89 protein-coding genes and 1 pseudogene (1 of these 90 only partly in view) are annotated in these 108173 nt (G+C 47.3%); 55 read left to right on the top strand and 35 right to left on the bottom strand.

The window, feature by feature from the left end; translation table 11 throughout:
- Positions 1-750, top strand: a protein-coding gene (locus CAP50_RS09715) for an IS5 family transposase (protein WP_198411619.1) whose coding sequence is annotated in 2 segments (ribosomal slippage) — positions 1-227 and positions 227-750 — 751 coding nt annotated over the 2 segments. Because the reading frame shifts where the segments join, the coding sequence is not laid out codon by codon here. This gene is flagged as partial in the annotation.
- On the opposite strand, the gene CAP50_RS09710 is transcribed toward CAP50_RS09715, so the two are convergent.
- A complete protein-coding gene (locus CAP50_RS09710; RefSeq protein ID WP_100749865.1) occupies positions 747-1994 on the bottom strand; it encodes an ATP-binding protein in 1248 nt (415 codons plus the stop codon). The genes CAP50_RS09715 and CAP50_RS09710 overlap by 4 nt on opposite strands.
- Before the next feature lie 391 nt (positions 1995-2385).
- Here CAP50_RS09710 and CAP50_RS09705 point away from each other — a divergent pair, with 391 nt between their 5' ends.
- The 13 genes and pseudogenes from CAP50_RS09705 to CAP50_RS09655 all read left to right on the top strand — a co-directional run bounded on the left by CAP50_RS09705 (position 2386) and on the right by CAP50_RS09655 (position 19561).
- Positions 2386-4596, top strand: coding sequence for a type I restriction-modification system subunit M (locus tag CAP50_RS09705; RefSeq protein WP_100749864.1), 2211 nt, complete (start codon positions 2386-2388; stop codon positions 4594-4596).
- Positions 4589-5815 carry a restriction endonuclease subunit S gene (locus CAP50_RS09700; RefSeq protein WP_100749863.1) on the top strand — a complete coding sequence of 409 codons (1227 nt, stop codon included), beginning with the start codon at positions 4589-4591 and terminating at the stop codon, positions 5813-5815. The genes CAP50_RS09705 and CAP50_RS09700 overlap by 8 nt, the downstream gene beginning before the upstream one ends.
- 22 nt (positions 5816-5837) lie before the next feature.
- Positions 5838-9110 carry a type I restriction endonuclease subunit R gene (locus CAP50_RS09695; RefSeq protein ID WP_100749862.1) on the top strand — a complete coding sequence of 1091 codons (3273 nt, stop codon included), beginning with the start codon at positions 5838-5840 and terminating at the stop codon, positions 9108-9110.
- Between the two features lie 71 nt (positions 9111-9181).
- A complete protein-coding gene (locus tag CAP50_RS12765) occupies positions 9182-9622 on the top strand; it encodes a transposase family protein (RefSeq protein WP_198411618.1) in 441 nt (146 codons plus the stop codon).
- 8 nt (positions 9623-9630) lie between these two features.
- A pseudogene (locus CAP50_RS12950) lies at positions 9631-10014 on the top strand (transposase family protein); the annotation flags it as partial.
- Positions 10015-10654: 640 nt separating this feature from the next.
- Positions 10655-10978, top strand: a complete 324-nt coding sequence (locus CAP50_RS09685) for an H-NS histone family protein (RefSeq protein WP_100749861.1) — start codon at positions 10655-10657, stop codon at positions 10976-10978.
- A gap of 162 nt (positions 10979-11140) precedes the next feature.
- On the top strand, positions 11141-11968 hold the full coding sequence (gene gspN / locus CAP50_RS09680) for a type II secretion system protein N (RefSeq protein ID WP_100749860.1): 828 nt from the start codon (positions 11141-11143) through the stop codon (positions 11966-11968).
- Positions 11969-11977: 9 nt separating this feature from the next.
- Positions 11978-12871: a type II secretion system protein N gene (locus tag CAP50_RS09675; RefSeq protein ID WP_241900733.1), complete on the top strand. Its 894-nt coding sequence runs from the start codon at positions 11978-11980 to the stop codon at positions 12869-12871.
- 204 nt (positions 12872-13075) lie between these two features.
- A complete protein-coding gene (gspD, locus tag CAP50_RS09670; RefSeq protein ID WP_075100515.1) occupies positions 13076-15319 on the top strand; it encodes a type II secretion system secretin GspD in 2244 nt (747 codons plus the stop codon).
- A 259-nt stretch (positions 15320-15578) separates the two neighbouring features.
- Entirely contained in the window at positions 15579-15752 is a 174-nt protein-coding gene (locus CAP50_RS12735; protein WP_172953113.1) for a hypothetical protein, read from the top strand.
- 82 nt (positions 15753-15834) lie between these two features.
- Positions 15835-16842 carry a TatD family hydrolase gene (locus CAP50_RS09665; RefSeq protein ID WP_100749858.1) on the top strand — a complete coding sequence of 336 codons (1008 nt, stop codon included), beginning with the start codon at positions 15835-15837 and terminating at the stop codon, positions 16840-16842.
- Positions 16843-16967: 125 nt separating this feature from the next.
- On the top strand, positions 16968-17759 hold the full coding sequence (locus CAP50_RS09660) for a tRNA threonylcarbamoyladenosine dehydratase (RefSeq protein ID WP_083608485.1): 792 nt from the start codon (positions 16968-16970) through the stop codon (positions 17757-17759).
- 35 nt (positions 17760-17794) lie between these two features.
- The gene (locus CAP50_RS09655; RefSeq protein ID WP_241900732.1) at positions 17795-19561 is read left to right on the top strand and encodes a GAF domain-containing hybrid sensor histidine kinase/response regulator; all 1767 of its coding nucleotides are present in this window, start codon (positions 17795-17797) and stop codon (positions 19559-19561) included.
- A gap of 84 nt (positions 19562-19645) precedes the next feature.
- Here the strand turns inward: CAP50_RS09655 and efp are convergent, their stop codons facing one another.
- Complete coding sequence (gene efp / locus CAP50_RS09650) at positions 19646-20218, bottom strand: elongation factor P (RefSeq protein WP_075100517.1); 573 nt, start codon at positions 20216-20218, stop codon at positions 19646-19648.
- Positions 20219-20412: 194 nt separating this feature from the next.
- Between efp and epmB the strand changes: the two genes are divergently transcribed.
- The 8 genes from epmB to CAP50_RS09610 all read left to right on the top strand — a co-directional run bounded on the left by epmB (position 20413) and on the right by CAP50_RS09610 (position 31297).
- Entirely contained in the window at positions 20413-21420 is a 1008-nt protein-coding gene (gene epmB / locus CAP50_RS09645) for an EF-P beta-lysylation protein EpmB (RefSeq protein WP_100749856.1), read from the top strand.
- Between the two features lie 293 nt (positions 21421-21713).
- Complete coding sequence (locus CAP50_RS09640) at positions 21714-23507, top strand: hypothetical protein (RefSeq protein WP_100749855.1); 1794 nt, start codon at positions 21714-21716, stop codon at positions 23505-23507.
- A 293-nt stretch (positions 23508-23800) separates the two neighbouring features.
- On the top strand, positions 23801-25885 hold the full coding sequence (locus tag CAP50_RS09635; RefSeq protein ID WP_075100520.1) for an EAL domain-containing protein: 2085 nt from the start codon (positions 23801-23803) through the stop codon (positions 25883-25885).
- A gap of 56 nt (positions 25886-25941) precedes the next feature.
- Positions 25942-26400, top strand: a complete 459-nt coding sequence (locus CAP50_RS09630) for a c-type cytochrome (RefSeq protein ID WP_075100521.1) — start codon at positions 25942-25944, stop codon at positions 26398-26400.
- Between the two features lie 48 nt (positions 26401-26448).
- Positions 26449-27477 (top strand): AAA family ATPase, encoded by a 1029-nt coding sequence (locus CAP50_RS09625; RefSeq protein ID WP_100749854.1) that lies wholly within the window; start codon positions 26449-26451, stop codon positions 27475-27477.
- 84 nt (positions 27478-27561) lie between these two features.
- Positions 27562-28623 (top strand): hypothetical protein, encoded by a 1062-nt coding sequence (locus tag CAP50_RS09620; protein WP_100749853.1) that lies wholly within the window; start codon positions 27562-27564, stop codon positions 28621-28623.
- The gene (locus CAP50_RS09615) at positions 28620-30941 is read left to right on the top strand and encodes a transglutaminase family protein (RefSeq protein ID WP_100749852.1); all 2322 of its coding nucleotides are present in this window, start codon (positions 28620-28622) and stop codon (positions 30939-30941) included. The genes CAP50_RS09620 and CAP50_RS09615 overlap by 4 nt, the downstream gene beginning before the upstream one ends.
- Positions 30942-31009: 68 nt before the next feature.
- A complete protein-coding gene (locus CAP50_RS09610) occupies positions 31010-31297 on the top strand; it encodes a DUF4031 domain-containing protein (RefSeq protein ID WP_075100524.1) in 288 nt (95 codons plus the stop codon).
- 82 nt (positions 31298-31379) lie between these two features.
- Here the strand turns inward: CAP50_RS09610 and CAP50_RS09605 are convergent, their stop codons facing one another.
- Positions 31380-31898 (bottom strand): DUF302 domain-containing protein, encoded by a 519-nt coding sequence (locus tag CAP50_RS09605; RefSeq protein WP_100749851.1) that lies wholly within the window; start codon positions 31896-31898, stop codon positions 31380-31382.
- A 170-nt stretch (positions 31899-32068) separates the two neighbouring features.
- Positions 32069-32983: a LysR family transcriptional regulator gene (locus tag CAP50_RS09600; RefSeq protein ID WP_100749850.1), complete on the bottom strand. Its 915-nt coding sequence runs from the start codon at positions 32981-32983 to the stop codon at positions 32069-32071.
- Positions 32984-33183: 200 nt separating this feature from the next.
- Here CAP50_RS09600 and CAP50_RS09595 point away from each other — a divergent pair, with 200 nt between their 5' ends.
- The gene (locus CAP50_RS09595; protein WP_100749849.1) at positions 33184-34314 is read left to right on the top strand and encodes an S-(hydroxymethyl)glutathione dehydrogenase/class III alcohol dehydrogenase; all 1131 of its coding nucleotides are present in this window, start codon (positions 33184-33186) and stop codon (positions 34312-34314) included.
- An 86-nt stretch (positions 34315-34400) separates the two neighbouring features.
- Here the strand turns inward: CAP50_RS09595 and CAP50_RS09590 are convergent, their stop codons facing one another.
- The 8 genes from CAP50_RS09590 to CAP50_RS09555 form a co-directional block, all read right to left on the bottom strand.
- A complete protein-coding gene (locus CAP50_RS09590) occupies positions 34401-35096 on the bottom strand; it encodes a haloacid dehalogenase type II (RefSeq protein WP_100749848.1) in 696 nt (231 codons plus the stop codon).
- Positions 35097-35127: 31 nt separating this feature from the next.
- Complete coding sequence (locus CAP50_RS09585) at positions 35128-35781, bottom strand: DsbA family oxidoreductase (RefSeq protein ID WP_100749847.1); 654 nt, start codon at positions 35779-35781, stop codon at positions 35128-35130.
- A 429-nt stretch (positions 35782-36210) separates the two neighbouring features.
- On the bottom strand, positions 36211-36882 hold the full coding sequence (locus CAP50_RS09580; RefSeq protein WP_075100530.1) for a class I SAM-dependent methyltransferase: 672 nt from the start codon (positions 36880-36882) through the stop codon (positions 36211-36213).
- Positions 36883-37414: 532 nt separating this feature from the next.
- Positions 37415-38029 carry a hypothetical protein gene (locus CAP50_RS09575; protein ID WP_075100531.1) on the bottom strand — a complete coding sequence of 205 codons (615 nt, stop codon included), beginning with the start codon at positions 38027-38029 and terminating at the stop codon, positions 37415-37417.
- A gap of 41 nt (positions 38030-38070) precedes the next feature.
- A complete protein-coding gene (locus CAP50_RS09570; RefSeq protein ID WP_075100532.1) occupies positions 38071-38694 on the bottom strand; it encodes a hypothetical protein in 624 nt (207 codons plus the stop codon).
- 164 nt (positions 38695-38858) lie between these two features.
- Positions 38859-39608, bottom strand: coding sequence for a PhnD/SsuA/transferrin family substrate-binding protein (locus tag CAP50_RS09565; protein ID WP_100749846.1), 750 nt, complete (start codon positions 39606-39608; stop codon positions 38859-38861).
- 3 nt (positions 39609-39611) lie between these two features.
- On the bottom strand, positions 39612-40106 hold the full coding sequence (locus tag CAP50_RS09560) for a PAS domain-containing protein (protein ID WP_100749845.1): 495 nt from the start codon (positions 40104-40106) through the stop codon (positions 39612-39614).
- Positions 40107-40180: 74 nt separating this feature from the next.
- Complete coding sequence (locus CAP50_RS09555; RefSeq protein WP_075100535.1) at positions 40181-40543, bottom strand: roadblock/LC7 domain-containing protein; 363 nt, start codon at positions 40541-40543, stop codon at positions 40181-40183.
- Between the two features lie 646 nt (positions 40544-41189).
- Here CAP50_RS09555 and gdhA point away from each other — a divergent pair.
- From gdhA to CAP50_RS09530, 5 genes are all read left to right on the top strand, one after another.
- Positions 41190-42536 (top strand): NADP-specific glutamate dehydrogenase, encoded by a 1347-nt coding sequence (gdhA, locus tag CAP50_RS09550; RefSeq protein WP_100749844.1) that lies wholly within the window; start codon positions 41190-41192, stop codon positions 42534-42536.
- 353 nt (positions 42537-42889) lie between these two features.
- Positions 42890-44893 (top strand): glycosyltransferase family 2 protein, encoded by a 2004-nt coding sequence (locus CAP50_RS09545; protein ID WP_100749843.1) that lies wholly within the window; start codon positions 42890-42892, stop codon positions 44891-44893.
- Positions 44894-44993: 100 nt separating this feature from the next.
- A complete protein-coding gene (locus CAP50_RS09540) occupies positions 44994-46190 on the top strand; it encodes a glycosyltransferase (RefSeq protein WP_172953112.1) in 1197 nt (398 codons plus the stop codon).
- 67 nt (positions 46191-46257) lie between these two features.
- Complete coding sequence (locus tag CAP50_RS09535) at positions 46258-47463, top strand: hypothetical protein (RefSeq protein WP_100749841.1); 1206 nt, start codon at positions 46258-46260, stop codon at positions 47461-47463.
- A gap of 45 nt (positions 47464-47508) precedes the next feature.
- Positions 47509-48495: a glycosyltransferase family 2 protein gene (locus CAP50_RS09530; protein ID WP_100749840.1), complete on the top strand. Its 987-nt coding sequence runs from the start codon at positions 47509-47511 to the stop codon at positions 48493-48495.
- A gap of 90 nt (positions 48496-48585) precedes the next feature.
- On the opposite strand, the gene CAP50_RS09525 is transcribed toward CAP50_RS09530, so the two are convergent.
- The 6 genes from CAP50_RS09525 to hutU form a co-directional block, all read right to left on the bottom strand.
- The gene (locus CAP50_RS09525; RefSeq protein ID WP_153045441.1) at positions 48586-49362 is read right to left on the bottom strand and encodes a hypothetical protein; all 777 of its coding nucleotides are present in this window, start codon (positions 49360-49362) and stop codon (positions 48586-48588) included.
- 172 nt (positions 49363-49534) lie between these two features.
- On the bottom strand, positions 49535-50884 hold the full coding sequence (gene hutI, locus CAP50_RS09520; RefSeq protein ID WP_100749838.1) for an imidazolonepropionase: 1350 nt from the start codon (positions 50882-50884) through the stop codon (positions 49535-49537).
- Positions 50885-50924: 40 nt separating this feature from the next.
- Positions 50925-52016, bottom strand: coding sequence for a formimidoylglutamase (hutG, locus tag CAP50_RS09515; protein WP_241900731.1), 1092 nt, complete (start codon positions 52014-52016; stop codon positions 50925-50927).
- A gap of 192 nt (positions 52017-52208) precedes the next feature.
- Positions 52209-53771 carry a histidine ammonia-lyase gene (hutH, locus tag CAP50_RS09510; RefSeq protein ID WP_100749837.1) on the bottom strand — a complete coding sequence of 521 codons (1563 nt, stop codon included), beginning with the start codon at positions 53769-53771 and terminating at the stop codon, positions 52209-52211.
- 100 nt (positions 53772-53871) lie between these two features.
- Positions 53872-55242 carry a YjiH family protein gene (locus CAP50_RS09505; RefSeq protein ID WP_100749836.1) on the bottom strand — a complete coding sequence of 457 codons (1371 nt, stop codon included), beginning with the start codon at positions 55240-55242 and terminating at the stop codon, positions 53872-53874.
- 32 nt (positions 55243-55274) lie between these two features.
- Positions 55275-57008 (bottom strand): urocanate hydratase, encoded by a 1734-nt coding sequence (gene hutU, locus CAP50_RS09500; protein ID WP_100749835.1) that lies wholly within the window; start codon positions 57006-57008, stop codon positions 55275-55277.
- A 317-nt stretch (positions 57009-57325) separates the two neighbouring features.
- Here hutU and CAP50_RS09495 point away from each other — a divergent pair, with 317 nt between their 5' ends.
- The 4 genes from CAP50_RS09495 (at position 57326) to CAP50_RS09480 (ending at position 60892) form a co-directional block, all read left to right on the top strand.
- Positions 57326-58075, top strand: a complete 750-nt coding sequence (locus CAP50_RS09495; RefSeq protein WP_100749834.1) for a UTRA domain-containing protein — start codon at positions 57326-57328, stop codon at positions 58073-58075.
- A gap of 385 nt (positions 58076-58460) precedes the next feature.
- A complete protein-coding gene (locus tag CAP50_RS09490) occupies positions 58461-59297 on the top strand; it encodes an amino acid ABC transporter substrate-binding protein (protein WP_075100544.1) in 837 nt (278 codons plus the stop codon).
- The gene (locus tag CAP50_RS09485) at positions 59297-60034 is read left to right on the top strand and encodes an amino acid ABC transporter permease (RefSeq protein WP_025644029.1); all 738 of its coding nucleotides are present in this window, start codon (positions 59297-59299) and stop codon (positions 60032-60034) included. The genes CAP50_RS09490 and CAP50_RS09485 overlap by 1 nt, the downstream gene beginning before the upstream one ends.
- Before the next feature lie 114 nt (positions 60035-60148).
- Positions 60149-60892: an amino acid ABC transporter ATP-binding protein gene (locus CAP50_RS09480; RefSeq protein ID WP_100749833.1), complete on the top strand. Its 744-nt coding sequence runs from the start codon at positions 60149-60151 to the stop codon at positions 60890-60892.
- Between the two features lie 139 nt (positions 60893-61031).
- Here the strand turns inward: CAP50_RS09480 and CAP50_RS09475 are convergent, their stop codons facing one another.
- The 4 genes from CAP50_RS09475 to CAP50_RS09460 form a co-directional block, all read right to left on the bottom strand.
- The gene (locus CAP50_RS09475) at positions 61032-62060 is read right to left on the bottom strand and encodes a DMT family transporter (protein ID WP_241900730.1); all 1029 of its coding nucleotides are present in this window, start codon (positions 62058-62060) and stop codon (positions 61032-61034) included.
- Between the two features lie 138 nt (positions 62061-62198).
- Entirely contained in the window at positions 62199-62858 is a 660-nt protein-coding gene (locus tag CAP50_RS09470; protein ID WP_100749831.1) for an anthranilate synthase component II, read from the bottom strand.
- A 33-nt stretch (positions 62859-62891) separates the two neighbouring features.
- Positions 62892-64307: an anthranilate synthase component I family protein gene (locus CAP50_RS09465; protein WP_100749830.1), complete on the bottom strand. Its 1416-nt coding sequence runs from the start codon at positions 64305-64307 to the stop codon at positions 62892-62894.
- Positions 64308-64488: 181 nt separating this feature from the next.
- A complete protein-coding gene (locus CAP50_RS09460) occupies positions 64489-64764 on the bottom strand; it encodes a Trp family transcriptional regulator (protein ID WP_100749829.1) in 276 nt (91 codons plus the stop codon).
- Between the two features lie 429 nt (positions 64765-65193).
- On the opposite strand from CAP50_RS09460, the gene CAP50_RS09455 reads away from it, so the two are divergent.
- Positions 65194-67257, top strand: a complete 2064-nt coding sequence (locus tag CAP50_RS09455) for a TonB-dependent receptor domain-containing protein (protein WP_100749873.1) — start codon at positions 65194-65196, stop codon at positions 67255-67257.
- Positions 67258-67399: 142 nt separating this feature from the next.
- A complete protein-coding gene (locus CAP50_RS09450) occupies positions 67400-68155 on the top strand; it encodes a siderophore-interacting protein (protein ID WP_100749828.1) in 756 nt (251 codons plus the stop codon).
- 32 nt (positions 68156-68187) lie between these two features.
- Here CAP50_RS09450 and CAP50_RS09445 read toward each other — a convergent pair whose 3' ends face one another.
- The 4 genes from CAP50_RS09445 to CAP50_RS09430 form a co-directional block, all read right to left on the bottom strand.
- Positions 68188-68949: an iron ABC transporter ATP-binding protein gene (locus tag CAP50_RS09445; RefSeq protein WP_100749827.1), complete on the bottom strand. Its 762-nt coding sequence runs from the start codon at positions 68947-68949 to the stop codon at positions 68188-68190.
- A gap of 80 nt (positions 68950-69029) precedes the next feature.
- The gene (locus CAP50_RS09440) at positions 69030-70121 is read right to left on the bottom strand and encodes an iron chelate uptake ABC transporter family permease subunit (RefSeq protein ID WP_100749826.1); all 1092 of its coding nucleotides are present in this window, start codon (positions 70119-70121) and stop codon (positions 69030-69032) included.
- Between the two features lie 183 nt (positions 70122-70304).
- A complete protein-coding gene (locus CAP50_RS09435; protein ID WP_156410090.1) occupies positions 70305-71246 on the bottom strand; it encodes an ABC transporter permease in 942 nt (313 codons plus the stop codon).
- A 219-nt stretch (positions 71247-71465) separates the two neighbouring features.
- A complete protein-coding gene (locus tag CAP50_RS09430; protein WP_100749824.1) occupies positions 71466-72518 on the bottom strand; it encodes a siderophore ABC transporter substrate-binding protein in 1053 nt (350 codons plus the stop codon).
- A 477-nt stretch (positions 72519-72995) separates the two neighbouring features.
- On the opposite strand from CAP50_RS09430, the gene CAP50_RS09425 reads away from it, so the two are divergent.
- The 3 genes from CAP50_RS09425 to CAP50_RS09415 all read left to right on the top strand — a co-directional run bounded on the left by CAP50_RS09425 (position 72996) and on the right by CAP50_RS09415 (position 75231).
- Positions 72996-73940, top strand: coding sequence for an energy transducer TonB (locus tag CAP50_RS09425; RefSeq protein ID WP_100749823.1), 945 nt, complete (start codon positions 72996-72998; stop codon positions 73938-73940).
- A gap of 129 nt (positions 73941-74069) precedes the next feature.
- Positions 74070-74747 (top strand): MotA/TolQ/ExbB proton channel family protein, encoded by a 678-nt coding sequence (locus CAP50_RS09420; RefSeq protein ID WP_100749822.1) that lies wholly within the window; start codon positions 74070-74072, stop codon positions 74745-74747.
- Between the two features lie 82 nt (positions 74748-74829).
- The gene (locus tag CAP50_RS09415; RefSeq protein ID WP_100749821.1) at positions 74830-75231 is read left to right on the top strand and encodes an ExbD/TolR family protein; all 402 of its coding nucleotides are present in this window, start codon (positions 74830-74832) and stop codon (positions 75229-75231) included.
- A 208-nt stretch (positions 75232-75439) separates the two neighbouring features.
- Here the strand turns inward: CAP50_RS09415 and CAP50_RS09410 are convergent, their stop codons facing one another.
- Positions 75440-76012 carry a DUF2799 domain-containing protein gene (locus tag CAP50_RS09410; protein ID WP_241900729.1) on the bottom strand — a complete coding sequence of 191 codons (573 nt, stop codon included), beginning with the start codon at positions 76010-76012 and terminating at the stop codon, positions 75440-75442.
- A 297-nt stretch (positions 76013-76309) separates the two neighbouring features.
- On the opposite strand from CAP50_RS09410, the gene CAP50_RS09405 reads away from it, so the two are divergent.
- Together CAP50_RS09405 and topA are read left to right on the top strand one after the other, a co-directional pair.
- Positions 76310-76900: a hypothetical protein gene (locus CAP50_RS09405; protein WP_100749820.1), complete on the top strand. Its 591-nt coding sequence runs from the start codon at positions 76310-76312 to the stop codon at positions 76898-76900.
- A gap of 274 nt (positions 76901-77174) precedes the next feature.
- On the top strand, positions 77175-79844 hold the full coding sequence (gene topA / locus CAP50_RS09400; protein ID WP_100749819.1) for a type I DNA topoisomerase: 2670 nt from the start codon (positions 77175-77177) through the stop codon (positions 79842-79844).
- A gap of 185 nt (positions 79845-80029) precedes the next feature.
- Here topA and CAP50_RS09395 read toward each other — a convergent pair whose 3' ends face one another.
- Both CAP50_RS09395 and lon read right to left on the bottom strand, forming a co-directional pair.
- Positions 80030-80587, bottom strand: a complete 558-nt coding sequence (locus tag CAP50_RS09395) for a superoxide dismutase family protein (protein ID WP_075100559.1) — start codon at positions 80585-80587, stop codon at positions 80030-80032.
- 301 nt (positions 80588-80888) lie between these two features.
- Positions 80889-83450, bottom strand: a complete 2562-nt coding sequence (lon, locus tag CAP50_RS09390) for an endopeptidase La (protein ID WP_241900728.1) — start codon at positions 83448-83450, stop codon at positions 80889-80891.
- Positions 83451-83746: 296 nt separating this feature from the next.
- On the opposite strand from lon, the gene CAP50_RS09385 reads away from it, so the two are divergent.
- Positions 83747-85108, top strand: coding sequence for a Na+/H+ antiporter family protein (locus tag CAP50_RS09385; protein ID WP_100749818.1), 1362 nt, complete (start codon positions 83747-83749; stop codon positions 85106-85108).
- Between the two features lie 181 nt (positions 85109-85289).
- Here the strand turns inward: CAP50_RS09385 and CAP50_RS09380 are convergent, their stop codons facing one another.
- Entirely contained in the window at positions 85290-86168 is an 879-nt protein-coding gene (locus CAP50_RS09380; protein ID WP_241900727.1) for a 5-formyltetrahydrofolate cyclo-ligase, read from the bottom strand.
- A 230-nt stretch (positions 86169-86398) separates the two neighbouring features.
- Between CAP50_RS09380 and fumC the strand changes: the two genes are divergently transcribed.
- Positions 86399-87802: a class II fumarate hydratase gene (gene fumC, locus CAP50_RS09375; RefSeq protein ID WP_100749816.1), complete on the top strand. Its 1404-nt coding sequence runs from the start codon at positions 86399-86401 to the stop codon at positions 87800-87802.
- A gap of 401 nt (positions 87803-88203) precedes the next feature.
- Entirely contained in the window at positions 88204-88635 is a 432-nt protein-coding gene (locus CAP50_RS09370) for an ACP-like domain-containing protein (protein ID WP_100749815.1), read from the top strand.
- Between the two features lie 84 nt (positions 88636-88719).
- Here the strand turns inward: CAP50_RS09370 and CAP50_RS09365 are convergent, their stop codons facing one another.
- From CAP50_RS09365 to CAP50_RS09350, 4 genes are all read right to left on the bottom strand, one after another.
- Entirely contained in the window at positions 88720-89532 is an 813-nt protein-coding gene (locus CAP50_RS09365; protein WP_100749870.1) for a MipA/OmpV family protein, read from the bottom strand.
- A 186-nt stretch (positions 89533-89718) separates the two neighbouring features.
- On the bottom strand, positions 89719-90600 hold the full coding sequence (locus CAP50_RS09360) for a rhomboid family intramembrane serine protease (RefSeq protein WP_100749869.1): 882 nt from the start codon (positions 90598-90600) through the stop codon (positions 89719-89721).
- Positions 90601-90754: 154 nt separating this feature from the next.
- Positions 90755-91936, bottom strand: coding sequence for an alpha-hydroxy acid oxidase (locus CAP50_RS09355; protein WP_100749814.1), 1182 nt, complete (start codon positions 91934-91936; stop codon positions 90755-90757).
- A gap of 78 nt (positions 91937-92014) precedes the next feature.
- A complete protein-coding gene (locus CAP50_RS09350; protein ID WP_100749813.1) occupies positions 92015-92353 on the bottom strand; it encodes a glutaredoxin family protein in 339 nt (112 codons plus the stop codon).
- A 275-nt stretch (positions 92354-92628) separates the two neighbouring features.
- Here CAP50_RS09350 and mtgA point away from each other — a divergent pair, with 275 nt between their 5' ends.
- From mtgA to CAP50_RS09320, 6 genes are all read left to right on the top strand, one after another.
- Positions 92629-93318, top strand: a complete 690-nt coding sequence (mtgA, locus tag CAP50_RS09345; protein WP_100749812.1) for a monofunctional biosynthetic peptidoglycan transglycosylase — start codon at positions 92629-92631, stop codon at positions 93316-93318.
- A gap of 86 nt (positions 93319-93404) precedes the next feature.
- Positions 93405-95564: a polyphosphate kinase 1 gene (gene ppk1 / locus CAP50_RS09340; RefSeq protein WP_241900736.1), complete on the top strand. Its 2160-nt coding sequence runs from the start codon at positions 93405-93407 to the stop codon at positions 95562-95564.
- A 270-nt stretch (positions 95565-95834) separates the two neighbouring features.
- Complete coding sequence (locus tag CAP50_RS09335; RefSeq protein ID WP_075100566.1) at positions 95835-96023, top strand: hypothetical protein; 189 nt, start codon at positions 95835-95837, stop codon at positions 96021-96023.
- A gap of 240 nt (positions 96024-96263) precedes the next feature.
- On the top strand, positions 96264-96515 hold the full coding sequence (locus CAP50_RS09330) for a hypothetical protein (RefSeq protein ID WP_100749811.1): 252 nt from the start codon (positions 96264-96266) through the stop codon (positions 96513-96515).
- A 153-nt stretch (positions 96516-96668) separates the two neighbouring features.
- Positions 96669-97067, top strand: coding sequence for a hypothetical protein (locus tag CAP50_RS09325; protein ID WP_100749810.1), 399 nt, complete (start codon positions 96669-96671; stop codon positions 97065-97067).
- A 71-nt stretch (positions 97068-97138) separates the two neighbouring features.
- Positions 97139-97369 carry a hypothetical protein gene (locus tag CAP50_RS09320; RefSeq protein WP_100749809.1) on the top strand — a complete coding sequence of 77 codons (231 nt, stop codon included), beginning with the start codon at positions 97139-97141 and terminating at the stop codon, positions 97367-97369.
- Here the strand turns inward: CAP50_RS09320 and miaE are convergent, their stop codons facing one another.
- Positions 97370-98086, bottom strand: coding sequence for a tRNA-(ms[2]io[6]A)-hydroxylase (gene miaE, locus CAP50_RS09315; RefSeq protein WP_100749808.1), 717 nt, complete (start codon positions 98084-98086; stop codon positions 97370-97372).
- A gap of 519 nt (positions 98087-98605) precedes the next feature.
- On the opposite strand from miaE, the gene CAP50_RS09310 reads away from it, so the two are divergent.
- The 7 genes from CAP50_RS09310 to CAP50_RS09280 all read left to right on the top strand — a co-directional run.
- Entirely contained in the window at positions 98606-100804 is a 2199-nt protein-coding gene (locus CAP50_RS09310) for a malate synthase G (RefSeq protein WP_100749807.1), read from the top strand.
- A gap of 608 nt (positions 100805-101412) precedes the next feature.
- Entirely contained in the window at positions 101413-102474 is a 1062-nt protein-coding gene (locus CAP50_RS09305) for a porin (RefSeq protein ID WP_100749806.1), read from the top strand.
- A gap of 187 nt (positions 102475-102661) precedes the next feature.
- Positions 102662-104296, top strand: coding sequence for a CTP synthase (locus CAP50_RS09300; protein WP_100749805.1), 1635 nt, complete (start codon positions 102662-102664; stop codon positions 104294-104296).
- 326 nt (positions 104297-104622) lie between these two features.
- Positions 104623-105498: a 3-deoxy-8-phosphooctulonate synthase gene (kdsA, locus tag CAP50_RS09295; RefSeq protein WP_100749804.1), complete on the top strand. Its 876-nt coding sequence runs from the start codon at positions 104623-104625 to the stop codon at positions 105496-105498.
- Between the two features lie 36 nt (positions 105499-105534).
- Complete coding sequence (locus CAP50_RS09290) at positions 105535-105789, top strand: heavy-metal-associated domain-containing protein (protein ID WP_100749803.1); 255 nt, start codon at positions 105535-105537, stop codon at positions 105787-105789.
- A 283-nt stretch (positions 105790-106072) separates the two neighbouring features.
- On the top strand, positions 106073-106297 hold the full coding sequence (locus tag CAP50_RS09285; RefSeq protein ID WP_100749802.1) for a heavy-metal-associated domain-containing protein: 225 nt from the start codon (positions 106073-106075) through the stop codon (positions 106295-106297).
- 601 nt (positions 106298-106898) lie between these two features.
- On the top strand, positions 106899-108173 hold the 5' portion of the coding sequence (locus CAP50_RS09280) for a heavy metal translocating P-type ATPase (protein ID WP_100749801.1). 1074 nt of this gene lie beyond the right edge of the window; the window shows 1275 of its 2349 coding nt (coding positions 1-1275); the start codon lies at positions 106899-106901; its stop codon lies off the right edge, out of view.

Raw genomic sequence — 108173 nt, 5'->3', positions numbered from 1 at the left:
GGCAAGAACAGTGCTCAATGATAATACATGGGAACAACTCCAAAGTACCATGAAAGCTCATGGCTGTCATACTTGGAAAAACGACAGACAAGTCATGGAAGCCATATTGTGGAAACTTCGTACAGGAGCCCCATGGCGTGATATACCGAGTGAGCTATGTCCATGGAAAACCGCCTATAATCGATTTAACAGGTTGTCAAAAAAAGGCTTATGGGAGCAATTTTTTTTGACCTACGAGCAAGTATTGATGAAGAATGGGTATTCGCAGACGGAAGCTACATCCGCTGTCATCAGCATTCAAGCGGCGCCAGACGAGGAGAACTTCGAGCCACTGGAAAATCTCGAGGTGGAACAACCACCAAGATACATCTCGCCGTCGACTCGCATGGAAACCCGATTGATTTTAAAATCACTGGGGGTGACGTCCACGACAGCCAAGCGGTAGATGACATCATAGAGATGTTAACGGATGCGACCTACTTCATTGCTGATAAAGCTTATGATTCTGAAACCATTAGAAACAGGCTAAAGCAAGACAACATAAGCCCTGTCATCCCTAAAAGAAGAAATGCTAAACAACCAGATGTAGCGTTTGATCATTATTTATATAAGCTACGACACTTAGTTGAAAACACGTTTGCAAGGCTAAAGCAGTTCCGTAGTATTGCGACTCGATACGAGAAATTGGCTCGTAATTATAAGTCTATGCTGTATCTAGCTTGTACTATGATTCATTGCAAACTGAATTAGGGACACGCCCTAGTATGATCACTATCAAACTTAGGCTCACTTAGTCCAGCTTGTTTAAGTTTAGCTCTCATAGTGCGAATGCCACTTCCTTTAGTTTCTGCTAGCCTCAAATCATATAACACAGATGCTATTAGGGGATTGCGTGTTAACGAGCTAGAGCTGTCTAATGCGTCTAAGGGTTTTAGAGAGTAACCAGCATTTTGTAACTCTAATCGATTTTTGTATCGGTTAATTTGGGAAGGTTGATTTTCAGAATAGTCACGATGCATAACCATGTTTACTAAAGCTTCTCGAACAACCCTTTGCGGTAATAGAGGCTCATCAGATCTTTGCAGCTCGTTTTCATTTAAGCGAAAATGATTGGGCATATCATCCATAATCATTGCTTCAATGCGAGGTATCATTAAGATTAAGGGCTCACGAAAATCTTTTGTATAAATAAATCGCTCATCACTATCTTCAACCCATTGTGTTCCTGCACTACGGATGTAGTCTACACGAGCCATAGGAAGATGACGACGAAGTGCTAATGAAGAGCCGAACAATAATAAGCCAGCAATATTAGGTTTGAATACTCCATTTTTTTCTTGAATCAAATTAAAAGAAAGAAGTAAATCAGTGTCACTATAATCCAGTTCAACTGCATCAGGCTGAACTTTAGCTCGCTGTCTTCGATAAAATGCAATCACATCGGGATCAATGTCCGACCAAGAAGCTTCTGGTAGAACTATATTTTCAAATGATTGACCAGTTTTAGAAGCAATAATGTCATAAAGATCTTCAATTTTAGCTTCATAATCACCATTGATGCCACGCCGCCATATACCAGTTTTAGTAAAGTTTTTGCTTTTTTTTCCACTACTTATAAAACCACAAGGCTTAGAAGCTGCATCAAGTTCGAAAACTTTGATTACAATAACTTTTTTATTTTCTAAGTCGAGAATGCCAGCGTCTATATGAATAGCTGTATTAAATTGATTGCGACAGTTATTTTGTAGGTCATTAAGAATTTTATCCACATCATCAACGCCGCTTACCCAGTGCTTCTCGTGGTTTTCATTTGGTTCTGAAACACCTAATAGTAAATATCCACAACTAATGTTAGGCTCATTAGCAAAGGAGCAGACAGTCTGCATTACTGAATCGCCAATACTGTTTGTGGCACGCTTGGCTTCAATATTTTGAATCTCAGATGAGTTGATTAGTTCGTGATAAACGCCTAACATTTCTTCTTTTAATAACATTGGATATCCATAAAATATAATGAGCTACTTTTTCTTAAAGAACGGACAAAAAATTATAAAATAACGTGCTGTATAGTAAAATGCTGTGGTTAAGGTATACAAAAAGACACTTTGCGAATAGGTAAATAGAGTTTATGCGCTAGTATAGCAAAAGGGAATGCCATACAGATAATATAACACTTGTGAATTAAGAGCATGTAGGCAGGTATCGACTAGAAGCGCAGACACTATCAAGCACAAGGGCAATACGGAAGCTTTCGATTGAAGCTAGAAATAAAAAGCGAATGCTTCAATAGTAAAAAAGACTTATATGATTTATTGCACAAAAGTATCAAAGTCTATCCAAGTAATAGATTTCGACATCTCCATAACTGTTTAATTTAGGAAAATCATGAAACTAGAAGATATAAAACGCTTAGAAGACCAACTTTGGGAAGCAGCAGATACCCTGAGAGCCAATACTGACCTTAAACCTAACGAATATGCTACGCCTGTCTTAGGTCTGATATTCTTGAAGTTCTCCGACAACAAATATGCGGCTTATGAAGAGGCGATCCAAGCTGAGTTTGAAGAGTTACAAGGCACTCGCCGTGCCAAAAATATTGAGGATATTGCTATAAAGCATTGTGGTTTCTATTTGCCACCTAAAGCACGCTACAAGTATCTATTAGAGCTACCAGAGTCAGCAGATTTGGCAACTGAAATTGCAACTGCTATGCAGTCTATAGAGGACTTCAAAAAGGATGATAAATTCGTCGATGTACTACCCAAAGATGAATATGCCGCGTTTAGTCGTTTAGACGAAGGTAAGAAAGCTTTAAAAGGTCTTCTAAGAAGCTTTTCTAATATCCCAACTGATGCCAGTGGTGACGTCTTTGGACGTATTTATGAGTATTTTTTAGGGAAGTTTGCGCTTTCAGAAGGTCAGAAAGGTGGTGAGTTCTTTACGCCTACCTCTGTTGTTAAACTGATGGTAGAGGTCATCGAGCCCTATCATGGGACGGTATATGACCCTGCTTGTGGATCAGGCGGTATGTTCGTTCAGTCACTTCATTTCGTTGAGGATCGTAACGAGCAGCTTAAAGCGCATGGCGAGCTAGAAGAAAAAGACAGTACAATAGATTTGAGCGTATATGGTCAAGAGAAGACCCGTGATACGGTCAAGCTCGCTAAGATGAACTTATTCGTCAACGGGCTTAGAGGAGAGATTAGGCAGGCCAACAGCTATTCAGAAGACCCTTTTGATGGCTATGAGAGTTTCGACTTCATTATGGCGAATCCACCGTTTAACGTCGATGACGTATCGGTTGCTACTGTCGAAGATGATAAACGTTTTAATACTTATGGCTTACCTCGAAAAAAGACTAAAAATAAAAAAACAGATGGTAAAGATGAAACAGTAACGAATGGGAACTATCTTTGGATCAGTTTATTTGCTACATCTTTGAAAAATCAAACAGAAGCTGAGGCACGTAACAGTGGTCGTGCTGCGCTAGTGATGCCAAACTCTGCCTCTGATGCTCGCAATGCAGAAGAAGATATTCGTAAGCAGATAATCAAGGATAATATTATATATGGCATGCTAACGTTACCATCAAATATGTTCTATACCGTGACGCTGCCAGCGACGCTATGGTTCTTTGATAAAAACAAAGATGATGACAACATACTATTCATCGATGCGCGTAATATCTTTAGACAGATCGATCGTACCCATCGTGACTTTACTGATGAGCATATTCAAAATATTGCCATGATAAGCAAGTTGCATAAAGGTCGTCGTCGCGAGTATGTCAGTTTAATAGACAGCTACTTCGGTCTTGGTATGCAGATACTGACAGAAACGGTATCTGACATCGAACCTGCTATTGAGCAACTCAAAGCAGTGGTAGCAGATGATAGAGCGCTAAAAGAAACTGTCGATATCCTAAATGACAATTGGCATGCGCTATCACCTTTGCAAGATAAGTATCAAGCTTATCTAGAAGCTCAGGATATGAGTCAGATCTCAAATGAGGATGTTGATGACTTAAATACCGAACAGATAGAGTTATTACAGTCGTTTAAACCATTCTTCAAGGCATTACAAGATAATAATAAGCAACTAGATAAAGGTATCAGAGAAAAGGAAAAAGCAAATAAAGCACAGGTCGCTAAAGCCCGTCAAGAGCTTAATGACGCAAAGAAATCTGATGACAAAAAGCTGATCAAAGAAAAAGATACGGCTCTGAAGACACTTACGGCTATAACCGCTGAAATAAAGGCTATAAAGGAGTTATTAGCGACCATACGTGATGATAGAAAACGAGCTGACTATTACTTCAATCATATAGAGTGGTTGCAACAGCGCTTCCCTAAAGCGCAGTATGAAGACGTTACAGGTCTGTGTAAGCTTGCTACACCTAAAGAGGTTAAAGAGCAGGATTATTCACTGAATGCAGGGCGCTACGTTGGCGTAGTGATAGAAGAAGATGGTCGTACTGAGGAAGAGTTTATTGAATATATGCAGGAGATGAATGAGGAACTATTAGCGCTTAATAAGCAGACAAAAGGACTAGAAGATATTATACAGTTGAATATTAAGGAGCTTATTAATGACTGATATATGGCAAGAAGGTATATTTGATAATTTAGTTCGTTTAAAAAGAGGATATGACTTACCAAATCAAAATATAGTTGAAGGTGTCTATCCAGTTGTTGCTAGCTCTTCAATAAAAGCTTATCACAATCAGAGTAAGGTTAAACCGCCTATAGTGGTGACAGGTCGTTCTGGAACTTTAGGCAAAGTACAGTACATTAATGAACCATGCTGGCCTCTAAATACGACTTTATATTCCAAGGACTTTCGCAGTAACTGTCCTCAATATGTATATTATTTTTTAGAACAAATGAACCTTGAAAACTATAATGCAGGTGCTGGAGTACCTACACTTAATCAAAATCATCTACAAAAATTAAAAATTAAAATACCACCCTTAACAGTTCAAAAAAAGTTAGCAGCCGTATTAACTACCTATGATGACTTAATAGATGTAAACAAAAAGCGCATTGCAATCTTAGAAAATATAGCTGAAGAGCTATACAAAGAATGGTTTGTACGCTTTCGCTTTCCTAATTGGCAAAATACTGAATTTAAAAAAGGAGTTCCATCTGACTGGACATTTTCAGAATTGAATGAGATTGTCGAAATTATAAAAGGAAAGTCTTATACCAGTGAAGAAATCCATGATGAAAAAGTTGAAGACAGTAGCTATTTCATTAACCTAAAAAGCTTTCATAAGTACGGTGGTTATAGAGATAGCGGACTCAAATATTATACTGGTAGGTATTCAGAAGCACAAAAGGTTTCACAGGGTAATATTGTAATGGCTGTGACTGATATGACACAGGATAGAGCAATTGTAGGTAGAGTAGCTAGGATACCAACACTCAATAACGAATTTGCAATTATATCTTTAGATACAGTCAAGATAATCTCTAAAATATATTCTGAAAACTTTATGTATTGCTACTTTAGTTACTCTAGCTTTTCAGAGACAGTAAAAGAGTTTGCTAATGGAGCTAATGTTCTACACTTAAGCCCAAAGCAAGTTCTTAAACAAATAGTATTGTTACCACCTGTAGAGCTTACAGAATCGTTTGATACTATCATTTCGCCAATACTCGATAAAGTAGAAGCGTTGACAGAAATAAATGCTCAACTTGAGCTGATAAAACAGCAGCTCCTACCTCGTCTAATATCAGGCAAGCTATCAGTTGCTGAGCTAGATATCCACTATCCACCATCTATGCAGACAATTAACGAAGCTGAAGAAAAATAAAAATATTCATAGGAATAGAAGTATGGCAAAAGTGACATATAACTTCATCAGTGAAGATAAAATTGAAAAAGCCTGTATTAAGTTTTTGCAGCAGCGCTATTCCTATCAGCATATTGATTGCACTACTATCAATTCCGAAGATCTCAACGATGGCTCAAATCGTACTGACAAGCGTGACGTTGTATTCAAAGAACGTTTAGTAGCTAAATGCATGCAGCTGAACCCTGACGTGCCTGAGGCTACTATCCTATCAGCCGTAAAGGACATCATGAGTCGGCGTGTATCGATGTCTACTCTGAAAGCCAATAAGCAGATATATAGCTATATTCGTGATGGTATTAACGTCACTTATGAAGATGCTAATGGTGTTAAGCGAGAAAATATACCATTACGTATCATAGATTTCGATACCCCTGCTAATAATGAGTTTTTATTAGTAACACAGCTAACCATTAAGACGACTGGTCTTGAACCTATCAGAAAGTACCGTCGTCCTGATATATTGCTCTATATAAACGGTTTGCCGATTGTTTTCTTTGAGCTGAAAAACTCTAACATCAAGCTACAAAACGCTTTGACGGATAATTTGACCAACTACAAAAACGATATCCCACAGCTATTTTTATACAATGCTTTTTGCATACTATCTAATGCCTCAGATACTAAGATAGGGAGCTTTACCGCCGACTGGGAAAACTTCTATCCTTGGCTAAGGGTGGATGATGAGAAAGAAAAAGTAGATAAGCAGGAGATTGAAACTCATGGTAATAGTATCGAATACTTGCTTGCAGGGCTGTTTAGACCTGAGCGGCTATTAGACTACATCGAAAACTTCATTCTATACCAAAACGAGAAAGTAAAGATCGTCGCTCAGAATCATCAATTTTTGGGCGTTAAGCATGCTTTTGCGAATTTCTTAATTAGAGATCAATTGCAAGGGCGTTTGGGCGTGTTTTGGCATACGCAAGGTTCAGGTAAGAGCTTTGCTATGGTGTTCTTTATCCGTAAAGTATTTCGTAAATGTGCAGGCAACTTTAGTTTTGTGGTCATCACTGACAGAGATGATTTAGACAAGCAGATATCCAAAAACTTCTTGGCGACGGAGGCGGTAAAAGAAACGGAGATTGCCAAACCGAAGAATAGTCATCAGATGCGTGAAATGCTAGGTCAGAATCTGAAAATCGTTTTTACACTCATTCAGAAGTTCCGTTATGAGAAGGGTGAGAAGTACCCGTTACTCTATGATAAAGATGAAAGAGAAGTCATCGTTATCGTAGATGAAGCGCATCGTACCCAATATGATACGCTCGCTGACAACATGCGTTTAGGACTAAAAGGCGCACATTTCCTAGCCTTTACAGGTACGCCCATCCTCAAACAAAAGAAAACTAAGCAGTGGTTTGGTGAGTATGTGTCCGAATATACCTTTCAGCAAGCTATTGAAGATCATGCAACATTACCTTTGTTCTACGAAAAACGTGTCCCAGAGGTGCTACTACAGAATGAGGCATTGAATGAAGAGTTAGCGGAGATCTTAGAAGACGAAGATCTGTCTGATGCACAGCGAGAAAAATTAGAAAACAACTTCTCGAAAGAGCTTGAGGTCATCAAGCGTGATGATCGCTTGGATACTATAGCAGCCGACATCGTTTACCATTTCCCTCGACGTGGGTATCGTGGTAAAGGCATGGTGATATCTGTTGATCAGTTCACTACGGTTCGCATGTATGACAAGGTGACGGAGTTATGGAAAAAAGAGCAACGTAAGCTACAAGGTCGAATCAACCAAACTAAGAACGATTTAGAAAAAGTCCGTCTTAAAAATCGTCTTAAGTATATGCAGAACGTTGAAATGGCAGTTGTTATCAGTAGTCCTGCCTCTGAAAAAGAGCGGTTTGAAAAGCAAGGGTTGGAGATTCAAAAGCATATCAATAGGCTGACGCAGCAGCAACCCAATGGTCGAGATATAGAAGATGACTTTAAGGACGCTGAGCATCCATTACAGTTGGTTTTTGTGTGTGCTATGTGGCTAACAGGCTTCGATGCGCCTACTGTCTCAACGCTGTACATTGATAAGCCCATGAAGGGTCATACGCTGATGCAAACCATCGCAAGAGCGAACCGTGTGACCTCTTTTAAGACTAGAAATGATAACGGGCAATTGGTAGAAAAAACTAATGGTGAGATTATTGATTACTACAATGTATTCAGAAATCTTAAGTCTGCGCTAAAAGATTATGGTCAAGGCACGGGTTCAGGAGATGGAACAGACCCTGTACAAGACAAGTCAGTATTAATTAACTTATTGGATGAAGCGATAGCGGAAACACTTACATTTTGTCTGTCTTATGAAGTAGATTTGACGAGAATCATTGAAGCTAAAGAGGTTTTCAAGCAAAACGCTTTGTTTGCCGATTATGCGGATATTATGCTATCGCAAGATCTAATACGTAAAACGTTCAATGTACATTTCAATGTAGTTGCTGGTTTGTATGAAGCGGCTAAACCTACGATTCTTAGCCAACCAAGACCTATTGTCAGTGTTATGCAGTTTTTACACACGTTTATTGCCAATAAGATCGATCAAGACGATTTAGATGAGCAAGCAGCTCAGGTTTCAAGCTTGCTAGATCGTAGTGTTGTGGTAGATAGTAATACTAGCTCAGTAGCAGAACCAGTGAGCGAGTACCAAATCACTAAAAGCGCTAGTTGGAATCTCGCTAATGTAGATTTCGAGCAGTTGAGAGCCGAATTTAAGCAAACTGAACATAAACATATCGCCATAGCAGACATGAAAAAGTTTATTGAGAAAAAAATTAAACAGATGCTTAAAACCAATCAAGGACGAGTAAATTTTGCAGAGCGTTATCGTAATATAATTGACCGATATAATGCTGGAGCAACACAAACGGAAGAGTTCTTTGAAGAGTTGCAAAAGTTTGCTCAAGACTTAAAAGAGGAAGATCAGCGGCATGTCCGTGAAGGCTTGACAGAAGATGAGTTGGAAATATTTGATTTGTTGGCTAAAGATAAACTGACGAAGAAAGAGGAGCAGGCAGTTAAGCTTGCGGCTAAAGACCTTATTAAGTCTCTAATAGATGCATCACCCAAAGTATTAGTACAGGACTGGTGGAGAGACTCTCATACTAAAGCAAAGGTTCGTTCGTTCATTGAAGAGGTTCTAGATGAAGACCTTCCTGATTCCTACGATAAAGAAATCTTCGAGAACAAGGTGACTCAGGTTTTTGATTTATTACAGCACTTGGCTATTAATGATGAGAAATGGGCTAGCTAAATTAATAGACCTCTTGCAAAAGTAGTTGTAAGACACAACGTATATTATTGAACTCTACTTACTTAATAGATATGCCAAACATAGATAAGCTACTCAAACAAAGTGACGCTGGTTTTAAACGCTACACTGGCATTCATAAAGCCACCTTTTATGACATGCTTGAGGCCATGCAAAAGCATGAAGCATCTAAGACCAAATCAGGTAGACCAAGTGTGCTCAGTCTTAAGGAGCAGATACTACTAGCCCTGACTTATTGGCGTGAATACCGCACGCTTTATCATATCAGTATGGACTTTGGTATTCATGAGTCTTCTGCTAGCCGTATCATTCGTAAAGTAGAAGACACACTGATTGACTCTGGTAAGTTTGAATTACCTAAAAAGCTGCCTAGTAGAGTCGATGACGACATCAATTGGTCAGTCGTCATTGTCGATGCTACCGAAACCCCTATTGAGCGTCCAAAAACAACCAAAGAGACTACTACAGCGGTAAGAAAAAACAACACACCTTAAAAGCGCAGGTTATCGTTCATTGGCAAACTGGTTTGATACTTGATGTGCAAACCTGTAAAGGGTCAATCCACGATTTTAAGCTGTATAAAGATACTTGTCCTGATTGGTTACCTGAGAAYACTAACTATCTAGCAGACAGTGGTTATCAAGGGTTAGCAAAGCTACATAACCAAACTTTCACACCATTTAAGAAACCTCGTGGGGGTCAGTTATTGGAGATATGCAAACAAGCCAATCACTATCTCGCTAAGTTTCGTATTATGGTTGAGCACAAAATAGGCTTAATCAAGTTGTTTAAAATCGTGGCTCATAAATATCGCAACCGTCGTCAGCGCTATGATCTTAGAATGAAGCTGTTTGCTGGTATCATTAATTCCGAGCTTAATCTATGACTTTTGCAAGAGGTCTAATTGATAAATTAAGAAAAGTGTAAAGTTTAGAGCTATAAAATTGATATTATTTACAATTTACTTTACAGTTTAGGTGTGAAATACAATAAAGAGCTTGCATTGTATAGTTTTGAAGTTATTGGTCTGTTAATAGGTATATATAACCTTTTTGAGGAATACGTAATCTAATAGTGTTGATTAAATTAGATAGAGCCTATGTGAATAGGCTCTTTTTTTATATCTGTTTTTATTATTGAATTTTTTATTTTAATAAAAACAAAGTTTGTTCGTTATTAAATGCGATTGCTTATAAGATTAAGAAATAATAGGGAGTAATAGCGGATTAAAAATTTACTTAAGTTTACTGTCTGCTGAGCCTATACAAAAACGTATAAAAAACTACTGTTGTGATAAGCGATGTTTTTGTTTATATTACTTTTGCGGATAAGTTTTATGACCCAAAATATTTTTTGGTTTGAGTATGGCGATATTGAGCTATTTTAAACCAGATGTAATTGAATGGGTTTATAATCTTAACGCCGTTATCATATGATTAAATGATAACCAGATACTGAGTCAGTCACGTCCTTAATGGTTCATTGGGTCATTAAGATTGTTATTTTATTATAGAGTTGGATTTATTATGACTAAAAATAGTGCTATTGATTTGGATAGTTTAGGCGTTGATGAGCTACGTGCCATTACCGAAAATGCTCAGCAACTTATCGCTAAAAAACAGCATCAGCGTTTATATGACGCTTATATGCAGTTCGAAAAAATTGCAGAAGACAGCAATACCACCATCGAAGAGATTTTAAAAGCTGGTGAGACGCTGGAGAAAAAACGCAGTATTAAATACCGCAATACTGACAACAGCGAAGAGACGTGGACGGGCCGTGGCCGCAAGCCTACCTGGTTGGTAGAGGCGTTGGCCGCAGGTCGCAAACTTGAAGACTTTGCTATTTAATGAGCACAGCCAGCGTCTGGTTGCTGAGCCAAGCATCAGATAAAAGCCAGTATCTTTTTTGCCAGTCTTTTGGTAAAAAGATACTGGCTTTTTTTCTGTCATCTGTATGCCATTGTTTGTTATGATAATGACGTTTTTGTCTTATATAAGAGTTATCACACTGTGCCCCAAGTATCTGCGTCGTCTCATAAGCGTCCCCGTAAGCTGTGGTGGCTCGTTGGGCTGGTGCTCTTTGCGCTATTTGCGGTACTGCAAATGCCTGCCGCATGGGTGCTCAACAAGTATGCGCCAGATACGCCTTATGTGCAGCACGTATCGGGCAGTCTCTGGCAAGGGTCTGCTGTTTGGCAGATGCCTGTGGCAGCAAGCTCGCTTACGGGGACAGCCGACTGGTCATGGCAGCCATGGCAGTTGCTACTCGGTAAGCTCGGCGCCAAGGTTGAGATTCAATCAGAACAAACCCGCCTGCATGGACAAGTAAAAATAGGCTGGCACTCGTGGCAGGTAGATAATATGAGTGGCAAAATTGCTCCGTCCACCCTTGCCAGTATCATCGATTGGCAACTGCCCAATACACCAATTCAGGTCAATAATGTCTCGCTCAAACGTCAGACAGCTAGCGGTACCGCCGATGAGTCAGCGACCAGTGCCAAGGCAGCAGACTTTAGCCAAGCAGATGGTCAGCTTACGTGGGTGGGCGGCGAGGTTGGCTATCCAAGTGGCGGTAAGGTATTTTATATCACCATGCCTGCGCTGCGTGCTGAGCTGAGCGCTGAGCAAAAAAACAACAAAAACCTTTTGCATATCAATCTACTAAACCAACAAGACAAGCGCTTGGGTGACTTATATATCGATGGCGATAATATGCTGGATGTCAGTTTGACCCAACGTCTGCTAGAAAATATGCCCGACTATAAAGGACAAGCGCCGCAAGACACGCCAGTCGTCAGTGTGCGTCAGCCGTTATTGGCTGGTTTGGGGGCGCAGTAAATGCTGAATATGAGCGCAAATCTCAAGCCTGTCCTCAATATCCTAAATCGTTTTTCGGGTTGGTTGCTGTTTTTGGCCATGGTATGGCTGTGCTGGACAGCGGCGCGGCTATTTTGGCTCTTGCTGGCGGCACCACTCGCCCCAGCCTTGCCCTTAGCGCCATTACAAAGCAGCACGGCTTCAGGCAATGACAACGCAGGTTTGTTTGCGATCTTCGCTGACCCCGAGCCGAGTGCAGCGCCTGTACAGCCGCCACCAAATGTCGAGTTAAAAGGGGTGCTGCTCGCTATGCCAGAGAGCCAGTCGTCGGCATTACTCGATGTCAATGGTGAGGTAAAAAACTATCGTATCGGTGATACGCTGACAGGTAGCGACTATGCATTGGTGGCCGTCGATTGGAATGCTGTCGTCATCGCTGATGCCTTTGACAAGCAAACTGTGATTAGAATGGTTGAGGCGATGCCGCTGGATCAAAGCGATAACATAGCAGGCGCGGTGAGCAACCAGCGTTTGCCAGATCATACGATGTTGCCCACCGCGCCGCCGCCAGCTGATATAGACAATGAGGCGGCCATGACAGGCCACGACGATCGTGACAGTAGTCCGCAATCAGCCATCGCCGAGGCGGTCACCGAGCTGCAAGAAAACCCCGCCAGCTATCTGAGTAGAATGGGGGTGATGGCGTCAGGAGAGAGCTATCAAGTAACGGCGGCGATGCCAGCGCAATTGCGTAATCGCTTGGGTCTTGAGCCAGGGGATAAGGTCATCACGGTCAATGGGCAAAATGTGGGCAACAATCCTGCCCAAGACGCGGGCATATTGCAGCAAGTCCAGCAAACTGGCGAGGCGCAGATACAAGTGCAGCGCGGCGAGCAAGTGATCACCATTCGGCAGCAGTTTTGATGCCATTTAACAGGTTGCAGCAAGGTGTGACTTTGTATTTATCGCATTTATAGTAAGTCCATCACCAGATGGATGAGGCATTCGCTCAGTTGTATCGTTGTGTTTGAGTCCTCACGCTCACATAGTGGTTTTAAATGCTGGTTAGGTAGGTTTTGACCTAAAGCCAGTACATATTTAGCAACATCACTGCAGGTAATTATCAATATGGTCAGTTCTCACAAATTTTCAGTCACGCCTTTGCAGCGTATTATGCAGCGTCTGATGCGTATGTGCCGTCCTTTATGTCTGGCGATACCGCTGTGGGCTGCCAGTACAGGGCTTGCGAGTGCTGAGAGCTGGAAGGTCAACTTACAAGACGCTGATATCAAGGCGTTTATCAATGAAGTGGCGACCATCACCAATCAAAACTTCGTCCTCGACCCGCGTATCAATGGCAATGTAACGGTGATTTCAAACAAAGCATTATCACGTGATGAGATTTACCAGCTGTTTTTGAGTGTGATGCAGGTCAATGGCATTGCCGCGATTGATTCTGGTACGACGGTCAAGCTGGTGCCTGATAATGTCGCCAAGCAATCTGGCGTCGCCGTCGATTTGCGCGGAGATAGTGTCGGTGAGTCCTTGGCCACACGCGTGATTTATCTGACCAATACTCAGGCGGCAGAAGTATTGGGCGTCATTCGGCCCCTGATGCCGCAGTCTGCCCATGCTGCGGCGGTACCTGGTGTCAATGCGCTGGTGTTGTCTGATCGCGCCGATAGCCTCAATCAGCTGACGGCGCTCATCCGTGATTTGGACAGCAATGTCAATGATAGCTTGCGCGTGATACCGCTACGCCATGTCGATTCTGAGCGCATGATGGAGCTGATCAGCGCGTTGGTCTCTAATGCAGGCAGCGGGCAAGCACAAGGCGGTAGTAATCAGCTGAAGGTGATTGCTGATAGTGCCAGCGATAGGCTGTTGGTCAAGGGTAGCCCTGAGATGATCGCCAAAGTACAAGAGATGGTCAATCAGTTAGATACCACGCCTAGCAGGCGTCTTAGCGGCTTACGGGTCTTTCGTTTAAAGTATGCCAGTGCCAGTCATATTGCAGAGATGCTACGCGGACTGCTGGCCAATCAGTCGATCAATAGTGCAGGGGCGACCTCTACTTTGGAATCTGCCTCACTAAACGACGCCAGTAGTGCAGGGGCAGGACTGAGCAGTGCTGCCAACGATACCAGTACGAATAGTACGGCTGCATCGGCGTTGTCTTCTGCAGGCGCTGGTACTGGCAGCGCCAGTGCAAATGGGCGACCCTTTAGTATCATCGCTGATGAAACCCAAAACGCCGTCATCGTCAACGCCGCCCCTGAGCTGATGTTTGAGATCGAAGATGCCGTCAACCAGCTAGACAGTCGCCGCGCGCAAGTGTTGATTCAGGCAGCGATCGTCGAAGTCTCAGGCGATGATGCCACCCAGCTTGGCGTACAGTGGGCGCTGGGCAATGCCAATAGCGGCTACGGCGTGGTCAACTTCAATAACGTAGGCGCTAGTGCCACCTCGCTTGCTGCCGCCGCTTTAGCAGGTGGGTCGAGTATCAGCGCCGCTGCTGGCTCGATAGCAGGCGCGTTGGTCGGTATCGGTGATAGCAGCAAAGACAGCCAAGGCAACACTCAGTTTTATGGCGCAATCTTACAAGCGCTTGACTCGACGACCAGTGCCAATCTGCTGTCGATGCCTTCTATCTTGACGTTGGACAACGAAAAAGCCAGTATCTTGGTCGGGCAAAACGTACCTTTTGTCACAGGTTCTTATACGACCAGTGGTAACTCCTCGACCAACCCTTTTCAGACCATTGATCGTCAGGACATCGGTATCAATCTCAATGTCATTCCGCATATCGGTGACAATGGCACGGTACGCCTTGAGGTTTCACAAGAGGTTTCATCGGTGGTGCCTGGCAGTACTGGCAACGCGAGCGGACTGATTACCAATAAAAGCCTGATTAATACCACGATTTTGGCAGACGATCAGCAGACCATCGCCTTAGGTGGCCTGATGCGTGACAACACCACCACCCGCCAACAAAAAGTCCCAGGGCTAGGCAATGTTCCTGTGATTGGTCGGTTGTTTCGCTCAGACAACGACAGCACTCAAAAAAGCAACCTAATCATATTTTTGCAGCCCACCATCTTACGTGATGGCGGTGCGGTCGCGAGTGTCACTGAGCGTAAATACAATCAGATGCGCGTGCTACAGCTGGTCATTGATAAAAACGGCACAATCAAACAGTTGCCCCTGAGCGGTACAGAGGGCTGGAATGGCAATGTCAGCGCCGACTATGAGCTGATGCCGCTTAATCCTCTCGTACCCAAGCGCGATCAGACCCCAACTGCTGCGCCGCAAGGCTTTACAAAAGTGGACAGCCCAAGCAGCGGTATCACCACCTATCCGTTAAAGCGCTAATGGCTGATGGTGGCTGGTTTTTAATTCACCAATTTTTTAATTCATATCAACAATCCGGCATAAAGCCAAGGCGCTTATGGGGCCGGATCATGATGTAATCACGTACATGACATCGTACATTAGCTTGCGCATTCATAACACAGATACACATAGCACACTTGATATCGCCGTATAATAATGGGCAATGAATGATTGTTGGTATCAGTTGCCAAGAAAACTAGGCAAATATCAAGAGTAGTTACCATGTCAGAGCATCAAAATGACCAAGCATAAAGACAACAAGCATAAAGACAACAAGCATAAAGACCATAAACAGACAACAAAAAAATGGCTGGCCTTGGGGCTAACCGCGGCGGCTTTGTTACTGATTCCTCGGCGTAGTAGCAGGCAGTCTGCCACGCGCTGCCATGAGGGCTGCGCAGACCACTCATGACACGCCCTAATCAAGCGGCGATGCAAAAAACCAAGGTAAAGATAGCTGCCAGAGACCCAATACGTGCCGTGGAGTGACGATTATGACTGCTAGCGACTCATCAACCCTTAGCCATGACCATGAGAGGATATCTACTATCTACCCGCTCATCGATACGCACACACACTTTGATGCGCCTGTATTTGATCATGACCGCACAACCCTTGCGCAACAAGCCTATGAGCGAGGGGTGCATCATTTGGTACTGGTGGGGTATTTGGCGCGTCATTTCGAGCGTATGTATGAGACCAAGCACGCACTCACGGCGACTGATGCAATTCAAGACAAAGACTGGGACAATCGCGACCACCCGCCGATGCCTGTCACGCATATTGCGTTAGGTTTGCATCCTTTTTATATTGAGCAGCATACTGACCAGCACTTGGCGGATATGGCTCAGATATTGGGGCAAAAGCGCCCTATTGCTATTGGTGAGATTGGACTAGATACGTTTACAGATGCCATGAAAGTCCCTGCCGTGTTTGCTAAGCAGCAGCAGTTTTTTTGCGCACAGCTAGACATGGCAGTGGCGCATCAGTTGCCTGTGATGCTGCATATCCGTAAGGCACATGCAGAGACACTGGCTATTTTAAAAGCGCACGACTACGACGCGCAGCAGCTCGGTGGTATCGCCCATAGTTTTAGCGGCGGCGAGCAAGAAGCCAAGGCTTTTGTCAAACTCGGTTTTAAGCTGGGAGTGACAGGGCAAGTCACCAATCCCAATGCCAAAAAACTGCGCCGTGCGATTAGTGCGGCGGTAAACGCGTATGGCATCAGCTGCTTGGTGTTAGAGACGGATTGCCCTGATATGACACCCATCATGTGTCAGACGGCAGGCGACAGCGCATCGGCATTAGGCCAGTCTCCAGATGATGAGTGGGGCGCGCCGTCTACTGCGGGATGCGCTCACAATAGGAACGTACCGGCCAATTTGCCATGGGTGCTGGCGAGTCTCAGTGAGCTGCTCGAGATACCCATCGACGAGCTTGCCAAACAATTATGGCAAAACAGCAATGATGCTTTACAAACGCGTTGGCCTTATCCCGTATAATGGGAGTAGAAAATCAAGCATCATGTAGACAAGTCATTTCAATTTAAAAGAGCGTTGAACCTGTGATAAGTGATACAAAAAGTTTTGAGCAAATAAATGAAGCGGTGAGCAACGCGCCTTTGGCGATGCAAGCCGAAGATGGGCAGTATGAGCGCCGCTTTCAGGGCACCAAGACGCTTTATGGCGCAGCAGCGGCAGACACCTTTGCCGCCGCTCACGTCTATGTCATCGGGGTGGGCGGTGTCGGCTCTTGGGCAGCAGAGGCGCTGGCTCGAACCGCGGTCGGCACCATTACCTTGATAGATTTGGACGTGTTGGTCGCCTCCAATGTCAACCGTCAATTACCGGCACTAGACAGCACCTTTGGTCAAAGTAAAATTGCAGCGATGGCCACACGCCTGCAGGAGATCAATCCAAAAATCACCGTAAACTTGGTCGATGATTTTTTGACAGTAGAGAATGTCGCAGGGTTATTGCCCAGTCGCGATGCGGCCAAAACAGCCGCCCAGCAGGGCAAGCCGATGGTGGTGCTCGACTGTGTGGACGATATGAATGCCAAACTGGCCATCGCGTTGCACTGCCGTTTTAACAAATTAAAACTGGTCTGTGCTGGGGGCGCTGGTGGTAAGATAGATCCAAGCCAAATTCGAGTGAGTGACTTGCGTGAGAGCTATCAAGACCCGCTACTGGCCAAGCTACGCAACAAGCTCCGGCACGAAAAAGGCATCAATCGCGAGCTAAAAGATAAGTTTGGTATCAAATGTGTCTACTCTACAGAGCCGCCACGGGTAGATAAAAGCTGTCAAACAGGGGGCTTGCATTGTGGTGGTTATGGCTCAGCCGTCGTCGTCACCTCAGTGGTGGCCATGGTCATGGTGAGCGAAGCGTTACAGTTATTGATAAAGCAGACCGCGTAATGCCAACCGTCTGAGATTATTAAATGGAGTCCATCTTGTCTACAACCAACTTGCCAACGCTCAGCTATCCGGTCGCAGTCGATGAAGCTGCGCGCATCAACAAGCTAAGAAAGTATCAAGTGCTCAATGACAATGATGAGCCTGCATTTAAGCGTTTGGTAGAGCTTGCCAAGTCTTTTTTTGGCATGCCGATTGTCACCATCACCTTTATGGACGAGGAGACGCAATATCTCAAGTCTGCTCATGGCTTAGGTGAGGTATGCCGAACCTCACGTGAAGTGGCAATCTGTAATTATACAGTGCTCTCCAATGATGTGTTCGTGGTGGCGGACTTATCAAAAGACAGCCGCTTTAGCCAAAACCCTTTGATTACCGAGTCACCGCATTTACGGTTTTATGCAGGGGCGCCCATTATCTTACACGAGGATCATAAAAGCTTTCGCTTGGGCTCTTTGTGCCTGATGGATACCAAGCCGCACGACGACTTTGATGAGCCGCAAGCCAAGGTACTGGCGCAATTTGCCATGATCGCAGCAGATGCGTTACAGCTACAGGACAAGCAGCGCGATGCTAAGCATGCCAATGAGATGAAGTCGGATTTTTTGGCCAATATGAGCCACGAGATACGGACACCGATGAATGGCATTATCGGTATGGTGGAGATGCTAAGCGAGACGGAGCTTAGTGACGAGCAACAAGAATACGTGGACAATATCAAGGTATCCAATGAGCATTTGATGGCGATTATCAATGGGATTTTGGACCTATCAAAAGTTGAGTCTGGCAAAATGACCATTGACTCCATTCCGCTCAATCTCTCCACGTTATGCAACGAGGTGGTGAGCCTCTTTGCGATAAAGGCACGTCAGCGCGGGCTGATGTTAGATTATCACTATACTGAATCGCTATCGCCTTATGTACAAGGCGACCCGATACGGCTCAAACAAATCATCGCCAATTTGGTCAATAATGCCATCAAGTTTACTCGTGAAGGGGGTCGGGTGAGTATCGCGGTCAAGCACGTGCCCAACTGCCACTACTGTGCCGACGACACCGACCACCCTGACCATACTGCCGATGATACGGCGGTGTCTGCGGACTATATGACCGTATGTATCGAGGTGACCGACACGGGGGTAGGCATCAAGCCTGAGTCGTTAGAGGCGATATTTGATGCCTATGATCAAGCGGATAAGTCGACGCACCGGCTTTATGGCGGTACAGGACTTGGGCTGTCTGTTTGTAAGTCGTTGGTAGACTTGATGGGTGGTGAAATCAATGTCGACAGCGAAGTGGGCGTTGGCACGACGTTTAGTGTCCTGCTACCGCTGCCAACCATCGATGCTGCCAAATATGAAACTTGGCAGAACGCCAATGAGCTCATCACAGATGAGCCAAGTCATGAGCGGGCAGGTCATATATTGCTGGTCGAAGACGATGCGGTAAACGCTATTATTGCCAAAAAAACCTTGACCAACAGTGGGCATGTCGTCACACATGTCACTGATGGACAGCAAGCGCTTGAGATATTTGCCGTATCGCCTGATCGCTATGATTTGATTTTGATGGATCATCATATGCCGATTTTGGACGGGGTACAGGCCACCATCAAGCTACACGAGCTCTATGATCCGCAGTCTTTGCCGCCGATCATCGCTTTGACGGCCAACGCGATGGATGGCGAGCGTGAAAAATATCTCAAGGTTGGGATGCAGGATTATTGCACCAAACCCTTTAAACAAGAGCAGCTCAATGCGCTGGTGCAGTATTGGCTGATTCAGCAGTCATCCAATCAAGAATAACGGGGCAATAAAAAAGCTTAACCCTTATCATAAAGGTTAAGCTTTTTTTGTACTCAGTAATAATCAGTTAACAGTAAGTGTCGACTAGTTGACACGGGTCTGGTAGTCGCCAGTACGGGTATCCACACGGACCACTTCGCCCTGCTGGACAAATAATGGTACACGTACAACCGCGCCAGTCTCTAGCGTGGCAGGTTTGCCGCCGCCGCCTGAAGTGTCGCCGCGTACGCCAGGATCGGTCTCTGTGATTTGCAATTCGACAAAGTTTGGCGGCGTGACGGATAAGGGTACGCCATTAAACAAAGTAATGACACAAAGCTCATTACTGTTGTCCTTCAGCCATTTTGGCGCATCACCAACGGCCGCTTTGTCGGCTTGCAGCTGCTCAAAGGTTTCTGGATGCATAAAGTGCCAAAACTCACCGTCGTTGTATAGATAGTTCATTTCAGTGTCTAGTACGTCAGCGGCTTCCAAGCTTTCGCCTGATTTAAACGTTTGCTCAAGTACTTTGCCACTACGAAGGTTACGCAGTTTGACGCGGTTAAAGGCTTGACCTTTACCCGGTTTGACAAATTCGTTTTCAAGAATGGCACAAGGATTGCCATCCAGCATGACTTTTAGACCTGCTTTAAATTCATTGGTAGAAAAACTTGCCACAAGAGACTCCTAAGGGTTTGTAGGTAGGGGGTATCACTATGCTATGTGCTGGTGGTTGCAGGGCTTATTGCGCCAAAGCTTATACCATCACTTGTGTCTGTCGCACTTAGCAAAATAGGCTAGGCGGGATACTTTGATAGGGTAGACACTAAGGGCGTATAATAGCGGCTTTTGGGCACAGGTAATAGGCTGTCATGATAAACCATTTAATCACACAAAAAAACTGGCAAACGCAATTATCCGAAGCCATTACATCCGTGGATGAATTGCTTAGCATCCTAAAGCTTGAGACGCTACGTACAGAGGTTTATGTGCCGAAACACTTTGCGCTGCGAGTGCCGCGTGCTTTTGTTGCAAAAATGAAAGTCGGCGACCCCGAGGATCCGCTGCTCAAACAAGTCTTGCCTGATCAGCAAGAGCAAATCAAGGTCACAGGCTACGTGGCGGACCCACTAGCGGAAAACGACCAGAACCCTATCAAAGGCCTGCTGCACAAATACCAATCAAGAGTGCTGCTGACCATTACGGGGGCTTGTGCGATTCATTGCCGCTACTGCTTTCGTCAGCACTTTGATTATAGTGCCAATATGCCCACCGCCGATGCCAAAGCACATATCATTGACTATATCACAGCGCACCCTGAAATCAATGAGGTTATCTTAAGTGGCGGCGATCCCCTAAATGTGACCAACAGGCGACTGTTTGCATGGCTGGAGACGCTTGAGGCCATTCCGCAGCTGACCACCATTCGTCTGCATACGCGCTTACCGCTTGTGATTCCTGCGCGTTTGGATGCGCCGCTATTAGATAGGCTGGGCCAAAGCCGCTGTCAAATTGTGATGGTCATCCACTGCAATCATGCCAATGAGATTGACACGCTGACGGCGGAGTATCTACAGCGTGCAAGAGCCGCTGGCATTACGTTACTCAACCAAGCGGTGTTGTTAAAAGGCATCAATGATAGTGTGGCGATACAGACACAGCTCAGTCAGCGCCTGTTTGCCGCAGGTGTGCTGCCGTATTATTTACACGTTTTGGATAAAGTGGCAGGCGCGGCCCATTTTGATAGTGATGAACACACCGCTGTGAAGCTATACTGGTCGCTGCTGGCGGCTTTGCCGGGGTATCTGGTACCCAAAATGGTCAGAGAATTACCGAATAAACCCTTTAAAGTGCCGGTTAACATTTACCATGATGCTTAATATACAAAATATGCTATATTAAAAATTAGTAAACAAAGAATGACTAATAAAGAGTGGGCGAGCTGCTGACTACCAAACAAGTAATATCGATAGTGACGCTTGGTAAAGGATTTATCAAGCGTGCGGGTAAAGATGGCATTGAGGTATAGTCATGCGAAGTAAAATCGATACGCTGATATTAACGTGCAACTGGCATCAGCTTTTCTCGCTTGCCTGTCTGACAAAACGGCTTTGCTGCCAAACTATTCGATATCACGAAAAGTTATTAGGATTAAAAGTTATTAGGAATCTGGATGATTACCCTATCGACGTTTCAAAAGTATTTGTCTACTACAAAACTGGAGTCAACGACAGCAAGGCGTTCTGTTGATAGTGAAGTGCGCTATTTGCAGACACTATTGACCGGTCTGCCGTCACAGACACATGATGCGCAAGCTGAGCGGCTAGAAGAGATTTTGAAGGTCTTGCAGGCAGCGGATATGGAGGATGAGCAGCGCCTTAAGCTCACCGCTTATGTCATCGAGGCCGCCGAGCAATTGATTGTGGCGCTGCGCCAACACTATATTTATGAGACTGCTGCCTTTAGTAAGGCGCAGATGGCGTACGTGGCTCAAGTTCGGTCGTTATATTATTTGATTATCATGATCTATGATGGTGTCATACAGCGTGAGATGACAAGCTCCATCCATCCCGATAAATCTGCTACAAAAAACGGTTGGCAGCGTTATTTCAACCATGAAAAGCGCGCATCAGCCGTGCTCGCCCTTGCTATCTATCAGTCACTATTGATGTATCAAAAGCTCTTAGGCGAGGCGGCGCTCTGCTACCAAAAGCCGTCATCGTACTTATGGTCTAAGATCAATCAGCTGTATTATCTTGCTCATCAGCAGCGCCTCACGTTGATGAATCTGAGCGCCCATACGCTCACTCAGCGCGCAGACAGCATTCACCGACTGTACTGTCAGCTATGTTTGCACAGTTTATTGAACGTACGTGCCATGCGTCGCCCTAATATTTTGTTGGTGCAGCGCTTGTTGCCTGAGTGGGCCGAGCATCTGCTCGCCACCATAGAGCCTGAGAGTGAAACCCGAGTGTTTGTCAATTTAAAAGACAGTCAGCCGCCCACTTACTTGACAGCTCATTCATGCATCAATCCTTATGAGGATCGGTATGAGTGCTTATTTATAGAGCTGACACCGATGATTACCTATCTGCAGGCACGCAGGCAGGCATTGATAAGAGAGGGCCGGGAGGCGGTGGCGTGCGCGCTGCTCAATAAAGTAATCATGACGCTCACGTATCGCTATCTACAGCTTCAGCTGACGTTGCCAACCAAGTATAGCTCAAAGCAAGACGCTGTGGTGATTAGCGGGTTTAACGACATGCATTACCGAGCCAGTCAGGGCTGCAGCTTCACCAGATTGATTGTAGCAAACGAGCTGCCAGAGGCACACCGACCTCACTATGATACCCGTCAGCTGCCCACCAACACTCATACGCGGTTGAACGCTGAGACATTTGATGGCAATGATACCTTATCGTTGTTTCGCATCTTGCGACTGCGCGCTGAGCCAGAGAGTATGCCACCAGATCGTCAACCACCGACGCGGACTGGGCAGCTCGATTTGAGTCCTCTACCTATAGATGCAGGTATCCAACATGACACCAGTCATAAAACCCGTGATGAGTGCGTGGCCGCGCCGGTGCCATTACAGATCATGAGGCTTTTTTTGTTATGTCGCACTGAGATCGCGACCACCCTTGATTGCTCGATAGGGCTGACTCGCTGGGTCAATGCCGATGGCGCTACGCCAGAGATTGAGTGGCAGGTACTCGGACACAATCCAGCAGCTTGCGGTCTACGTGTCGATGGTGATGACACGCGTGACCGGCACTTTGTGCCAGCTTTTATCATGGGGAAAGACGAGCAGCTTCAAACTGTGGCAAGCCTCATTGTCCCAACCGCCCATTTTCAGGTCGATGATCGGGTCATCATGCGTATCAATCAGCAGCAGACGCCGTTACGTTTGGGGCGACGCTTATTAATGACTGATGAGTTTAGTCAATATGAAGTGCTACGCTTATAGTTTGACTACCATCACTATTGTTTGATTTGAGGCAAGCTTTATCGGGCCTGTAGTAGACACGATAAAGTTTGTGTTTTTGTATTTGAATCATGGATAAGTACCAAAACATACTGCGCGAACCCCCGCTAATGAAACTCGCCTGCAGGGGGTGCAGTTATTGTCTATAATGGCACAAATTGTTACTCTATTGATGCGATACCCAATCTGCTGACTAAGCACTGAGCAAGCAAGCTCAGGTATCAAACATCACTGATAAAATACGATCGTATGATCATAAGATTAAAAGGCCATTTATGCGCACTCAGTCTATCCTAAACCTGTTAGTCATCAATGATGATCAGCTCTATGCTGAGCGACTTGTGCAGTTATTGAGCGCTTATTATGACAGTGTGAATTTGGGGTTTTTGGACGATAAAGAAGAGCTGCTAAGGCTGTTGCGTCAGCCATGGGATGTATTGGTGTTTGGCAGTGCTTATGACATGAACTTCACCGAAGTGGTGGGCATCGTGCAAGAGCAGAGTATTGATTTGCCGATGATTTGCCTGTTTCATGATGAGGCGGCAGCCACCGCACAAAATGACGACGGCTTGCCAGCTATCGTCAGCGGTACAATGGTCAAGGCACTCAAAGCCGAGCAAGAGATGGCAGTGGTGATGGCTATTTGCTTGCAACATGACAACTTGCGCAGCCGCCGTGAGCTAAAGACGCTGCGCCATGTCATCTCTGAGGCGGAGCAACGCGCGAACGTCTTGATTAAAAACTCCAAAAGCGCGGTCGCCTATATCGATCAAGGCATCCATATATTTGCCAACGACCCCTATCTGCAGCTTTTTGGCTTTAAAACCATGAACGATGCCATCGGCGTGCCAGTCGTTGATTTGATTTCAGGCGGGGATAGTGTCAAAGGCTTTAAACAGTTTTTGCGGCAGTTTGACAAAGGCAATCGACAAGAGGTGGAGTTTGAGTTTGAAAGCAAACGTACAGATGGTAGCACCTTTGAAGCCAAACTACAGCTTGCCTCAGCCACCCTAGACGGTGAGCCTGTCACCCAAGTTATCATTCAGCAAAACACCAATAACAGCGCTGAGGTGGCCAAGCGTTTAGCGGAGGCTGAGCGTAAAGACAAACTGACTGGTATCGACAACCGCCATGGTTTTGAAAAACAAATGGCACTGGTGTATGAGCAAGCAAGACAAGGGCTACTGACAGCAGGGCTTTTGTATATTCAGCTTGATAATGTGGGTAAAATAAGAAGCAGTTTGGGCCTACAAGGGGTCGATGCGACGGTCAAGCAAGTCGCCTATATGTTAGATGAGCTGATAGAAGACGGGCATGTGAGCCGCTTTAGTGATACGGTGTTTACGGTGCTTGTCGAAGACAAAAGCGCCAGCGAGCTAAAAGATTTGGCACAGCACATTGTCACACGCATTAGTGAGATGTTTATCGAAGTCGATAAGCGTACCACCAGTACTACCGTCAGTATTGGTATCGTGAAGATAGAGAAAAACGCTGCAGCGCCCAATGTACTGCTTGAGCGGGCTATCGATGCCATCAATCAAATCATGATAGAGACCTCCAATCATGGCGGGACCTACCACTTGTATGACCCAAGTGAGCATGCCAATAGTGATGATCATGCACTGGCTGAGTCTTTGGTCGATGCTATTACCAACAATCGTTTTGATCTGTCATTTCAGCCCATATATGACATTAACAAAGACCGTAGCGACTTTTTTGAGGTGTATCTGCGCTTACCGCTGGCAGATGCTGACAATACCGTACTCACCCCTGATCAGTTCATGGCTGTCGCCAAGACGCATAATTTATTAGAAAAAATCGACCGCTGGGTACTAATCAATGCCTGCAAAAAAATAAACGAAGTCCGTAAGACCCATCCTGAGGCCAGACTGTTGGTGCAGCTCACTGGGGCGTCGCTGGTCGACAAAAAACTGCCAAATGTGGCCAGTCAGTTGATCAAGGCGGTCGGCGGTGCTGCTGGAGTATTGACACTGCAGTTTAATGAAAAAGATATCTTAGACTATCTGACCGTCGCCAAAACCCAGTTTTCGGCGTTGACACAAGTCAGCTGTCAATTAGGTATCAATAACTTTGGCTCATCTGCTAAGTCTATCGAACTTGCCAGCTTTGTGCAGCCAGATATGGTGCGTTTGGCGCGAAGCTATATCCAAGACATCAATTCTGCGGATAATCTAAATACGGTTAAGTCTTTGATTGTGCGTACCTCTGAGGTCCATGCTGACGTGCTCATGCCATATATCGAGGATGCCGCGACGATGTCGGTGGCGTGGAGTGTGGGCGCCCGCTATTTGCAAGGGTACTATCTAGAAGCGCCCAGCGCGACCATAAAAGTCTCATAACGTCATGCCTCATCCTGTTTTTATCTGTCATACCTTTTAACTGAAGACTGTCAAACATGTTTATTATTCGTCAGTATCGTTTGTGCGGCCTTGTTGCCGCTGTTTTATTGCTCAGTGCGTGCGGAGAGCAAGTGCCCGCTGATCACCGTGACCCTGTGACATTGCCGCTATATACTGAGGGCGATGCCGACAACGGTGCGATCATTTATCAAGATGCCTGCGGTCAGTGCCACCAGCTCAATGCAGGGCTGAACAAAAAAGGCCCGCAGCTGATGAATATCTACGGCGCGCCTGCCGCCGCCCTCGAGGATTATACTTATAGTGAAGGATTAAAGGCGTCAGGCTGGGTATGGGATGCACAGACACTAGACCCTTATATCGCCGATGCGCAAAAGAGTATGCCAGACTCAAAAATGCTCTCAGACCCGATGCCGGATGCAAAAGAGCGAGCAGATGTGATTGCTTATCTGTCAACCCTAAGGGCCGCGCCGCCTGCGACCGATGATGCCAATTGATCGCAGACTTATTATGTTTATTCATCCAAAATGAGCCAATAACTGACTATGAGCCATGCCGCGATCGACCCCGCTTCTAGCACCACCTCTCAACCAGCGCCGCAGCTGGCAGATACGGCGGCCTTGAGTGCCGCTGACTATCAGCACAATCAGCAAAAAATAGCTCAGCTGCTTGAGCAACTAAACCACATCGTTTTAGATAAGCCGCAGGCGATTAAGCTGGCGCTCAGTGGTATATTGGCGGGTGGTCATTTATTGCTACAAGACTTGCCTGGTATGGGCAAGACCACATTGGCACAAGGGCTAGCTCAGCTGCTTGGCCTAAGCTTTAATCGTGTGCAGTTTACCAATGACATGCTGCCCGCTGATATTTTGGGCATGAGTATCTTTGAGCAAAAAAAACAGCGCTTTGAGTTTCGGCCAGGGCCGATCTTTACGCAGTTGTTACTTGCGGATGAAATCAACCGCTCTAGCCCCAAAACCCAAAGCGCGCTGCTAGAGGCCATGGAGGAGCGGCAAGTGACGCAAGATGGGCAAACCTATGCGCTGCCGCAGCCATTTTTTGTCATTGCCACTCAAAACCCATTGCAGCAAGCAGGCGTCTATCCATTGCCTGAGTCGCAGCTCGACAGGTTTTTATTGTGTATCTCGCTTGGCTATCCATCGCCTGCCGCTGAGCGTGAGCTGTTAAAAGGTCAAGACCGCCGCGAGCTGCTCAAAGGCTTGCCTGCTGTACTTGATACCGAGGCGGTACTATTGGCGCAGCAAGGCGTCAAGCACGTGTATGTCGCCGATGTGGTCTTGGACTATCTGCAGCGGCTGGTTGCAAAGACACGCGCCAGCTCGGAGTATCATGGTCTGTCGCCGCGAGGTGTGCTGTCGCTACAGCGTGCGGCGCAGGCTTATGCGTATGTATCGGGGCATCAGGAGGTGGCACCAGAGGACATTCAAGCGGTGTTTGCTGCCGTCACCGATCATCGCCTTGGTCAGCGTTTTGTGCCCGCGCATGTGACTGGTGGACAAGCGATGCAGACCATCGCCCAACGTATTTTGGCAGAAGTGGCTGTTATTGTTTGACCGTCTGTTTACTCATAATAGACTCACTTCTAAAGCTGCTCGTTTATTAGCGATAAGACTATTAATGTTGAGGATGGGGTCGTTATGAGCCTGTTGCCAAATGCCTTTACTGTACCAGCGGACTCTGCACTACGCCGCTGGTTTGCCGCGCGTGCGCCCAAAAGCGATAGCGCCACTCTCACGCTGCGTAATGTCTATATTTTTTTTAGCCGTGAAGGCCTGCTGTTTGCCGTTTTATTAATCATCACTTTTATTGCTGGCATCAATTATGGCAACAACTTGGTGCTGGGTTTGTGCTTTTATTTGGTTAGTGTCTGGCTGATCAGCTTTCATGTGACCTTTGCTCATGTCTCAGGTCTCAAGGTGCAATTGATAGATGTCACTATGGCAGAGGCGGGCGCGCCTGTCTGGGTGACTTTAAAGCTTTGCAGCGAAAGTCGTCAGCCCAGACGCCAGCTGTTATTTGGTTTTGAGCAAGCTGACGGCCAAGCGAATAGTAAGGCTAATGGCAAGATAGATAAAAAAGCCAATAAGAAAATCAAGAATAGCGCTAGTACCCCAGAGTCGATACTAGTGACACGGCTACAAGGCGAACAAACAATTCGTCTGCCTGTACAAACGCACAGCCGCGGCCAGCTGGTGCTCCCCAGACTCACCATCAAAACCGTCTACCCGCTCGGCATTATGCGCGCATGGTCTTATGTGTATTTTGCCCGTTGCGCTTGGGTGTATCCCAAACCTGAGGCTTTTGATTGGCAAGCACAGTATGCGCTAGCCAATGAAGAAGATCTGCCAACAGGCGGGCAATATCAGCAAGGTCAGGACGATTTTGAGCGGCTCGACAACTATATCGAAGGTGAGTCGCTGGCCCGTGTGTCGTGGGGGCATGTGGCACGCGGCCAAGGTATGTTTACCAAGCATTTCGCTGATCCTATCGGTCATGAGCAAACGTTGGATTATGCCGATATGCCAGCCGCGCATCATGAACAAAAACTGGCACAGCTGGCTTATGGCGTACAGACCTTGGGTGGGCTGGGCGTACCCTTTACGATGCAACTACCGCAAGATAAATCTGCCGGCGCGGCGATGGGGGCAGGTGACAGCTTTGTACAAGCGTGCTTGCTAAGGTTGGCAAAAGCGCCATGAATAACTCTACGCAGCCTTTATCAAAAAAAACGATAGCGTCATCGAGTCGCTTGGATAAAGCAGACGCTATAAACGCTGCCAGCTTTGAGCAGTTGGCCTTGGGTGATCATCGCAGCGCACAGATAATGCATGGCGAAAAGCCGAGCGGATATGCCAAGTCTTTTGCTTTGCCTGCCTACTATTGGGTGTTGATCGCCCAAGTGGTCATTATCTTACCGCATGCAGCCCATCTGCCATTATGGCTAATGGGTTTTGCGGTGGTCAGTATCATTGCTCAGCTGCCCGGCGTCAAAGCGCGATTTAGAAAAATAGCACATCTAAAACGCGTCTATCAGGGCATGCAGATGCTCGGATTTTTATTAGGGCTGACAGGGTTATGGCTGACTTATCACACCGCTTTCGGCCTCGATATGGGCGTAGCGTTTTTAGTGCTATGTCTCATCAGTAAGCTGTGGGAGTTGTATAAACGCCGTGATGCTTATGTGGTATTGAATCTTTCACTATTTGTCCTTGCCGCGCTGTTTTTGATGGATCAAGGCTTGGTCACGACGTTTGAGGTAATCGTGGGGGCGGTGACGGTGCTGCTGGCCTTTATTGCGTTAAATGACGACAGCAATGCTCGTGGTGATGGGCGTCTGCGTACGTTGGGCGTGCTCGGCATCGGCGCATTGCCTTTATTGGTCGTGCTGTTTTTGTTTTTCCCGCGCCTGCCACCGCTATGGTCAGTGCAGCTCTCAGGTCAGCAGGCGACCACGGGTGTCTCTGATAGTATGTCGCCTGGCGATTTTGCCAATTTGGGACAATCGACTGAGCTTGCGTTTCGGGTAGAGTTTGCAGATAACCGCCCACCACAGCAGCAGCTCTATTGGCGCGGCTTGGTCTTTAGTGAGTTTGATGGGGTCACGTGGCGTCCTAGCCCTCAGCAACAAGAGTGGCAGCCTGCACTGCAAACGCCTGCTTGGATTGAGAATGCCTTTACAACTATCCCTGATGAAGCGAAAGTTGCGCCGACCAACTATGAGATTATCCTAGAGCCAACGCAGCAAAGCTGGCTGTTTGGGCTTGATTATCCGTTTACGCAGCGCCAAGACGTCAAAATCACTTCAGACTTTACCTTATTAAAAGATCAGCCGGTGACTCAGCAGCTGCGCTACGAGGTATTGCAGTTTGCACCGATGCGTATCGACCCTGTTCTCTCTGATGAATCGCGCCGTCTCAATCTTACACTGCCAGCTGACGGCAACCTGCAAGCGCGAACATTGGCGCAGCAGTTATTCGCTCAGTCAGGTTCAGACCCAGTACGCTATATGCAGGCGCTGGAGCGCTGGATTAACCAAACGGACTTTCGTTATACACTGTCTCCGCCACGACTGAATAATAACCGTATTGATGAGTTTTTATTTGAGACCAAAGCGGGGTTTTGTGAGCATTATGCTTCCAGCTTCACCTTTATGATGCGCGCCGCTGGCATTCCAGCACGCGTCGTGGCAGGCTATCAAGGCGGTGAGCCCAGCCGCGGTGGTAATGTTTGGGAAGTACGGCAAAAGGATGCGCACGCTTGGACGGAGGTTTGGCTTGAAGGTCAAGGCTGGCTACGTGTCGATCCGACCGCCTTTGTCGCGCCTGAGCGTGTCGAGCAGGGGATGGATGCGCTGACGCAGTCGCAGGGCGCGACGATGTTTGGCGACGGCGCTGCCGCCCAAGTCAGCTATCAGCAGTATCAGCTGCTACAAACCTTACGCCGCCTCTCCGATCAAGCCAGCTATTATTGGCAAAAAGACGTCGTTGGCTATGATCAGGACAAGCAAGCCGACTCGCTACTCAAATGGTTTAATATCCGCACACTCATGCAGCAAATTATATGGCTAGTGGCAAGTGCTATTACTGTCATGGTGATTTTGGTCTTTGTTATTTGGCAACGTCGTCGTAAGCGTTGGCATCCAGCAGACCTACCACTTGCACAGCTATCAAAACGTATTGGTAAAAGTGATAAAGAGTTGGCTCGTCAAGAGAGTGAAGGGCAGCTGGCTTGGCTTGAGCGCTTGGCAATAGCGGTTGATGATCGAGAAAATGATTCAAGTACTGATATCGACGCTGAGACCAACGCCGATACCAATGCTAAAAGTAGTAATAAGAGCAGTAAAGTGAGTAAGCTAACAGATAGCGGCCATTCAGAGAGTGTACAAGCAAAAATCTTGCAAATGAGGCAGGACTATCGGCAACTGCGTTATGGACGCCTAAGCAGCCTTGAAACCAATGATAGTGAGTACCAAACTATCCTAAAGCAGCTTAAGAAAGATGCACGTGAATTGTTCTAATGGCTGTTTTGTGAAAGCGTTGTTTAGCACATGATAAAATAGCTATCGATAATAAAGGAGGCGACTCTATGGCGATATACGTCGATTTTATGCAGATAGAATTTAAAGGCTATAAATGGTGCCACATGCTGGCAGATACCCTGCAAGAGCTGCATGATTTTGCAGCGCTGATTGAAGTGGATAAGCGTTTATTCCATCGTCATGCCAGCTATCCGCACTATGATGTGACAGTACAAATGCGAGAAACAGCGATTGAATATGGCGCTATTCCTGCCAATCGAAAGAAAATTATTGAATGTGCAAAGAAGTTGAAAGTAGAATTACATGAGCAAATAGCACAATCTGAGAATTCCTAATAAGTTAATTTTCTAAAACATGAAAAAGGTGGGAGTGCTTTTGCATCCCACCTTTTTATTTGTTTAGACTTTCATTTATAGGTTATTTTGCAATAGCGGCTTTACTAACACCATCAAGGGCTTTTGCAATATTCCCTAATTGGGTATCACAACCTTTTATATTATGGCGGTCTTTGAGATACTCAGGATTGTTGTACGACAACCAAACTTTTTTATCAGCGTCTTCATTGATGAGGATTTTTTGCGGTAAATCAATAGCGACGCTTTGCTCGCAATTCATCAATGGTGTACCCGCTTTCGGATTACCAAACATAATCACTTGCGTCGGTCTCAATGTTAAATCGACACCTTGCGCGTTTTTTTGATGATCGACGCGGGCAAATACCTTCATGCCTTTGCTTTCGATAATGGCGACCAGCTTATCGGCAGTGTCTTGTACCGAATGCGGGCTTGGCATGGTTACCAAGCCTTTTTGGGCGTTGATAGCAGGCATGGTTTTGGGTGTTGGCGGCACCTTATCCGGCGCATTGACAATATTTTCAACACTGGCGCAAGAGGATACGGCCAAAGCTAGGGCAGCGATAGAGATAATCTTAAGCATAAAAAGTCCTTTTTTATTGTGGTTGTTTATTCAGCGAGTGATGGCTGACAACATCGAATATTCATTGTGAATCATAATACTGTGCCTCATAGCATTGTGCGTAATAAACCATGCCTAGTAAAGGCGCGCGTGGCAAATGGACCTTATCAGCGATGATATAAGAGTGCCAACTATGCCAGACGCGCTGCCAGATAATCCACCAGCAAGCGAATCTTTGGCGATAAATGACGATTGTGCGGATAAATAGCCCAAATGCTTTCTTCAGGCTCTCTATAGTTATCCAGTACGCTGACCAATGCCCCTGACGCCAGATATTGCTGCACATAATAATCAGGCAGCTGCACGATACCCAGACCCTTTAATGCTGCATCGACCAGACTGTGACCGCTGTTATATTGCACGCTGCCTGAGACGCGTAGGTTTTTTTCTGTGTCCGTTGGTTTGTGCGCTTGCTGATCCACTGCCTTGTTAGCCTGTTTATTATTTTCGATAAAGTGCCAATAATCACGTGTGCCAAGTAGGCAGTTATGTTTGTGCAGATCAGACAGTGTGTGCGGTGTACCATATCTTTTGAGGTAAGCAGGTGCAGCGCAGACAAAGTTGGTACGGCGACTGAGTTTTTTTGCCATCATGGTTGAGTCGCTTAATTTGCCAATACGCACCGCTAGATCATAGCCGCCCTCTATTAGATCTATTTTTTGATTGCTCAAAAATGCCGTCACTTCGATATCACTATATTGCACCATGAAATCATTGACCAGTGGCAATAATTGCTGCTCGCCATAAGTGACAGGGGCGGTCAGTTTAATCCTGCCTTGCGGCTTAGATTGTAAGTTACTCACCGCTTGCTCGGCGGCATCCAAGCCATCGAGCACGCCGCGGCAATGCTGATAAAACACCCGCCCTTCTTCTGTGAGCGATACCTTCCGCGTCGTACGATAGAGCAGTTTAATATTCAGGCGTTTTTCTAACGCGCTGATCTGCCGACTGACCTGCGCGGTGGAGATGCCCAGCTCCTTTGCTGCTCGGGTAAAGCTCTCGTATTCAGCCACATAGACAAACTCACTAATACCATCCCAGCGCATGATTATTACCACTGTGAAAAAGATATTTGCAAATATAACACATTGTTATCACAGCAGAAACAACTATAATGGACAGTATAAAATCAACGCCTATAGACGACTAAAACTAGCGCTTGCCTCTACAGTGTAAGCGCTATAAGCTAAATTGGTCTGAGCGTGATTAACGCCATCACTTATTTATGATAACAAGAGAGAATACTATGTCAGATAATTTTATTAAGTCCAAAGCCGCCATCGCGTGGGGGCCAAATGAGCCGCTATCTATCGAAGAAGTCGATGTGATGTTGCCCAAAAAAGGTGAAGTGCTGGTAAAGATCGTCGCCAGCGGCGTTTGCCATACCGATGCGTTCACCTTATCTGGTGAAGACCCAGAAGGCGTGTTTCCTGCGATTTTGGGTCACGAAGGTGGCGGTATCGTCGAGCAAGTCGGTGAAGGCGTGACCAGCGTGCAAGTCGGCGACCATGTCATTCCGTTGTACACCGCAGAGTGCGGCGTCTGTAAAATGTGTCGTTCAGGTAAAACCAACCTATGCTCGGCCGTACGCGAGACCCAAGGTAAAGGCCTGATGCCAGATGGTACCACGCGTTTTTATAAAGACGGTAAGCCGATTTATCATTATATGGGCTGCTCGACTTTTTCTGAATACACGGTGTTGCCAGAGATTTCATTGGCCAAAGTCAACGCCGAGGCACCATTAGAAGAAGTCTGTTTGCTGGGCTGCGGCGTGACCACGGGTATGGGCGCAGTGATGAATACAGCCAAAGTCGAAGAGGGCGCAACGGTCGCTATCTTTGGTTTGGGCGGTATTGGACTGTCCGCTATCATCGGCGCGCAAATGGCCAAAGCCAGCCGTATCATCGCTATCGATATCAACGAGAGCAAGTTTGAGCTGGCCAAAAAACTTGGCGCGACAGATTGCATCAACCCAAAAGACTATGACAAACCCATTCAAGAGGTTATCGTTGAATTAACCGATGGCGGCGTGGATTATTCGTTTGAATGTATCGGTAATGTCGATGTGATGCGCTCAGCACTAGAGTGCTGCCACAAAGGCTGGGGCGAGTCGGTCATCATCGGGGTCGCAGGCGCAGGCCAAGAAATCTCAACCCGTCCATTCCAGCTGGTGACAGGCCGTGTTTGGAAAGGTTCAGCATTTGGCGGTGTCAAAGGTCGCAGCGAGTTGCCAGGCTACGTCGAGCGCTACCTAGCAGGTGAGATTCCGCTACAAGACTTCATCACTCACACCATGCCGTTAGAAGACATCAACGATGCCTTTGATTTGATGCATAAAGGTGAGAGCATTCGTTCGGTGGTGCACTTTTCTGAGTAAACATTAATAAGCAGCAAACGATAAGCTGAAAATACCGCGCCTATTATGGGGCGGTATTTTTTTATGCTCAAGACAAACCATAGCGATTAGCCTTGCGCGCGATGAATGATTTGCTCTGCAAGCGTAGTCAAGTCTGTGGCCATAAAGTCCGGTGTTGGCACATTGGGGGCGGATAACAAGGCATTATAAGGACGTTTGAGAAACGCTCCTTGGCAGCCAGCAGCTTGCGCGCCGATGGTATCCCAAAGATGACAGGCGACTAGGCATAAATCTGACGTCTGGACAGCCAGTTTATTAGCGACCAGCTCATAGGTTTCAGGCGCCGGCTTGAACTTTGCAACCTGCTCAACGCTAAAAGACTGCTCAAAAAATACGCTCAATCCTGCCCTGTCTAGTGGCGTAGGGGCAGCGCTGGGTGCTGAATTGGTCAGCGTCACCAGACGAAACCCTGCCTCACGTAGTTTATTCAGTGCTGGGACAGCGTCAGAGTGCGCAGGCATGTTGCTCATACGCGCTTTTAACTCATCGATATCGTCCTCTGTCAGCGTGATTTGGTGGATATCAGCGCTCATCTGTAATGCGCCGACGCCCAGCTCACCAAAAGGCGTGTACAGTCCTGATAAAGTCAAGGTTTGCGAGTACAGCACTAGCTGGGCAAACCACTCTCTTAGCATGTTTTCGTCACCGAATAGGCGTGCAAATAACGGCGCTAAAGTGGTTATGTCGAGTAGCGTCTCATTGACATCAAAGACGATAACCGAGGGTGTTAGGTGAGCGTGCATAAGATATCCTTTCATCGACAATGCTTAGGGTTTAGTCGGGCATATTGGCCAATTGCCCTAAGATATTGAGGTAATTGTCTACCCCTTGCGCGCCGCTTACCAAATGGCGCTCATTAAAAATCATCGCTGGCACACTTTGAATGCCTTGCTGCTGCCAGTGCTGCTCTTCTGCGCGTATCTCTCGAGCAAACCGCTGATCTGCTAAGACCGCCAGTGCCTCGCTTCGATCTAAGCCGACCTCTGCTGCGATATCGGCCAGTACCACGTCATCCGATATATCGCGATTGTCCGTGAAGTGCGCTGCAAAAAGCGCTTGCTTTAACTCATGTCTGTGGCCTTGTTTTTCGGCCCAGTGCAAGAGCTGGTGCGCATTAAAGGTATTGTGCATCCGTGTGTCGTCGTTGAAGTGAAACTGAAAGCCGACCTCATTTCCTGCCTCTGTTATTCTGGCGCGGCTGCCATCCGATTCTGCCTTACTTGAGCCATACTTTTCCATGATGTGCTCACGCATATTTTGTCCTTCTTTTGGCATTTTTGGGTTTAATTCAAAAGGATGCCAATGTATCTCATAGTCTGTATTGCTTTGCTCAAGCGCTGCGGCCAATTGGCGGTAGCCAACGACGCACCAAGGGCACACCACGTCTGAGACGATGTCGATACGTAGGGGAGTGTTGGTGTTTTTCATATCTATCTGCCTGATATTATTTATATGATTGATATTATTTAAAATTATTTGAGGTTTGTGCTCAACTGCTATCTATCAATCCATGCTAGAAGAATGATATTGCGATTGCAATCACTATTACTAAATAAACTTTGGTTTGTTTTTTTAGATTGATACCTACACTGCAATGACGACACAGTAAAGACAAGACAACGCAATCGTTACGTCATAATAAATCAGTCAGCGCTATCTTATAGGTCATAATGCTTTGTAATGTGGCCACTGCCCTGCTGGGCAGATTTGCGCTGCGACAGCGCTGATAGAAGAAGCCAAAAACCATTGGCCAAGCAATGTCACAGCGGATTTACAAACCCCTAATGGCTCACTGGATCACGCGCCAGCAGTGGCAAGATACGGCCATCACGTCAGGCATCCATCATACAGGAGGGGTTATGCCATAGCCTTGCGTGCAAAGGTCAAAATATGACCCTTAAAAGGCAGCTCAAGATAAGAGGTATCCTCTGGCCTTACGTGCTGACTGCTAAAACCAAACTCTAGCATTTTATTGGTCAGCTTATTTTTGCGACCACGCCCAGGGTCGACGATGATGACCTCACAAGTTGGCCGCGCATGGCGCTCGATGAAGTCAGCTAAGATATCGATATGCTGGTCTTCATAGAGCAAGTCGCTACCGATAATCATATCAAACGTGCCCAGATGGCTGTTGTTATCATGCCAGTCTAGGCGCTCAAAATGTATCTCTTTGTTATTGTTTAAAGTGGTATTACGATCAAGGAAATACTCAACCGTCGGATGATAGTCAGTTGCAGTAATATCAGCACGTCTGTGGTTGAGTAGCAGGCTAGACAACGCCATGCCGCAGCCGACTTCTAAGATACGCTTACCAGCCACATCGTAGTTAAGCATATGATTGGCCAGCACCAAGCTTGATGGCCATATCACCCCAAACATCGGCCAAGACGCCGAGCAAATACCGAGGTTTAACGCCTCATCATTGGGATCACTAAATTGTTGATTGTCACGTAGCGTACAAATATGGATGTCGGTATTGCCGATTTCAATCGTTTGATAACGCACGCGCACAGTCGTCAGCGAAGTCATAAACTGTCCTAAAAAATAAGCAAGAATGCAAGGTTTGGCAAGGAGTGCCACGTTCAAAGGCTGGGTTTTTTGTGCAATGACGTAATGTGTAGGGAGCTGGTTGATATAAATGGTGGGTCATGCACAGCAGTGGTTATTGGTAAATATTCAACACGGCCTATATGTCAGTTCAATAAAACATCAGTTCAATAAAATCAATAAAAACAGACAAATAGAGTCTGGCAAAACGTCAAAGGTCAGTATGACGCAATACGGTGCCAGCTACTGTTACGTATGAGGGTAGTATCGTTGCGAAGTGTGCCGCCGTCAGCTATCTCGTTGCGTATATAGAAGTATGGCGGTATGGCATAAAAATAAAGGAGGGCGTTGTAGATAAAAAGAGCGCGCACCGCACCGAGTTGTCTGCTATAAACCCAAACATAGAAGTGGGGTGCGTGCCTCTTAATGAGAATATGATATGTCAGTCATGTCTATTTTTATGTTTATAAAAGTCATGACTGTTACGAGTTATGAGCAAGTACGCCATAGACGCTTAATTTAAAAATCGGAGTCCAGAGGTTTTGAGTGCCCAAACCAGCTCTACAAAAGCGCGGCTATTGGTGAGCGGCTCGCCATCGATGATAAGTACATATCCTGAGCCATCAATCCATAAAAACACAAAACTGGTCTCAGGAATCAATAAGTCAACCTGCTGAAAAAACGAAATTGCTTGGCTTTCTACTGCCCAGCCGCGTTGTTTTTGGCGCAGCATAAAGCCTGAAAAGTCAGCCGCCGCCACACTCAGCATATCCGCTTCTTCTTGGTTATAGCCGATACGCGCCAGACAAAAGCCCTCATCAGAGCCGATGGCAGCACGGCGCTTACCAGATAGGCTAGCGACGACATAAGGCAAAAACTGATCCAATGGTAAGTTGGGCGCGGGCAAAAACAGAGACAACTTTTCGATCCAGCCGGCCTCTATAAAGCGCTGTAACCACGCCTCAGAGTAGCGCTCTAGCCAATCCGCGGCGAGTAGGGTTTGCTCATAAGAGAGTAGGTCTTGTAACGATAGCTGCTCCTCTGTAGGTTCGCTTTGGGAAAATGCCTCAAAAATACCGGCTGGGGTTAGGGTAAGATAGGTTTTATCAGCATTTAAGTAAGAGGACATAGCGGCTACCATTGTGATGAAATTATAAAACAGGCGATAAGTTAAGTTTTGATGGTTTTGGTTTGGTCAAGGCGTTGTTGGCAGTTGTTCCAGCGCTCATCAAAGTGCCAGTCGCTTTTGCCTAAACGAAACCAAACCAAAGAAAAAGCCAGACGGTCATTGCGAGCGATACAGTGGGCAAAAAACTCGTTTTCGATTTGTTCAATCGTGCCCCAGTCCTCCTCGGCACGTGCTTGCATCAGCTCGGCGGTGATGTCTTTGGAGATTTCTTTGGCATCGTCGCTACTGATGCGCAGTCGCTGTTTTTGCTCATTGAGCGACGGCGATATCAATACACTCCAACGCGTCGCCAGCATACTGTTGCGCTGGATATAGCGTTTTTTGTCGATGCAGTCGCGAAAACCTTGTGCAACATGAGGGTACAGACGGTCTTTAATACGGGTAAATAGATTATTGACATCGTAAGGAATATCGTACCAGCAGCCATAAAAAAAATCTGCCACCGCGCCCTGTAGCGGCTCTTTTTCGCTCAGCAGTAGGGCAGCATTGATACGCTGCTCATGAAAGTGACGATTGGCAGGTGCCAAAAACACTTTGCGTGAGTAAAAGCGAAACGCACGGCGCGCCTCGGTCTCGGCTTCTTTGATCAGATCTACATCAGACATAACAGGATCCTTTAGGTCACATCTTCGTTGCGGTTATTCTTGCCTTGATAGCGGCTGCGCCTATGGTGTTGCGTTGTATGGACATGACCCAATAATCACGGCGATGACAATCGTCATCGACCATGAAAAAATAAAATCAGCCAAAGCAAGATAGCAAGTAACGACTAATCAAGCAAGGTTTCCATCAAATCAATCATAAACTCGGCGTCTTCTTCATCCATGGCCTCAAAACCTTGCGGCATACCAAGCTCGGCCAATGCTTCTTGACCGTCTGGGTCGTTGTGCAGGTTGAGTATGGCATTCATAAAGATATCGGTATCTGGAAAATCGTCTTTGATCAGCAGCACATGACTGATATCAGCCAAATCACTTTCGATCAGTACCGATAGCTGAGCTTTGGTCAGACGAGAAAAACCGTGAAATACCTCTGCTAAAAAGAACGCTGCCTGCACATCGCCTTTGATGACTTTACGCGCGGCAGCTTGATATGTTTCGGTGACATCCCAGCTCAGATCAGACTCTGCTATATCGACAGCCTCAAGCAGGCGCAAACCGATCAGCTTGACATCGCGGTTGTTTGCCATCGCGATGGTGGCACCAGCTTTGATATCTTCTAAGGCGTTGATGTCGCTGTTGGCACCAGCGGCGATGACCATTTCGTCAGATTTGCCGATAGGACGTGCGACCGCTTTGTAGCCTTGTTCACGGATCAAAGTTGCCGCATCAAAAGGGTTGGCATAGATGACCTGAATGTCCCCAGCCGTGATGATTTGTTGTTGCTCTGCGTGTGAGGCTGGCGTATTTAGGTGCATGTTTAAGTTGGCACGCTTTTGAATCAAGGTGTTAAACATATGCCAACCTGCAAAACGCTCAGGCGAAAAATCAGGGGCGATTAACATATTGTGTGTCGTCATGATTTACCCTTCCTCATTTTGTTTCATATCAGCGTACTGCGCCTGCATGGCTTCGATTTTGCTACGTGATGGCTTGCGGCGTACTGAGGTATAGCCCACGGTTTCACCGCGGCGCACGTTTGGCACCACAGTGGCATAAACCCAGTAGTGACTGCCGTCTTTACATAGGTTTTTGACGTAGCCATGCCACTTTTTTCCAGCTTTTGCTGTGTCCCACAAGTCTTGATAAGCCGCTTTTGGCATATCAGGATGGCGCAGGATAGACTGCGGCTGGCCAAGCAGCTCGTCTTTGGTGTAACCACTAATCTCGACAAAAGCATCGTTGACGTGGGTTAGGACACCGTCTAAGTCGGTACGCGAGACGATAAGCTTACCATCAGGATAAGGGCGCTCAATACCTGTATCATAAATGGTGCGAGAGGTACCGTCATAGTAAGTCAGCGTCATCTGCTCAGCTGGCATATCCGGCTTTGGTGCATCAGGGATTGGAGAACCCATAGTAATCTCCTTTATTTATTGTTGTATTTATCTATCGTTGTATTCGTCGTGATTGACTGGCAAATAATGATCGATTAAATAAGTTTTGCTAGGGCTTCTGAGGCGCGTTTGATGTCCAAAAAGATCAAACCGAGCTTGGCGTTTGGCTTGGCCATGATGGTCAATACCGCTTCATCGCCTGCTGAGGTCATGATGACATAGCCTTTTTCGCCTTGGATCATAATACGATCGATACTACCACGCGCCAGCTCGCGACCTGCACGATCACCCAATGACAATAAAGCGGCTGACATAGCGCCAACACGGTCTTCATCAACGCCTAACGGTAGGGCTGATGCGATCATTAGACCATCGTTAGAAATTAGGGCAGATGCTTCGACATCGGCAGATGAGCTGTTTAGGTCTTCCAAGATTTGCTGGAACGAATCTGTACGCATATCACTTTCTCTATGACGGGTTATTGAATGGATGAGATCACTATCAGCGACACTAAAAAGGGCTGAAGCAAACGCTGGTCATTATAAACCCTTACTACTTATATTGATATATGTTACAGCAAACAAATGGCTGGGTTCTGCTATTTTTTGACCGTCTAGTTATCATTATCAACCTTTTATCTGTTGTTTTTACTTTTAAAACGAACTAAAGTTTGCAGTAGGGCTTTATTCTCTCTATTTGGCTCAGCCATTTGCAATCAGACAGTAGGCTTGTATCAATTTTTGCTTCATTTACTCAGCGCTTTGCTTCATGCTCGCAATGCCTAGCAGCCTGCGTAGCGGCCAGATAAACGAATGATTTATACAAAAAACGTTGACCATAACTTTTCATGATGGTGATATTCACTAGACTTATACCCCAAAAAAATGATATATAGTTATAGGATAGAAACGGTCATTGCTACTGAGCGTCTTGTTCAGGCGTCACATTATCCCGCTTTTCTACTCCCACGAGCCTCTGTATACCACAGTGTATAGGGGCGATTGTAGTCTTACATCAATGTCCATAATCCCCTTCGTTTGTTGCCATACGACGCGACATCGATGTAAATAAACACGTCCACCATTTTTACCCTAAGGAACCTATATGAGTATCAGTCAGGCCATCGAAAAAGTCGAAGCGCGTTACGCCCATCAACCTGAATTTGTCCAAGCCGTAAAAGAAGTGGCACTGACTATCGCGCCTTTATACGATGCCCATCCTGAATTTCAAAAAATGAAGATATTCGAGCGTTTGGTTGAGCCGGATCGTATTATTTGCTTTCGCGTCAACTGGGAAAACGATAAAGGTGAAGTACAAGTCAACCGCGGCTGGCGTGTCCAGTTCAGCAACGCTCTTGGCCCTTACAAAGGCGGTGTACGGTTTCATCCAACCGTCAACCAGTCAGTGCTTAAGTTTTTGGGCTTTGAGCAAATTTTCAAAAACGCTTTGACAGGTTTGCCGATGGGCGGCGGTAAAGGGGGCGCTGATTTTGACCCTAAAGGTAAAACAGACAGCGAAATTCGCCGCTTTTGCTATGCGTTTATGCGTGAGCTGCACCACTATGTCAATAAAGACATCGATGTGCCAGCTGGTGATATCGGTGTCGGCGGCCGTGAGGTCAGCTATATGTTTGCCATGTACAAAAACTTAACGCGTGAATACGGTGGCGTGTTGACAGGTAAGGGGGTGGGATTCGGTGGTAGCTTGATGCGTACAGAAGCGACAGGCTACGGTGCGGTGTACTTCTTAGAAAACATGCTTGCTGCTCAAAACGAGAGTATCGAAGGAAAAAAAGTACTGGTGTCAGGGGCAGGCAACGTCTCGCTCCATGCCGCCGAAAAAGCCTGCATGCTAGGCGCGACAGTTCTGACGGTCTCCGACTCACAAGGGACGCTCTATGATGCAAATGGCCTAAATCAAGAAAAAATCGATTGGCTAAAAGCGCAAAAAGCCCAGAGCAAGCCACTGTGCGATTATGTCGAGGTCTATGGCGGTGAGTGGTTCGCGCAGCAAAAACCTTGGCATATCAAAGGTGATATCGCCATTCCATCAGCCACACAAAACGAAGTCAACGAAGACGATGCCAAACATATGGTCGAAAACGGCATCAGATATATCGTCGAAGGCGCGAATATGCCACTGACGGCAGAGGCAGTCGATCATATCCGCTTGCACCGTGTGCATTATGCGCCAGGTAAGGCAGCAAATGCAGGCGGCGTGGCGGTCTCAGGTCTTGAGATGTCACAAAACTCGGTACGTCAATACAAAACCTTTGAAGAAATAGATGAGCGCCTAAAGTGCATCATGAAAAACATCCATGACTGCTCGGCTGAAGCGTCAGCAAACTATGGTCAAACGGACAACGGCTATATCGACTATATGGCAGGGGCCAATATCGTTGGCTTTAAACGGGTGGCGGACGCACTGTGCGCTTATGGTATCTTAAACTAACGCCTTCTGGCTGCTGAGACACTGTCAAATACCGCGCTTATCATATATAAGCGCGGTATTTTTTTGTTTGTATAAAATATTTATGAGCGCAAAGACTGGTTGCACAATCGAGGTAATAGACGCCGGCTAAAGTTTTTTGGATTATAAAGTATTAATTTATAAAAGTTTTTACATGTTTTACTTGAAGTTACATTAATCTATTTTTTTAGACAGTTTATAAATAATTATCACCGATCTTTTTGACTATCATCAATTATCTCAGTGTTTATCGCACGGGTTTATATCATCAATCATTCATGTCGCGGGCAAACGATGCCGCTGACAATGTCGATATATTTATCAAAGGATGAATCATGACAGTCAATAAGGAGGTCTATTCTGATGGCCGCTCAGGTATGTCGGGCTTATATCCAATGATACAGGATACGCCAAATGCTGAGCGGTTTGCTTGCAGCGTTGGTCAGAATCATAACGATAATGGCAGTGAAGCTATAAGCAATCGAGCGGCGCATGCCTTTGGCGCTTATCTACCAGCTTCCAAACGCGCGCAGACCAGCTGGTATAAAGACCCTGTATTAAACAACCATATAAACAATCATATAAATGAGCATATAAACGAGCAAGTAACCAACCATCTACGTAGCAATGATTGCCTAAAGCTCTACCGCCAAAACACCCAAAGGGGTATAAAAAGTGACACAAACAATGGCATGCAACCTGTCGGTAAATTTGAGCGGATGGAGCGTCTAGCAGATGATGCAGGCAGTACTATCGATCAGGCGATGACTCATGCAGAGGTCGCGCAGCCGATACGCTTGAGCTTCCAATTGATGACCCGTGCTGAGCCTACCACAATGGTGATTGCGACCATACAATCGCTACTAGCCATTAAAGCGGCCGATGATGAGATTTTAATCATAGATAACAACCATACTAAGCGTGAGCTTTATGAGCCTTTGGCAGATTTTTGTCATAGCTTGAAGCCGCATCTCAATGTGCATTTTTATCATATCGATGCGGTGGCAGGGTTTAAGTCTGGTGCGCTCAATTTGGCGCTGGGACTGATGGACCCTAGCGCCAGTCATGTGGTGGTGGTTGATAGTGATTATCAGGCGTTGCCACATGCCCGTGATGCTATTATCAGCGCTATCCACGAGTATCCTGAGCATGCTTTATTGCAATTTCCGCAGTTTTATCGTGATGCAGATAAAGCGGATATCCATAGCGAATTAAACCATTATTTTAACCATCATTTATATCGATCTTTTAACCGTCAGCGGGCGTTATCTACAGGTACTTATGCGGTGATACGCCGAGATGCTTTAGTGGGTTTGGGCGGCTGGTCAGGAGCGTCCATTACTGAAGATGCGCAGATGGGCGTGCTGCTCCATCGTATGGGTCTGCACAGTCGTTTTATACCCAAGGTGATTGCTACCGGTATATTGCCCACCACGCTGTGTGATCTGATCGCTCAGCGGCAGCGCTGGGTATATGGCAATGCACAAGTGCTCAATAGTTACTTTGTTAGGCCGGCGTCTTTGACCGCCGATAGCAGCGCAAATACAAATGTAAGCCAGACGATGGGCGAGCGTTTGCAGTATATGCGTGCGCATTTTTCGCAGCTGAGTGCCTGGATTAATTTTACGGGAATTTTTATCGTGCTGCAGATCTGTACGCTGCTTATCGTGCTGGCGGCTCTGATAATAGGCGCACAGGTGGATATGGCGATGTTGCTTACGCCCTTATATGTGGTTTATGCGGCTTATGGCGTGTTTTTGTTGCGACGGCTGTGGGCCTATGCACAAGACCGCTCACCACTTAATCAGCAGGTAGCTCAGCACGTTACGCCAACCTTTATCAATAAGCTACGAGCGTGGGCACTGCATCTGAACTTTTGGGAAATCGGTGCGTTGTCATGGTGGCCTGTGCTGTGGGGCCGCGACAAGCCATTTGTGTGTACGCCCAAACAGGTGGTGATCAGTAGCCGCCGCAGCGTATGGCAGGCCAATGTTTGTGCCTTACCAAAACTGCTACTCATACTTAATATCATCACTTTGGCTGTGACCTCACCGCTATCAGCGCTGTATTCGCCTTTGTTATTTGTCAGTGCGCTTGTGGTCACTGTCCTCAAGCTATGGTCTGCAAAGATAGCTTTTGATAACTATGGGTATCATCCTGAGGTGAATGACCGCTATGCTGATGAGCATGACACGTATGACGAGATCAATAACACTGTAAACCAAAGCTGTGTGATTAAAAATAATGTCGCTAAAAATAAAAAGACGGCTAGAGATAATATTACTAAAAATAAGCACCCAAATAACACCGATCCAATAAAAAAATATATGGCTGAATAAAATAATAAATGGATGACGTATGCTGACTTCTATCAAAACCAATTCAAATAGTCATATAAAAGCTAAAACTCCTAACATCATTATGCATAAAGCATATGACTTGTCTGAATCATCAGCGGCGTGTGAGACAACCGATGGGGCAAACATTCAAGTAAGAAGACCACTACGTATTGCCATCATCGCTCACTCGTTATATCCCATTGCCCAGCCTTATGCAGGCGGTCTTGAGATGATCACTCAGCTGATTTGTGATGAGCTGGTGGCTCAAGGCCATCAGGTGTTGCTCTACGCTCATGCGGATAGTCAAACCCATGCCACACTAGTGCCCTTTATGACCCGTGATGAATTTGAAAAGACAGTTTATCCCAATGAGCATGAGTCAGTAGAGATGAGCCGTGAGGAGCTGTATCAGTATTTGGTCTACCAGCAGGCGCTGCGCGATATTATTAGCCGTGATGAGATGGGAATGATCGATGTGGTGCACAATCATAGCTTGCACCATGTGCCGATGATGATGGGTCAGACGTTTGGCGCACGGTTTTTTACCACGTTTCATACGCCGATTTTTCCGCAGCTGCGTCTGGCGCTACTGACGCTACGTCTGGGGACGCAGACTCAGTTTACGGCAATCAGTGGTCATCAGCAGCAGTTGTTTGCTGAGTTTGTGCCCTCGCATGTGGTCTATAACGGCATCGATGTCCACTCATTTACTGCCAATACAAACCCAATTGCTGATGAAGTGTATTTTTGGTACGGGCGTATCTGTCCTGAAAAGGGCACGCATTTAGCGATGGACTACTGCAAAGCGGCAGGCAAGCGCCTGATTATTGCAGGACCCAAAAGTAATGAGGAATACTTCGATGACTATGTGGCACCGTTATTAGAAGCCGATAGAGCGAGCGCTGCGCCGTTATTTGATTATGTTGGACATTTAAGTAAGGATCAAATCAACGAGCAGTTAAGCCAATCGACCGCCATGCTATTTACCAGTACTTGGGATGAGCCTTATGGTCTGACGCTCGCTGAGAGCCTCGCTTGCGGTACGCCCGTGATTGGCTTCGATGTCGGTGCCAGTGCTGAGATTATCACGCATCAGACAGGTATTATCGTACCCAAAAAGGATAAAAAGGCATTTATACAAGCATTTGCTGACATTCAGTATATTTCGCGAGCAGCCTGTTGCGCCCGCGCTGAGCAGTTTTGTTCAGTCGCTACGATGGTCGATGGTTATCTGCGTTTATATGAGCAGGCAGTAGCGGTTGATGACAGCGATAGCATCCAAGAGGCGTTTGTCTAGCATTTTTCTTTTTTCTTTATGTAGTGACTATCAATGACTGCCTTCATCTCTTAGGAGCTTTTTTACCATGCGTATCGGCTACTATGCTCATCACCACGGGTCGGGGCACTGCCGCCAAGCAGATAAGCTGGCCGCCTTACTATCACCAGAGCTGCGTCAGCAAATGACGGTGTTTACCAGCTTACCTGCTGATGGTTATCGCTTTAGCAGTATAAATGATGAGCACATCGTACGTTTAGACGCTGAGGATGAGCGACCAGATGATGTGCTAGCGGGGCGAGCAGGCGAGTATTGGCAGCCAAGCTGTTTGCACTACTCGCCAGTGGGTAACAAAGACATTCAGAGACGCAGTTGGCAGCTGCTTGATGAGATACATCAGCGCCAGATTGACCTGATGATTATTGATGTTAGCGCCGAAGTGGCTATGCTATGCCGTACCGCTAGCGTGCCTTATCTCTATGTACGGCTGGCAGGCGAGCGCGATGATGCGCCGCACTTAAACGCCTTTGCGGGCGCGCTTGGATTGTTAGCTCCTTATCCTAAAGCATTGGAGGCGGCAGCCACGCCGGACTGGGTACGACGAAAAACGTTATATTTGGATTTTTTGCCAAGTAAAGCCCAAGGTTTGCCTAGCTTTTGTGAGTTTATAGACGAGCTTATGACAGTGACCCATGATGATGCTATTCATAAACAACTGGTCGCCAGTGTCGATAAGTCTTCTATCGTTACTGTGATTAAAGGCTATGGCGGGCACGAAGCGATTGATGCCAAGTTGCCAAAGCTACGCCAAATACTACCAGACGCTATAATTGTCTCTCTTGGTCCTATCAATGATGAAGTACGGCATTGTGTCGATATTGCCGCCCACGTTGATGATGTGACGCCATTTATCGCCTATAGTCATCTGCTATTGATGGCGTGTGGCTTGAATGCAATTGCGCAGGCCTATGATTATGCGACGCCGCTTATTGTATTGCCTGATGTGCGCCCGCACCGTGAGCAAGAAGTGATGGCAGAGGCGCTTATTGAGCAAGGCCGTGCGCTTAGTTGGCCACAGTTTATCGCTAAAGCCTCTAGTCTGGACACTCAGAACCTATTGTCTTCTCTCTCCACGAATAATAAGTCGATTGACCATGAGCAGACTGCTTTGATGAGTAAGCAAGCCAATCTGGCGGCGCAACGCTTTATGAGTAGCATTGCTGACTATATTTCTGTAAAAGCTTGGTTTGCGGAATGGCTATTGCCGCAGTTGGACTTAAAACCTAAAAAATAACAAATAACAAAGAAACTTATAATAATAAAAGCAAAGAAGATATTTATGACTACCATACCCCAAGTAGCAAACGCTGCACATACTACGATTCCCACTAGCGTGCCTTTAACGGTCATCACCACCTGTTATGGGCGCAATCGTCATCTTTATAATCTACTTGCTAGTCTGGCGCAGGGGAGCGTCAGGCCGAGCGAGGTGGTTATCGTTAATGATGACGCCGAGGCTGAACGTCTGGCAGACTACGATTTAAATATTATTAAGATAGCAACGACTACAGCGACTGAGCATGGATTGACGAGTAGCGCCTCGTTTGATATCGGTCGTAACCGTAATCTTGGCGCTGCACGTGCTAGCTATGAGACTATGATTTTTTTGGATGTGGATTGTATCGTCGCCTATGACTTTATCGGCGGGCTATATGATAAATTGCAAACGCATCCTGATGCGCTACTGATGGGACAGCCACGTTATTTAACGCGCCCTTTGACGGATGATGAGGGTAGTCAGCTACAGCAAGGTCAAATGGCCGCCGATGCCTTAGACAAGCTATCGGTATTTAACCCTTATCGTGATAATTTTACCCAACATCGCAATGACAATGTCGATGCTAATATTAAAAAAACGCAAGACTATGGCGCATTTTGGAGTCTATGCTTTGCGATAATGCGCCATCAGTTTGAGCGGAACGGCGGCTTTGATACCGATTATGTCGGCTACGGCGCTGAAGACACCGACTTTGCTTTTATGGCACGTGCTTTAGACATTGATTTTTATCTGACCAATGACGTGGTTTACCATCAGCAGCACAGCGTCTACCGGCCGCCACTCAATCATCTCGATAGCATAGTCATCAATGCCAATCGCTTTTATGACAAATGGCAGCATTGGCCGATGGCAGGCTGGCTGGTAGAATTTACACAGCTAGGTTTGATTGATTGGCAAGAGGCGCAGACAATACCCATTGAGATTCTTCGGCAGCCAAGTAGCGCTGAGATTGACGGCGCACATTGTCCAGATGCGCCTTATGTTTAGACGGACTGAAGGCTTAGTTCTGCTAATACCAATGCATCATTAGTAGCAATGAGTAGTTAGTTTTGATGAACATTTAATTTTGATGAGCAACTAATACTGACGGATAATCTCCACACCTGTAGGCGGCGTTGCAAGCGCTTGCCGTTCAAACGCCCAATTATGACCTTCCCAAAAATGCGCGGTCTTATCATCATTATTAAAACCTAACATGATGATCGATAGCGGCGTCACAGCTTTCTGTTTTTGCTGAATATACAGGCGCGCAGATAAGAGTAACCGGTATAATAAAAACCCTGATGTCGGCGCAGAGGAATGGATATCAGTAAAGATAGGATAGTCTGCTACCACACTGTGCTGTTCTGATAGCACAGCGCAATACTCATCGCTACGTAATAGTTTCTCAAGCGGTTCTGGAATCTCTAGCACTCGGTTAGCCGTTATAGGGTCGTCAGTGGGGCTTGGATCATCGCATGGCATGGGAAACTGATAGGCAGCATTCCCAAACAAGATGCCAAGCGGTGCTTGCTTGGTCATATCGAGCATCGCTGTCACATTATTGCTGCGTGGTGGTAGGCCAAAATGCAGTTTACTGTCACCGATTTGTCTAAAAAACAGTAGCTTTGGCAAATCTTTGGCGAGCGGATGATAGGCAAAGAAGTCTGCATGAATAAAATCATTAAATAACACCAACATATCAGTAGGCTGCAATAGCGTCTTTAGGCTTGCTGTATCTATCGACGGGTTGTTGGCGATCAATATCACACGCTGGCTTTGTATTAGCCGCGCCTGCATGATAGGCGGTAGCGCAGCAAATGCTTCTGCAGCAAGATGGCTACTACTGATATTTGGTAGTGATTGATCAAGCATATCTGGCATATCAATGTATTAAGGTATAGACGGTGAGTGAGATTTTTCTCATGTGCTCATTATAGTATAAAGAAGAAGGTGCCTAGGCTTGTTTGAGTTTTGAAAATAGAAAAAATCTGGCAATAAGGTATTGCCAGATTTTTTGTTATGAATAGGTTTTTATAGGAGTTTGTTATACCGTCTCACGCCATCTGCCTTGTACCATGATACCTGTGATAGGATTTAGCCCCATCTGATAAGCAAGGTCAGCAGGGCGGGCGATATCCCACAGTACCAAGTCAGCATCACAGCCCACTTCTATTTTACCTTTGTTGGCTAGACCTAACGCTTGCGCCGCATGAACAGTGGCCCCTGCCAATACTTCTTCGGGCGTTAAATAAAATAAAGTACAGCCCATATTCATCGCTAATAACAGCGAGGTGAGCGGCGAGGTACCGGGGTTGCAATCGGTTGAGATAGCCATCGGCACCTGATGCTTACGCAACGCTTCAATTGGTGGCAACTTAGTATCACGTAGCGTATAAAAAGCCCCCGGCAACAGCACCGCTACCGTGTTGCTTGCGGCCATTTTTTTAATATCGTCTTCTGCCAAGTGCTCAAGATGGTCGCTTGATAATCCTTGGTATTCTGCTACCAAAGCACTAGCGCCTATGTTTGAGAGCTGCTCAGAATGCAGCTTCACAGGCAAGTCTAACGAGCGAGCAACGTCAAAGACGCGCTTAATCTGGTCGCTACTAAATGCGATGTTTTCACAAAAACCATCGACCGCATCGATTAAGCCCTCGCTATGTAAGATGGGTAACCACTGGCAAACTTGCTCTATATAGTCATCGGCATGGTCTTTATACTCTGGCGGTAGCGCATGGGCGGCCAAATACGTGGTGCTAACATGAATGTGGTGTTTGTCGCCGAGCGCGCGGGCGACTTTTAGCATTTTGCGTTCAGTATCCAGATCCAGTCCATAACCAGATTTGATCTCAATACTGGTCACGCCTTCTTTGATGAGCGCGAGCAGGCGTTTTTCACTTTGGGTAAATAGTTTTTCTTCACTTGCTGCGCGGGTGGCGCTCACTGTCGAGACGATGCCGCCACCTTGTGCCGCGATATCTTGATAACTGGCACCTTGCAATCGCGCTTCAAACTCATTGCTGCGGTTGCCACCATAAACGATATGGGTATGACAATCGATGAGTCCAGGCGTGATCCAATTGCCATGTACGTCTTTGATTTGCTCGCTTTGATAATGGGTGAGGTGCGGCTTGATTTGCTCATGCGTACCAACCCATGCGATTTTGCCGTCTTTGATACCGATAGCGGCGTTTTCCAATTGACCATAAGGGGTGCTTTTGTTTTGATCATTGCTTTGATTGGCACTTTGGTTTTCACTTTGATTGTTGTTGTAAGCATCAAAGCCGTATTGCGCTGAAAAGGTGGCAAGATTGGCATTGATAATAACGTGATCAAATGAAGTCAGGGTATTAGTAGTATTGTTGTCAAGTATTTGGGCGCTAGTGTGGTTCATAATAAGCTCCTGCTTGTGGTTAACCAACTATTTTTTTTGTCTATGTTAAAAGTAAATGCTGCTCGATAATAGTGGCTAAGAGGCGAGCGGCGACTTTACAGCTGCGTGCATCAACATCAAAGGTCGGATTAATCTCGGCAATATCAGCTATTTTTACTTTGCCTGATGCCATGATACGTTTGACCGCGCGCTCAACGAATGCCAAGTTAATACCATAGGCGGCTGGTGCACTGACACCAGGTACCACGCTTGCTGGCAAGCAATCCATATCAATGGTTAAGTAGACCACATCAACGTCATTGATAAAGGTCTCTATTTGCGCCGCAATTTTTTTCCATTTCTTATTGGCGCAATCTTCGTCACTGATAATATGCACGCCTAACTGCTCAGCACGGTCAAAGAGCGCAGCAGTATTGGAAAATCGACTGACGCCGATACAGCAATAGTGAAATGGTTGGTCTTGCGCCTCAAGGTGCTCGGCTATTTGGCGAAAGGGCGTGCCAGAGGTGGCGACATCAGACTGACGAATATCTAGATGCGCATCAAAGTTAATAATGCCAATACGCAGCGGCGCATTGTTGTTACTGGTAGCATCTGTCTGCTGTAGCGCTTGCCACAATCCTAAAAAGCTGCCATAAGCGATGGCATGACCGCCACCAACTCCAATGGGTAGCCCGCCTTGCTGGATAATGTGACTGACTTTATCAGCGTAGGTTAATTGAGCTTGCTCGAGGGTGCGCTCGGCAAAGTCATCATTATCATGGCAGTAAATATCGCCAGCATCACCCAGTAGCGTTGACAGTTGACCCTCATAGCGCTGTTGCAGCTCAGCGATGATGGGCAGCGCTGCAAATGCCTGACGAATCAAAGGCGGCGCCGCTCTGGCTCCCACGCGTCCTTGATTGCGTCTGACACCTTGATCACAAGCGAAACCGACCAGTCCAATGCGCTGGCCGTTTTGCTGGCCGTTTTGCTGGTTGTTTTGTTGACTGCTGCTATCAAAGGTATAAGGCTGCGCTATTTGATACCAATAGCGGGCGCGCGCAGTTTCAAACGGCTCGGCACGTCCAGTCCAGCGGCTCATATCAGCGGCGCTGTGGCTCACGGCTGTGTCAGGCATTGATAGGCTCATCGCTGATTTCCTTTAATCCGTATTGCTTGTGTATATTTGATCCGCTACAAAATAAGTACAGTGCTACTGGTATAAACTTTCTTTGCTTACTGTGTGACTTCGTCGCTCCAGAGGCGGCATAAAATTCATCCCAGTAGCACGCCATAAAAGCTGTACTCTTTTTATTTAGCACTTACTATAGAAGGATGCTATTTATTTAGACTCGTACCAATTGCTACGCAGTGCCTGCCAATGCTTTGTCAGCGCACCATCTAATACCAGCTGTTTTGCCGCTTCAATATCAGGGGCTAGGTAGCGATCTTTGTCATAAAAAGTCACTTGCTCACGCAATTTTTGATGCGCGGCCTGTAATGCTTCGGAAGTAGCAAGATTACGATGGAAGTCGATACCTTGACCAGCAGACAATAGCTCAATGCCAACGATGGTAGCCGTGTTGTGCGCCATCTCATATAAGCGGCGGGCACTATAAGTGGCCATCGACACATGGTCTTCTTGGTTAGCAGAGGTTGGGATGCTATCGACGCTGCCTGGATGGGCGATGGATTTGTTTTCTGAAGCCAGCGCTGCGGCCGTCACGTGAGCGATCATAAAGCCTGAGTTTACCCCTGCATTTTCTACCAAAAATGGCGGGAGGCCACCTGACAAGGTTGCATCAATTAATAAAGCCACACGGCGCTCAGACATAGAGCCAATCTCAGCGATTGCTAAAGCGAGCATATCAGCGGCAAAGGCCACTGGCTCAGCATGGAAATTACCCCCTGAGATAGCAACAGGGCCATCTTCATTGTTAAAAATAAGCGGATTATCCGTCACCGCATTAGATTCAATTAATAACGTTTTGCCTGCTTGGTTGATGATATCAAGGCAAGCGCCCATGACTTGCGGCTGACAACGTAAGCAATACGGATCCTGCACTCGATCATCTTGCTCGTCATTGTGCGAAGCACGAATAGCACTGCCTTTAATCAGCTGACGATGGGCTTGTGCAATTTGTATCTGACCGTGATGACCACGCACTTCATGAATACGGGCATCAAATGGTGAATCCGAGCCTTTGGCGGCATCGATAGACATAGAGCCGACGATGGTGGCGGTCTCAAGTAAATCCCTTGCTAAGAAATAGCCACGTAATGCCAGTGCCGTTGAGACCTGCGTACCATTGATAAGGGCAAGGCCTTCTTTGGCTGCTAGGGTGATAGGCTCAAGACCATGCTGCGCTAGTGCCTCAGCGGCAGGGACTTTTTTGCCAGCGACATAAACGTCGCCTTCGCCCATCATCGCCAGCGTCATATGCGATAAAGGCGCAAGGTCGCCAGAAGCGCCAACGGAGCCTTTGGCGGGAATGTTTGGCGTAATTTGATGATTAATTAAGCCAAGTAAACTATCGACGACCTCGCGGCGGACGCCAGAGACGCCTTGAGCGAGGCTGGCAACTTTCATCACCATAATCAGCCTGACTACGTTGTCTGGCAGCGCCTCACCCGTACCGACTGAGTGCGAGATGATCAGGTTGCGTTGAAGTAATTCGAGCTGATCATCACTGATGCGGGTCTTGGCTAATAGACCAAAACCAGTATTGATACCATAAGCGCTTTTATCACGGGCGATGATGGTACATACATCGTCGTGTGAGGCATCGATTGCCTCATAAGCGCTGGCGGGTAAGGTGAGGTGGACTGGGTGATTATAGATATCACGTAGCATCTCAAAGCTTAGCTGGCGAGGGTGGAGGGTCAGGGTTTTGATAGCGGTCATAGGAGAGTCCCAAGGTTAAAAACAATATGAATAATATGCTTTAGTGTTCTGATTTACTTAATGGTATCGGCTCGGCGCTGGTGCTGGCAGATGACGCGATTTAAGCCATCCAGCCTACATACATAGCAAAATGTCCGAACGCGGCTGCGAGTAGGACGCTAAGGGCTACACGCTCAAACCATATGACGATCATTTTGCCAACCGATACTGGAATTTCTGTTGCGAGTACACACGGAATCATGGCAGAAAAAAACAGCACGCTGCTAATCGATATCACCCCAGCGACGTAGCGTGTTAGGATATCTGCCTCACTGAGTAGTAGTGCTGGTAAAAACATTTCAGCGAGCCCAGCAGACATCCCTTTAGCAGCCACTAGAGGCTCTGGCAAGCCGCCGAGCCATGTAAATGGATACAAGAGCAGACCCATTACATCAAACACTGGGGTGTATTTGGCTAACAAAAGACCGGTCAGCCCGACAGCAATAATCGAGGGCACAATGGCAGCAGCCATCATCAGACCATCGCGAAAATTGGACCATAAAATCTGTTTTAGATCAGTTGCCTGACGCGACGTCGCTAAGCCTAAATCAAACGCGGCGGTCAGCCGTTTGCCACGGGTATGATCGAGTGGCGGGCGTTCAACGTCATTGTCAAAAAGGCTGATGGGCGGAATACGAGCGGTAATAGCGGTGACGATAAAGGTAATCACCAGTGTTGACCAAAAAAATACGTTCCAAAACTCCATTAGGTTTAAGGTCTTGGCAACAATCACCATAAACGCTGCCGATACCGTAGAAAACCCAGTAGCAATAATGACGGCTTCACGCGCTGAGTATTGTTTTTGTAGGTACACACGATTGGTAATCAATAAACCAATAGAGTAACTACCCACAAAAGACGCAACGGCATCAATTGCCGATGAGCCAGGCGTTTTCCAAATAGGTTTCATAATCGGCTGCATTAGCACGCCGACCATCTCAAGCAAACCAAAACCCACCAAAAATGCCAAGATTAATGCGCCAATAGGGACAATCATACCCACAGGTAATGCCAGCTTTTCAAACAAAAATGGCAGCATGTCAGCTTCCATCATATAGGCAGGGGCGGTGCCAGTCATATACATCACCGCCAAAACCAAACCGATTATCTTAAACACGGTCAGGATTTTGTGGGTGAGGTTTTTGCGCCATGAACCGTCTATGAATGGCTTGCTAACACCAAATATCATCAGCAAAAACAATAAGGTCACAGATAAGGTGTGTTGCTGAGTGACCAGATAAGTGGCCCCATGATCAAACAAAATCGTGCTTTTGTCACCGATGGTAAAGGGCACAAAAAACATCACTAAGCCAATAGCACTAAAGACGATAAGTTGTAATAGTGCGATGGGTTTCGACAGCAGTTTGTTAGACGATGGCGGCGTCGTCATAGCATCAGTATCGGCGTGATTTATGGTGTTTTGCTCAATCATATTATCCTCCTTGATAAAATGTATTGGGTAAGCTATTTAATCATCGGCAGATGTAAGCCATAGTCCTTAGCGGTTTTGATCGCCAGCTCGTAGCCGGCATCGGCATGACGCATCACCCCTGAGCCGCAATCATTGACCAGTACGCGCGATAAACGTTTAGCGGCGCTTTCTGTACCATCGGCGACAATGACCATGCCAGAGTGCTGCGAGTAGCCCATGCCCACGCCGCCGCCATGATGGAGTGACACCCAAGTAGCGCCGCCTGCGACATTGAGCATGCCATTTAATAATGCCCAGTCAGATACAGCGTCCGAACCATCTTTCATGCTTTCGGTCTCCCTGTTTGGGCTGGCAACAGAGCCGGTGTCCAAATGGTCACGGCCGATGACGATGGGGCCTTTGAGCTCACCGTTTTTGACCATCTCGTTAAATGCCAAGCCTGCTTTATCACGTTCGCCCAGACCTAACCAGCAAATGCGGGCTGGCAGGCCTTGGAAGTGAATACGCTCTTTTGCCATATCCAGCCAGCGATGCACATGGGTGTTTTCAGGGAACAGCTCTTTGATTTTTTGATCGGTTTTGTAGATATCTTCTGGATCGCCTGATAGCGCCACCCAGCGAAACGGCCCTTTACCTTGGCAGAACAGCGGACGAATATAAGCGGGGACAAAACCTGGAAAGTTAAAAGCGTCCTTAACGCCTTCGTCAAAAGCGACCTGGCGAATGTTATTGCCATAATCAGTGGCTGGTATGCCCATGTCTTGTAGATCCAACATGGCCTGTACATGCACCGCGCAAGAGGCGGCGGCAGCTTTGCTCAGTGCGGCGTGTTGCTCTGGGTTTTCTTGCGCCGCCCTCCACTCATCAACGCTCCAGCCACTTGGCAAGTAGCCATTGATTAAATCATGAGCGGAGGTTTGGTCAGTGACTAAGTCAGGTTTGATTTCGCCTGCGTTCGCACGCTTGACCATTTCAGGCAGGATATCGGCGGCGTTACCAAGTAGGGCGATAGAGACGGCTTCACCAGCGGCGGTATGCTCTTTAATCAGCTCATAAGCATGGTCGAGATCGTCCGCTTGCTTGTCGACGTAACCAGTACGCAAGCGAAAATCAATGCTCGACTGCTGACATTCGATGTTTAAAGAGGTTGCACCAGCAAAGCTTGCGGCCAATGGCTGCGCCCCGCCCATACCGCCAAGACCAGCGGTCAAAATCCAGCGTCCGCTCCAATCGCCATCATAATGCTGGCGACCTGCCTCCACAAAGGTCTCATAAGTGCCTTGGACGATGCCTTGGGTGCCGATATAAATCCAGCTGCCAGCGGTCATCTGCCCATACATAAACAAGTCTTTACGATCCAGCTCGTTAAAATGCTCCCACGTTGCCCAGCGCGGGACCAGGTTGGAGTTGGCAATGAGCACGCGCGGCGCATTTTCGTGCGTTTGAAACACGCCCACTGGTTTGCCAGATTGTACGAGTAAGGTCTCATCGTCTTCTAGCTCTTTAAGAGAGGCAAGGATTTGATCATAGCTCTCCCAGTTACGGGCAGCGCGGCCGATACCGCCATAGACGACTAGGCTCTTTGGGTTTTCGGCCACATCAGGATGTAGATTATTTTGAATCATGCGATAGGGCGCTTCGGTCAGCCAGCTTTTACAATGTAGCTCGCTACCAGTAGGCGCAGCGATTTCACGGCTGTCATCACGGCGGGTAAAGGTGTTTGCCTTAAGGGTGTTGTCTGTGGTGGTTTCCTTGGCAGTAGTCATGAACAGATCCTTTTGAGTGTGCGTCGCTTATTTACGCCGCGTGTTTACGTGGTCTATTTGCGAGGCATTTAGCGATAATATTGGAATTGCTTAATAAGTTGTATATACAAATTATCAAAGATTTATTTTTCATGCAAGCATTTTTTGTATGGGGTAAGATCTTTGACGTAAGTCTGTCTTAGTGCCGGCTTTTCTTTGTCTTCTGTGGTCGGTGAGCCAACGCAGGTAGTGATGAATGGATGAGGGCTGCCGCGGCGACGGATGGTCATGGTATTATGAGGCTATTATTTTGCTAAAACTGACGGTAAAACACGGACATGACAAAACAAGTTCCCGCTTATCAGCGGATCAAAAACGCAATCTTGGACAATATTCACTCAGGAAAGTGGCAAGCAGGTGAGGCCATCTCTACAGAGATGGCGCTGGCTGAGGAGTTTGGCGTATCGCGCATGACGGTCAACCGTGCGCTAAAAGAGCTGAGCGAGGAGCGGGTGCTGGAGCGCCGGCAAGGCTCAGGGACCTTTGTCGCCCAGCAGCAGTTTAATCATACCTTTGTAGAGGTGCGCAATATCGCGCAGGACTTAAGGTCAGCCAACCGCGATTATCAAGCGCAGGTGGTGAGCAAACGTGTGATCACCGCAAGTATGCTAGATGATGAGCTGCGCCGTAAGTTTGCTATCGACAGTGCGGCAATCTCAGGCGCGAGGAGCGCGGCGGATAGTAGTGCGGCGGTCTTATACGAAGTGAAAATCATTCATTTCGCCGACGGCCTGCCCATACAGTTTGAGGAGCGCTGGGTCGATGCGCAAAAGCTGCCCGAGTTTATCGAGCAAGACTTTAGTATTATCAACACCAGTGAGTACTTGATTGCCAAAAGTCCACTGGAGCGCGGTAGCTATACCATTCGGGCGCTAGCAGCACCAGATGAGATCGCCGCGCTGCTACAGATTGCCCCGCAGTCTCCCACATTGGTGCTGCGCCGTCAGACCTATTCAGCAGGGAAGGTGTTGACCTTTGTGAAAATGTGGCACGCAGGGGAGCGCTATCAGTTCTCAGGCGAGCTGTGACCACAAACGAGCAAAATTGGCTGTTGCTCACTGTTTTTGTACGTTTATTCTTACCTAAGTGCGTTAGTATAGAAACAATTGAGTTTTTTTGTTTGAAAACCTTTTGTTTTAAACCCTTTGTTTGAAAGATAGGGACAGGCTGTGATAAGAAAATGCAGAAAGTAGCCAACACAGTATTGAAAAAATTATCTGCAGTCCTCAAATCGGGCAGCTAAAGCCGATGCGCGCTGTGCGGACACTGTCCAAGTACTATTTGTTTGTAAAGGTGTTTGCCTGCATGGTTTTATCATACTGTTTTCTTATACAGCTTTTGCCTACAGCATGGGCACCCTATACTTTTGCTAGACACTTTTAGACTTATTCATTCATCTTATAAGGACGCCTTATGAAACGTCGTACTCTTTTAGCCCTCGCCGCCAGTACAGTCCTGCTCGCTGCTTGTGGTCAGTCTACTACCAATGACGCCGACAGCAATGCGACTGATAATGCCGCGAGCGGTGGCTCTGATATGCTGCAACGCATCAACGATGGCGGCACGATCAATGTGGGTACTGAGGGTACCTATCCGCCGTTTACCTATCACGATGAAAGCGGCAAGCTGACCGGCTACGATGTCGAAGTCACCCGTGCAGTGGCGGATAAGTTAGGCGTTGAGGTCGAGTTTAAAGAAACCCAGTGGGATGCGATGCTCGCAGGCTTAGACTCGAAGCGTTTTGATATGGTGGCCAACCAAGTCAGCCTAACGACGCCTGAGCGCCAAGCAAAGTACGATCTCGCGCAGCCTTATAGCTGGTCTGGTGCCGTGGTACTAGCGCCTACCGACGACAATCGTTATGGCTCGTGGGATAACCTAAAAGGTCTACGTAGCGCCCAGTCGCTAAGCAGTAACTATGGTGAGCTGGCCGAACGCTATCAAGCCGAAATTGTCCCTGTCGATGGTATGGCGCAAGCGATTCAGTTGGTCAAGCAAGACCGCGCTGACTTTACCATGAATGACAATTTGGCCGTACTCGATTATCTAAAAAAATTCCCAGATAGTGGCCTTGAGATCAAACTGGTTGCTCCGGCCGACGAGCAGCGCGGTTCAGGTTTGGTGCTATTAAAAGGCAATGACGCTGTCGTGACGAAGTTAAATGAAGCCATGAGCGAGCTGCATGCCGACGGCACGCTGACCAAGCTTAGCGAAGAATTCTTTGGTGCTGATATAAGTCAACAAAAATAATGCTAGCGTCTCTTACCTCAGCGTTAACCGATCTATTGGCACTGCTGCCCTTTATGAGTCCTGATCGAGCGCAAATCGTCATCGACTCGTTTTGGCCGATGCTCAAGGGTGGTATCTACTATTCGATACCGCTGGCTTTGATTTCGTTTGCCATCGGTATGATGATTGCGCTGGTCGTGGCGCTGATTCGTATCGTGCCACGTACAGGCTGGCTGCATGAGATTGTCTACCGTCTGGCCCGTATCTATGTCTCGGCGATTCGCGGGACACCGATGCTGGTGCAGTTGTTTATTATCTTTTATGGCCTGCCAAGCGTCGGCGTCAAGCTCGACCCATTTCCTTCAGCGATTATTGCCTTTTCGCTCAATATCGGTGCTTATGCCTCAGAGACGGTACGTGCCTCGATTTTGTCGATTCCAAAAGGTCAGTGGGAAGCAGGCTCGACGGTTGGTTTGACGTATCTGCAGACCTTTCGCCACGTGATTTTGCCGCAAGCGTTACGGGTATCGGTACCGCCATTGTCCAATACCTTTATCAGTCTGGTCAAGGACACGTCATTGGCGTCGCTGGTATTGGTCACAGAGCTATTTAAGCAAGCGCAGATCATTACCGCCCGCAACTATGAGTTTATGCTGGTCTATACCGAAGCGGCTTTTATTTATTGGGCCATTTGTTTGTTTTTGACCTTTATCCAAGGCAAGCTTGAGACCAGACTCGATCGTTATGTGGCCAAATAACCGACAAGTATCGGCCATTGCCGCCATTTCACTCAAGCGACGAGCCAAGTATGGTAGTAGCTATTTGCTTACTCGTGTTTTGTTATTATTCTTTATTTGTCAGCGGAAACCTCTATGATTCAAGTCAGTAATATTCACAAAGCCTTTGGTGACAATCAAGTGCTAAAGGGCATCGACTTGACCATCGAAAAAGGCAAGGTGGTGGTGATACTTGGGCCGTCAGGGTCGGGCAAAACCACGTTTTTGCGCTGCCTAAATGCGCTGGAGATACCCGATCAGGGCGTTATTGCTTTTGAAGACGGTAGCTTGACGGTAGACTTTGCCACCAAGCCTAAGAAAAAAGCCCTGCTGGCACTGCAGCGTAAGTCTGGCATGGTGTTTCAGTCTTATAATTTGTTTCCGCATAAAACAGCGATAGAGAACCTAATGCTTGGGCCGACGGTGGTACAGGGGCAAAGCAAAGTCCAAGCGCGTACGCAGGCGCTGGCCTTGCTCGATAAGGTGGGCTTGGCAGACAAAGCAGATCTGTATCCGTTTCAGCTCTCGGGCGGGCAGCAGCAGCGCATCGGCATCGCACGTGCGCTGGCCATTGAACCGTCGCTGTTATTGTTTGATGAGCCAACCTCAGCGCTTGATCCAGAGCTGGTACAAGACGTACTTGGCACCATGAAGCAGTTGGCCTCAGAGGGCTGGACGATGGTGGTGGTGACCCATGAGATAAACTTTGCTCGTGATGTGGCCGATCATGTGGTGTTGATTGAGGGTGGCCATGTGGTCGAAGAGGGCAGCGCCAAGCAGCTGTTTGAAGACTCTACCCATCCTCGTACGCAAGCGTTTTTACAGCGTATCGAGCAGTAATCGGGCGCAATAGATATTGTCTGGCGCAACCTTGTGACTCTTATATAAAGCCTTTACGCAAAAAATAGCCTCAACGATGACATCATGGTTGGGGCTTTATTTGTTTTTAATCTATTTTTTCACTAAAGCTTTTGTTTTGCTAAAAAGGTTTTGGTCGCCGTCTGAGCCACCTTGGTACGCGCGTAGTCGTGCCATTTAACATGGCATTCAATAAAGCCGCCAGCAAAATCAGTACCACGCCTACATATTGTATCCATGAAAGCGCCTGATGCAGGAGCAGTAGAGCCAAAGCAATGGCGGTCAATGGCTCAAAGATAGTAAAGACCGATGCGCGCGTGGCAGGCAGTTTCTCTAATGCTTTCATATACAGCGCAAACGGCACCACCGTACCAATCAAGGAAAGCCCCAGTGCGTAGCCCCAGGTGGCCAGCGGTAAGGCAAATAGCTGCCCGTAAGTACGATACGTCTCAGGCAACAACAGCAGTACGCCAGCACTGATGATAATTGAGGTAAAAAACACCAACGGCGCAGGGTGGGCATAGTGCATCGCGCGTTTGCCAAGGACACCGTAGAGCGAATAACACACGCCAGATAGCAGCCCAAGCGCGATACCCCAGTTGACTTTTGCCTCATCACCCAGCATCGTCAAACCCACACCAAACACCGCCATGAGTGCCAGTAGCGCTGACTGGCGAGTGATAGGCTCCTGCAATAACACCGCAGAAAACAGCAGGCTAAACACCGGTGCGGTATATAGCAAAGCAACCGCAGGGCCCGCGCCGACATAGATGACGGCAAAAAAATAACAGAGCGACATACCAAGCACGCCTATCAAGGACTGCAGCGCCAGCCCCAGCCACTGCTTTGGTCTTAGAGCAGACAGATGGAGCCAGAGCGTTGGTAGCATGACCAGCACCAAAAAAGCGGCGCTCACGATGCGCAAAATAGTAATCTGCCAGCCACTAAAGCCGCTCTGGTTTAGATAGGTGGAAAATATCCCAAGCGTGCCCCAACAGACCGCAGCGCTAATGATTTGAATGGTGCCTATCCATGACTGCCGCGCTGTCATCGCGCTCTCCGTGTGTGCCATATCGCTCTCTATTTTATTTTCTAGAAAATTCAAACAATAAGCGAGCAGCTGGCAGCCTAGTAGGTGCTGTTTGCTCACTACGCGCCTAAAATAACAAAAGACAACCTGATAAAAGGCTGCCTTTTGTTTGTTATTTTCAGTCTAACATTAAAGCGTTAATGAAGGACTAACACAAGTCCATTAAACTTAAAAGTCGATTTACTTGGGCTGCATGATTTAAACTTGCAGTAAAAAATTGCTTAGCAAGCGTTTGGCACCTTCTGTGGCAAATGACTCTGGATGAAATTGCACGCCCTGAATTGGATAGTCTTTATGCTGCAATCCCATTATCTCATTGCCTGCGAGCGCCGCCTCTGTCAGGCTCAAGTGATGATGGGCGTCATTGGCAACGACAGCAGTGACGGTTAAGCAGTCAGGTAGCGTATCCGCCTTTACCATAAGCGAGTGATAGCGCATGATTTCTACCTCTTGCGGCAAGCCTTGATAAACACCTGCATCGTCATGGCGAATGGCGGAGACTTTGCCATGCATCGGTACGTGAGCTCGTATCACATCGCCGCCGAATACGTGGGCGATACCCTGCATGCCTAGGCAGACGCCCAATATCGGCGTGGTTTTTCCCATGATTTTGATGACTTCTGCACAGATGCCAAAATAGGCAGGATCATCAGGTGCCCCTGGGCCAGGTGAGATGATAATGCGGTCAAGATTCATCGCTTGTACGTCAGCCAAGGTGATCTCGTTGTTGCGTTTGACGATGACGTTTGCAGCGCTAGCGCTGTCTTTATCGTCTCCCATGGTTTGCAAAATCTCGCCGATATATTGATATAAGTTAAAGGTAAACGAGTCGTAGTTGTCGATAATCAAAACATTCATAAGTCATCACTCTTTGCTGAAGTAGAGAGGGGTTTAGGCGGTCATAAAGCTGTCCAACACCACTTTCATGGCAGAGAGCTTACGCTGGATTTCTAAGTATTCATCAGCAGGGTTGGAGTCGTAGACATTGCCGCCGCAGGTTTGCGCGTAGGCGGACTCACCATTGATAAATAGACTACGAATAGGAATGGCAAAAATACAATCGCCATTAAAATTAAAGGAGCCAAGCGCGCCGCCATACGCACCGCGGCCATCAGGCTCTAGCTCGTTGATGACTTTGATTGCCTCGACTTTTGGCGCACCTGATAAAGTACCGGCAGGAAAGTTGCTGGCAAGCGCGCTAAACATATCTTCATCAGGGTGCAAAATCCCAACGATTTCAGAGGAAATGTGCTGCACATGTGAGAAGCGTTTGATGTCCATCAGGCTGCGCACCTTTACCGTACCAAAGCGCGCGACACGGCCGATATCGTTACGGTGCAAGTCGACCAGCATATTATGCTCGGCGATCTCTTTGGCATCGTTTAGCAACGCGCGGGCAAGCTGACGGTCTTCTGCGACATCGACGCCGCGTTTGGCGGTGCCAGCCAGTGGATAGGTTTCCATCTCACCTTGTCGCAAGCGAAACAGCAGCTCGGGGGAGGCACCAATGATGCACTGCTCAGCAAATTTCATAAAGTACATGTGCGGTGATGGATTGACCGCGCGCAGCTTTTCATAAATCGGCATCTTGTCGCCGCTAATACGATATTTGGATTTAAAGCCCACCTCGCACTGAAAGATACGCCCAGAGATGATGTCTTTTTTGACTTGCATGACGGCGCGCGCATGCTCATCTTGGCTCATGCCATCAGCCAAAAACTCAACCGAGGGCGGCTCATAGCAGGGGATGGGTGCATCAAGCAAGGCCTTGATTTGCTCGATACGATTGTCTTGCTGCTCGGTAGGATAGTAAAAATAGAAGATTTCTCCGGTCATCTTATCTAGCGTTAGGCCATCGAGATAGACGCCAAATTTAAAGGGTTCAAAATCGTCGCTTGCCTTTGCATTGAGACTTGGCTCAAAAAAATTGACACTGTCATAACCTAAGTAGCCGACCAGTCCGCCTGTTTGATCACGAGCGATGACGTGCTGCGGGGTGATGCTGCGTAGTAGCTCATAAGGGTTGTCCGTTTGATAGTGCTGGGTTTTGGCGGTTTGATTATCAGTAATTGCCAAAGTTGTGCGGTCAATAGCGGCAATGGTCATCACAGGGTCAAAACCAATAGCATGATGGCGCGCCATATGTCCATCTTCGCCTAGTGACTCAAGCAGATAGCAGGTCTCAAAAGCACGCTCAATACGTTTAAATAACGCAAAAAAATCGATATCTTGGGTGAGTTTGATGCGTTTTGGTTTGCTGGGAATCTCAATCGCCGCAGGCGGATTGTGCTGTAGGGTAGGTGTCATAGTGATGTCCAAAGTGAGTTAGATAGGTGTCAGATAGAGATAGGCAGAATTGATACTAAGCAAAGTTAATACTAAGCAAAGTTGATACTAAGCAAAGTTGATACTAAGCAAAGTTGATACTAAGCAAAGTTGATACTAAGCAAAGTTGATACTAAGCAAAATTGATATAATGGCTAATCGCTTACGCATTTTCTCTATGCGTCGCCAATAAAGCGCTGACGTCATGCGCCTGCATCGCCTTGGCGCCGCGCGAGACAGTGGCAATACCAACCCCTAATTGCTCAGATATCTCACGCTGGGTCACGCCGCGCGCCAACAAATCAAAGATACGTATACGGTTGGCAATCTCTTGCTGCTCTTTTTCTGTCAGCAGCGCGCGAAACAACGCCTCGATATCCGCACTATCAGGACAGTTTGCCAAATGCTGTAATAAGCTGTGATAAGGGTTGGTACTCATGGTATGTCGTCTTATAATAATCAGTCAGATAATAAATAACAGAACAAACTCTCTTGTTTCAGCATTCTAGTACAGTAGTACAAGAAAAACAAGGTATCTGCCTATCTTTTTATGATATTTATTGATGGCGTTGATGCGTCAATCGCCATCTTCCTCCCTTAGGTTTTTCGACCGCCTTTACAAATTATCATTAAAACGCTTAATTTCTCACATTCATTATTGCCAAATTGTTAATACTTGGTTATGATGCCTGTCATTATTTAAATGCTAATAATTATCATTAATATTATTAATGTTATTCGTATGTGAGCCATGCTGTAGCGTCTTGGTGTTTGTCAATGTGGCGATATAGCAATGCATTGATAAATGCAGGACAGGCTACAGTCACAGCTAAAATTTAATATTGATCGTCATCAAAGTGAGTGTGTTATGCGTGAAGTAAAGTTACCAATCTCATCCAATCAATTAACCGTATTATCTATGGGCGTGGCAGCCATATTGTGGACGCAGGCGGCTAGTGCGGCAGCAGACGACATGCCAAGTACTACACTACAGACCATTACCGTCACGGCCAACAGCTCAGTACGAGACAAAGTACAAGAAGATGGCGTGTATGTCGAAGACTATACGCCAGCTGCGCAGGCAAGCCACTTAAGTGATTTTTTGGATGTCATACCAGGGGTTGAGGTCGGTGGCACCTCATCGGTCAATCAGCGCGTGCGTGTGCGCGGTCTTGACGACACCAATCTAAAAGTGACGATTGATGGCGCGCGTCAAGAAGGCGCGATGTTTTATCACATGGGTGATATCACCATCGATCCAGACCTATTAAAACAAGCAGAAGTGGCAGTGGGTAACAACTCTGTCACGCTCGGTAATGATGCACTTGGCGGCGCAGTAGCATTTGAAACGGTCGATGCAGTAGATTTACTCAAACCGGGTCAAAAGGTCGGTGCCAAACTACACGCAGGATACGGCAGTAACAACGACGAGCTACTGACATCAGCCACCGTCTATGGTGCCCCAACTGACAACGTCGATTTGTTGGCCTACTATGGCAAGCGCGATGCAGATTCTGGCGAAGATGGTAGCGGCCGTGAGCTTTTTGAAGACAGCGAAAGCGAAAACATCTTATTAAAAGCAGGGGTTTCGATCCTTGACGATCACCGAGTGGGCGCCAGCTTTAGCCGTACCGAAAAAAAAGGTATCTTTCCATTTCGTCCAGATTTTCCGAGTTTGAGTGATGAGAGAATACCGCAAAAGGTAAGCCGAGATACTTACACTGTCGATTATAACTTTAATCCAGTAAACCCTTTGGTTGATGTTGATGCCAATATCTATCAGACCGAGACCGAGATCTTGCGTGATAACGATACTGAAGTCACGCCTGGCTATGATTGGAACGCTAAGATAAAAACCACTGGCGCGAAAGTTGAAAACACCAGTGTGATTGAGAGTGCGTCGGGTCGCCATAAGCTGATCGCAGGTGCTGAGCACTACCAAAAAGAGTCAGAGATGGCGCGCGACGGTGCGCGTACAGGTAATGATGAAGCCAAAAACACCTCAGTCTATCTAGAAGACCAGTGGCAGATGGGTAAGCTAACCCTCACACCAGGCGTTCGTTACGACCGTTATGAGTCTCCTGAGTTTGTATCGGACGGCAAAACGTATGACAATGTGGTTGGTGCGTTGGCAGCCAGCTATGAAATCGCGCCGCGTACGCAAGTGTTTGCCAGCTACACAGAGCTGTTCAATGGTCCAGATTTAGGCCAGGCGATATTTAACAGCAATGGTGATGGTATCTATGTCAATGATGACCTAAAACCAGAAGAAGGCTATAACTCTGAAGTAGGTGTCGCGACTACGCTACGAGGGCTGACGCTTGCCGATGATGCGCTACAATTAAGTGCAAAATACTTTAAATCAAATATCGAAAACTATCAGCTGTTTATGAGAACTGGTAATCGCCCAGGAAGATTTGGGCTTGACTGTGAGACAGGAGCAATCGGCGGTGAATGCCAAGGTATGTACAACAGTGCCGAGGACTACGAAATTAAAGGGGTTGAGCTGGCAGCCAACTACAGCACTCGTGACTTTGGCATGGGTCTTAGCTATGCGCGCGCCCGTAGTGAAGGCAGTGAAACAGGCGACAGCATCCCATCAGTGAGTGGCAGTGGTGCTGACTCGGGTGATCGCTATATGCTCAATCTAAACTACGAGCCAAGTGATGAGGTGGGACTAGGCTGGCGCAGTACTTATGTCGCGCCGCTCACCGATAACAACCAAGACACCAAGCCAAGCTATGATGTGCACGATGTGTATGTGAACTATTCACCACGTCAGTTTGATGGTCTAAAAGCCACAGTTGGGGTTTATAACCTGTTTGATGAAACTTATGCTAGCCACGCTTCACGCTTAAATCCAGCTGATGCTACGGCTACAGATTTTGAGATGGGTCGTAATATCAAAACCTCTTTGACCTATCAATTCTAATCTAACTGTTATTAGTAATATCTAAAAGCCAGCTCTCTGTCTAAGAGAGCTGGCTTTTTTATGGCTGCTTTTGAGATGAAGACACGCCAAAAAAGAGTCATATCAATATTTAAAAGATAACAGCAAAATAAAAGGATAAAAAATGACCAAACCTACTCCACGAGTATTAGAAGTAAAAGGCATCGCCGATATCACGCCGAACATGCGCCGCATTACGCTTGGCGGAGCGGGGATGCAAGACTTCCCAATCGAGCAAGAAAGCGCCTATATCAAACTGATGTTTGTAGGGGAGGCAGGAAAAAAGCCCATCATGCGCACTTATACCATTATCCAGCAACGTGACGATGAAATCGATGTCGATTTTGTCTTGCATGGTCTCAATCACAAAGGCGCTGAAGGTCCTGCCTCACATTGGGCCAAAACCACACAAGTCGGTGATACTATTTTGATCGGTGGGCCCGGTGCCAAAAAGCTTATCAATCACGAGGCGGATTGGTTTTTATTGGCGGGAGACATGACCGCGCTGCCCGCCATCACGGTAAACTTAGCACAGCTGCCCGAGGATGCCGAGGGCTATGCCGTCATAGAGGTGCTGAGTGAGGATGATATCCAGCTGCTACAAAAGCCGAAGAATATAACGCTTGAGTGGGTAATCAATGCCGAAGCAAGCAGCAATCATTACCCCATTCTTGAGCGTATTAAGACGCTAGGCTGGCCGGCTGGTGAAGTGGCAGTGTGGGCGGCGTGCGAGTTCAATAGTATGCGAGCGCTGCGTCAGTACTTCAAACAAAAAGAACTGGCTAAAAGTCATCTTTATATCTCCAGCTACTGGAAACTTGATAGCAATGAAGATGAGCATAAAATCGTCAAACGCGAAGATGCTGCATTAGGGTTATAAGGTGACGTAGCCACAGTCCTGCTTAACTATAACTATAGCAATGTATCGACAATCACTGGCCGACCTTGATGGTTAAGTACCGTCACATCGACGTTATATAAATCTTTCATGGTAGCTTTAGTTATGACATCGACAGGCTGCCCAACCGCCATCACTTGGCCAGTTTTCATCATGACCACAGTATCGGCAAACTGCGCGGCTTGGTTGATATCATGTAGGACGATGACCACGGTTTTTTGCTGACTGTAGCTAAGCTCGCGCAGCTCACGCATCAGACGCCCTGCATGGTACATATCCAGATTGTTTAGCGGCTCATCGAGCAGTAGATACGGCGTGTCTTGGCAGACAATCATCGCAATCAGCACGCGTTGCCGCTGACCACCAGAGAGTGTCGATAAAAAACGCTCGGCTAATGGCTCAAGCTCAAAACGCTCGATCATTTCTTGTACTTTTTGCTCGTCCTCCGCGCTCGGCTGTCCTTGATGATACGGATAGCGGCCAAACATCAGCAGCTCATGCACGCGCAGACGACCTTGCACTTGGTTGTCTTGCCCAAGCATCGCCACCGTCTTAGCCAAAGTGCGCGCAGGGCAGCTGACAATGTCATGCTCACCAAACATCACTTTCCCAGACTGTAGCGGTTGTAGCCTTGCCATGACCGAAAATAAGGTGGATTTGCCCGCGCCATTGGGGCCGATTAGGGCAATCACTTGGGCGCTTGGTAAGGATAAGCTGATGTCATGCAGGATTTGTTGTTTGCCGATATGGTGGGAGATATTATCGAGTTTAATCATAATAATTCTTATTTTTTAGATAAAATTTAATCAGTTTTAAATAGTTTATGATTTTTTATATAGGTTAATACGACATGTCATCAACGCCGCTGGGTCATAAATATCAGTAGCAAAAACACCAAGCCGCCCGCCAGCTCAATCACCACGGATAACACTCCCGCCATACCCAGTACTTGCTCAAACAGCGTCTGACCGAGGACCAAACAAATCATCGCCACCAAACTGACCAATATCAGGCGCTCGCTATGATACATATGCCGTGCGATGCGATTGGTCAAGGCGCAGACCAGCAAGCCAAAAAAAGTCACCGGCCCGACCAGTGCCGTGGCGGTGGCGACCAATACCGCAATGACCGTCAACAGCCCAAATGCGAGGCGTTGATAATTAATGCCCAAATTAATCGCTTGCGCCTTACCGAGCATCAAGACATCGCATTGATAGCGCCAGCGCCAAATACACAGCGCGCTAATGGTGCAAATAATGAAGCTGATCCCCAATAGCTGTGGGTTGATGGTATTAAACTGCGCGTAACTGGCCGACTGTACCACGACAAAATCATCAGGATTAATCAGGCGCGCAATCAATGCCGATAAGCTGCGAAACAACACCCCAAAGATAACGCCCACCAATATCAGCCGCGTCAAATCCTGACTGCTTTTTGAGAACAGAACTCGAAACAATAATAATGATGCGCCAAACATCAGGACAATCTCAAGGGCGAATTTGGCAATAGGATTGATGCTGGTAAAGCTCATCGCCCCCAAAAAAAACACCAATAAGCTTTGTAGCAGTATATATAGAGAGTCAAAGCCCAGTAGAGAAGGGGTCAAAATAGGATTGTGCGTTAAGGTTTGGAAGAGCAGAGTCGATACGCCAATCGCATAGCCGACCACCATGAGCGCCAGCAGTTTTTTACCTCGTAGTGGCAAGGCAAAGTCCCAATGACCATTGACATTGAGCGTCAAAAATAGCGTCATCGAGATCAGCAAAATAACAGCGGCAATCGACTTTGGGTGATTACTGATCCATGCCCAAAGCTGCTCCAAGCGACTCTGGGTAGAGGGGGCTGCGTGGCTCTCGTTATCTAAATTATTATTTTTTAAACGATGTTTCGCTGAGTCAGTCTTTGTAGAGCGGCCAGTTATAGAGCCATGCTTAGAGGGTGAAAACATACGTAAATCCTACTATGCTACCTGTAATAGTAACAACGCCACACTTATCTAAGCAGACAACAGGACGAATAAATAAAGAAAAGGGTCGATGGTGGTGAGTCAGCTGCTTGATGGCCAGATGCGTTATTATGCGCTACATTGTTATGAGGTGCCTTATTACAAAACGCCTTATTACAAGACGCTTTATCGCTCAGCAGGCGCGCGCAATAACAACCATAAAAACAGCACCGTGCCGACCACACCAAACACCGTGGCGACCGGCACTTCAAAGGGGTAGCGGATAGAGCGCCCGATGATATCGCAGAGCAATACTGCCGATGCGCCCAGTAGCGCGACAGCTGGCAAGCTACGGCGCAGTTTATCGCCCATCAGCCGACTGACGATATTGGGCACCACCAAGCCAATAAAAGGAATCATGCCTACCGTCACGACGACGACCGCGCTCATCATCGCCACCATACCGACGCCAAGCCAAGTGACCTGCCGCTTACTAATGCCTAAGTTCAGCGCGATATTATCGCCTAGCCCAACGATGGTTAGCTTATCAGCGATGATATAAGCCAGCACGCACAGCGCGCCCGTTAGCCATAGCAGCTCATAACGCCCTGCCAAAACGCCAGAGAAGTCGCCAAATTGCCAAACGCTAAGCATCTGTAGCGTCTCGGTCTGATAGGCGATAAAGGTCGTCACCGCCTCGATGATACCGCCAAAGACGATACCGATGAGCGGAATCATCAAAAAATCCGTCGGCGGAATGCGGTGAATAAGTAGCATAAACAGCATCATGCCACCGACTGCCGCAATGGTGGCGACACCCATTTTGACCAGTAGCGCACTGGCAGGGAACAGCAAGCTGACGACCAGCAATCCCAGTGCTGCGCTTTGGGTGGCCCCTACCATCGATGGCTCAACAAAGCGGTTTTTTAGCACCACTTGCATGATCATCCCTGCCACCGCCATGGCGACACCAGTCAAAATAATGGCAATGGTACGCGGTATGCGGCTCACCAGTAGTAGCGAGCTGTCTGAGTTGGCGCTATGGTTGATGAGGCTATGAAAAATACCAGACCACGAAAAATCCGCCACTCCAATGGACAAACTTAATAACACCAAAAGCCCCATCATGATGAGGCTGGCTGTGTTGATAAGCCATGGCGGTATGGCCGCATGCCGACGCGTGTGGCTCAGAGCCTTGCTGCCGCTTTGCCAAGGTGATGATGTGGGCAAAGCGGGACTGGTCTCAAGACTATTGGCGCGGGTCTGGGCACGCGATGAAAATAACGACATAACGGCTACTGGCTCATTAAATAATAGGTCAAAAAATAGCTGGTATGGTTGCCGCGTTTATTTTGCGCTTGCAAACGCATTTTTGATCGTGGTCAGATCTTGTATCCATTGATAATAACCACCAAAGGCGAGATAAGAATCTGGACTTAGATAAACCACTTGGTCTTTTTGCCACGCGGTGGTTTGGGCGACCAGCGGATTGTCTAAGACTGCTTTGGCACCCACGCTGTCTTCACCGATAGCGGCGCTACGATCGACGATGAATAGCCAATCAGGGTTGGTCTTTTGTAGATATTCAAAAGAGATCGGCTGGCCATGACGACCGTCTTTGATTTGATCATCAGCGATCGGCACATTGACGACATTATGAATAAACCCATAGCGTGAGTCAGCGCCATAGACAGACATTTTATTGCCATTGACCATCACCACCAGACCGGTGCCACTGTCTTTGGTGACCGCTTTGGTCTCTGCAATTAAGCTGTCGATATTGCCTTGTAATTTGGCTGCTTGCGCACTTTTACCAAACAGCGCGCCAAGATCGTGCAAACGCTGCTTACTCGACTCATAGATGTTGGCCGTGTCGATGGTCATATCTAGCGTTGGCGCGATGCTTGAGAGCGCATCGTATTTTTCGGCCATCCGCGAGCCGACCAAGATAGCTTGGGGCTGCATGGCGTTTAGAGCCTCAAGATCTGGCTCAAATACCGTACCCACTTCTTTTGGCTCAGGCTGCGTCTCTGAATGCAAGTTGTCCAAATGTAGGCCACTTGGCGCTCCATCGACAGCCACGTCCAGCGCCGCCAAATCCTGTAGCAAGGTCATGTCATAGACGGCCAATGGCGATGGATTCATTGCCAGATCGATATCCCCTCTGGCGGTATCGACAGTAATGGTATGTGTCGAGACAGCATCGTTATTGGCGACGTTTTCGGCATGGTCAGCGGTTGGGTTTTCGGTCTGAGCGTCCGCAGGCTCTGAGTCGTTGGACTCAGGAGAGCTGCAGCCTGCCACGCTGATCGTCGCGGCAAGGGCGGTGGCCATCGCCGTCCATAAGGGACGTTTAAAAAAAGTGCTAAAGAGGCGGTTGGATAATACAGTAGTAGACATAAATAACTCGGTAAATCAGCTGGGTGAGCGGTGTAGAGACAACGTAGTCAGCTTGTAAAATGTCAATGACGGTCTGAAAACCATCACAGTCACCACACGGCTCATATAAAAAAAGAGCTGGTTGCAGATGTATCACATAGGATGATAGGCAAGACGATGCTCAGCGGTATTATTATCGTTCGTACATTCACTATCCAAGCGCTCGTTGATGTTGATATTGTAAGTTAAGTGTACTCAAGCGGTCTTATCGGATAGATAATCGGTCATGATAAATTAATTGAGACTCATTATCAATATAAATGATAATGGTTTTTATTAACTTATTGCCAATTACAAATAAAACAAGCACGTTGTTTTATCGGGTACGACTGATTTAGGCTTTGGCTAATAAAATTAACACAATTTATTATTGATAATAATTATCGTTTGCACTATCATCTACACCATTCTACCTCGGTCACTGAATATTAGAGTGTTATGAGTTCAACGATTTTAGACGCGCCATCTCCCAAACTGACGCTCGCCGCTGTCGTGGTCGTCGTCGGCCTTCATGCCTTGACTGTCGCCGCGCTCGTAGCGATGAAAGCGCCTGAAAAACCAGTAGAAGCAAAAATTCAAACGCCGCCCATTGAGATAGAAATGGTGACTTTGCAAAAAGAGCCTGTCGCCGTGGTAGAGCAAGAGGCGCCAAAAGTGCAGCCAGCGCCGCCAAAACCTAAAGCCGTGCCTACCGTCAAGGCTCAACCAAAACCGATCAAAGAGCCGGTTATCAAAGAAAAACCGCCTAAAGCAACGCCACCAAAGAAAGCAACGCCGCCTAAAGAAGTAATAGAAAAGCAGCCTGACATCATCAAGACAGAAGCGCCAAAAACACCGGCAGCTGAGCCTAAAGTCGATACCCACGCGGCTGATGAACAACGCAGAACTGAGGAGCGTCGCAGAACTGAGGAGCGTCGTATAAAGGAGCAAGAACAGCAGAAGGCTGAGCAAGAAGCCCGTGATAGAGCAGCAGCGCAAGAGGCTGAGAGGTTGGCGGCAGAGAAAGCGGCTAGAGAAAAAGCAGAAGCACTGGCTGCCCAGCAAGCCGCGCAAAGAGCCGCTCAAGCAAAAGCTGCAGCAAGCAATACGCCAGTGAACTTTACTGCCAGTAATGCTGATTGGGCATCGCCGCCGAGATGGAGCTTTCCTAGGCGTGCTGCTCGAAATGCTCAATCAGGCGATACGTTTAATGTGGTGTTGGTGTTGAGGGTCAACAAGCAAGGCGGCATTGATAGTGTGCGAGTGTCGCAGCCGTCAGGCAATCCAAGTGTGGATAATGCAGCGCAGCGTCAAGTTCGCTCTGGCAAGTTTACACCCTTTACACAAAACGGCGTGCCCGTGGTGGGCAATGTAACACTAACAGTTAGCTACGCTGTACCTTAGCGCGCATTTTATTGAATTCATCTCATTAATTTTAAAAAATATTTATAATTTTATGATTCTTTATGATAAGGCTAGCTGTGATATACGCCGCGCTATCATAGGATGATATTAAACATTAAGGAGTCTGGCATGGACTTTATGCACTACTGGCAAATCAGCGACATGGTGACCAAAACCTTGTTTTTTTTGCTACTTATCTTGTCTGTCGTCTCTTGGGTAACGGGGATTATTCGCGTACTACAAAGCCGCAAACTGGCCGCTACTGTCGCAGACGATTTGAGTCAGCAGATTACCGCTAAGCAGCCTGAGCTGGCCGGCTGTGACACCGCGCAGCGTCGCCTAGTCACCGAGCAGACATTGCTCAAGCATATCGGCCGCTACCGCTTTGCCAGTGAGCGCGGCCTGCCTATCCTTGGCACGACCGCTGCGATTGCGCCCTTTATCGGGCTGTTTGGGACGGTATGGGGCATCTTTCATGCGCTGCACAATATCGGCATGACCGGACAGGCAGGACTCGGACAAGTGGCAGGGCCTGTCGGTGAGGCGCTGATTATGACAGGCCTTGGCATCGCGGTTGCCATCCCAGCGGTGGTGTTTTATAACCTCTCAGTACGTATCAATCGCCGAGTAATGTACCATGCCAATGACCGCGCCCATGATTTGTTGGCGACATCTGCTAAGCAGGTAGCGACCAATAGCCGTCCTAGCACTGTCACTGCGACTCAGGCCGCAAAAGATCAGCAGATCGCCCAAAGAGATGCGCCACACGCCACGCACTATCGCAGCTCAGCGCCATCGCAGGGCTAGTCGCTGCTGGGGCATAAAGGGGCAGCAGGGCGCCAAACGAGTACAAACGGTGCATCAATAACCAAACGTATTGAGGATAGTTATGGCATTTCAACTGGGTGATGATGATAGTCAGAGTATGAATGAGATGAACCTCATTCCGCTGATTGATATCATGCTGGTCTTGATGATTATATTTTTATTGACGGCGACGGTGCTCAATCCAGCGGTGCCATTGGACTTGCCAAAAACCAGCGCAGCAGTCACTGAGCCGCCACCAAAAGCCATTCAAATCAGCATCGATAAAGACGCGGGCATATTTTGGGACAGCGATCCAATTAGTATGGAGACGCTAGAGGCAAAGCTACAAGAGAAAAGTGCAACAGGCGAGGACCCTTCGGTGCAGCTACGCGCTGACAAAGACAGCAAGTACGATACCGTGGCGCAAGTACTGGCCGCCGCTAGCCAAGCAGGACTGACCAAGATAGCCTTTGTCAATGAGTAGCCTAATAAAGTAGGTCATATAAAGTAGGCGGTATAAAGTGCGAGTAAACGGGCAGTTATAGCAGCAGAGTGGCAAAAAGTAGCAGCGCGCCGATCAACAGAAAAACCACCAAAACAACAATAAGAAAAATCAAAATAATAAATGCTTTCTCCAGCCTCGCTCGGGTAACCTTGCGAGGTTTCCTTTATTTTGGGTTTGGTAGACCCTATTACCAAGCGTAACCAAAAGGACGATAACCATAGCCCAAGCGTCCAGACCCATAGCCGAATGGATAAGGCGTGCGCAGATAGTCGAGGTCGCGCTGACGAATATAATAGTAGCGCCCTTGCGAGTAGGCTTCTTCTAGCTTTTCAATGCCCTCCAACGGACAAACAGGCTGCCAGTCGTAGCCTTCGCGGCCCAACTTATAGGCGTTGAGCTCGGTGCAGTAGGTTTTTAGGCCTTGCTGGCGTCCTTGCTCCCATTGGATGCGATTGGGCATCGCCCCGCCGACGCTTGCGCATTGATTGGTATAGTGTCCAAAGTACGCGCCAGAGCGACCACGGATACCATCTGCGTAGCCGACCTCCTGCCAATTGCTGGCTTGACACTGCTGCGGCGTTAGACTCTGAGTCGTGGCGCAGCCTGATAGTAGTAGCACGGCCGTACCTATCATCGCCAAGCTCAGGCTTGCTCGGCTTTTTTGTATACCGCATCGACTGGTTTGTATATCGCTTGCTAGCGTGGCGACTTTGCAGCGTGATGCGTTGCTCGATGAGTTTTGCTGAAGAAGATAATTCATAATAAACCTGCGCGCGTTTAAAATTATGGTTTATCATAGCACCTTTTAGCGCCGCCAGCTTTTTGTATCTTGTGAGTATTGGTGTTTTTGTATATCGATAAGTAATTGATATACCAGTGAATCCATAAGAATGATAGCACGGAGGCGCGCTACAAGCATTTGCGACTATTGTGTATGGCTTGCTTGATTTTTAGGCGTTGATACGCATTATAAGTGTCTATCCGCGCGCTTTTTAGCCGCCAGTGGTGAGCGTTATATTTTTCATATCATTGTTTTTAGTCAAAAGGCCAGACCATCATGGGAATATTGATCGGCGTTATCATTGTACTATTTGTGTTAGGGAGTATGATGGCGCTCAAACCGAACGGTATTGATCAGCGCTTGGATAAGCTGCGCATGACAGCACGCCGCTTGCAGCTCAACCCAAAGCTGGTCAGTTGCCCTGATTGGATCAAAGGCCGTGACAACGAGTATGGCCGCGGCATGCTTGGGCAGTACTGCCTCATACTGGACGATATCCAGCTGCCCCATGCGCGCTATCAGGTGATTGATGGACAGTGGCGACCAGATAGTAGCTTTGTCGATACGAGTGCAGATGACAGCAAGCTTGTGGTGCCAAGTGCGATTCGCGCGACTCATAGCAAGCCTGTCATCAAACCGGCCAACTTTGCTTTGGATAAAGCGCCGCTGGACTTGCCTGCGAGCATCGAGCCTTTTGTCAAAGGGCTGTTGACCAAAGCCAATAGCATCGTGATTTACTGGGAAGATATCGCCTATGTGCGTCCAGCGACCAACCCCGCCTATCGACAAAAAATGATTGAGACTGATCTATTGGCCCTAAAGGCAAACCTAGACAAATGGGCGCGACAAATGCAAAAAAATCCCTAAAGCTGGTAAAGCAATTTTTCGTCTCCATTTAATAGCAATATGCAAGCACTTTTGGCAAACTCTCAGTCATTTGCAGTTGACAGCTTAATACTTAGCAGTGTAACGTCTTTATAACGTGCGCTTTGTATTATGGTTAGTGTTTGTTTCATAACCGTTTTTATTGGCAGCCATTACTACAATAAATCGCTGAGCGAATATACTTAGCTACCATAAATTGCCATGCTGCTGAATTTAAACCTACTTTTCATCTACTTATATTATGGTGTCGTCACATATGGCAAAAACCACAACCAAAAAAACTCCAGCATCCGCGACCGATAGCCCAAAAAAAGGCAAGTCGTTGGTGATTGTCGAGTCACCCGCCAAAGCAAAAACCATTAATAAATACCTTGGTGACGACTTTATCGTACGCTCAAGTATCGGTCATGTCCGTGATTTGCCCGTTAGTGCCAGTAAAAGTGCAAAAAAGACAACCGCTGCCAAAAAAGATGAGACGCTGAGCAAAGAAGAAAAAGCGCAGCAAGCACTGGTGCGCCGTATGGGTGTCGATCCAGAGCATGACTGGGCGGCCGTCTATGAAGTGCTGCCAAACAAAACCAAAGTCATCAAAGAGCTAAAAGCACTGGCCAAAGACGCTGACAAAATTTATCTGGCCACGGATATGGATAGAGAAGGGGAAGCCATCGCTTGGCATCTAAAAGAAGTCATCGGCGGCCCTGATAGCAAATACCAGCGTGTGGTTTTTAATGAGATTACCAAATCCGCCATTCAAAATGCGTTTAAAGAGCCATCAAAGCTCGATATCGACCGTGTCAATGCCCAGCAAGCGCGGCGCTTTTTAGACCGTGTCGTCGGCTTTATGGTATCGCCGCTGCTATGGCAAAAAATCGCACGTGGTCTGTCGGCGGGCCGTGTGCAGTCGGTTGCGATGCGCTTGGTGGTCGAGCGTGAGCATGAGATTCGCGCTTTTATTCCAGAAGAATACTGGCAAATTCATGCCGATACCCACGTTACTGCTAATAATGCCAAAGCACCGACAGATGCTGAACAAAGCTCGATTCGCCTAGAGGCGACCAAACAAGGCGGCAAAACGCTTAAGCTGGTCAATAAAGAGCAGACCGATAAAGTCTTAGCAGTACTCAAAACTAGCGATTTTATCGTCAAAGAGCGTGAGGAAAAACCCACGCAGTCGCGTCCGAGTGCGCCGTTTATCACCTCGACCTTGCAGCAAGCGGCCAGCACACGCTTAGGGTTTTCAGTGAAGAAGACCATGATTTTGGCGCAGCGCCTGTATGAGGCGGGGCACATTACCTATATGCGTACCGACTCGACTTTTTTGTCTGGTGATGCCTTGGCAGCTGTGCGTGGCTATATCGAAGACAGCTATGGCGATAAATATGTGCCAGAAAAACCAAATTTTTATGGCAACAAACAAGGCGCACAAGAGGCGCATGAGGCGATTCGCCCATCTAATGTCCATATGAAATCCACCCAGCTCAAAGGCGTTGAGCGCGATGCCATACGTCTGTACGAGCTGATTTGGCGTCAGTTCGTCGCCTGTCAGATGCTGCCAGCAAAGTATCTATCGGTGAATTTATTTGTGGCGGCAAGCGATATCGAGCTAAAAGCCCGCGGCCGTACCATGGTGTTTGATGGCTATACCAAAGTCATGCCGCCTGCCAAGACGGACGATACGCTACTGCCTGATGTCAAAAAAGGCGATCAGTTGACCCTAGATAAGCTCGACCCAAGCCAGCACTTTACCAAGCCGCCACCGCGCTATACAGAGGCCAGCCTTGTCAAAGAGCTGGAGAAAAAAGGCATCGGCCGTCCATCGACATATGCCTCTATCATCTCCACCATTCAAGACCGCGGCTATGTCAAGCTCGAAAACAAGCGCTTGTTTGCCGAAAAAATGGGTGATATCGTCACCGATAGATTGACCGCAAGCTTCCCAGACTTAATGGACTATACCTTTACTGCCGCGTTAGAGGACAAGCTAGATCACGTCGCAGAAGGCGATCAAGACTGGAAAGATGTGCTAGATAACTTTTATGGCGACTTTAAAAAGACGCTCGAGCGCGCCAAAGAAAAAGACGGCATGCGCCCCAATGACCCGACCGATGTGCCAGACGTGCACTGCGATATATGCTCGCGTCCGATGCAGCTGCGTACCGGCTCGACGGGGGTGTTTTTAGGCTGTACAGGTTATAACTTACCGCCAAAAGAGCGCTGCAAAGGCACCAAAAACTTGATGCCAGTCGAAGCTTTTGCCAATCTTGATGAAAGCGACGCGGCCGATGAAGTGGCGGAAGTCAAAGACCTGATGGAGAAAAAACGCTGCCCCAAATGTGGTACAGCGATGAACGGCTATATCGTCGATGGCGGCCTGAAACTGCATATCTGCGGTAACAATCCTGACTGCGACGGTTATATCTTAGAAGAAGGTAAGTTTGAAGTCCCAGGCTCAGATGCGCCAACCATTGATTGTGATAAGTGCGATGGACAAATGGAGCTAAAGACCGGACGCTTTGGCCCTTACTTTGCCTGTCAGCAGTGCGACAACACCCGCAAAGTGCTAAAAACCGGTGAAGCTGCACCGCCGCGTATGGATCCGATTCATCTGCCAGAGCTTAAATCAACCAAGCATGATGACTATTTTATCTTGCGTGAAGGCGCTGCAGGCATGTTCCTCGCCGCCTCAAAGTTTCCAAAAGTGCGCGAAACCCGTGCGCCCAAGCTGGCTGAACTGCGACCTATCAAGGATAAGATGGAAGATAAGTTCCAGTATCTGTTTGACGGGCCAGATGAAGATCCAGATGGCAATCCAACGATACTGCGTTGGTCACGTAAGAAAAAAGAGCAATACATCGGCTCTGAAAAAAACGGCAAAGCCACGCGTTGGGGTGTGTACTGGCGTAATGGCGAGTGGGTTGAGGAGTAATCAATATCAGTCCAAACGATAGCCAATCTTCGATACCGATACAGTGAGCGACCTGATAGCCGCGTATCTGATTTATTTGGATTCGATCATACCTTGCGATGTTAATGTCCATAAAAAAACCTCTTAGATGATCTAAGAGGTTTTTTATTAGCGAACGGCTATGTTTTACGACCGAACTACTGCGATTAGGTCTTTTCGATGATACCACATGCCACACGATCACCTGCATTACCCGCAGGCTGACTGGTATAATCATCAACCCCACTATGCACGATAAAGGCTAAGCGGTTGACACTGTATTTGCCAGCTTCTGCCGCAGAGATTTTTTTGTTGACGTAGTTGATGGTAGCAACGCCATCTTCGTTTGCTGTCAAGTTAGGCAGGTCGCCTGCATGGCCATTCATGTCATCAGGGTTTGAGTGCGGTTTGTTGTCTGGATTAAAGTGACCGCCTGCTGCTTTACCCATATTGGCACAGCTGCCTGTCTCGTGAATATGAAGCGATACGGTCTTACCAGGCTGCAAGTTCATCAGCTTACCATACACCTGTACGCCGCCATCTACTGGACGTAAGAATACTTGTCCGACTTCGTTTTGGTTACCAGCGACGGCTTTGATGGTAGATTTTAGTGCTGGCTGATTGACAGGATTGCCTGTTTGCATTTGACCTTCGACCGTTTGACAGCCAGTCATGGCAAGAGCCGAACCACATAGTAGCGCACTTGCAAGCATTGTCTTATTCATTATTCTCTCCATTTATATTTATTCGTTGTGATGAATGTCTATTGTTTTCTAAAAGTACTCATGTTTTCTGAGTATTTAAACACTGTACTCAAAAACTGTCCTCAAACACTGCTTAATTACTCAAGCATTGCTTAATGTCGCAATCAGTATAGCCAAGCATTAAATATAGTTATTCATCAAATGCGCAACAATCGGTTAATAAATGTAAGTATCGTATGGGTTTAAAAAGCATGAGGCAAAAAAACCGCCCATCATGATGATGAGCGGCTTTTTTATCAGGCTGGATTCATAACCAATCAAATCAGTTATGTAGCGCTTTGCCAGAGGTTTTATCGACCGTTACTTTGGCAGGCTTAAGCGGCACTGGCATACTGACCAGCGCTACTTTTAATATCTCATCAATTGTCGCCACTGGCTGAATGGTCAAGCCTTCTTTGACGTTGTCGGGGATATCAGCTAGGTCGCGCTCGTTACTCTCTGGAATCAACACATGCTTGATGCCACCGCGATGCGCAGCCAGTAGCTTTTCTTTTAGACCGCCGATGCGTAAGATTTTACCGCGCAAGGTAATCTCGCCTGTCATGGCAATATCCGGGCGAATGGCAATGCCAGTTAAGGCAGAGACCAGCGCTGTGGTCAGCGCACCACCAGCCGATGGGCCGTCTTTTGGCGTCGCGCCTTCTGGCATATGCACGTGGATATCAGTGGTTTTGACGGTCTCGTAGTCGATACCTAGGCTGTCGCCACGCGCCCGTACCACACTCATGGCCGCACGGATCGACTCTTTCATCACGTCACCAAGCGATCCGGTAAAGCTCAGCTCACCTTTGCCTTTCATGGCTACCGCTTCGATAGTCAGTAGCTCACCGCCAACTTGTGTCCAAGCAAGTCCCGTCACGCGGCCGATCTCAGGCTCTTCTTCTGCCAGACCATAGTCGTACTGATGGACGCCTAGATAGTCATCGATGTTTTTGTCATCGACCACCACCAGCTGACGCTCTGCTTTTTTCGGAGCGCGGGCGCCATGGGTTTCGACCGAGCCGCGTACCACTTTGCGGCAGATTTTATTGACTTCACGTTCAAGGTTACGCACACCGGCTTCACGCGTATAGCTACGCACGATGCTATGCAATGCCGCTTCGACAATCTCAATCTCGCCTTCTTTGAGGCCATTTTGCTTAATGGCTTTTGGTACAAGGTATTTCTGCGCGATGTTGACCTTTTCTTCTTCGGTATAACCCGGTAGACGAATGACTTCCATACGGTCCAGCAGGGCAGGCGGGATATCCATGCTGTTGGCCGTACAGATAAACATCACTTGCGATAAATCTAAGTCCATATCGAGATAATGGTCGTTAAAGGTATCGTTCTGTGATGGATCTAGCACTTCAAGCAAGGCTGACGCTGGATCGCCGCGGAAGTCTTGCGCCATTTTATCGATTTCATCGAGTAAAAATAGCGGGTTTTTGACTTCGACTTTGGCCAATGACTGGACGATTTTACCCGGCATCGCACCGATATAAGTACGGCGATGACCACGGATTTCTGCTTCGTCACGCACGCCGCCAAGCGCCATACGCACGAACTTACGACCCGTTGCACGTGCAATCGACTCACCCAACGAGGTTTTACCAACACCCGGAGGTCCGACTAAGCACAAAATCGGGCCGCGAAGTTTTTTCACTCGTGATTGGACAGCGAGGTACTCTAAGATGCGGTCTTTGACATCTTGCAAGCCGTAATGATCTTCGTCCAGCACCGTTTTGGCTTTATCAAGATTGATCGAAACCTTGGTCGTGGCGTTCCACGGCGTGTCCAAAATCCACTCAATATAGTTGCGCACCACTGATGATTCACTCGATGCAGGCGGCATCATTTTAAGTTTTTTTAGCTCTTGCTCGGCTTTTTTGCGCACATCTTCTGGCAAGTCAGCATCTTCTAGACGCTGCTCTAGCTCAGCGACATCATCTTCACCATCAAACGCGCCATCATTGAGATCTGATAGCTCGTTTTTGATCGCTTTCATCTTCTCGTTTAAGAAGTACTCGCGCTGGTTATCTTCCATCTGCTGACGCACGGCTTCTTGGATATCTTGCTCGATGTTTTGTTCCGCGCTTTGCTTGACGAGATATTCGGTCAAGGTATTGATATGGGTTTTGATATCGTCTTTTTCTAAAAACGATTGCTTGATCTCTAAATCCATCGATACGCGGGTCGAGATAAAATAGACCAACTCCAATAGGTCGTCGATACGCCCCGCCACGCGCGTCAGCTCACGCGCATTACGTAAGCGCGCATCCGCATAGCTCTCAAACAGGGTGGTCAGCGCTTGAATGGTGTTTTTTTGCTGGCTCTCATCCATCGCTACATCAAGGTCAGCGCGTTCAAACCGTGCCATCATTAGCGCATCATGGTTTTCGATCGTATCGACACGCGCACGGTACTGACCTTCGATCAGCACTTTAATGCAGCTCTCGTCGCTGTCATGCGGCATGGTGCTGACGATGCGGCACACGGTACCGTATTGATACAAGTTGTCTTGATCAATGTCTTCGGTGAGTGAGTCTTTTTGTGCCACGACCAGTACTTTGTTGCCATACTCCGCCTGCGCCAATTCGACGGCTTTAACGGAGGGTGCGCGGCCGACAAATAGGGCGATTTGCATGTGCGGATAGACCACCACATCACGCAGCGCCAATAGCGGCAAATATGCTTCTGCCGGTTTATCGTGATGCTCTTTTGCTGGATCTGCGGTCGCCGCGATACTCTCTTGGGTATCGTTTGGCGTATCGCCGTCAGTGGCTGCGGTCGAAACGTCGACATCGATGTCGATATTGTCTTGATCAATATTGTGTTCGCTCATATATTCCTTCCTCGTTCACCAGACTTGTAAAGTCAAGTTCGTGGTTCATGTTTAGATAAATGGTGCTGCTATACAAAATTGCAAGGCTCTATTGCCAACAGAAACGAGGATATTGTCTCTTTATTTGCTTGGTTTTATTTGTCTGCGGGGTTCTACGCGTGGGTTTTGTGAGTAAAATCAGGTAAAATAGCGCGCGTCTTAGCCGCAATCGGCAGTCGAAGCTATCTATAAGGCAGAGCGGGTAAAACGCAAAAGCGCCATCATAAGGCTAAAAACATAGGGTAAGGGGCGAGAATATGACCATCAATGCAGTGCTGTTGGCGGTAGTCATCATGCTAGGGCTATCTTTGGCGCGGGTACACGTGGTACTGAGTTTGTTAATCGGCGCGCTGGCAGGTGGGCTCATCGCAGGTCTGGGTATGACCGATACCCTCAATGCCTTTCAAGAAGGCATCCGCAATGGCGCGCAAATCGCGCTGTCCTATGCGCTGCTTGGGGCTTTTGCCGTGGCGATTGCCCACTCTGGATTGCCGCAGTCACTTGCAGGGGCAGTCATCAAGCGTATCGATGCTGGTGGCACCAGCGCGATGATTAAGTATCTGCTGTTTGCCGGCTTGGTGATGATGAGCTGCTTTAGCCAAAACCTAATCCCTATTCATATCGCTTTTATCCCGCTGCTGGTGCCGCCATTGCTGCTGGCGTTCAACCGTATGCAGATAGATCGCCGTCTGATCGCGTGCCTGTTGACCTTTGGTCTGGTCACCACTTATATGTTTATCCCTTATGGTTTTGGTGATATTTATCTCAATCAAATCATGCTAAAAAACGTTGGAGAAGCGGGCATCGATGTCGCCGATATTTCAGTTGTACAAGCGATGGCCATTCCGGCGACAGGGATGCTGGTCGGCTTATTAACAGCGATATTTATCAGTTATCGTAAGCCGCGTGACTATCAGCAAGTCGCAGTAGATAAAGAAGCGCACGATGCCGTGGTGGCCAATGATGCCTTGAGCAAAACCGCTGCTGGCGCTAAGACACAAAGTAAGCTCAAAACCCTAGTGGCGCTAGCGGCTATTGTCACCGCCTTTGTGGTGCAGCTTTATACCGACTCGTTGCTGCTCGGCTCGATGTTTGGCTTTGGAGTCTTTATGGCGACCGGTGTGGTCAAATGGCGTGATGCCGATACGGTGTTTAATGATGGTATCAAGCTGATGGCGATGATTGGCTTTATCATGATTACCGCGCAAGGCTTTGCTGAGGTTATGAAAGCGACGGAGCAGATTCAGCCGTTGGTCGATGGCGCGGCGTCGTTGTTCGCAGGTAACAAGGCCATTGCCGCCTTTATTATGCTGCTCATTGGGCTAGTGGTGACCATGGGGATTGGCTCATCGTTTTCGACCATCCCTATTTTGGCCGCGATCTATGTGCCGCTCTGTATCTCTCTAGGGTTTTCACCGCTCGCCACCGTGGCGATTATCGGTACGGCTGGCGCGCTTGGTGATGCAGGCTCGCCTGCCTCAGATTCGACACTCGGGCCGACCTCTGGCCTGAATATCGATGGCCAACACGACCATATCAAAGACAGCGTGGTGCCGACCTTTTTGCATTACAATATCCCACTATTGGCCTTTGGTTGGATTGCAGCGATGGTGCTTTAGACAATACTCTAAACGGCTATTACCAAATCAAAAAAGGCGAGTGATTTGATAATCATCCGCCTTTTTGGCTTTTTATAAGGGTTTGGTTTACATTTTTCTCAGTTGCTTAGCGCACTAAGAATAGCGCTGTAATTATCAGCGATGTGCTAAGCATACCCTGTAGTTTGTTGTTCGATATAAATCATTTTTCACTGGTATTACCACCCTCATCAAAATCCTCAATCTCACCAGTTAAACTAGCCAAAAACGCATCACTTTGCGCCAGCAACGCATTCAAACGCGCCTCATTAATGACATTAGCCAATTCATCAGAGCCAAAGGATTGTTCTTGACTGTAGTAAAGTATTTCTCTTTTGTCATCACTTCCTAACGCTTTTAGATACGTATCAACGGTATCAGCGCTAGAGGCTTCTTGCTCAGCCTTATTAATAAGATTAGGTTGAAACCACCTTATACCACTTGGCGTTAGCAGGCCATCTAACGGCACATCCCAAGGCTGACGCGCTAGCTGCTCGACCACTTGAAAATCGTAGCACCAGCCAATTTTTAACGGCTTTTTCAACCCTGCCTGATGGCTTCTAGCAAGTGTTGTATCATAAAAACCACCGCCCATACCCATACGATTGCCACGTTTATCCACTGCCACTAGTGGACAGATAATGACGTCTAACTCTCGTGCCCAGCGTAACCTGCGATGATGATTTTGCTTCATACCCAGACTATGAATCCGTGTCGGTACGTTTACCCATTTAGAATGATAAATCGGCACAAAACGCAGGTGTTTATCAACATTACCCGTAGCATCACGACCGAGCGAGCCGACCACTGGCAAATACGGCAAATAACCTAGGCGCTTACACCAGTTAAGCAGTGGCTGAGTGGGCAGCTCACCAAAGCCATCGTAATATAAGCCAATACGCGCGCACGGTGGTAGTCGCTGCTGGAGTTTGGGTAAATGCAAACTTGCCATGCGCGCGTATTGTCTGCGTTCGCCTGCACTTAACTGGCGACGCTGGCGGGTAAATTGTCGTCTGGATGGATTGACAATAGTAGCTGTCATTTTATCCTTTATTTTTACGTCAGCGCCCTTAGATGATGACTGAAGTAATGCTTTAGGCGCTGTCGTGGCAGAAGGGTGTTGGCTGGTGCTTTTGGACATCAGTTAGCCTCACGGACGTGGAGAAATTTGTGATAAGTCATGCTATCATAACGCCACTTTACATCGTATTTTCCTTTATGTGCAGCGTGCGTTGCACTTTTTATGGCTCAATAAAACCAAAGAGGGTAGTTATGTCGACACAGAATCAGGCAACACGACTTGAGAAAGACACAATGGGCAACGTGGAAGTCCCAGCCGACGCTTATTGGGGCGCGCAAACCCAGCGTAGCCGTGAAAACTTCAAAATTGGTGGCGAGACTTTGCCGCGTCCGATGATTGAAGCGATGGCATTGGTAAAAAAAGCCGCTGCTATCACCAACGCCAGCCTAGAGCGTATCGAAAGCGATAAGCGCGACCTCATCGTACAAGCGGCAGATGAAATCATCAATGGTGGCCTTACCGATCAGTTTCCATTAGTTGTATGGCAGACCGGTTCTGGTACGCAGTCAAACATGAACATGAACGAAGTGCTGGCCAACCGTGCCAACGAAATCGCAGGGAACGCGCGCGGCAGCTACACGCCGATTCACCCAAATGATCATGTCAACCACGCCCAGTCTACCAACGACAGCTTCCCAACCGCGATTCGTGTGGCCGCTGCTCGTCAGATCAACAGCTTGCTTATCCCAGCGGTAAAAGCACTACGCGATACGCTAGATGCCAAAGCCCGCGAGTTCGATAGCATCGTCAAAATCGGCCGTACGCACTTACAAGACGCCACGCCTTTGACCCTAGGCCAAGAGTTCAGCGGTTATGTCAGCCAGCTTGACCATGCATTGACTCGCATCGACAATGCGCTACAAGGTCTATATGAGTTGCCACTAGGCGGCACTGCAGTAGGTACGGGTCTAAACGCCCACCCTGATTATGCAGTAAAAGCAGCTGAGCAATTGGCGACATTGACAGGCTTACCCTTTGTCACTTCACCAAATAAATTTGAAGCACTAGCGGCGCGTGATGCCGAAGTCTTTGCTTCTGGCGCATTAAAGACCCTAGCAGGTAGCCTCAATAAAATCGCTAACGACGTACGCTGGCTCGCTTCAGGCCCGCGTTGTGGTCTTGGCGAGCTGACCATTCCAGAAAACGAGCCAGGCTCATCTATCATGCCAGGTAAAGTAAACCCAACGCAGTCAGAAGCGATGACCATGGTTGTGGCGCAAGTGATGGGTAACGACACGACTATCAGCATGGCGGGCGCGTCAGGTAACTTTGAGCTAAATGTGTATAAGCCTGTGATTGCCTTTAACCTATTGCAATCTATCAAGCTACTGGGCGATGCGTGCAACAGCTTTAACGATAACTGCGCCGTTGGTATTGAGCCTGTCAAAGAAAAAATCGATGACTTCTTGCACAACTCATTGATGCTGGTGACGGCACTAAACCGTCATGTTGGCTATGAAAACGCGGCAAAAATCGCCAAGACAGCTTATAAAGAAAACAAAACCTTGAAGCAAGTGGCGGTTGAGTTAGAGCTACTTACTGAAGCGCAGTTCGATGAGTGGGTAACCCCTGCGGATATGGTACATCCTTCTTAGTATCAATCCAAAGTATCAATCCAAAAACCTGATTAGCTTGTCTTTTTCGCTATTCAGATTTTTAAATGTGATAGTCTAAGTGAAAAAAAGACCTTACCATTATCTATAAACGGATGCGTAAGGTCTTTTTTTTGTCTATGAGTGACAGTATCTACATCGCGCGCAACAAAGCCTTACCCGTAGTCAACAAGCGCACTCACAGTTATAACAACCCAAACAAAAATTTTTATTATAATGAGTATATAGGTATGGGCTCGTGAATTCGTAAATAATAGCTTCTAAAAACGTTTTCTAAATCACGATAAAGCCAATAAGAGCGAACGATTAGACTAACCAAAAATAGTTCGCCGCTAACGTCTCCCTATCTATAACTATTTTAATCACTCAATTGAGGTACTATTATGAAAAAATTAACTGCCGCTCTGTCATCTGCTGGTATTATGATGGCGATGTTGGGCTCTGGCTCAGCGATGGCATACTCAGACAATGTGATGGAGCCAAGTGAGAGCTATGATACGGCCATCAAACACAGACAAGTCAATTATAGCTGCCAAAACAACAAAAAAGTCAGCGTGACTTATGGTTTTAATAAAGAGTATCTACCAACCTTTGCAGAAGCCACTTTGAATGGCAAAACAAGATTTTTACCAATCAACTTAGGGCGCTCTGACAATGTCGGTACTGTGTTTGGTGATGAGGATAACTTTAGTATCATGACTGGGCCTCTGCGTCTAAACAACTATCATAAGTCCTCGGCCAATATCCAAAACGCTAAGAGTGAAATCCTTTATAAAGGCTGTAACGTCGACTCTATCAGAAAGATTAAAGGCTAGTTTTCAGCAGGCTGATAGACTTAGATAAAAAAGACCTTGTCACGTTGTGTGGCAAGGTCTTTTTTATTCAAAATCTAAGCTCAATTAAAATTTATACAGCAAGCCTAGTGTCGTGGTGGACTCGGTACGCGAGTTGACCATTGGGCTGTCTTTTTGCTCATTTGGCAGATAGCTTAAGCTTTGGTTGGCAAAGCCTGCCCAGCGCTCATTGAAGTCATAGTTGGCACTGATATTGATATAAGGGTTTAAGCTTGAATTGGATTTATAAGCAGCAATGCCGGTCTTTGCAGATTCTTCTTCACTAACGCCATAATAATACTCGTTGTAATCTGCATCATGATACTCAAATCCTGCACTCGGATAGACGGTGAGCTTACCTTGAGTGATACGCGCCAGATAAGTCAGCCGCGCTGTGTTGCCGCCGCTACGATCCAATACATCTGTTGCGATCTGCGCACGAAACCCCCCGACTGGCGTACGACGTAAATACGTCAAACCTGCCGCTGCCGAGGCCTTACGTTCATCTAGTCCTTGTAGCGCGCCGCGGGCATCATCAGGGTCAAACTCGCTACCAGACAGCTGCGCGTATGCCGAGAGCTGATTGGTACCATCATTGATGAGATAAGCACCAGCTTGAGCGCCGCGCGCATAGACTCTGTTGTTGTCATAAAACACGCCCGGCAGCACGCGTATATCAGTGCTGTCTTCCATATCATAGGCTGGATTGACGGCCATGACGTTGACGCCGACGCTAAGTACCGCGTCTGGATCGGTCGGTAAGTTGTTTTTAAAAATCGCGGCATGAGACATGCTGGCGACACCCAGTAAGGCAGTAGCTGCCAAAGCGTTAAAGGTTGTACGTGTAGCGACATGGGGTAGCGCAGATACATTAGACATGGTTTTTTTCTCATCAGTGGTTGGACTAGTAAATGGTGAAACGATATCGTCAAAATTTGAGCAAATAAAGATAAGTAAGATAAGTAAAAAAGTGCTGGTGAATAAATTGCGTAAGCTGTTGGCACGTAGGCTGTTATCAACACTATTCATAGTGACGAATAGCCACAGCGTGCTACTCAATGAGCGCTATTCAATGGCGGCGAGCACTTGTAGTAGCTGCTGATGCAAGTCTTGCCACCAGTAGGCAAAGCCAACACTCATGACGAGCATCACAAGCCAAGGGAGCAGCTGCCATAGTATCGCAGGGTTTTTTGCCTTATTTGAGTCAACATAGTGATGACTATTATGACTATTATTATGATAGTTATTATACCCTTTATACTGCTGATAAGTGGGATGGATATGCAAGCTTGCATCAAAAGGCGGGCTTACTTGTGTCGCCTTGGCACGCTGACGATAGGCAATGGCAAAGGCCAGTGCAATCACCAAACCTGTCACCGCGCCGCCGATATGACCAGCATTGTCGATACCGGGGACAGCAAAACCATAGACCAAATTGATACCCATAATAAATATCAAACTTTTGAGATTAAGCACAAGGCCGTTGACTGAGATTTTGAACAATGCGGCGATGAGTAACGCCGCCCCGATACCCATGATGCCACCTGAGGCACCTGCCGATATGCCAGGCTGCCCCGTGCCATCTAAAATCCCTTGCCAAGTGACATGGTTATTGAGTACGTTGCCACCGATGGCCGCCAATAAAAACAACGCCAAAAACTTCGCGGAGCCAAACATCGGCTCGGCTACTTGACCGAAAAAATACATGGCAAACCCGTTAAACAATAGATGCATCAAACCAATATGCAAAAACGCACTACTGAGCAGCCGCCATGGGTCGTCAGTCATGGTAAAGGGCAGCGCATTGGCGCCCCATTTGAGCAAATCCTCAGTTGAGGGGTTATTGGCATCGACGCCTGTCAGCACCTGCAGGAGAAACAGCCCAATAAAGCTGATTAACAGTAAGGTGGTCACAGGTGCTGTCTTTAACAGTTGTTGTATGGTCATAAGCGCCAGTTTTATTGATAAGTTATAAATAGAATAAATAAGCAGTAAAGATAATGATAAATAAAGCACAAAGACGATGCGCAGAGCAAGTCGTTTGCCAGCGTGCCCGTGTGTCAAACGGCGCTTGTATCAAAAACCAATCAGCCATTATGGATCAGCTCACTTTGAGGTTTTCGTACGTGCCTTTTACCAAGATGTCTTTTGTGACTGTGTTGATATCGGTATGCCCACAAAATGCCATACTAATATCGCACTCGTTATAGATAAGCTCAAGCGCGCGGCGCACACCATCTTCGCCATAAGCGCCTAGCCCATACAGAAAAGCGCGGCCAATCATCGTGCCTTTTGCGCCCAAGGCGATGGCTTTTAGGACGTCTTGACCTGAGCGAATCCCGCTATCGAGCCACACCTCGATGTCGCTGTTTTCGGCATGGACTGCCTGTACGATGTCAGAGAGGGCAGAGATAGAAGACAGCGCCCCGTCCAACTGACGACCGCCATGGTTGGAGACGACCAGCGCATCGGCACCGCTACGGGCGGCGAGTATCGCATCTTCAGGCTCCATGATGCCCTTTATAATCAGCTTACCGCCCCACATGTCTTTGATACGCGCGACATCATCCCAGCTCAGGCTTGGATCAAACTGCTCTGCCGTCCACGCTGAGAGCGAGGAGATGTCCTCGACGTTTTTGGCGTGGCCGACGATGTTGCCAAATGTCCGGCGGCGAGTGCCGAGCATATTCATGCACCACTGCGGCTTGGTCATCAGGTTTAGGATATTGGTCAGTGTCGGTTTGGGCGGGGCAGAAAGTCCATTTTTGATGTCTTTATGGCGCTGACCGAGTACTTGCAAGTCGGCGGTTAAGATAAGCGCAGAGCAGTTGGCGGCTTTGGCACGGCGAATCAGATTGGCCATAAAGTCCTGATCGCGCATGACGTATAGCTGAAACCAAAACGGCGCGGCGGTGTTTGTCGCTACATCCTCGATAGAGCAAATACTCATGGTCGACAGCGAAAACGGCACGCCAAACTTTTCCGCGGCACGCGCCGCATGAATCTCACCATCGGCCCACATCATGCCAGTAAAGCCTGTCGGCGCGATGGCGACTGGCATTTTGACCGGCTCGCCGATCATCTGTGTCGCCAGACTGCGATTGTCCATATCAACCAAGACACGCTGACGCAGCTTGATGCGGTCAAAGTCGGTTTCATTCTGGCGATAGGTGGTCTGGGTCCATGAGCCTGAGTCGACATAGTCATAAAACATGCGCGGCACTTTGCGCTCAGCGACGCGGCGCAAATCTTCAATCTCAGTCACTTTTTTTAATTCAGTCATTTTTTTAACTCAGGCAATTTTTTTAATGTTGGATGTGAGGCGCTCATAGATGTCTTGTTATTATTATGGCAAGCTGTCCTATGATGGCGCAGACATAAATAACTGCTGCAAATCCAGCACCGAAAACGGATAATTTAAGCGTGCTGTCGGTGTGATTATCACAGGAATGGTAGTGGCAAATGTCATCATCAGCGGCTCATCGAAGTCGGCAATATCGACATACTGATAAGTCAGCCGCTGTACGGTTTGAAACTGCGCGATGACTTGTTCAGCGATATCACACAGATGGCAGCCTGTGGTGCCAAGCAGCCACCAATTATCGATATTTTCACTAGTGCCAAGACTAGGGTTGGCGGCTACTATGCGTGCCCGCAGCTCTGCTATATCCTGCTCTGCTATATTGTTATCATAATCCATGTTTATACTCGTGCTCTATTGTCTATGTCTAGCGTCCTATGTCTGGCGCTTGTTTTTATGTGGGTGGCAACCGCTTCGTTTACTTGGATGGGTTGTAAAAAAGCTTATTGTAAAAAGCTTATATTGCATTGCGCTACTGACATGATAAAGAAGTGGGGTAAATAATGACAGCGATTATGAGATTAGGTAAGATGACCTGCTATTTGAGTTAACTGCTTGGGCTGTTTTTGGATAAGCGGCTACCTTTTATCTTTTCAATCACTTGGATATCGCGCATGGCAAGTTTTGGCACATTTATCAAACGAGTATTTTTGGCGTTCATGTTGTTGGTCGTGGTTTTTCATATTTTGGTCGCAGGGCTATTATTGATTTGGAAAACCCAGCCCATTAACAACAGCATGTTTATGCTCACGCATCGCCTGACAGGCGGCACCGTGACGCAAAACTGGGCAGAGTACGACGCCATTGCCAAATCTGCCAAGCAAGCAGCGATCGTCAGTGAAGACGCAACCTTTAGCCAGCATAATGGCTTTGACTTAAAGGGTATCGAGGCTGCACGCAAAAAAAACGAAGAAACAGGCAAGATGTCGGCTGGCGGCTCGACCATCACGCAGCAGTTGGCCAAAAACCTGTTTTTGACCGCGCACCGCTCCTATATTCGTAAAGGCGAAGAGGCGATTATCACCGTGATGATAGAGACGTTGTGGGACAAACAGCGTATCTTGACCGCTTATCTTAACGTGGCTGAGTTTGGCGATGGTATCTACGGTATCGAGGCGGCTGCGCACTACTATTTTAATAAAACTGCGGCCAATCTCAACCGTGACGAGTCCGCGCTGCTCATCAGTATGCTGACCAATCCAAAATACTATGAAAACAACCAAGGCGATAGACGGCTACGTAACAAACAGCGTATCATCAAAAAACGCATGAAAAATGCAGTCTTACCACAATCAGCATCATGACGTATCGAGAAGGCAAAAGGAGTAGGGACGTGGCAGATACCAAGAGCAATGATAAGCAGCATCAGACTGACAATAGCGCCGCCGTGATGAGCATAAACGATGGGGCGCATGGGAAAAAAGAGGATGATCTCGCCCACATCGCATGGCAGCGATTTGAGGATGGCAGTTATTCGCCCAGCAGTTATATCAATCGCGACCTGTCTTTGTTGCAGTTTCATCTACGGGTACTGGCGCAGGCTGCCAGTCCGCGCCATCCGCTGCTTGAGCGTTTGTTTTTTTTGATTATTTTTTCATCAAATATCGATGAGTTTTTTGAGATTCGCGTTGCCGGTATCATGCAAAAGCTCAATATCGGTGATGTGTCGACCAGCGCGCACGGTATGCGGCCCAGTGAAGTGCTCAATGATATCTCTGCTGTAGCACATGAAGCCATCGCTGAGCAGTATCGCATTCTCAATGAAGACATCTTGCCTGCGCTGGCCAAAGAAGACATCCGTTATCTCAAACGCGATGAGCTAAATAGCGAGCAGTCGGCATGGATGAAGCGCTATTTTACCGAACAAGTCTCGCCTGTGCTGACGCCGATTAGTATTGATCCTGCCCACCCGTTTCCGCGTTTGGTCAATAAAAGCCTCAACTTTATCGCTACCCTAGAGGGCAAAGATGCCTTTGGTCGTGATATCAATCTCGCCATCGTCCCCGCGCCGCGCAGTCTCCCACGCGTCATACGCTTACCTGATGAGCTGACTGGTGGCAAAGAGCATCACGTCATGCTATCGGCCATTATTCATGAGCATATTGGCGAGCTGTTTCCGGGGATGAATGTCACCGGCTGTCATCAGTTTCGACTGACGCGTAATGCGGACTTAGACCTAGCGGACGATGTCGAGGATATCGCCAAAGCGTTAGAGGGTGAGCTTGAAAACCGCCGCTTCGGTGATAAGGTGCGCCTAGAGGTCACCACCGACTGCCCGACGCCCATCAGCGACTATCTGCTCAATGAGTTTGAGCTGCACGACAATCAGCTGTACCGTGTCAACGGTCCGGTCAACCTCACGCGTTTATTGTTCGACTTTAATATACCAGCGCTGCGCTATCAGCCCTTTACGCAAGCGATACCCAAAGCGTTTCGCCGCGAAGAAAAAAAGCTGGACAAAACCAGTAGCATGTTTGCTGCCATGCGCAAAAGAGATGTACTGGTGCATCACCCTTTTCATGCCTTCTCACCTGTCGTCAACCTATTATGGCAAGCCGCCAACGACCCAAAAGTTTTGGCAATCAAGCAAACGCTGTACCGCTCAGGCACCAATTCAGAAATCGTCAAAGCACTGGCCGCTGCTGCTCGAAATGGCAAAGAAGTCACTGCCGTCATCGAGCTGCGCGCCCGTTTTGATGAAGCCTCAAACATCGCAGTCGCCAATTATCTGCAAGAAGCAGGGGCGGTGGTAGTGTATGGCATTGTCGGCTACAAAACCCATGCTAAACTGATGCTAATCATACGCCGCGAGGATGATCGCATTCGCCGCTATGTACACTTAGGGACAGGCAACTACCATGCCGCCAATGCTAAGGTCTATACCGACTACGGCTTGTTTACCGCCGACCCTGATATCTCAGAAGACGTGCACAAGATATTTCAGGAGCTAACGGGCATGGGCAAGCCTGCCAATCTCAAAAAACTCCTGCATGCGCCCTTTACCTTGCATGATAAGTTGATGAGTTTTATCGATGCTGAGATCGCTCACGCAAAGGCAGGTAAACGCGCTCATATCATGGTCAAGGTCAATGCTTTGACTGAGCGTCGCCTGATCGGCAAGCTCTATGATGCCTCTCAAGCAGGGGTAAAAATCGAGCTGATTTTGCGCTCGATGTGCTGTCTGCGTCCACAGGTCAAAGGTTTGTCGGAAAACATCACAGTACGCTCGGTGATAGGCCGGTTTTTAGAGCACACACGCATTTACTATTTTTATAATAACGGTGACGAGCGTCTGTATTGTGGTAGTGCCGACTGGATGGACCGTAACTTGTTTCACCGTGTCGAAGTGGCGTTTCCGATTGAAGATAAAAAACTGTTTCAGCAGATATATCAAGATGGCTTGATCAACTACTTACAAGACAATACCCAAGCGTGGACGCTTAATGGCGATGGCGTCTGGCAGCAATTACAGCCTGCTGCTGGCACGCCGCCACATGCCGCCCAAGAGCACTTATTAACGCTCATCAATGGGGTAGAGGCGTCGTCTTAACAGTCCTCTAATACTGACTCAAACCAAACGCTGGCGATGACTGGCGTTTGGTTTTTTTATGGATGCCAGTAGGTACCGTTATTTGTGTGATGCTGGCAGGAAGTTACAAACTGTCTTGTAACCTCACATTTATTCACACATTGATACCGCAGCACACTGGTGTCTGGTCGAGCCTTGTTTCTATAATAAAAATACACTCAATCATAAAGCATAGAACGTAAAAGAACGTAAAAGCCAATGATAAAAGCATAGGAAAAAAGGGAAGCCTCTATGAATAATCACGATACGACGCCTGATACTTCTGATACAAAATCAGACATCAAAAAAGCAGCCGAACAGGCAGACAGTCAAAAGATTCAGCAAAATCTCAAGGAAGACAAGAGAGTCGATGTGCCTGAACAGCTAAGCGAAGAAGAGCAAACCGCCTTCATCGAAGAGGATTTACGTACCGATAAATAAGAGGATAACAAATAACAGGATAAATAGTTACTCCACTTAATAGGGCGTGTCCTCATTTTAAAAATGGTGATAAAAATGAGATAAGTCGCCGTCAAACAAGGAATATAGCGCAGGTAATATCGAGATATTAATTAGCTATTTGACACCGTTTGGCCAGATTTAGCCATTTTTAGCCCATTTAGATGACTATCGATTGAATTGAGGACACGTCCACGCCAATACATACGTGAGGGATATAGCATGTCAGACAATACACGCCCAAATAATGAAGAAGCAGTACCGATCCACGACCCTGCCATCAAGCAGCCAGACAACCCAAAAGGCAGCTATGAAGGCCGAAAATACCAGCCAAATATAGATGGGCCAGAACAAGCCTCACAGGAGACAGACGAGGTCTATGTCGACCCGCGCAAAGAAGAAAACCTACCTGATGGCGGCAAAAACGTGGCTGATCTCAATGCTCATGATCTGAGCCAAAAAGGCAACGAATAATTCGTTATCAATATAGGTTAGACCCATATAAGTTATTATGAAACGTAAGGTCGAGTATTGAGCATACCATTTCGTGGCCAAGCTAAAGAAGTAGCTACGACCATAAAGTATTAATGAAAAAGCAATAACGATAAAAAAGACAAGGATAAGATGATGCAAACCAAAGACCCAGCATTAACCAAAACGCCCATAGATAATCATAAAGATCATAAAGACACGCTTGGTCGCCACGATATGAGCAATAATGGCAAAAAACATGATATCGAAGATCATGAGATTGAAGAAAAAACGACAGAGAATAAAGGGACAGATACTTTTGAAGAAGGCATCGTAGAGACAGAGCATGTCAATGACGATGATAACCCTGCGCGCCAGCCAGATCGACGCGATCAAGAAGGCACTGCGTTTGATGATAACGTTAATGAAAGGACTGTCAGTAGCGAAGCCCCTGATAGCCATAAGATTAACAACAAAAATCGCTATGCCACTGTCGATAATGCCCAGACACGGGTGTTAAACCCTGACGAAAAAGATCACAAAAAAGACAGATAGTTTTTTTATGATCTAGGGCAAATCCTTCATTCACTTGATTTACTTTCATCTTTCTATCATAAGGAAATGCTATGAATAATCCCAATGATCACTCATTAAAACCAGCAGAGACAGCACAATCGTCAAAACACCAGCAACATGAGCTAAAAGATGCTGACGACAATGACGGTATCGTGCCCGATGATGCGCTGCAAAAAGCCAATCCTGCGGCTGCAGAGCGTGTCACAGATGATCACGACCCGCACCACGTCGCCAAAGACCATAAACAGTACGATAGCCCGCTGATGGAAGACGATAAATAGTTAAGCGGGCGTGCCACTATGAAACCGTAGCTCAGTATCAGGACTGGTGATAAGCTCTGCTTCTACTTCTCTAAAAAATGCCACTCGCTCATCGATATTCTCTGTCGATAGTGACTGTGCCAATGCCAAATAATCCTCAAAATGACGACTCTCTGATTTGAGCAAATAGCGATAGTATTTTGCCAGTCGCTCATCATCAATCACCTCAGCCAATGCCGCAAAGCGCTCACAAGAGCGCGCTTCGATAAACGCGCCGATGATCAGCACGTCAATCATTGCCGCAGGCTCATAAGTGCGCTTATGCTTGAGCATGCCTTTGGCATAGCGCCCCGCACTTAAGTATCGCCATTCTTGACCACGCTCATTCATGATACCCAGCACTTGCTCATAGTGCAGCATCTCCTCACGTATCAGCTGCGCCAATTTACGCTGCAAATCATAAGAAAACTCATAGCGAAACAGTAGGTTCATCGCGGTGCCAGCGGCTTTTTTTTCGCAGTTGGCATGATCTTGAATGATCAAAGGTAGGTCAGCGATAGCGGCGGCTACCCAGTCTGGCGTGGTACGTGCACCCAAAAAACCATAAACCGCAGATAAGTCTACTTTGTTCGGTGTGCGCAGCTGCGAGATATCTACACTGTCTTCTTCTGTACGGCTTTCTACTGTAGTGTCGTCATTTATAGCATTGGAATTGGTTGGCATGGTCGGTTTACTCATAGTCTGTGTCATGGTCAAAAAGTATTGGATAAGATAAAAGGTTGTTTTAAAGGTTTGGGTTTACCGCCTGAGCTTATTAACTATCATTTTTATACTGAGCTGACTATATAAAAGTCCGAAAAAACGATCACCACGATTTGAGGATAAAGAGCCTTAGCGCTGATAGGCTGTAGGGTATCATTATTATACAACCCCAGTATTTACCTGGTGAATGGGGTTTTCTTGTTTATTTCTTTATTTGATAGTAGGATGATATTTCGTTTAGGCGGCATTTTATTTGATGACTCAATAAAGGAGCGATCAAGGAGCGATGAGCGCCCGCTCGAGATGGCAAACATTATAACAACTGCCAGCGCGATATAAAGCAGATATCACTATCTACGAAAAGGCACAGCCATCACGCAGATCACCCGCTCATATCAAGGACGCGCCACTTTAGAGAAATACGCGTCATCTACTACCGCTATAGTGGTAGCAACTTCGTAGGTACACCCATCACAGATAGATAAGGATAACAGCATGAGCCAATCTTCTAACGCCAATCGGATTCAAAAAGGTATTCTTGCCATCGACCAGCAGTTGTATGACTTTATCGAAAACGAAGTGCTGCCAAAAGTCGGTGTGGACTCAGACAGTTATTGGTCAGGTTTTGAAAAAGTCATCAAAGCGTTTACGCCGCGCAACAAAGCGCTGCTTGCGACTCGTGACAGCATTCAAGCGCAAATCGATCAATGGCATCTAGACAATCCTGCCAAAGAAGGTGAGATTGATTTCCCAGCGTACAAGGCTTTTTTGCAAGAAATTGGCTATTTGTTACCAGAAGGTGATGACTTTACAGTAAGCACCCAAAACGTCGATGATGAGATTGCTCATATTGCAGGTCCACAGCTAGTTGTCCCCGTACGCAACGCGCGCTATGCGCTAAATGCCACCAACGCTCGTTGGGGCAGCTTGTACGATGCCTTATATGGCACCGATGTCATCAGCGATGAAAATGGTCAAGAAGCAGGCAGCAGCTATAATCCCACGCGCGGCGCGGCCGTTGTCGCTTATGCCAAAGCCTTTTTGGACGAGCATTTTGCGCTAGCCTCAGGCTCTTATACCGATGTCACAGGCTTTAAAATCGTCGATGGAAAGCTGGAAGTCAAGCTGGGCGATAGCAGCACTGAGCTAAAAGACGCCGAAAAATTCGTCGGTTATGTCGGCGAGGCAGATAGCCCCTTTGGTATTTTGCTCAAAAACAATGGCTTACACGCAGAGATTCAAATCGATGCCAGCCATCCAGTAGGTAAAGATGACCCAGCAAACATCAAAGACGTACTATTAGAGTCCGCCATTACCGCGATTCAAGACTGCGAAGACTCAATCGCTGCGGTCGATGCCGAAGAAAAAGTTGAAGTGTATCGCAACTGGCTAGGTTTGATGAATGGCGATTTGCAAGAGACGTTTGAAAAAGGTGGTAAAACCCGCACCCGTAAGCAAAACCCAGATCGTGAGTACACCACACCAGAGGGCGGCACACTGATCTTACCAGGCCGCTCATTGCTCTTGATCCGTAACGTCGGTCACTTGATGCAAAACCCAGCGATTTTGGTCGATTTGGGCAATGGTCAAGAGCAAATCTTTGAAGGCCTGATGGATGGTTTGATCACGCCGCTATTGACGCTAAACGATCTAAAAGGCAAAAACGCGCTATCAAACTCACGCAAAGGCTCGATGTATATCGTCAAGCCAAAAATGCATGGCCCTGATGAAGTCAAAATGGCCAATGATTTGTTTAATGCGGTAGAGGACTTGCTTGGCCTAGAGCGCCATACGCTCAAGATAGGTATCATGGATGAAGAGCGCCGCATGACGGTAAACCTAAAAGAAGCCATCCGCCAAGCCAAAGAGCGCGTTATCTTTATTAATACCGGCTTTTTGGATCGTACAGGCGACGAGATGCATACCAGTATGAATGCTGGCCCATTTGTACCAAAAGGCGAGATGAAGTCGCAGGCATGGCAGCCCGCCTATGAGCAGTGGAACGTCGATATCGGTCTAGAAACAGGCCTGCAGGGTGTGGCGCAGATTGGTAAAGGGATGTGGGCTAAGCCTGACGAGATGAAAGAGATGCTAGAGACCAAGGCGGCGCATCCAAAATCTGGTGCCAGTACCGCTTGGGTACCATCACCGACAGGCGCCACCTTGCATAGCATGCATTATCATCAAGTCAATGTCGCCGAGGTACAAGACAGCCTAAAATCACGCGAGCGTGCTAGCCTAGACGATATCTTGACCATTCCATTGGCCAAAGACACCAACTGGACAGAGGAAGAGAAGCAGCAAGAGCTGGACAACAACGCGCAGGGTATCTTAGGGTACGTGGTACGCTGGGTAAACCAAGGCGTCGGTTGCTCAAAAGTGCCTGACATCAACGACGTGGGCCTGATGGAAGACCGTGCGACTTTGCGTATCTCAAGCCAGCATATCGCCAACTGGTTGCATCACGGTGTGGTCAGCGAGCAGCAAGTCATGGATACCATGAAGCGTATGGCGAAGATTGTCGATGAGCAAAATGCCGGCGACAGTAGCTATCAGCCTATGGCAAACAACTTTGAGCAGTCTTATGCCTTTAAAGCGGCCTGTGACCTCGTCTTTAAAGGACGCGAGCAGCCAAGCGGCTACACTGAGCCACTATTGCACCAAGCACGCTTGGATCTAAAAGCCAACGTCTAAGCCAGTGTGCGTCGCTATCCTATTGCATCGGCATAAAAGCTGTGTCGATGCATGTATATATTGCTACATGGCTATATTGACCCGGTGTCGATAGTAGATAGCGATAATGCTGTTTCGCTTATAAGCGCTACTTATCAGTGAATAAGTAGCGCTTTATTTTTGTACGTAATACAGTGGGCGTAATCGAATGGTTTGTCATAAAACTTACGATAAGCCATTGGTATTTAAGCGCATTGTATGGCTGTTTTTTTCAAAGCCTGAGCGCTATAAAAGATATGGAGTGCGCCAGATATCGCGTTAAAAGTACAAAAAAATATGTTGCAAATTATGTCAAAGTTGTTATGCTTGTACTCGAAGTATGAGTTTGGTAACGGATGTTACGCAGCAGAAGGATAAAGACCAACGTTTACATGGCAGTTACTTTTTTGATGCTGGTTATGTAAGTCATGGTTTTTTCATCTTACTGTAATAAAACTTCGCCACACTTGTTTCTGACTAATCTCGGTAGCCAGTTACACATTATATCTTTGAGGATTTGTGACGATACCAATTGGGCACCAGCTAATAATAGCTCGCTCATTACTACAATTGTAAAGTGGAGATACCCCATGAAAAAACTACTTTTAGCTACAGCCGTTGCTGCTCTATCTGTTTCTGCAGCCAATGCCGCTCCAACTGTCTACGGTAAAGGCTTCTTAACTTTAGATGTAAACACTGGTGACAATGACACAACTACAACGACTTATAACACTGATGGAAGCGTTGATAGTGTTGTTAAAACTTCAGTAGACGCTGATGGTCGTAGCCAATTAAACTCAAATGCTTCACGTATTGGTTTAAAAGGTTCTGAAGCACTAACTGCAAACACTGACTTAGTTTATCAACTAGAGTACGGTATCGATATTGACGCTGGTGATGCTTTTGTAGATGCAGACGGTGGCCGTATGGAAAAGTCAGATCAGTTTTACTCACGTGACACTTATCTTGGTTTGAAAAACGCTCAGTACGGTACATTGCTTGCTGGTCGTCTATCAGCTATCGATGACTACGTAAACTTTGCTAACGTGACTCAAGGTGGCGTACTAGGTGGTGATGTCGTACTTGCAAGCTTTGACGCACCGCGTACTAACAACACTTTCAACTACTTCTCGCCTAACATCAATGGCATGCAGTTCATGGCGATGTACGCCATGGATGAAGACAACAATACTGATACACTAGGCCGCGATGCGTTTGGTGTTGGTGGTAAATACGAAGCAGGTCCAATGAACGTTGGTGCTACGTACATCCAAGCAGGCGACTTTAAAGTTGCTCGTGTCAGTGGTAACTATGCTATCAGCCCAGTAGTGACACTAGGCGCTCTATATCAAAACACTGATTTTGACAGTGATGACAACGAAAATGCATTCACTATCAGTGGTGAGATGGCGACAGCGACTCCTTGGACTGCCTATGCTCAAGGTGATTTCGTAAACAACGTTGGTGGTGCTGACGATGCTGAAGCTTTCCGTGCGGTAGTAGGCGGCAAATATGCGTTTAACGCGGCAACGACTGGTCACCTATATGGTGCTTATTTAAGCTCAGAGGCTACAGTAACTGCACCTCTTGTAAAAGTTGAGAGCGAGTTTGATGGTTTTGGTATCGGTGGTGGTATCGAATACAAATTCTAATCTAACCATTAGAATCTAAATAAAAAACTCATCCTTCGGGGTGGGTTTTTTTGTTGTATGTATTATTTGTGACAAAAGTCTACCGCTGAGGTACAAAACAAGAGTTTCAGACAGTTTGCATTTTTGCCCTATATTTTATGGCGTATTTTTAGTAAAATCCTTCTTTACCAATTACCGAAAGAGTACTATGACCAAGTTTATATTTGTGACCGGTGGGGTAGTGTCCTCACTAGGAAAAGGTATCACCGCCGCTTCTCTTGCTGCGGTCTTAGAAGCGCGTGGCGTGACTGTCACGATGACCAAGATGGATCCGTATATCAACGTCGATCCAGGTACGATGAGCCCATTTCAGCATGGTGAGGTGTTTGTCACCGAAGATGGCGCAGAGACGGATTTAGATTTGGGCTATTATGAGCGCTTCTTACGCCATTCTAAGATGACTAAGAGCAACAACTTTACCAGTGGTCGTATCTATCAAAACGTGCTAAACAAAGAGCGCCGCGGTGAGTATCTGGGCGGTACCGTACAGGTCATCCCGCACATCACTGATGAAATCAAAAGTAAGATTCTTGCCAGTGGCGAAGGCTACGATATCGCCATTATCGAGATTGGCGGTACAGTCGGTGACATCGAGTCGCTGCCATTTATGGAGGCCGTACGTCAGATGCAAGTAGAGCTTGGTCGCAATCGCGCTATGCTCATGCATTTAACGCTGGTGCCTTATATCGCTAGTGCCGGCGAAACCAAAACTAAGCCGACCCAGCATTCAGTCAAAGAGCTACGCTCTATCGGTCTGCAGCCAGATATTCTCATCTGCCGCTCTGAGCACCATATCTCGCAAGACAACCGCCGCAAGATTGCGCTGTTTACCAATGTCGAAGAGCGCGCAGTCATCATGTGTGAAGATGCCCAAAGCATCTATCAAATCCCGCGCACCCTACATGAGCAAGATCTTGACGATCTAATCTGTGAGCGTTTTGGTCTTGATGTACCAGAAGCGGATTTGAGCGATTGGGACAAAGTGGTCGAAGCCCAGCTCAACCCTGAAGCGGTAGTGACGGTGGCGATGGTCGGCAAATATGTCGAGTTACCAGACGCCTATAAGTCGATCAACGAAGCGTTGCTACATGCCGGTATCGTGCATCAGTCAGATGTCAAAATTGACTATATCGATGCTGAGCTACTAGAGACGGACGATGAGCTGTATGCGCGTCTAAACGATGCCGATGCGATTTTGGTACCAGGTGGTTTTGGTGAGCGCGGTACCACTGGTAAAATGAGAGCCATCACTTATGCCCGCGAAAACAAAGTGCCGTATCTGGGTATCTGTCTGGGTATGCAGTTGGCGGTGATTGAATACGCCCGTAATGTGCTGCATATCGATGCCAACTCTTCTGAGTTTCATCGTACTGCCGCTGAGCCTATCATCGGTCTGATCACTGAATGGCTAGATGAGCGCGGCGAGCTACAGATTCGTAGCGATGACTCAGATCTTGGCGGCACGATGCGCCTAGGCGCGCAACAAGCGGAGTTGGTCGCTGGTAGCAAGCTATCACAGATTTATGGCACCAAAAACATCACTGAGCGTCATCGCCATCGTTATGAGATGAACAATCGTTATATCGAGCCACTAGAGCAAGCGGGTATGAGTATCTCGGGTTATTCTGCCAAACAGCATTTGGTTGAGTCGGTTGAGATTGCAGATCATCCATGGTTTATCGCGGTACAGTTCCATCCTGAGTTTACCAGCTCGCCTCGTGGTGGCCATCCGCTGTTTAATAGCTTTGTCAAAGCGGCAAAAGACTATAGCGAAACGAAGTAGTCGTTAGCTTAGTAGGAAGCAACCGCTGCTTGGTAGAGAGAGTTGCTACTATTAAAAAAGCTATGAGTGAGCCGGCAATAATTGTGCTCGCACCAATCATAAATGTTATGCGATAACAGCATTACTATAAAAAGACTGATCTTCGGATTGGTCTTTTTTGCTTTTATACATGCAGAGGGTTATACCTAGCTGGTCGGGCAATAACAATAACAATAACAATAACAACGCTTGGTCATGGCTAATTACGCTAGGATACTTTCTTTCATTGGGTTATCGGTTACAATATCAGGCAGAGACATCACTATAATAAAGAGGAAAATAGCGGTATGGACAATCTAACCACAGCGCAATCGCATATCACGCTCACCACCCCCAGTCACAGCACCATCACGATTGGCAATGATCAGCCGTTTGTGTTGTTTGGCGGCATGAATGTCTTAGAGTCGAAAGAGATGGCGTTTGAGATTGCAGAGCAGTATGTCGAGATATGTCAGCGTTTGGGCATCGGCTATGTGTTTAAAGCCAGCTTTGATAAAGCCAATCGCTCTAGTTTGCATTCTTACCGAGGCCCAGGCTTAGAAAAAGGCATCGACTGGCTGGGGCAAATCAAAGAAAAGTTTCAAGTACCGATTATCACCGATGTACACGAGCCGTATCAAGCCGCACCGGTCGCAGAGGTCGCTGATATCATTCAGCTGCCTGCGTTTTTGTCGCGTCAGACTGACTTGGTGCATGCGATGGCAAAGACAGATGCCATCATCAATATCAAAAAAGCACAGTTTTTAGCGCCGCATGAGATGCGTCATATCATCAATAAATGCTTGGAAGGTGGCAATGATAAGCTCATACTTTGTGAGCGCGGCAGTGCCTTTGGTTATAACAATTTGGTCGTGGATATGCTCGGGTTTGATACCATGAAACAAATGAACGTACCGGTGTTTTTTGATGTGACCCACAGTTTGCAGCAGCCAGGCGCGCGCAGTGACAGTGCTGGCGGCCGCCGCGAGCAAATCACCACCCTTGCCCGTGCAGGAATGGCAACGGGACTGGCGGGGCTGTTTTTGGAGGCGCATCCAAACCCGGAGGTGGCAAAATGCGATGGCCCCTGTGCGCTCAGAACCAGCCAGTTGGAGCCGTTTTTGCGTCAGCTTAAGCAGATTGATGACTTGGTCAAAGGTTTTGAGGTGTTAGATACTCACTAATACCGTCAACGGGATCCATGATAGGAGGATAGGATAATGGCGATTCAGACAGCACAAGTCAGCATCGAAAACATCGATGATGCCGAAGGCTTGGACAGTGTGATGACCGCGCTGAAAAACATTACAGGGGTGACCGCGATAGAGCTTGATGCGGCAAGCAGTATAGCAACCGTGCGTTATGATGATACCGATACCAGTATTCATGCCCTAACGGCGGCGATTAGCATGGTCGATTATGTGACGCAGCCATATCCTATCGATGCACCGCAAAATCCACGCTATCATGATTAAAAGTTATCATAATTAAAAGATATGGCGTCGCAAAGTGAGCGTCGGGCATCGCCTGCTGGACAAAGTCAATCCAATATAAAAACGACGTGACAGCCGTGGATCTGATTTATTTGGATTTGATTATATAAAGCTTGATTATATAAAGTATGAAGGCGTTAGATAATAAAGTCATACCAAAGCGCCTTGTTGTTGGCTCTGATAGGGCTTATGCTAGGACAAGCCCTTAGTAAATGACTGTATTTACTTTAAACTAGGTTAGTTATATAACAATAAGGAGGCCCTCATGGCAACCCAGACTCGTATTATCAATATCGATGGCATGACTTGTGGCGGCTGCGTGGCAAGCGTCCATACAGCCACAGGTGATATCGACGGTTTAGATACCATGACTGTCGATTTGGCTGACAAGCTGGCAACGGTGACATTTGATGATAGCAAAACCAGCGCAGAAGCCATTGCGGCCGCGATCGAAGAGGCAGGTTTTGATGCAACCGTCGCCAACTCGTAAGCCTTACCGCTTTAACGCAAAACCAGCTGTCATGGCTGGTTTTTTTCATGAGAGCCTTGCTGTTAGTCTACTTGCTTTGACAACTTTGCAAAGCATGGCTGCAGGGCTTGAATAGAGAATAGTCGTAGCCATTTACTAGGTATGAGGCAATAGCCACGCTTGAGTAGGACTTATCTCTCATTAGATTAGGGCGTGTTCTTATTTTTATCGTTGAGCCACTATAAAATAAATACAGTGCGACTGGGAGTAATTTTGCGCAGTCTCTGTCTACGCAGGCACAGCAAGCAAGAAAAATTGATACCAGTCGCGCGTGATAAAACCATGTACTTCTTTTATTTAAGATTGACCCTATCATTCATATTGAGAATGAGGACACGCCCCAGCATAGTCTGTTTGTCTGCAGACGCTTTTTTCTGATTTTGACGTCTGATATTTAGATTTTTTCACCGATTTTATTATATATTTATAAACGCTATAGTCCGCCTACCCAAAACGAAGCGCCTGTTATTTAAGAGATGGCAGTTGCCTTTATAGAAGTCTTGGCCGCTTTTAGAGTAAACCGACTATGTAATGCGCTATAACGCAACCACGAGTTTTATTTATGAAAGATTCTACCCGCACCAGTACTGACCCGTCTTATGAGGTGGCGACTGATATTGAGTCCAAGACTGCGATAGCGCCTGAGCGTGCGCACTTGCAGCTAGCGATCGATGGCATGACGTGTCAGGCGTGTGCTTCGCGGATTGAGAAGGTACTTAGCAAAAAGCCGGCGGTATATGAGGCAAGTGTGAACTTCGCTGGCGAGACTGCCAATATCGATTATGATCCGGCGCAGACCACCCCCGAGCAAGTCACAGAGTGGGTCAACAAAACCGGCTTTGTCGCCAATCTGCAAGCCGCTGACAGCTTGTTTGCGCAGACGGATAAAGACACGGCAACCGAGTATCCATGGCGCTTGATCGGGCTATGGATCTGTCTGTTGCCGTTTTTGGTTGGTATGGCGGGTATGCTAACGGGATTTGGTATGGCGTGGATGCCGCCTGTTTGGATTCAGTTTGTCCTAGCCACCCTTGTCCAGTTTGGACTGGCATTGCCATTTTATAAAAGTGCGTGGGCGTCTATCAAAGGCGGCCTTGCCAATATGGACGTGCTGGTGGTCATCGGTACGGTGACTATTTGGGCGTATTCTACTTATCTGTGGTTGACTCATGGCGATGGTACGTTAAGCAGCCTATTGCAAAGTGGATATGCTGACGGACATGGCCCCGCTGTGTATTTTGAAGCCGGGGTGATGGTCATCGCCTTTGTACGAACGGGTAAGTATTTGGAGGAGCGCACCAAAAAGCACAGCCTAAACAGTATCGATTTATTGTTGTCACTGACGCCAGATGAAGTAGAGCAGCAGCAGCCCAACGGCGACTTTCATAATGTCGCATTGCAGGCGGTGCAAGTCGGTGACATCCTGCGTGCCAAGCAAGGCAGCCGTGTGGCAACCGACGGGGTGGTCATAGATGGTGGCGGCTGGTGCGTGGAGAGTCATCTGACGGGTGAGTCTGTGCCCCTCAAAAAACAAATAGGCGATGAGCTGCTGGCAGGGGCATTGGTCGAAAACGGCAGTTTGCTGTATCGCGTCAGTGCCAAAGGCAGCGATACCCAGCTTGGCGATATGGTCAAAGCCCTTAGCGACGCCCAAGGCTCAAAGGCTGACTTGGCAAGGCTTGCCGATAGAGTAACGGCTGTTTTTGTACCAGTGGTGGTGACCATCGCTTTGGCTACCTTTGGGCTAACGTGGTGGCTGACCGGCATGGTGGATACCGCCTTGATGCATGCGGTGTCGGTATTGGTCATCGCGTGTCCTTGTGCGCTCGGTCTGGCC

This window comes from Psychrobacter sp. L7 (genome assembly GCF_002810365.1).
GTDB classification, from domain to species: Bacteria; Pseudomonadota; Gammaproteobacteria; order Pseudomonadales; family Moraxellaceae; genus Psychrobacter; species Psychrobacter celer.
The sequence above is the reverse complement of the archived record's forward strand: the minus strand, read 5'-3'. Positions and strand labels throughout refer to the sequence as shown.

Bases quoted from the DNA above. Each gene is read 5' to 3' on its own strand.
- CAP50_RS09710 (WP_100749865.1), bottom strand. From the start codon at position 1,994: ATGTTATTAAAAGAAGAAATGTTAGGCGTTTATCACGAACTAATCAAC.
- CAP50_RS09705 (WP_100749864.1), top strand. From the start codon at position 2,386: ATGAAACTAGAAGATATAAAACGCTTAGAAGACCAACTTTGGGAAGCA.
- CAP50_RS09700 (WP_100749863.1), top strand. From the start codon at position 4,589: ATGACTGATATATGGCAAGAAGGTATATTTGATAATTTAGTTCGTTTA.
- CAP50_RS09695 (WP_100749862.1), top strand. From the start codon at position 5,838: ATGGCAAAAGTGACATATAACTTCATCAGTGAAGATAAAATTGAAAAA.
- CAP50_RS12765 (WP_198411618.1), top strand. From the start codon at position 9,182: ATGCCAAACATAGATAAGCTACTCAAACAAAGTGACGCTGGTTTTAAA.
- CAP50_RS09685 (WP_100749861.1), top strand. From the start codon at position 10,655: ATGACTAAAAATAGTGCTATTGATTTGGATAGTTTAGGCGTTGATGAG.
- CAP50_RS09675 (WP_241900733.1), top strand. From the start codon at position 11,978: ATGAGCGCAAATCTCAAGCCTGTCCTCAATATCCTAAATCGTTTTTCG.
- gspD (WP_075100515.1), top strand. From the start codon at position 13,076: ATGGTCAGTTCTCACAAATTTTCAGTCACGCCTTTGCAGCGTATTATG.
- CAP50_RS12735 (WP_172953113.1), top strand. From the start codon at position 15,579: ATGACCAAGCATAAAGACAACAAGCATAAAGACAACAAGCATAAAGAC.
- CAP50_RS09665 (WP_100749858.1), top strand. From the start codon at position 15,835: ATGACTGCTAGCGACTCATCAACCCTTAGCCATGACCATGAGAGGATA.
- CAP50_RS09660 (WP_083608485.1), top strand. From the start codon at position 16,968: ATGCAAGCCGAAGATGGGCAGTATGAGCGCCGCTTTCAGGGCACCAAG.
- epmB (WP_100749856.1), top strand. From the start codon at position 20,413: ATGATAAACCATTTAATCACACAAAAAAACTGGCAAACGCAATTATCC.
- CAP50_RS09640 (WP_100749855.1), top strand. From the start codon at position 21,714: ATGATTACCCTATCGACGTTTCAAAAGTATTTGTCTACTACAAAACTG.
- CAP50_RS09635 (WP_075100520.1), top strand. From the start codon at position 23,801: ATGCGCACTCAGTCTATCCTAAACCTGTTAGTCATCAATGATGATCAG.
- CAP50_RS09630 (WP_075100521.1), top strand. From the start codon at position 25,942: ATGTTTATTATTCGTCAGTATCGTTTGTGCGGCCTTGTTGCCGCTGTT.
- CAP50_RS09625 (WP_100749854.1), top strand. From the start codon at position 26,449: ATGAGCCATGCCGCGATCGACCCCGCTTCTAGCACCACCTCTCAACCA.
- CAP50_RS09620 (WP_100749853.1), top strand. From the start codon at position 27,562: ATGAGCCTGTTGCCAAATGCCTTTACTGTACCAGCGGACTCTGCACTA.
- CAP50_RS09615 (WP_100749852.1), top strand. From the start codon at position 28,620: ATGAATAACTCTACGCAGCCTTTATCAAAAAAAACGATAGCGTCATCG.
- CAP50_RS09610 (WP_075100524.1), top strand. From the start codon at position 31,010: ATGGCGATATACGTCGATTTTATGCAGATAGAATTTAAAGGCTATAAA.
- CAP50_RS09605 (WP_100749851.1), bottom strand. From the start codon at position 31,898: ATGCTTAAGATTATCTCTATCGCTGCCCTAGCTTTGGCCGTATCCTCT.
- CAP50_RS09600 (WP_100749850.1), bottom strand. From the start codon at position 32,983: ATGCGCTGGGATGGTATTAGTGAGTTTGTCTATGTGGCTGAATACGAG.
- CAP50_RS09595 (WP_100749849.1), top strand. From the start codon at position 33,184: ATGTCAGATAATTTTATTAAGTCCAAAGCCGCCATCGCGTGGGGGCCA.
- CAP50_RS09590 (WP_100749848.1), bottom strand. From the start codon at position 35,096: ATGCACGCTCACCTAACACCCTCGGTTATCGTCTTTGATGTCAATGAG.
- CAP50_RS09585 (WP_100749847.1), bottom strand. From the start codon at position 35,781: ATGAAAAACACCAACACTCCCCTACGTATCGACATCGTCTCAGACGTG.
- CAP50_RS09580 (WP_075100530.1), bottom strand. From the start codon at position 36,882: ATGACTTCGCTGACGACTGTGCGCGTGCGTTATCAAACGATTGAAATC.
- CAP50_RS09575 (WP_075100531.1), bottom strand. From the start codon at position 38,029: ATGTCCTCTTACTTAAATGCTGATAAAACCTATCTTACCCTAACCCCA.
- CAP50_RS09570 (WP_075100532.1), bottom strand. From the start codon at position 38,694: ATGTCTGATGTAGATCTGATCAAAGAAGCCGAGACCGAGGCGCGCCGT.
- CAP50_RS09565 (WP_100749846.1), bottom strand. From the start codon at position 39,608: ATGACGACACACAATATGTTAATCGCCCCTGATTTTTCGCCTGAGCGT.
- CAP50_RS09560 (WP_100749845.1), bottom strand. From the start codon at position 40,106: ATGGGTTCTCCAATCCCTGATGCACCAAAGCCGGATATGCCAGCTGAG.
- CAP50_RS09555 (WP_075100535.1), bottom strand. From the start codon at position 40,543: ATGCGTACAGATTCGTTCCAGCAAATCTTGGAAGACCTAAACAGCTCA.
- gdhA (WP_100749844.1), top strand. From the start codon at position 41,190: ATGAGTATCAGTCAGGCCATCGAAAAAGTCGAAGCGCGTTACGCCCAT.
- CAP50_RS09545 (WP_100749843.1), top strand. From the start codon at position 42,890: ATGACAGTCAATAAGGAGGTCTATTCTGATGGCCGCTCAGGTATGTCG.
- CAP50_RS09535 (WP_100749841.1), top strand. From the start codon at position 46,258: ATGCGTATCGGCTACTATGCTCATCACCACGGGTCGGGGCACTGCCGC.
- CAP50_RS09530 (WP_100749840.1), top strand. From the start codon at position 47,509: ATGACTACCATACCCCAAGTAGCAAACGCTGCACATACTACGATTCCC.
- CAP50_RS09525 (WP_153045441.1), bottom strand. From the start codon at position 49,362: ATGCTTGATCAATCACTACCAAATATCAGTAGTAGCCATCTTGCTGCA.
- hutI (WP_100749838.1), bottom strand. From the start codon at position 50,884: ATGAACCACACTAGCGCCCAAATACTTGACAACAATACTACTAATACC.
- hutG (WP_241900731.1), bottom strand. From the start codon at position 52,016: ATGAGCCTATCAATGCCTGACACAGCCGTGAGCCACAGCGCCGCTGAT.
- hutH (WP_100749837.1), bottom strand. From the start codon at position 53,771: ATGACCGCTATCAAAACCCTGACCCTCCACCCTCGCCAGCTAAGCTTT.
- CAP50_RS09505 (WP_100749836.1), bottom strand. From the start codon at position 55,242: ATGATTGAGCAAAACACCATAAATCACGCCGATACTGATGCTATGACG.
- hutU (WP_100749835.1), bottom strand. From the start codon at position 57,008: ATGACTACTGCCAAGGAAACCACCACAGACAACACCCTTAAGGCAAAC.
- CAP50_RS09495 (WP_100749834.1), top strand. From the start codon at position 57,326: ATGACAAAACAAGTTCCCGCTTATCAGCGGATCAAAAACGCAATCTTG.
- CAP50_RS09490 (WP_075100544.1), top strand. From the start codon at position 58,461: ATGAAACGTCGTACTCTTTTAGCCCTCGCCGCCAGTACAGTCCTGCTC.
- CAP50_RS09485 (WP_025644029.1), top strand. From the start codon at position 59,297: ATGCTAGCGTCTCTTACCTCAGCGTTAACCGATCTATTGGCACTGCTG.
- CAP50_RS09480 (WP_100749833.1), top strand. From the start codon at position 60,149: ATGATTCAAGTCAGTAATATTCACAAAGCCTTTGGTGACAATCAAGTG.
- CAP50_RS09470 (WP_100749831.1), bottom strand. From the start codon at position 62,858: ATGAATGTTTTGATTATCGACAACTACGACTCGTTTACCTTTAACTTA.
- CAP50_RS09465 (WP_100749830.1), bottom strand. From the start codon at position 64,307: ATGACACCTACCCTACAGCACAATCCGCCTGCGGCGATTGAGATTCCC.
- CAP50_RS09460 (WP_100749829.1), bottom strand. From the start codon at position 64,764: ATGAGTACCAACCCTTATCACAGCTTATTACAGCATTTGGCAAACTGT.
- CAP50_RS09455 (WP_100749873.1), top strand. From the start codon at position 65,194: ATGCGTGAAGTAAAGTTACCAATCTCATCCAATCAATTAACCGTATTA.
- CAP50_RS09450 (WP_100749828.1), top strand. From the start codon at position 67,400: ATGACCAAACCTACTCCACGAGTATTAGAAGTAAAAGGCATCGCCGAT.
- CAP50_RS09445 (WP_100749827.1), bottom strand. From the start codon at position 68,949: ATGATTAAACTCGATAATATCTCCCACCATATCGGCAAACAACAAATC.
- CAP50_RS09440 (WP_100749826.1), bottom strand. From the start codon at position 70,121: ATGTTTTCACCCTCTAAGCATGGCTCTATAACTGGCCGCTCTACAAAG.
- CAP50_RS09435 (WP_156410090.1), bottom strand. From the start codon at position 71,246: ATGATGGGGCTTTTGGTGTTATTAAGTTTGTCCATTGGAGTGGCGGAT.
- CAP50_RS09430 (WP_100749824.1), bottom strand. From the start codon at position 72,518: ATGTCTACTACTGTATTATCCAACCGCCTCTTTAGCACTTTTTTTAAA.
- CAP50_RS09425 (WP_100749823.1), top strand. From the start codon at position 72,996: ATGAGTTCAACGATTTTAGACGCGCCATCTCCCAAACTGACGCTCGCC.
- CAP50_RS09420 (WP_100749822.1), top strand. From the start codon at position 74,070: ATGGACTTTATGCACTACTGGCAAATCAGCGACATGGTGACCAAAACC.
- CAP50_RS09415 (WP_100749821.1), top strand. From the start codon at position 74,830: ATGGCATTTCAACTGGGTGATGATGATAGTCAGAGTATGAATGAGATG.
- CAP50_RS09410 (WP_241900729.1), bottom strand. From the start codon at position 76,012: ATGAATTATCTTCTTCAGCAAAACTCATCGAGCAACGCATCACGCTGC.
- CAP50_RS09405 (WP_100749820.1), top strand. From the start codon at position 76,310: ATGGGAATATTGATCGGCGTTATCATTGTACTATTTGTGTTAGGGAGT.
- topA (WP_100749819.1), top strand. From the start codon at position 77,175: ATGGCAAAAACCACAACCAAAAAAACTCCAGCATCCGCGACCGATAGC.
- CAP50_RS09395 (WP_075100559.1), bottom strand. From the start codon at position 80,587: ATGAATAAGACAATGCTTGCAAGTGCGCTACTATGTGGTTCGGCTCTT.
- lon (WP_241900728.1), bottom strand. From the start codon at position 83,450: ATGAGCGAACACAATATTGATCAAGACAATATCGACATCGATGTCGAC.
- CAP50_RS09385 (WP_100749818.1), top strand. From the start codon at position 83,747: ATGACCATCAATGCAGTGCTGTTGGCGGTAGTCATCATGCTAGGGCTA.
- CAP50_RS09380 (WP_241900727.1), bottom strand. From the start codon at position 86,168: ATGACAGCTACTATTGTCAATCCATCCAGACGACAATTTACCCGCCAG.
- fumC (WP_100749816.1), top strand. From the start codon at position 86,399: ATGTCGACACAGAATCAGGCAACACGACTTGAGAAAGACACAATGGGC.
- CAP50_RS09370 (WP_100749815.1), top strand. From the start codon at position 88,204: ATGAAAAAATTAACTGCCGCTCTGTCATCTGCTGGTATTATGATGGCG.
- CAP50_RS09365 (WP_100749870.1), bottom strand. From the start codon at position 89,532: ATGTCTAATGTATCTGCGCTACCCCATGTCGCTACACGTACAACCTTT.
- CAP50_RS09360 (WP_100749869.1), bottom strand. From the start codon at position 90,600: ATGACCATACAACAACTGTTAAAGACAGCACCTGTGACCACCTTACTG.
- CAP50_RS09355 (WP_100749814.1), bottom strand. From the start codon at position 91,936: ATGACTGAATTAAAAAAAGTGACTGAGATTGAAGATTTGCGCCGCGTC.
- CAP50_RS09350 (WP_100749813.1), bottom strand. From the start codon at position 92,353: ATGGATTATGATAACAATATAGCAGAGCAGGATATAGCAGAGCTGCGG.
- mtgA (WP_100749812.1), top strand. From the start codon at position 92,629: ATGGCAAGTTTTGGCACATTTATCAAACGAGTATTTTTGGCGTTCATG.
- ppk1 (WP_241900736.1), top strand. From the start codon at position 93,405: ATGAGCATAAACGATGGGGCGCATGGGAAAAAAGAGGATGATCTCGCC.
- CAP50_RS09335 (WP_075100566.1), top strand. From the start codon at position 95,835: ATGAATAATCACGATACGACGCCTGATACTTCTGATACAAAATCAGAC.
- CAP50_RS09330 (WP_100749811.1), top strand. From the start codon at position 96,264: ATGTCAGACAATACACGCCCAAATAATGAAGAAGCAGTACCGATCCAC.
- CAP50_RS09325 (WP_100749810.1), top strand. From the start codon at position 96,669: ATGCAAACCAAAGACCCAGCATTAACCAAAACGCCCATAGATAATCAT.
- CAP50_RS09320 (WP_100749809.1), top strand. From the start codon at position 97,139: ATGAATAATCCCAATGATCACTCATTAAAACCAGCAGAGACAGCACAA.
- miaE (WP_100749808.1), bottom strand. From the start codon at position 98,086: ATGAGTAAACCGACCATGCCAACCAATTCCAATGCTATAAATGACGAC.
- CAP50_RS09310 (WP_100749807.1), top strand. From the start codon at position 98,606: ATGAGCCAATCTTCTAACGCCAATCGGATTCAAAAAGGTATTCTTGCC.
- CAP50_RS09305 (WP_100749806.1), top strand. From the start codon at position 101,413: ATGAAAAAACTACTTTTAGCTACAGCCGTTGCTGCTCTATCTGTTTCT.
- CAP50_RS09300 (WP_100749805.1), top strand. From the start codon at position 102,662: ATGACCAAGTTTATATTTGTGACCGGTGGGGTAGTGTCCTCACTAGGA.
- kdsA (WP_100749804.1), top strand. From the start codon at position 104,623: ATGGACAATCTAACCACAGCGCAATCGCATATCACGCTCACCACCCCC.
- CAP50_RS09290 (WP_100749803.1), top strand. From the start codon at position 105,535: ATGGCGATTCAGACAGCACAAGTCAGCATCGAAAACATCGATGATGCC.
- CAP50_RS09285 (WP_100749802.1), top strand. From the start codon at position 106,073: ATGGCAACCCAGACTCGTATTATCAATATCGATGGCATGACTTGTGGC.